Source organism: Gilliamella sp. BG2 (genome assembly GCF_046635645.1).
In the GTDB taxonomy this organism is placed as follows: Bacteria; Pseudomonadota; Gammaproteobacteria; order Enterobacterales; family Orbaceae; genus Gilliamella; species Gilliamella bombi.
Genome location: NZ_JBIDFF010000003.1, coordinates 57,672 through 141,487, shown reverse-complemented (window position 1 = coordinate 141,487; position 83,816 = coordinate 57,672). Strand labels below are relative to the sequence as shown.

Genomic DNA, 83,816 nt, shown 5'->3' with positions numbered 1-83,816 from the left:
ATGGGTCTAATAATATATGGTCGATTGTTTTATGGGTATGAGGTTTGCACACCATTAATATGGTGGTGTTGAGTGAAGAGCGTGAAAAGTTATGTACCACTACCCCTTGTAAATGTGCCCAGTCATATTCTTTTATGCGTTTTTTATTAGGATGCAAAAAGGTTAGCGGATTACGTAACACTTTAAAATTAAAAAAATAGCTTTCATTGATATACACTTTACCCGTTTTACGGTTAAAAATAATGGGGCTACCTCGGCGTGTAAAAAGGTTTTGATAGAATTCAGGGATAATAAATATATATAAAGCAACTAAAGAAGCAATTAATATCACGATGAAATTAATCATCAAGAAAGTTTCTTTTCTTAATGCTAATTCTAAAATTAAATTTATAGATAAGTAGATTAATGGTATTGAAAGGACAAAAAGAACAAAAAGCATGGATAAGTAAAATATTTGATCTGATAAAGTTTTACGAATAAAAGCACAGTAGTTATCATTGGCATATAGAAGACGCTGATCCGCCCCCGTTAAATAGTTACCGCCTTTTTCTAAATCGCTTATCCAACCAAAAATTTGGGGTTGATATTGTGATGGCATTGTTCTGTTCCTTATTTTAAATTTTATTGTTTTTAGTCACGATTAATGGCACGTCTTCACGGTTATTGTATTGAATAATAATTTGATATTTTACAATATTAAACACACCTATCGTGCCAGCGATCCATTTATTGATAATGAGCCCATTTTGAACAGGCTTGTCGCTATTGGTTATTGTTTTATCAGTAAGATGATTAGCCGATGTGGTTAAAGTAAATTCGTCTGGCTCGTCAATTTTGCTATAATCGGGTATTGGGAGCCTAGTCAGTATATCGATATTACGATCGTACTTTTCGAAATAGGCTTTTTTATCCGTCCAAATAAGATTTAGGTCACCATAGTTTTTGCTGATGGCTAATAACGCTATTTGTTGCGAGGTGATACGGTATTTTAGATCGATATATTTTTCGGGTAGTGGGTCTGGCTCGCTTTTTAGATTTGGGTAATCATTAATAAATAAGCGAATCATGGCGATTGCAGTTTCATTTTGATTGTATTTGGCAAAATCGGGAATATCCAAATAAAAATAGATATGCCGTTGAAATTGATTTGGGGCATCGGGCATTGGTGTTGATGATGGTGCATGATATAGCGGTTTTAAACGAATAAAGGTTTGAATATTATAGACTATAATCGCATAGTCGTTGAGCGCTAAGCCAAAACCCGCGTGAGTGCTGTATTCATCTTCGTGATAGGCTTGATAGCCTAAATAATCCAATTCTTCTTGCTTACCAAAGCAACAACGGTTTAACCAGTGCTGAATAGCAGTATAGTTATCGTACTTTTTACTAAACATAATCGCAATTGAACCACCAATCATTAAAATAGCCCCCACAATCACAGTTATCCATGAACCTGCTAATGCTACTATAACAGCACCAAAACCTAATGCAATAGAACCACCGACCCTCATTTGAAAATATAAGTTATCCTCCATATTCATCATATCAAACGAGCTTTTTAACTCGCCAATCGCTTCTAATACCGTGATTGCCGCTGTTGCTCCGGCAACGGTTTTAGAAATTATGGAATTGAACCTAAGCTTAGCTTCTATTTTTGTTACATCTTTACCTGCTTTAATCGCTTCAGCCATTTGCATATTGAGTTTGATATTTTTATATTGGCTACTTAGATCGATACCGGTTAGTACCAGTGACACCAGATCTTTAAGCATTTGCCCTTTTAGTTCGGTTTCACCGTTACCTTCTTTCACTTCATCCCATTCTTTAAGCATATCGCTAATGTTTATTAGGGTAAGGGTGCCTAATATACCGCTCACCGCAAGATTGATACCAAAAGTTATTTTTCCCGTTTTGACGTTTTGATTAGCGGTTTGTAAGTCTATCTCATTATAGATACGTTCTAATTCATGTTGCGCTATGTCTATTATGCCTCCTGCTTTTGATATTTTTTCGTTTATTTTAGCTTTAGCTCGCTCTAGGGCTTTATCACTGATTTTGCGTAATTTATCAGTGATTGACGCTTTGCCTTGATTGACTTTTTCTATGTTTTCAAGCAGTGTTTTTTGTTTATGGATTAATTTGAAATAATCTTTATACTTTTGCTCCATAAATTGTTTTAAGCTGTATGGGCTTAATGTGCCATTAGTGCCGTTGATAAAGTCAACAAACAAGGCTTTACTGGCTTTATCAGGAAAGCACAGAGTAAATTTCGCTTTTTGCATTTTGCCCAAGTCTGTTTTAATTGGCTTTTCATCAATATCAAAACTTTCTAAAAAGGCAAGCTCGTGCGGGTGATAGACACCACGATGATAAAAACCGCGATGCATTTGGGTTAATAGATTTTGAATTTTTACGATATTTTCTGGTCTAATCTGCACGTTTATTTCAACCGGTAGTGCCCCTAGTCTGGCAAGTTCATCAAATGCATTAAGCCGCATCCAGTGCGATTTTATCGGTTTAAGTAAGGTGTCTTTAGCCAGTGTTGCCTGTTTTTTGAGTGCCGTGCGGTTAAGTAAACTTTCACTATATTTGGTTGATGCGTGAGTTTGTTGTGTTGAATTAGCAAGGTTTGATAATTCTTTATTTACTGCTTCAAGGCTTTTATTCAATTCCTTATTCTTAGTTTCATAAGCTTTTTTTTCGCGCCTGAGTTTTTCTTGTGCTACGGGATCACTCACTGGAATTTGTTTTTTTTGTTGTTCAAGCTCGTCAATTTTTTGTTTATTTTGTTCAATTTTAGCTTCTAGCTCGGCTTTGTTTTTTTCTAATACACTTTTTTTATCGTTTAGATCTTTATCCCCCTTTTTTTCTGCAATTGTTGTAGAAACTGTACCAATAAACTCCGTTGCTTTTGATAACCAATCCTTTGGTGTTATCAATTCGTTAGTTTTTAAGTCTACATAGACCTTTTCGTCACGATCTATTCCTTTAGAGTTGTTATATTCGGTGATGTAATAGATACTTTCAGGATTACTGAGCAGCTCATCCCATAGGGCACTGTCTTGATCGAGTTTAATTTCGGAATGAGTGGTATCGACTAAAATAGATCCAATTTCTGATGCGTGCGCCAATCGCGTCGTTTCGGTGCTAAAATCAAATTCACGTTGCCAAAAATGATTGGTGTTAACGCTTTTGGGTTTGGTTTTGCTAAATTGCGAGACAATGCCTTGTTTACCAAATAACCAACGCAAATAGGTAAAGTAGTCCTGCGACCACTCTTTATGATAATCAACTACTTCTTTATAGGCTGTTTCTAATTTCCCTTTGAAGGTATCAACTTTACCTTGATCTACACAGCTATCAAAATCATTCAGTACTTTGGTTTTATCTTCGCTCAATTTGCCGATTTTTTGGTGCATTCTCGCAGATGTTGGAATACCATTATAGCCGATGGTGTCATTGCCTGAATTTTTTACTTTTTTTATTTCTTCTTTTACGCGAGCGATTTCACGATCAAACGAAGTTACAATTGAAGTTCGGTACTGCTCCATTAACTGTAAAATTACCCGCTTTTTAAACATTACTGGTTGATAATAATTAAATTGATTTTTCAATACTGGGTTGATCGTCTGGATCATGTTTTTTGCTCGTTGTTCATAGATTTTGGTTGCTTTATCTAAATCGTCAAAACCATCGATTAATTCTTCTGCTAAATTCACTTCATCTGTGGTTAATGGTTTTTCGTTAAACATATGCAGGTGCGATACCCGTTGCGAGTTAAGCTCTTCGGCGATACCGAAGGTGTCTTCTAATACTACACCACAAGATATTGGCCTATTGCCCTGATATAGAAGGTTTGCGTGATTGGCAAATTTTTGCCTTTGGCTTTTTAAACTAGTAAAAGCATGGACTGATTTAAAATTCTCCAGACCTCGCTCTCCAAAACGAAACTCAAGCACTTTGCTTTTATCATTATCATCATGTTCATGACTATAACCAAAAATATCTTTAAACGGTACCGCTCGTTTGCCCGTTGCCTCAGACGGTGAGTCTTTGAGTTTTTGTATATCAATTTTGGTAAAACGCGATAACACTTGGCTATCTTGTTCTTTTAGGTAATCGTCAAGAGTCTTTTTAGGCCAAGGTTGTGAAGAATAAGCCACCCAAGCTTGCGTAAATTCCTTATTATTAAGATTAATAAACGAGGCTGGAATGGTGTGGCAAGCATCTTTACACGCTTTTGATATCGGTCTTGGCTCGGTATTAGTTAGTTCAAGGAAGTTTTTTAATCTTAGTGCGCCGTCAATGCATTCATACACATGAAGTATTCGGCTCTCAATATCATCACCTTGTTGTTGCATTACATAGACATAACCGTTACGCAAAGTGCGAAGTACATAGTCATAATATTTTAATGCTTCATCTGGCATGCGTTGTTTAAAATCTAATGTTTTAGTATAATTCGCCAGTTCTTGATAAGTCTGGTTAACCTGTTTAATTTTATTGAATTTTGTTTTTATCACGGCTTGACGCAGTAAAAAGACTGGTAATCCTGTTCGTTCACAGGCAAGGCAATGACCTGCTGCTTCATCTTTATTTTCTATGGCGGTGTTTGCTGTTTTTTTCATCTTACACTCTTTAATGCTTGTCTTATTCGTTAATAGAAAGTAATTGGCTTTCAAGGTTAATATTGGCGTCAATAATGTGTTTTGACAATGTGCTCGGCTCTTTTTGCGCTTTGGCAATTTGTTCAAGCACGTTAGGATGCTGAGTAAAAGCGGTTTGGTACCTTAAGCCATTTAATCCCCAAAATAAGATATCGGTAGCTTCAGTTAAACCTAATTGATAAGCTTGCTCAACCAGTTGCGTTGATTGCAAAATGACTTGGTTATGGAGTGGTAAATTTTTTTGCTCATCAAATTGCGTTCGATTATTTGCCCATGCCTTAACAAGGGTTCGAATCATTCTCAGTTTTTTTAAGCGCTGACAATACTGAGTGCTCCAACGGTCTGGCGTTTCAAGTTCACTATCGGCCGTGAAACGAATAAACTGCCCAGCATAAATGGACGGATAATAATAGTTTTTAATTTGAGCTAATTGCGATTTTAGCCATGCGGTGTCTTGGTTGGTAGCAACTTCGTGCAAAAATTGCATGCGAAACGGTTCAAAGAAAGGATAATAAGGCTGTTGCAATATTTTAGCGATGTTATTACCTATAGTTATCAGCTGTTTTGCCAATATCGACGGTTTAAGGGGGCTAACAATATAAGCGCAAATATAACGCTTTGACCAAAAACATTCGATTTCGGCCTGTTTACCAATTTCATCAAGGATCGGACTGTCTAAAAATTCATTAGGCTCTGCCAGTTCAATCAGTGTTGGGCATATGCTTGGATCATAATCTAAATCGGTACGTAATACCTGAGTGAGTTTATGTTCACCAAATAGTTTGTCTTCACCAAATTGATTCACTAATGAGTCGTGTGACAATGGGTTTATTGAATTAAGTGCCACTAAATTATCGACTAGTAAATAGCGATATTTGTTAAAGTTATTTTGATTATTTAATTCAGTAATCATTTTTAATCCGTTTCTGCGCAGCGTTTTACATTCAGTTCACTTGAATTTAATCTAATTGTTTTAGATTGGGTTGCCGGTCCCATCTTTTGCAATACATTACATTTAAGATAGATATTATCCTGTGTACCCAGTTCAATGCCTTCACTGCTGATTTTGATATAAGAGCCACCGCAGATGAGCGTTATTTCTTTTGCTGCTGTTATCTGCGTTTTGCCATCGACACTATCCACTTTGATATCTTGTTTGGCGGCCATATTAAGGTTAGCATTTTGGGCCTGCACCTCGATATCGCCTTGGTTGGCAAATAGTTTCATGCCTGATTTTTGCGCAAATAAACCAATCGCTTCAGCCGATGATAGGGTGATATTTTTTAAGGCGTTGATATCGGTTTGGTTTTCACTGGTTAAGGTCAGGCTGTTAGCTGTCGATAGTTGGATGTTTTCAGGGCTAGTTAGGGCGATGCCTTCTTGCGCATAGGCCAGTAAGCCACTTTGGGTTAGCTGAGTTAAGTTGGCTTTAAGTTGGTCTTGGCTGTCGGTATCGGCGCTGTGTGCCTCGGACTGGGTGGCGGCATTTTGTAGCGCTTTGGCAATGGAGAGGGCATTTTCAAGTTGGGTGATTGCCGCTTGCATATCGAGCTGTTGGCCTTGCGCTTTGGGCTGGGTTTGGGTGGTTAAATATAAGCCTCTATTGGCGGCAATCGCACCCCATTCGTCGGTGCGCAGTTCAAAACCTTCACCGCGGGGTTGTTTTTTTTCGTTAACTAAGTGACCGATATTAAGTTGAGTTTTGCCGTATTCGGTAGCCAGTTTGATATGCTCTTGCCCACGTTTATCATCCATGCGCAGTTTGTTGTTGGCGGGGGTGCGAATGACATTGCGGTGTTTGTTAATGGTGGTAACAAGGTCGGGGTGAGCACTGTCATGCATTGCATGAGCGATATACGGCCTATCGGGGTTGCCCTGCATAAAGGCGATGGCCACTTCAGTGCCATCAATTAACGGGAAGTGAAAACCATAGGTGTTGCCTGAATAAGGTTTAGCTAAGCGTACCCACAAGCTTTCCGTGCCACTTTTCCATTGTTTCAGGTCGACATTAAATTTAACCCGATAGCGCCCTTGCGGGTCGATATAGCCATAGGTGTCATGGTTGGGACTGGTGACACGGGCAGGTAATGTGCCACTGACTTGTGGCCAGCGGATGGGCGCAGGGCGATAGGGTTTTAAGGCTTGATAAGGAATGGCGGTAAAGGTGAGTTCATAGGCATCAGTGCGATTACCTTGCCCCTGTACACTTAAAATAATCACCCCGTCATTGATATCTGTTAGCGGACTGCCGTTGATGTTAATCCATTGACCGGGAGCAAGGTTATAGTGGTTACTCTTGCCTTTGAGGATAATTTTCTGGCTAATAGCCTGTTCATGGCGAATACGCGCATACCATTGGCCGCTTTCAATCTGATTATCGTCATGCCTGTTATTCTCATTAGGATTATTGCCGTTATCAGGATTATCATGATTAATATTGTTATCATCATCGTTATTATCGCCACTATTTTGCGGGTTTTCTTGGCCGTTGCTATCTAAGCCTTTATAGTGCTCGGCATAACGGTAGTCAGTGCCATAGGTGGTAAGGTCTTTGGGTTGGGTGTTTATTTCGCCCTGTAAATCGGCTAGAGCATCACGGTAGTTATAGTCTTGTACCTTGACTGAGGAGACCACCACTTCACTATGCAGGCTGATATCCCACACACTTTCAACGCCCGTATCTGCCATGCCACTGGGCAGTTTATAGTCGATATCAGCCACCTGCGCATAGCCTTGCTCATAATCACTTAACACCATTACATCACAGTGGTGCTCAGCGTGCGTTTCAAAGCGAAACCAGATACCGACATCCGCCAATAAGCGTTGAATAAATTCAAGGTCACTTTCTTGCCACTGCGTGATAAACTCCCGCTCAGGGTAGCTATCTTTTAGCTCTAGACGGTAATCAATGCCCGTTAAACCATGACTGCGTAGTACTTCTTCAACCACACTGACCACGCTTTGATTTTGAAATATCGCATTATGTTTCCCCATAGCCAACCGTGCTAAGCACGAAGATAACACCACTTGATAATGGGCTTCATCTTTATTGACCGATAACTGACTAAACTCAGTAATCACCCCATGCAAGGTGCGTTTATTACTCAACGTGGGCAAGTCACTTAATGAGCGGATAGCGGAAGTTAATGGTTTATTGATAACAGGATTAAAGGAGAAGGTCGATTTTTGATTAAGAAAGGAATCAGGCGATAAGGTTTTATCAGTACTGGTAAAAGTAATCACATAACGCCAAGGCTGGTTTAACGACTCATCACCCTCAACATGTAAAACCGAAATCGCCGCGCCCAGCCCGTCAACCGTTAAGGTATAGCGATTATGGCTAACCCCACTCAAACCCGCCATTAAATCGCCAAAACCTTCACCGAGTTGCTCCAGAAGACGATTAAGTTCGTTTGACATTTTTCCTCCTTATTATTCCTAAAATTCATACCCTCTATTTTTGATTATGTTATTGGTTTATCGCGATATCATTGTTTTTATGTTGACTATTTTCAGCCTAAACGATAATTCAAACAGAGTATAAACTATTCTAACGTAAAATTTAACCTTTTTAATCAATGTCTTTGTTTAATATTAATAATTTTAGTTAGTTAAACCAGTATGTGATAGTGGCTTAACCTTTTTATTGAATAAATGATTTAAGCAACGTTATGCTTTATCGATGAAAATTTTTAACTTATTAAATTTAAAATAATTTTATGCTGAAACGGTATAGAATCCTGAATTATTTTTGCAAAAAATATAATCTAAAATATAGGTTTTGTTATTGCCTTTAGCTTGCAGTCTTAATTTATCTTCAATGGATTTTACAATTTTGACCAAACGTTTAATACCATAACAGATGATTATTTTTTCTTTATGATATCAGCGATATATTGCTTGTCTGTAATAAGGCGTTAGTTTTGTTGTTCATGTATATCTATTACAGTCGTTTCTCAAATTACTGTAAACAATGTTAGGAATTCCTACACCTCATTTTGTTAAAAAGTTTCAGGAAAGACTACGTTTTAGTATAGTTTATTAAGTAATCAATGCTATTTAATAAAATTGTGAAATAACTCAAATTTTTTAAGTGGGATTAGGTTAAAATAAAACCAATGATATTTTAATTTTAAAATTTCCTAGGAGAAAAAATGAAAGCAGCAGTTATTAAGCAAGAGTGCGATGGTCAAGTCGAAATCAAAGATATTCCTATTCGTCCTTTAGAAGCAGGGGAGGCCTTAGTTGATGTTGAGTATTGTGGTCTTTGTCATACTGATCTTCATGTTGCAGCTGGCGATTTTGGTAAAAAACCAGGTCGTGTTATTGGACATGAAGGTGTAGGAATTGTGACTAAAGTTGCCCCAGATGTAAAAAGCTTAAAAGTTGGTGATCGGGTTAGTATTGCCTGGTTCCATGCTGGTTGTGGTACTTGTGAATATTGTATCTCTGGGCAAGAAACGTTTTGTCGTAATGCATTAAACTCTGGATATACTGTTGATGGAGGTATGGCAGAGCAGTGCATTGTTAAAGCTGATTATGCGGTTAAAGTACCAGAAGGGCTCGATCCTGCACAAGCAACAAGTGTAACTTGTGCTGGTGTGACTACCTATAAAGGTATTAAAGTGGCTGCTACTAAACCAGGACAATGGCTTGCAGTATTTGGGATTGGTGGTTTGGGAACACTTGCTGTTGAATATGGTAAAAAAGTGTTTAATAATAAAGTGGTTGCTATTAGTAACAGCGATAGCCAATTAGAATTATGTAAAACACTAGGTGCTGATTTGGTCGTTAATCCTAAAAAAGTTGAGGATGTGGGCGTTTATATTAAAGAACACACTGGAGGAGGAGTGCACGGTGCTGTTGTAACTTCTGTGACTAAAACAGCATTCAATCAGGCCATCAATTCTGTGCGACCTTTAGGGCGTGTGGTCGCCTTAGGTTTGCCTTCAGAAAATATGGATTTAAGTATTCCTAAAACCGTGTTAGATGGTATTCAAGTTTTAGGTTCATTGGTTGGAACTCGTGAAGATTTAGCAGAAGCATTTCAGTTTAGTGCAGAAGGAAAGGTCGTACCGATAGTTGAAAAAAGACCTTTGGAAGATATCAATGATATGATCGACGAAATGAAAGCAGGTAAAATTCGAGGTCGTATGGTTGTTGATATGAAAATGCAGAAGTCTAAATAAATTAACCTTATTTGTAATTCAAAAAGCTGGCTATATGCTGGCTTTTTTATAAATCAAAAAATTATTTATTTGATTTATCTAAGTTTTTATGTAGATAATGTTAATCTTTTCTTGTGTTTTATAAATAAATCCCTATCATAATCAGATTTTGCTAATTAATTTTATATGTTTCAAGAGGAACTTCATGGCAGATCATAATTTAGAGAATAACTTGCGCAAGGATCTTGGTTTAGTTTCTGCATTATCACTAGTCGTTGGAATGGTTTTAGGTGCAGGAGCTTTTATGAAACCTCCTGCTGTGTTAGAAGTTGCTGGTGATTATAATTTTGCGTTGCTAGCTTGGGTAATAGGTGGTGTATTTTCTATTTGTGGTGGTTTAACTCTTTGTGAACTAGGAGTCATGTTTCCTCGAACTGGTGGAATGTTAGTATATTTAGAAAAAATCTATGGTGCGAAAGTTTCTCACCTTTATGGTTGGATGATAACTGTCTTATTTGCGCCTTCACTTATTGGAGCACTAGTCGGATATTTTAGCTCAGTATTTTGCTTATTATTTCATATCAATGATGCTTATCGAATGGCTGTGAGTGCTGGCGTTTTAGTGTTTATTGCAACAATCAATGCAGTAGGTGTTAAAAAAGCAGGTTATTTGCAAACTATTGCCACTATATGCAAACTTATTCCAATACTATTATTAGCTATATTTGGATTATGGAAAGGTAGTGGACAAATGGTATTGTTCAGTGCTAGTGGGCAAGGGATTGAAAGCTATGCGCCTTTCGCTGTCGCTATTTTAGCTACGTTATTTGCGTATGACGGTTGGGCGCAGGTCGCATCGGTAGCTGGTGAAATTCGTAATCCGTCGAAAGTTTTACCCCGAGCCATAATTTTAGGCATAATCTTCCTTGTTATAGTTTATGCCTGTATTAATATTGCATTATTCAAAATTTTTCCTGTTAAAGAAATGGTATCACTAGGACATGATACTTCAGCGGTTGCTTCACAGCGGATGTTTGGGCATTTTGGTGGTAATTTAGTTGCAGTTGGTATTATGATTTCCATCTTAGGCGGCATTAATGGCTATATTATGACGCTATCTCGCACAATTTTTAGTATGGGAGAACGAGGGACTATCATTGGTGCACGTTATTTAAGTACTATTGATGAAGAAAGTCGCTCACCAATTAATGCGATTATCGTTTTAGTTATTTTTTCTTTCCTTTATTCAGTGTTACTCGATGCTGATCGTCTATCTGAAATATCGATGTTTTCCATATGGGTATTTTATTTATTAACTTTCATTGGTGTAATAATTGCTCGAAGAAAATACCCGAATGTGACTAGAATTTATAAAGTAATTGGTTATCCGATTATTCCTATCATCGCTATGTTAGGTGCAATATATGTTATTTACGGAATGTTAATTTATCAAACCGTAAATGGTATAGCTTCAATAGTGGTCACCTTAATTGGTTTGCCTGTGTATTACTATTATCATATAAGAAATAAAAATAAAGCGCTATCACTTGGTGAAATGAAAAAATATGATACTAGCACTAAATATATGATCGTTACGGTTTCAATAAGTATCATTTTGGGATTAATTGTTTATGGTTATATCGTTAGTGGCAAATGATAAGAATAGGGAGTGTTGATCTTTCGTGATTATTTTTTATACGGCATGATGTGAGTTATAATAACTCTGCCAAAAACAACCATAACTCGATTCATCATGCCAAGAACAATGCTAACAGATAAACGGTGGGAAAAGCTACTACAAATAATGAAAAATACCGGCCGAGTTTATAATAAATCCGAGCATCGGATGACGTTTGAAGGGAGCCTTTTCCGAATGAGAACTGGTATTCCTTGGCGAGATTTACCAGAAGAGTTTGGTGGATGGAGCACCGTCTATAGGCGATTTAATTTGTGGTCTAAAAAAGGAATATTAGTTGATATTTTCAAACATTTATCACAACTAGCGGATTTTGAATGGGTGTTCCTAGATGGCTCGATTATCAGGGCTCATCAACATAGTACAGGCGCTGCAACGGAGTATTCCGAGCAAATAGGTCAGAGCTGTGGTGGTAATTCAACTAAAATTCATCTTGCGGTTGATAGTGGTGGTTTGCCTATTTGTTTTGAGCTTTCTGAAGGACAACAACATGATATCACTTATGCAGAAAACCTAGTTGAAAGGCTCGATGAAGTCAATACAGTGATAGCCGATAAAGGTTATGACAGCGAGCCTTTTCGGTGCTTTGTTCGTCAAAAAGGCGGACGAACGGTGATTGCTAAACGTAATTATGGTAAGGATATAGATAAAAGCAGTATGGATAGGTGCCTTTATCGCTATCGTCATTTAGTCGAGAATGCCTTTGCTAGAATCAAGCAATATCGTTCAATATCAACTAGATACGATAAGTTAGAAAGGAATTATGCCAGTATGGTATCACTGGCATTTATGTTAATGTGGCTGCCAATGTATTGTTGAGTAATTTATGTACAGCAAAGATCAACAGCCCCTAGTAAGAATGAACGTTATAAAACTATTTTTTATGGAATTAAACGTTTGGTTAAAGTTGAAAAAATATTTACAAAAACCACCAACCTTCAAACCGAATGGAAAAGCCGAAAAGAGTGATACTAATTTTGAATTAATATGTAGCGTAATCAACAAATATTTAGTGATGCAAAAGATAGAAAATAAAAGCTCAAATGCTTTATTAATTTTTATAATACCTTTAAACCCCATAAAGTGATTTTAGGGAAAAACGCCTTATGAGTTTTAAAGGATTATTTTAATCATGAAATGTAAATAGCCTTTTTACATACTATGAATTTTTTTCATTTATAGCCTGTGTTGATGGTTCAGTGTGGCAAGCGTTATTAACTTGAATTGAAATATTATTTGGTGACAGATTATATTTACTTTTGTAGATACAGTTAGCATAGTCAACCATACCGCTAGTTAGAAATAGGTCTAAAAACCATCCAATACCTAATAAACCAGCAGTAAAAAACCAAATGAAGCCTGTAATCCATTTTCCACAGTACATGCGATGGGCTCCCCACATTCCAAGAAAGAACCATAATAAATATGCGACACCTTTACTTTTCATACTATCTCCATTTTATAATTAACTTATGTTTTTATTAATAATTAATGCTTTTTATAAATATTATTCATACCTGATGCAGTAGATAATTGATGTAACGTTAATTTTTAGTGTAACGATAATAGTAAAATCGCTAATTTTACTGTTTTCTTATTTATTCTGCAAATAGAAGAAGCATATAATATTACAAGAAGTTAACTCGATTTTGTTGAAATGAATGCTAATGAGTAATAAGTATCTGTTAGATTAAATCTGAGCGACTAAAATTAAAAATAAAAACTCGAATCATTAAAAACCCGCTGTTTTAAAGCGGGTTTGTTTTTTATTTAAAGTAATTTTGATTGAGAGCAAGATAGTCGCTAAATCTCTAAGTAATCTAAGATACCTTCAGCCGCTTTGCGACCTTCGCTAATGGCAGTGACAACTAGATCAGAACCACGAACAGCATCGCCACCAGCAAAGATTTTTGGATTGGTGGTTTGGTAGCTGTTAGCTTCGGGTGCGATGATTTTGCCTTGTGGGTCAAATTCGACACCATGCTGAGCAAGCCAAGGCATGGCATGTGGTTTGAATCCAAAAGCCATAATTACTGCATCGGCAGGAAGAATAAATTCAGAACCTTCGATAATTACTGGCGAGCGTCGTCCTTTTGCATCTGGCTCGCCGAGTTCTGTCCTTACCATTTTTATGCCTGTTACTTGTCCTGTACTGTTAATTTCAATGCTGAGAGGTTGTACGTTAAATTGGAACTGTGCGCCTTCTTCTTTGGCGTTTTTGACTTCTCGTTTTGAGCCCGGCATGTTGGCTTCATCTCGGCGATAAGCACAAGTAACTTCAGTTGCACCTTGACGAATAGATGTTCGTACACAGTCCATTGCAGTATCACCACCACCTAATACCACAACACGTTTGTTTTTCATGTCAATGTATGGGGTATCTTGGGTTTGCGCATGTTTCATTATGTGTTTAGTGTTGGCAATTAAAAATGGTAAGGCATCATAAACGCCGTTGGCGTCTTCGTTTTGAAGACCCGCTCGCATTGATTGATAAGTTCCAGCACCCACAAAAACCGCATCAAATTCGTTGATTAAGTCGGTTAATTGTACCGTTTTACCGACCTCAGTATTTAGACGGAACTCAATGCCCATTTCAGTAAAAATATGTCTTCGGTTGATTAATACTTCTTTATCAAGTTTAAACGCTGGGATGCCAAAGGTGAGTAGTCCACCAATTTCAGGGTGACGGTCAAACACTACTGGCGTTACGCCATTGCGGACTAAGACATCGGCACAAGCAAGGCCAGCAGGACCAGCACCAATAACTGCAACTTTCAATCCTGTTTTTTCGACGTTTGATAAATTAGGTTTCCAACCCATTCTAAAGGCTTCATCAGTAATATAACGCTCTATATTACCTATGGTAACTGCGCCAAATTCAGCATTTAAAGTACAAGAGCCTTCGCAAAGGCGATCTTGTGGGCAAACTCGGCCACAAACTTCAGGCAGGCTGTTGGTTTGATGTGAGAGTTCAACCGCTTCTAATATTTTGCCTTCATTAACCAGTTTTAACCAATTGGGTATATAGTTATGCACAGGGCATTTCCATTCACAATATGGGTTGCCACAAGCAAGGCAACGATCAGCCTGCGCTTGTGATTGTGGAGCAGAAAATCCTTCATAAATTTCAACAAATTCAATTTTGCGAATGTTTAACGATTTTTTAGGCGGATCAACACGTTGTAAATCGATAAATTGATAAACATTTTGACTCATTTTCGTGTTCTCCTTACTGTGCTTGAATACGTAATTCTGCTGATGAGCGACTGCGGTGCCCAAGTAGCGCTGTTACATCACTCGATTTAGGTTTGACTAATACAAATTGTTTTGAATAATCATCCCAATTAGCCAAAATTTCTTCCGCGCGTGATGAATGGGTAAGTTGAGCGTGCTCCATTATTAAACCACGTAAATGTTCTTCGTGAATTGAGTAATCAGCAACATTCAATAGTTCCACTAACTCTTTATTTATGCGTTTATGGAAATCACTATCTTCATCTAAAATATAAGCAAAACCACCTGTCATACCTGCACCAAAGTTAACTCCTGTTTTACCTAATACGCAGACAATACCGCCTGTCATATATTCACAGCCATTGTCTCCAATGCCTTCAACAACACTAATTGCACCAGAATTACGTACCGCAAATCGTTCTCCAGCACGTCCAGCGGCAAAGAGTTTTCCTCCAGTTGCACCATATAAGCAGGTATTACCGGCAATGGTTGCTTCATGGCTTAAAAATGCTGAGCCTTGCGGTGGTCGAATCACAATACGACCGCCAGCCATGCCTTTACCAACATAATCATTGGCATCGCCTGTGAGTGTTAAGTCCACACCTCCAGCGTTCCAAACACCAAAACTTTGACCCGCAGTGCCGTTAAAGTTAAGCGAAATAGGATCAGCAACAAGACCTTGGTCACCATATTTTTTGGCAATATAGCCAGATAAACTAGTACCCACAGAGCGATCAGTATTTTGTATATCAAAATAGAGGCTTTGGCTTTGGCGATTATCAACAAATTGTTGTGCTTGTGTGATGATCTCTTTATTTAGCACACCTTTATCAAATGGTTTATTGTCTTCAATACAATAAACTGGTTTGCCATCAATAGGTTTTGCTGTTTCGAGCAGTCCTGATAGGTCAAGTTTTTGTTGTTTTGCTGTGATGCCATCAAGTTCTAATAACAGATCGGTGCGTCCTATCAAATCGACGATACGACTGACACCTAGCTCGGCCATAATTTCTCGCGTGTTACGCGCAATAAAGCGGAAATAGTTTATCGCTTTTTCTGGCAGGCCATGATAATGTTCGCTACGCAGTTTTTCGTCTTGCGTTGCAACACCCGTTGCACAGTTATTAAGGTGGCAAATACGCAGATATTTACAACCTAAGGCAACCATTGGTCCTGTTCCAAATCCAAAACTCTCAGCACCTAAAATAGCTGCTTTGACAATATCAGTGCCCGTTTTTAAACCACCGTCTACTTGTAAACGTATTTTGTGACGTAACCCATTGGCGACTAATGATTGCTGAGTTTCAACCAACCCTAATTCCCATGGAGAACCAGCATATTTGACTGAAGTTAATGGGCTGGCGCCTGTTCCACCATCATAGCCTGAAATGGTAATTAAGTCGGCATAGGCTTTAGCAACTCCAGTTGCGATTGTGCCAACGCCTGGCTCTGATACTAATTTAACCGAAATCATGGCATTAGGGTTAATCTGTTTTAGGTCAAATATTAATTGTGCCAAATCCTCAATCGAGTAAATGTCGTGATGAGGTGGTGGTGAAATAAGTGTGACACCCGGTACAGAAAAACGCAATTTAGCAATATATGGTGTGACTTTGTCGCCAGGTAACTGACCACCTTCCCCCGGTTTTGCTCCTTGTGCTACTTTGATTTGAATAACATCGGCACTCATTAAGTAACTTGGTGTTACACCAAAACGACCTGATGCAACTTGTTTTATGCGTGATACTTTTATGGTGTTGTAGCGAGCTGGATCTTCACCACCTTCGCCTGAATTTGAAAAACCACCGAGCGTGTTCATTGCTTCGGCAAGGGATTCATGTGCTTCAGGGCTTAGCGCACCAATTGACATGGCTGCCGAGTCAAAGCGTTTGAACAGTGATTCTTCTGGTTCGACTTGATCAAGTGGAATAGCTGCGTTTTCAGATGGATTGAGCTTTAATAAATCACGCAAGGTGGCAATAGGGCGGTTGTTGACGATATCGGCATAGCGTTTGTAATCTTCATAATTGCCATTATTGACCGCTTTTTGTAGTGACTGTACTACATCAGGATTATAAGCATGATATTCACCACCATGAACATATTTAAGTAACCCACCTTGTTCTAATGGTTTTCTTTTCAGCCATGCACTTTTTGATAAGTTAAATTGGTCTTGCGCAAAATCATCAAAATTGGCACCATTAATACGGTTAGTAACTCCTTGGAAACAAAGTTCAACGACCTCTTTATTTAAGCCAACTGCCTCAAATAGTTTTGAACAGCGGTAAGAGGCGACGGTTGAAATGCCCATTTTTGACATAATTTTATATAAACCTTTGTTAATTCCATTACGATAATTAAGAATGGCTTCACGGTAAGATTTGTTTATTGTGCTATTATCGACCATTTGGCCTAAGATTTCGTAGGCTAAATAAGGGTAAATTGCGGTTGCACCAAAACCAAGAAGTACCGCAAATTGATGTGGATCACGGCAGCTTGCGGTTTCGACAATGATATTAGCATCGCAACGTAAGTTTTTTTCAACTAAGCGTTGCTGAACAGCTCCAACTGCCATAGGCGCAGGAATTGGTAAGCGATCAGGCGCTATATTTTTATCTGATAAAATCAATAATACCGTGCCATTGCGAACTTTTGCTTCAGCATCACCACATAATTGTTCAATGGCATCGCGCAGGCTACCATCGATTTCATAAGTGATATCTAAGGCTTCTGATTTGTAATAACGTGATTCTAATGCTGTTAATTGTTTAAAATCTGAATAAACCAAAACAGGAGATTTGAACGCAACACGATGCGCCTGACCTTCTGCTTCGGCAAACACGTTCATTTCACGACCAATACTAGTTGAAAGTGACATAACGTGTGATTCGCGTAGTGGGTCGATAGGCGGATTTGTTACCTGAGCAAATTTTTGACGAAAATAATCATAAATTGAGCGAGGCCTTGTTGATAGTACCGCAAATGGTGTGTCATCGCCCATTGAGCCGGTGGCTTCTTGACCGTTTTCACCTAGCACTCGAATACATTGGTCGAGCTCTTCAGCACTATAACCAAATTGTTTTTGATAAGTTGCTAGCAAGATATCGTCATAATATCGAGAGCCAATATTATCATCAGGTAGGTTTTCAAAAGGGATCAGTCTTTTAACATTTTTTTCCATCCATTCTTTATATGGATGACGTTTTTGTAAATCGTTGTCTGTTTCAGACGATTGTAAAATGCGACCTTCTTCAGTGTCTATAACTAGCAATTCACCTGGACCAACGCGTCCTTTAGTGACGACTTCGTCAGGTTGATAATCCCAAATACCGATTTCGGATGCACAGGTAATGAGTTTGTCTGTCGTTATTACATAACGTGCAGGACGTAATCCGTTACGGTCTAAGTTACATGCGGCATAACGACCATCAGACATTACAATACCGGCAGGACCATCCCAAGGCTCCATATGCATTGAGTTGAAGTCGAAAAAAGCACGCAGATCTTCGTTCATGTCAGGATTATTTTGCCATGCAGGTGGAACCAATAAGCGCATGGCTCGTACAATATCCATTCCTCCTACAAGAAATAGCTCAAGCATGTTATCTAATGAACTTGAATCAGAACCTGTGACATTAACAAAAGGTGCCGCATCTTGTAAGTCCGGGATGAGTGGCGTTTTAAATTTATAGGAACGTGCTTGTGCCCATTGTCTATTACCTTCAATAGTGTTGATTTCACCATTATGAGCTAAATGCCGAAAAGGTTGTGCTAATGGCCAACGCGGAACAGTATTGGTTGAAAAACGTTGATGAAATAAACAAATTGCTGTTTCCATTCGGATGTCAGCCAAATCTAGATAGAATCGAGGTAAATCTTTAGGCATACATAAGCCTTTATAGATATTGACCTGATTTGAGAAGCTACAAACGTAAAATGTATCGTCTTGTACCCGTTTTTCAATTCGACGGCGCACCATGTATAGGCGGCGTTCTAAATCAATTTTTGTCCATCCGGCGGGTGCATTAACAAAGACTTGTTCAATTTTAGGCAATGATGATAGGGCAATTTCACCAAGCACACTTTTATCAATTGGTACTTCACGCCAACCTAGAATGGATAAGGTTTCATTGGCTAATTCTTCTTCGACAATATCACGGCTAATTTGAGCTTCTTTTTCATCTTGGCTCAAAAACAACATACCAACGGCATAATTACTTGCTAAACGCCAGCCCGCATCTTGTGCCACTAATCTAAAAAATCGATCGGGTTTTTGTAATAAAAGTCCACAGCCATCGCCAGTTTTACCGTCTGATAAAATGGCACCACGGTGTTGCATTCTGGCAAGTCCGTGAATTGCAGTACGCACCACTTTATGACTTGGTTGTCCTTCAATGTGAGCAATTAAACCAAATCCACAGTTATCTTTTTCATGATGCTGGTTATATAACATATCATTGCCTCTAATTCATCGTTTTATAATTTAAGAAGGAATAGGCTTTAATTCCATATTGCGTGTGAAGTTAATCAAAAATTAGTTTTTGGTCAAATAAATATTATTTATAAGTCAATCTTCCAAATATAGCGTTATTAATAAAGCTAATGGCGGTTTGTATTACGTTTATATCTAGTTGAATTTGATGCAAAATGAATAATTGTCTAAAATATTAGCAATTAATTATATATTAACTATAATTAGCTTAAATAATAATAGTTAGTTAGGAGTAGGAAAATCACTATGAAATATTTTGCTTGGTGCATTTCGCTTTTAGTTGGATTGATGAGCTTAGGTCAAGAAATGCTATGGTTTAGAATCGTTAGCTTTATGTTTGGTGGTGCTTCTTATGCTTTTGCTCTTGTACTGTTCTTTTTTCTATTAGGTATCACTTTTGGATCAAATCAAGGTAAATCAATTTGTACACGCTATTCGAATCTACTATTGGTCGGAGGAGTGGTTTTAATTCTTGCTGGTTTTATTGATATATTAATTCCATTTATTATTCAAAACATAAATCAACCAAATAGTTTAAGTCTATGTAAAGGTATATGTTGTATTTTGATATTTGTCGTTGCAGCTTTAAAAGCAATATTATTTCCAATTGTGCACCATTTAGGGACGAATATAGCCAATGGAAAAGTAGGGGCTTCAGTTTCTAAAGTCTATTTCTTTAATATTATTGGCTCGACACTGGGTAGTTTATTAATTGGTGGTGTTCTCCTTGATTATATTTCTATTTCATCAATGTTTATTCTAATAGGTATTGTTTGTATCTTATTAGGTGGCTTGATGATAATTAAAAAATCGGCAGTTTCTGTTTCCGTCTTTGCTGTACTTGGTATTTGTTGCTTTTGTTTAGTCGATAAACACACTGATTATATTTTCAGAGATAGCTTAGGAAAAGACTCTTCTATCAGTTATTATATTGAAAATCGCTATGGTGTAATTCATATCGCCGATGACAATAAGAATGGACTGAAAAATATTGTATTAGGAAACCGAATGTATGATGGCATTTTAAATATAGATCCAGATAATGATATAAATGACTTAAATCGACTTTATCTATTAGCGGCAACCCATCCAAATCCTAAAAAAGTGCTGGTTATTGGTGTTAGTGGTGGGGCTTGGACACGTGCTCTATCAAGTTTCCCTACATTAGAAACGATTGACGCCATTGAAATTAATAAAGGTTACTTGGATATTATTAAACAATACCCAGTTGTTTCTCCAATACTAGATGATCATAGAATTAATATCTATATTGATGACGGTCGACGTTGGCTTAAACGAAATAGTGATAAAAAGTATGATTTAATTATTATGAATACTACTTACCATTGGCGTTCAGGAATAACCAATCTATTATCGCAAGAAATGATGAATATATTACATAATTCATTAAATCCTAATGGTATTTTGGCATTTAATAGTACTCGTTCGCTAGATACATTAAAAACGGCACAATCGGTATTTAAGTATGCTTATTGGGGTACAATGGGCTTTATTTATGCTTCGGATTCAGAGATTAACATCGATGACAATGTTGCTAAAAATCGCCTTGATAAGTTGGTTTTAGATGGTAAACCATTGTTTAATGAAGCGTCTAAACAAGTTAAAAACGGTGCTTACCAAAAAACATTAGCAACCAAACTGTTAAGTCTAGATGAAGTTGAAAAGCTTTATAACTTAGGACGAGATACGGAAATTATTACCGATAGTAATATGATAACTGAATATAAATATGGTTTTTTGAGAAATAATTAAGGACGCTTTTATGTTAAGTAAGAAACAATCACTACTATTAAGCACGCTATTTTTTATTTCTGGAATGAGTGGCTTAACTTATCAAGTTGCTTGGCAACGAGCTCTTTATTCGGCTTTTGGATCTGATGTTGATTCTGTAGCAATTATTGTATCGGCATTTATGTTAGGACTTGGTTTAGGGGCTCTTGGAGGAGGAAAAATTGTTGATAAATACCCAAATAAAGCACTACAGTTTTTTTGTTTTAGTGAATTTGGAATTGGTTTATTTGGAATAATTAGTTATCAACTTATTTTATTTGTCGGTGATATCTTTATTGTTTATAATTTAATTGTTGTTGCAATTGTTAATTTCTTATTGGTGCTTATTCCAGCCCTTTTGATGGGAGCAACACTTCCAATTTTAATTACTTATATAGCACAGTTTTGGAAAAATATTGGTCAAACCACTGGACATCTTTATGCGATTAATACTTTTGGTGCGGCAATTGGTGCAATTTTGACAGGATTTATTTTATTTAACTATTTTGCTCTTAATGTTGTAACGATATTTGCTGCACTAGGAAATTTTGTTGTTGCTATATCTGCTTATCTATTTTTTAATAAAATGCGAATAAAAAAGAGCGGATAAGAAGATAGAATAATACTATAAAGATATTAAAAATGATAAATCGGCGATAGTTGTCGCTGGTTTATCAATATATTATTAAAATCAATTAGTTAATTATTTAAACAATACAAGCTTTTTATTACTAACTAAGTTTAAATAAGTAATAAAGATTATTTTGATATATTTACCCTCCTTTTATAAAAATTGCATAACAATACCTTTATAATTGAATGAAAAATAAAAAGAATACTGGCTTAATAAATATATTTATAAGTCGATCTTTTAATAAGTTATATAAACGTTATTAATAAAGCTAATAGTAGTATTTACGTTTATGATTTATTTTTTTTTATAAGTTAAGGCGTTGCTTTTAAATTTGGCTTTAGAAAATGGGATATAAGTTCTTTTTCTTTCTTGTTAAAAAGTTTCAGGTAACTATGTGTTTGAGTATAAAATATGTTATTTGATTCAATAACTATGTGTGACAATTGTATACTGTTATAATTTGTTATCTTTTATTTTTGATCTATTAATAATGCAAACTAAAATTACGATTGTGGGTGCTGGCGCCGCTGGGCTTTTTTGCGCAGGTTTACTGGGGCAAAAAGGGTATGATGTTACTGTGATTGATAATGGTAAAAAGTTAGGACGCAAAATTCTAATGTCTGGTGGTGGTAAATGTAATTTTACTAATTTAATGGTTGAACCTAGTAATTATATTTCTTGCAATCCTCATTTTTGTAAATCAGCTTTGAAACAATTTACTCAGTGGGACTTTATCCAATTAGTAAATCAGTATGGTATTGCTTACCATGAAAAAGATCATGGGCAATTATTTTGTGATAATTCAGCGCAAGATATTGTTGATATGCTATTAAACGAGTGCCAAAAAGGGCATGTTCATTTTATGATGCAGACTCAGGTTGAAGATATTAGCAGTGATAAAATAGAATTTAAATTACATACTTCTCGAGGCATTATTGATAGTGATAATCTTATTATTGCTACGGGAGGCTTATCGATGCCTGCCCTTGGCATGACTTCAATTGGCTATAAAATTGCTGAAAAATTGGCTATTCCAGTGATACCAGTCAAAGCAGGATTAGTACCGTTCACGTTACATAAACCTTTACTTGATATATTATCAACCTTGTCTGGTATTGCTGTTGCTGTTGAAGTTTCTAATGAAAGAGTTAGTTTTAAGGAGAATCTATTATTTACTCATCGAGGAATTTCAGGACCAGCTATTTTGCAAATATCAAGCTATTGGCAGGCTGGAGAGTCAATTACTATTAATTTATTACCTGATTTCACATTCGAATCATCGTTTAAACCATTATTAGAGCAGAATCGTAATCAAACTATAAAAAATTGTTTAGCACAGGTTTTACCTAAAAGGCTTGTTGAGGTGTTAATACAACTCAATTTGATAAACGATATAATAGTTAAGCAAATTAATCCCAAACAACAGCAAGACTTGTATAATGCTTTAACACATTGGCATATTACTCCAAATGGGACTGAGGGTTATCGTACTGCGGAGGTGACTCTTGGTGGTATAAGTACTGATGCGTTGTCTTCCAAAACTATGGCAGTTAAAACACATCCCAACCTCTATTTTATTGGTGAGGTTGTCGATGTGTCAGGCTGGTTAGGTGGCTATAATTTTCAATGGGCATGGAGTAGTGCATTTGCTTGTGCTAGATCGTTTAATTAATTACGCCCATTTGAATATGGTATTTTTTTACTTTGTATTGTAACGTTGTGCGTGAAATGTTTAATAGTTTTGCCGCCGTTATAATTTTGCCGTTGGCTTGATTTAATGCGTTAATGATGAGTTGTCGTTCATAGTTTTCAACTTGTTCAATTAAGTTGTTTCCATCAGTAGATGTGTTGATAGGTAAATTTTCTAGTTTATTAATATCATCGTTTTGAGAAGATGAACTATTAAGATCGAATAGATCTTCATCAAGGACAATATTCTGTAATTCACCCGGTTCGTTTTGTAATACCATACTTCTGACAATTGTATTTTCAAGCATACGGACATTACCGGGCCAAGGAGCTGATATTAATTGTTGTAGTGCATGTTCGCTGATACCGCTAATTACAACATTGACGTCGTTTTTATGTTTATCAATAAAATAGCGTGCTAACACTGGAATATCTTCTGTTCTGTCGCGTAAAGCGGGGAGTTTTATTAAACCAACGTTTAAGCGAAAAAACAGATCACTTCTCATTTTTCCTGTTTTTAATAGTTCTGTAGGTGGTTCATTCATGGCAGCAACAATACGAACATCTGAATGCATTTCTTTATTACCACCTAATTGCCAGTAGGTTTTTTCTTGTAAGAATCGTAATAATTTACTTTGCATTTCAAGAGGCATAGCATTTAATTCATCAAGGAATAATGTGCCTCCGTTAGCCAGTTCTAAATAACCTTGTCGGTTTTCAGCACCCGTAAATGCGCCTTTGACCGTACCAAATAGGGTGCTTTCAATCAGTGTGGTTGGTAGTGCACTACAGTTGAGCGAGATAAATGCTTTGTCACGGCGTTGGCTTGTTTGGTGGATTAAACGAGCAAATAGCTCTTTACCTGTTCCTGTTTCGCCAACTATTAATACAGGAACATCATTTGCTCCCAAGATGTTAGTTTGATCGATAACCTCTTGCATTGTTTTTGATACAAAAACAATTTCTGGTAATGGTTGTTCTTTATTTTGATATAGCTTGCTATTGAGCTTGAATACTTGGTCTTGTAATTGCCTAACAGTAGATAAATTTCGACCTATTTCTATTGCGCCGATAATTTTTTGATTTTTATTATAAAGAGGAACTGTTGTGTGCATATAATCTACAAGTTTACCTACATGGTTATAATAGCTTTGGTAATTGTTTTGATATTCTTTCCCATGTTGTAGGGCTTGCAACATCGTGCTGTCTTCTTTTCGCATCTTGGGATAAACTTTAAGCATTGGTTTTCCTATAGCTTGTTCTATAGGGTAACCATCAAGTTCAGCACTTTCCTGATTGTAATAAACATATTTGCCTTCTTTATCAATAATCGCCATTGGTTGATGGATTAAATCAAAAAAATGTTTAAATATTTCCAATGATTGTAATAATTCAGGGTCGATTGTCATGATATTCGTGCCTTTTGAACTAGGGTGATTTGTTATATTTAGCTTTGTTTAATTTAAACGCCTGTTAATTATCATATAAAAATGACAAATTTTTGTCATAAAAATTGCTTTTATACTAAATGACTAAATTTTTACTTGCGCTTTGTTTGTTAATATATTGATTATTTTTGTTTTTAAAGTTGGCATGCTGATTGCACAACAAGTGAGAAGCCATTTTACTTATTTTTCATGTAATCATTAACTGGAGGCTATATGTCCGACAAAATTATGTCAAATTATAACAAATTACGCACTGATCTTGTAACTAAAGATCGTCGTTTTAGCGCTGAAAGTGGCAAACTTTGTTTTGATGGTGTTAATTTAGAAGAGTTAGCCAAAAAATATCCAACGCCTTTTTATGTGTTTTCTGAAAAGGAGATTGATCGTAATGTGCAAGAAATTAAAGAGGCATTTAAAGCTCATCCAAAAACAAAAATTTTCTATGCATCAAAAACTTGTTCAGTAATGGGCGTTCTTAAAGCGATTAAAGATGCAGGAATTTATGCCGAAGCGAACTCAATGTTTGAAGTGCGTAAATGTTTAGATATCGGTTTCCCTGGTAGCCAAATTGTGTTTAATGGTGTTGTTAAAAAACCAGTGGATTTAGAGTTTGCTATCCAAAATGATCTGTATATTATCAACGTAGATAGCTTATATGAGCTTGATATTATTGATGAGATTTCAAGACGTTTGAAAAAGGTAGCAAATGTTTGTGTGCGTGTTGAACCAAATGTTCCGTCAGCAACTCACGCAGAATTAGTCACTGCTTATCATGCTAAATCAGGTATCGATTTAGAACAAGCAGAAGAAACATGTCGTCGTATTTTAGAAATGCCATATGTTCATTTACGCGGTTTACATATGCACGTTGGTGATCAGGTTCCAGAATCAGAGCCTTTTGCTAAAGCTACGAAAGTTTTAGTTGATGAATCACGTCGCTTAGAAGAAGTGCTTGGTATTAAATTTGATTTAATCAACGTAGGTGGGGGGATCCCTGTTCCTTATAAATATGATGAAGAAAATGGTAATCCATTAGAAGATAATATGTATGCAGGTATTACTGCACAAGATTTTGCTGATGCTGTTATTAGTGAAGTACACAAATGGCGTACTGATGTTGAAATCTGTATTGAGCCAGGTCGTAAAGTAACAGGCTCAGCAGGTGTGCTTGTAACTGAAGTTGCCTGTGAAAAACGTAAAACCAATTATGATTTAGATGGCAATATTGAAGAGCATGTTGAGTGGAAATTTGTTGATGCTGGTTATAGTGTGCTATCTGATAGTCAACATTTTGATTGGTTCTTCTATGTTTATAATGCTTCAAAAATCAATGAAACACATGATGAATACATCAAATTGGCAGGTCCTTTATGTGATGGTGGTGACTATTTCCATGTCGGTGTTAAAGGTGAAGAATTCTTAATGCCAAAAGACACTCAAATCGGTGATATTGTTGCTTTCCTTGATGCTGGTGCTTATACCATCGAAAGCCAAACTGTTTATAACAATCGTCCTCGTACTTCTGTTGTAATGATAGATAAAGAAGGCAAGGATAGATTGATTCGCCGTGAGGACACTTACGAAGATATGGTTGGATACGACATATATTAATCATCAATATCTGGAGCATTTGATGCTCCAGATATGATAAAGTGAGGTTATTATGAGTGATTCTAAAGATTCAAGTTTACTTGGTATTAAAGACATTGTTTTTATGAATGTCATTGCAATACTAAGTTTGCGTCAAATTCCTAATGTTGCTCCTTATGGGGCGTCAGCAATGGTACTTTGGTTACTTGCTGCATTTTGTCTTTTCTTCCCATTAGCTATGGTTTGTGGCGAACTTTCAACAGGTTGGCCAAAAGATGGTGGAATTTTTGTTTGGGTAAAAGAAGCATTTGGTAAACGTATCGGTTGGATAGTTGTTGTTTGCTTTTTGTTCTCTTGCGTCCTTTTCTTCCCGTTAATGTTGCAATTTGGTTTTACTGCAATTGGGTATATGTTTAGCGCTGAGTTAGCTCAAAATCAAGTATTTATTGGTGTTGGCTCTATGGTGGTATTCTGGATTTTAACACTGATGAATATTAAAGGGATGCAATGGACTAAAATTATTAATAGTGTGAGTGCATGGCTTGGTGTATTTATTCCAGCCGCTATTATTGTGCTATTAGCTGTTGTATGGTTATTCACAGGGCATCCTATGGCTACAAGCTATAGTCATGTTAGTGATTGGTTACCTGATTTAAGTAGTTGGGATACTATTGTTTTTCTATCTAGCATGATGTTCGCATTTGCTGGTCTTGAGGTGGCTCCAATGATTGCAGGGCGTACACGAGATCCACAACGAGACTTTCCAAAAGCAATGTTGGTTTCAGCAGTGGTAATTGTTGGTATTTATATGGTCGGAACATGGGCTATTAATACTTTATTACCAGCAGCGGATACTGATATCGTAGCGGGTGTTATGCAAGCAATGGAAGCCGCAGCTAAAGAATTGCATATGCCTTGGTTATTACCAGTAATGGCAATTTGTTTGTTTTTTGGTGCATTAGGACAAATAAACTCATGGTTAGTTGGTCCGATTTATATGCTACAAGAAGCATCAAAAGAAGATAATTTGCTTGGAGAACGCATTGGTCGTTTACATCCAGTATATAAAACACCAGCCTTTGCGTTAATTATTCAAGCTATTATTGTTACAGTACTTTGTTTTTCAACTTTTGTGTCGCCAAGTATTGCAGCGGCATATTGGATGTTAACAGCACTTACAACAATTTGTTATTTTATCCCATATTTAGTGATGTTTATTGCGTATTATCGTTTACGCTTTACTCAACCTGATGTACCGCGTAGCTTTAAAATTCCGGGTAAGGTGTTGCCAATTGTGTTACCAGCACTTGGTTTCTTATCTACTCTATTTGCTGTGGTATTAGTGTTTATTCCACCTGCGCAAATAGATATGGGGGGGTATGTCGAATATATTGCTAAAATTGTTGGTGGTGCAGTACTTGCCATTGGTTTAGCTGAATGGATTTATTATCGAGCCCAAAAACGTAACCGTTTGCAGTAGTAATAATATATAGAGGAGTAAAATTATGTACAAACCTATATTAGAAATTGATTTACGCAAATTAAGAAATAATGCTCGTGTTGAAAAAGATTTATTAGCTAAACACGGTATTGAAGTTATGGCTGTTAATAAAGTTTTTGATGGTTGTGTTGAAACGGCCAAAGCAGTACTTGAAGGCGGTATTGATGTGATTGCTGAATCAAGAACATACAATTTAAAGAAATTAAAAGATGCTTTAAATTGTAAAACCTGCTTATTACGGAGCCCTTGTTTAAGTGAAATTAGTGATGTTGTTAGATATGCTGATATTAGCTTAAACAGTGAAAAAGCAGTAATTCAGGCACTTTCTGATGAAGCCGTTAAACAACAAAAAGTACATCAAGTTTTATTAATGGTTGATATGGGGGATTTACGCGAAGGTATTTGGTTTGAACATATTGATGAAATCATTGATACGGTTAAACTTATTCTTTCTTTACCCGGTGTTGAGCTCTATGGGCTCGGCACCAATTTTAATTGCTATGGTACTGTACTACCTACAGTTAAAAATGGAGTAGACTTTTTAAAAATAGCGCGTAAAGTAGAGCAAGTTTGTAATATTAAAATAAAGTATTTATCGGCCGGTAATTGTACCAGTTACCACTTATTGGATAAAGGTATTTGGCCAGAAGGATTAAATCATTTGAGAATTGGTGGTTTACACGAGTTTGGTATTGAATATGTGGATATGAAATATCTTGACGAGTTTCATCATTCAAATAAACCCGTTGATAAAGCATGTAGTAATATTTATAAATTATATGCGCAAATCATTGAACTCAATAGTAAACCAACAGTTCCTGTTGGTGAATTAGGTGTAGATGCTTTTTTAAACAGTAAAATCTTTGTTGATAGCGGTACACGCAAACGAGCACTTCTTGCCTTTGGACGTCAAGATGTGCCAGCAGAAAGCTGTATACCCATCAATGATGATATTACTGTATTGGGTCAAACCAGTGATCATACCTTGGTTGATATTGAAGATGTTACTCAAACACTTCGTGTTGGCGATGTTATTGGATTTGAGCTTGATTACACTGCTTTACTAATGGCTTGTCAAACTAATGGTGTAGAAAAACGGTTTATTTATTAATTTGTGTTAACTGCTGGGTAACCAGCAGTTTTTATTAATTACTAGGCGGTTTATATGACAACATCTGAATCACAAGAAAACCCTTATCCCAGTAGTAATTTAAAGAAGAACCTAAAAAATCGTCATTTATTGATGATTTCATTAGGTGGATCAATTGGTACTGGATTATTTATTGGTATTGCAGCTCCACTTAGCACAGTTGGTCCGTTAGGAACAATTATTGCTTATTTAATGGCAGGAAGCATAATGCTTTCAACTATGTTATGTTTAGGTGAACTTTCTTGTGCATTCCCTCATGCAGGTTCATTTCAACACTATGCATTGATGTTTATACCCAATCCGATTTGGAGTTATACCATCGGTTGGTTGTATTGGCTTAGTTGGGTACTATCTATGGCGGCAGATTTAACCGCTGCTTCAATGATTGCTCACCAAACCTTCCCTTCGATTCCTATTTATCTTTTTAGTCTATTAATTCTAATTGTTCTTACTTCAGTGCATTTAACCTCTGTTCGTGCATTTGGAGAAAGTGAGTATTGGTTTTCAACTATTAAGGTTCTTGCGATTATTGCATTTATTGGGGTGGGGATTTATTTACTTAATCACCAATATAGCGAAACGCATATCTTACCAACATTTAAAACCGAAAAAGGGTGGTTTCCTAATGGTTTTTTAGCCATATTTGTTTGTATGACTATCGTGACCTATTCCTTTCAAGGCGTCGAATTAATTGGTAGTGCAGCTGGTGAGGCGCAATCTCCACAGTCTGTGTTACCCAAAATTATTACTGGTGTTGCTTTTCGCATTATTCTATTTTATGTTCTGGCTATTGCTGTTTTAGCCCTTGTTTATCCATATGGAACGGTTCATTCTGAAATTAGTCCATTTGTGTGGGTATTTAATAAAGTAGGAATTTCAATAGCTTCGTATTTAATGCTTTTTGTTATTTTTTGTGCGGCAATATCGGCGGCTAATTCTGCAATTTATGCCAGTTCAAGAATGCTGTGGTCTATGGCACAAGATAAACTCGCACCTCAATATTTTTCAGACGTAAATAAGCGTGGAGTGCCCACAAAAGGTATTTTATTTATTGCTATTATTGCGCTAGTTTCACTATTTTCGAAATATATTGCCGCTGAAAAATTGTATATTTATTTAGTAGCGGGAACAGGGCAAGTGGGATGTTTTGCATGGATTATTATTGCTTGGTGTCAATATCAGTTCCGTAAGGGAGTAAATAACGGTAAATATCCCAAAGAGATGGTAAAGTTCAAATCGCCATTATTTCCTTGGCTGGCAGGGGTTTCTATTATTGTTAATATTGTGATTATTATTGGTGTTTGGTTTGGGGAGTCAGGGCATTTTATTTTATTATCAGAAGTTGTTTTAGTAATAATTATTTTGGTTTCTTACTTTTTCTATAAGAAACGAAATTCTTTAATAATAAAAACGTTAGATTAATTTTATTGACCTATTAATTTGTTTGTAATCACCTAATAAATCGGTTTAGGTGATTACATTTAATTTTTAAAATCAGATTATTAATGTTTTTACTATTTGTGATTTATCTTTATTTTAAGGCACTAAGTTAAGTGCGTTTGCTTGGTATAATCTTGATGAAATCCTTTCTGATACAAGTTATTTTAGAAAAGCTGATACACCCGTAAAAACGACTTGCGCAGCAATAGCTGATATTAGCAACCCAGTTAGTTTTGATAAGATAGCAATACCTGTGTTTTTTAATACTTTAGCAATACTTTTTGCACATAATAGCATTGCATAAATCCCTGAAGATGCAATGAATAAAGAAACAGCGCCAATCATATTGGCTGCAAAGCCTACGGAGCTTGTTCCCATAACAATGATAGTACCAATGGAAGCGGGTCCCATACAAAGTGGAATTGCAAGGGGTACAACACTGATATCGTCATCACTGTTAATTTTGTTCTTTTCTGGAGAATCATTCATTAGTGACACTGCAGTGATAAATAGCAACGCTCCAGAACCAATTCGGAATGCATCAAGAGTAAAACCAAAGACACTAAACATGGTATTACCAAAAAAGAATAGCACTATACCGATGATAAATACGGCACAGGATGTTTTGAGTGCTGTTTTGCGTCTAAGCTGTTCGTCGTATTGTTTTGTGCCACTTAAAAATGCACTTAAAACAGCAGGAGGTGTCATTAATGCAAATAGCTTTACAGTTGTGGCAAGGATATTAACAAGATAGTCATCCATAGTGTTACCTTTCAAAGAATAACAATTAAATTCCCTTTAATTTTGTTAACATTATTAGTTGCTAGGGAATGATTTTTGTTAGATACAAAAACGGCCACCAAAAAGGTGACCATGTTTAATCTGATATTTTTTAATTGGTTTTAGACAATTAAACCAATTAAATTTAGTTAAGGCGCTCTTTGATACGAGCTGCTTTACCACGAAGTTCGCGTAAGTAGTAAAGTTTAGCTTGACGTACTTGACCACGACGTTTCACAGTAATTGAATCAACAATTGGTGAGTGAGTTTGGAATACTCGTTCAACACCTTCACCATTCGAAATCTTACGTACGGTAAATGCAGAGTGCAAACCACGGTTGCGAATGCCAATAACAACACCTTCATAAGCTTGAAGACGTTTTTTGTTACCTTCAACAACCCATACTTTTACTTCAACCGTGTCACCAGGGCGAAAAGACGGGATGTCTTTTTTCATTTGTTCTTGTTCTAATTGCTGAATAATTGCATTTTTCATAATATTATCTCTTACTAGTTATACTGAAATATTAATTGCTTAGTTTGTCACTGTATTCTTGTTGGAATTCAGCGAGTAAACATTGCTCTTCATCAGTCAGAGCTAGATTTGCAAGAAGATCTTCTCTTCTTAACCAAGTTCGTCCTAGTGATTGTTTTAATCGCCAGCGACGAATCGCTTCATGGTGACCAGACATTAATACGTCAGGTACCGCCATTCCATCTAACACCTCAGGACGAGTATAGTGTGGATAGTCAAGTAAACCGTTAGCAAAAGAGTCTTCTTTTGCCGATGATTGGTGATTTAGCACGCCAGGAATAAACCTTGCTAATGCATCAATCATGGTCATCGCAGGTATTTCACCACCACTTAACACGTAGTCCCCAATTGACCATTCTTCGTCAATTTCGGTTTGAATAACGCGTTCATCTATACCTTCGTATCGTCCACAAATCAAAATTAAATTTTGATTTTGTGACAATTCACAAACACCTTGTTGGTCTAATTTGCGCCCTTGTGGAGAAAGATAGATTACTTTTGTATTGTTACCTGACACTGTTTTTGCCGCATGAATTGCATCTTTAAGTGGTTGAACCATCATTAACATGCCGGGACCACCACCATAAGGCCTATCATCGACAGTTTTATGCTTATCATGCGCAAAATCGCGAGGGTTCCAATATTCTACTGTTAACAGCCCGTTTTTAACGGCTCGACCAGTTACGCCATAACAGGTAATAGCTTGAAACATTTCTGGAAAAAGGCTAATTACGCCAATCCACATAGTTTTACCTTACCAATTAAAAAGCAGGATCCCAATCGACCACAATCATTTTTGTTGTTAAATCAACTTGTTTTATAAATTGATTATCAACAAAAGGGATTAAACGTTCTGTTGCTCCAAATGCATCTTTTAGATTTGCTTTAACCACTAATACATCGTTAGATCCGGTTTCCATCAAATCAGTTACCAGTCCTAAATCATAGTTATTAACTGTTTTAACTCGGCACCCAATGAGATCTTTCCAGTAAAAATCACCATTGCTAAGTGCTGGTAATTTTTCTGCATCAACAAACACTTCAATATTGGTTAATGCAATGGCTTGATCACGATCATCAATGCCTTCAAGTTTTACAATCATATCATGATTATGCGGTTTAAAACTCTCTACAATTACCTCTTGCCATTGCCCAGCACGCTGGATATACCAAGGAGTGTAATCAAAAATGCTATCTGGGAATTCTGTAAACGAAAAAATTCTGAGCCATCCACGAATGCCGTAGCTTGAACCAAGTTTACCAACAACAATAAGATTCTCAGTATTCATCATTACAGTGATTATCAATTACTAAATTAAGCAGCTTTTTGTGCTTGTTTAATTAGTGCATTAACACGATCAGAAACAGTTGCACCTAAACCAACCCAATGATTTACGCGATCAAGATCTAAACGTAATTCTTCTGCTTTACCTTGTGCAATTGGATTAAAAAAGCCAACGCGCTCAATAAAACGGCCATCACGTGGGTTACGGCTATCAGTGACAACTACTTGATAAAAAGGGCGCTTTTTAGAGCCACCACGAGCTAAACGAATAGTTACCATAACATCCTCTTAAATTAAAAAATAATCTTTTTTCTGCCCAACACGGACAAAATCAAAGCCCCAGAATTATACTCTTTCTAGCAAAAAGTGCAATGGCTGTTTGTTGATGAAGTGGTGTTATATTGATTGACTTAAACTAACTTAAAAAAGAGTGGAAAAAATGATACTAACTATAATTTATTTAATTTAAGTGGAAATCGATAAATATAATAAAATAGTGATTTTTATTTTTTGTTCTTTTTGTGAAAAAAAGCTCTCTTTAAAACATCAAAAAAGCCAAGTGAGCGTACCATTTTTTGCCCGTCAATATAAACTCGAATGGCTTTTAATACCTTCTTGGGTTCTTTAGAAGCAAAGGTGAATGTGCCGTTTTTTTTTGTTTGTATTGAATAACGAGGGATCCATCTACCACCTAACAATACAGAAGCAATCACATAATCAATTTCATTCCATGGTATTTGGATATATTTGCGTGGATCGTGTTGATGATAAAACTCGAAGGCTTTGTCACCAATTATTATATTGCCGTATTCAGATAAGCCTGTAAATGCGGTTGCTTTCATTGTTAAATCAATTTTAGTATTTAATGATTGAACCATCTACCCTATATCCATGCAAAGTTCGAATGATTAATGACACCTTTTCATCACATGGTGTGATAAAAAGGTTAATGTAATAGTAAATAGAAAGTTGGCACTATTTTAAAATATCATACTTTCTAAATATATAGGCATAGCTATATGTTTATAAAAGACCGATTACATGGCCAACAATACCTACTATAAATAATCCCAAAATAATTAGGATTGGTGATACTTTTTTACGAAGTAACCACATGCAAAAGAAAGTCAATAGTAAGGGGACAAGTCCAGGTATTAATTGATCTAAGTTATTTTGTAAGGTGGTTACCTTTTGTTGAGTCAGTGATAATCCGCTTTGCATTTGAATTAATGCTTGTTGAATGCCTTCAGCACCTGCTGGTAATGTATTCCAATCAATAAAAGCACCATTGTCTAGCTTGACAGTAGATACAACTGGTTGGAATTTAATTGATACCCATCTTTGTACTAAGGCTGCCAGTACAAACATCCCTAAAATAGAAGCTCCTTTAGTGATTTTTTGCAGTAATCCGCCTGATAAATTATCGGTTATTTTAGAGCCTGTACGGTAACCAAATTCTTGGGTATACCACATGAATCCCCAACGAATAATATTCCATAATAAGAAGAATAAAATTGGTCCCATAATATTACCGCTTAGTGCAAGTGAAGCGCCAAGAGCGCCGAGCATTGGACGTACGGTAAACCAGAATACAGGATCACCCACACCCGCTAGTGGTCCCATCATCCCAACTTTTACCCCTTGAATTGCTACGTCATCAACAACAGCTCCATTAGCCCGTTCCTCTTCAAGTGCAAGAGTTACCCCAAGCACTGGAGAAGCTAAATAGGGGTGAGTATTAAAAAATTCTAGGTGACGCTTAAGAGCGGCAGAGCGAGCCTCTTTGGTGGTATATAATTTTTTGATAGCAGGGATCATTGAATAGACCCATCCACCATTTTGCATACGTTCATAGTTCCAAGACCCTTGGAGGAAAGTTGAACGCCAAGCAACCGCTAAACGATCTTTTTTGTTTAATTGGATTCTATCAGTCATTTTCTTCTCCAAGTTTTTAGTAATCATTTAAAATATCATCAAGTGGATCACCTTTGCTACCACCATTGGATGAATTGCCACGTTCTGAAAGATTGAGGTAAATTAGTGCTAATGCTATACCTAAAGCGCCAAGTGCAATCAGTGTTAATTGTGATATCGCTGCAACGACAAAACCAATAATGAAAAATGGCCATACTTCGCGGTTTGCCATCATATTGATTACCATCGCATAACCAACAGCAACAACCATTCCACCACCAATAGCCATTCCTGTTGTTAGCCATTCTGGCATTGCTTCTAATGTACTTCTAACAACTTCAGCAGGAATAAAGAGTAACGCAGCAGCTGGGATTGCGATACGTAAACCTTGTAAACAGATACCTAAAATTTGTAACCATTCAATTTTTTGAATATTGCCTTCTTCTGCTGCAGTATCCATCATGTGTACTAATGGAACAGCAATAGTTCGTACAATCATGGTTAAGAATAGCCCTGCAACTGCAAGTGGAATAGCTACAGCTATAGCAGTAGATACGCCTGTTATACCTTGGCCGCCTAATACTAAAATAATTGATGAAGCAACCGATGCTAAAGCTGCATCAGGTGCTACTGCCGCCCCGATATTGGCCCAACCGAGTGCAATCATTTGCAACGAACCGCCCAATACAACACCCGCTTCTAAATTACCTGTTACAAGTCCAATTAAAGAACAAGCCACTAAAGGTTGGTGGAATTGAAACTGATCTAAAATACCTTCCATACCAGCTAGAAAGGCAATAACTATCACTAAAATGATAGCAATAATTGACAATGTCATAACATAACCCCTTAAATAAACTAATTCTTTTGTTGCGCCAATTCTTCTTTCGCTTTTTTCAATAATTCGTCCATATTACTACTAGAGTCATTAGGTACTTTGCGAACATCAAATTTCACATTTTTTGTTTTTAATTTTTCAAATGTATCAACATCATCAGCATTCATTGACAGCACTTTATTAACCATAACCTTTCCTACGGAATGGGCCATTGAACCAATATTAAGTTCATTGATATCGACGCCGCCCTCTATGGTTCGTAGCACATCTTGTGGATTTTCAAATAGAAGTAGCGCTTTGGTATTGCCAAAACGAGGATCGCGTGAAACTTCAATAATTTTTTTAACTGGAACAACATTTGCTTTTACACCAGGAGGTGCTGCTTCTTGGATGAGTTTTTTTCTTAATTCATCTTTTGCAACCGAGTCAGAAACAACAATAATACGGTTAGGATTGGTTGATTTTGTCCATGCTGTCGCCACTTGTCCATGTAATAGGCGTGAGTCAACACGAGCTAACACAATTTTCATTTTACCATCTCCAAGTACTGTTCCTTCTGGGATAGTAGTTGCGTGTTTAGTAGAAGCAGAAGATTGTGTTGGCATTTCGACTGTTGTTCGAACACCTTCTTTGCTTGGTTCAATAATTGCGGCAGCAATTTCTTTCGCCGTTTCCATTGAAAAACGAGAAGAATAGGCTTCAATTAACATTGGTAAATTTAAACCAGCAACAATAGCCCAATTACTATGTTCACCACATAAATTGTTAGCCTGATTAAATGGTGTCCCTCCCCATAAATCTACTAAAAACAGGACTTCTTCTTGATTAGCAAATGTTGCAATGGCTTCAAGCATTCGTTCTTTTAAACTTTCAGGACTATCACTTGGGTGCAAGGTAACAGCTTTAACATTTTCTTGCTCTCCAAATATCATCGATCCTGATTGTAGAATACCTTCCGCAAACTCACCATGAGTTGCTAGGATGATTCCAACCATATAACGACCTCCTAATTTTATATTAATTGCATAATATAAAGTATGTAAAATAAAATTATCTGGTTATTTTATAATAAAAAATAAGTTAAAAATTATGTGAGCATCACATTTTTATAAAAAACTTAGTTTTTTATTGTTTATTAAAGTAAATTTAGTCTATCTTACAGTGTTCGACGAATAAAACCATTTTCTTTTTTTAGTCTCACTCTGGCTTGCTCTGCATTTAAACTTGAAAGAATCATCAAAATAGCAGTTTTACAATGCTTATTACTTTCGGCTAATGCGGCAATGGCTTTTTCTCGACTGCAATCGGTAGCCTGCATAACAATGGATATTTGTCGTTCAACAAGTTTTGCGTTGGTAGCTTGTACGTCAACCATTAAATTACTATAGACTTTGCCGATTTTTATCATGCTGGCAGTGGTTAACATGTTAAGGACTAATTTTTGTGCTGTACCTGCTTTCATTCTGGAGGAGCCAGTAATTACTTCTGCACCAACAATTGGTGTAATAGCAATATTGGCTAAATTAATCATTGGTGCTAATGGGTTACAGCATAAGCTGATCACTGTTGATCCAATTGATTTAGCATATTGCATAGCACCTATTACATAAGGTGTGCGCCCACTAGCTGCAATGCCAACTAAAACGTCATTTGAGTTAAAATTAATGTTTTTTAAGTCAGTAATTGCCAGTTCTGGGTTATCTTCGGCGTTTTCAATTGCCTTAAAAATAGCTGTTTTGCCTCCAGCAATTAAGCCAATAACTTGTTCTGGTGATGTGCCATAAGTTGGTGGACATTCACTTGCATCTAAAATACCTAATCGGCCTGAAGTGCCAGCACCTATATAGATTAGTCTACCTTGATTTGAAAATGCTAAACTAATCGCATCAATGGCTTTTGCGATATTGGGTAGCTCTTTTTCAATAGCCAATGCGACTTTTTTATCTTCATTATTGATGATTTGTAGTATTTCTAATGTTGAACAGTTATCTATTTTTTCGCTATTAGGATTACGACTTTCTGTTATCATTGCTGATAGATTAATGTGATTCATTATTTTTTAATCCTAACCATAATAAAAATATAACTAAAGCAAATAAGCTTCCAAAACCAACACCGATAGCAGTAACCGATAAATTTAAAGCAACGGCTAACGTATAAAATCCTAACATTACCATCATTGCAGTATATTCGCTTAAATTTTGCACTGAAATAACACTACCAGCACCAACTAACTCTTTACCTATTTTTTGAATAAAGGCATTTAATGGTACCAAAAAGAAGCCACCTAATGCTCCGATAATAATGAGTAAAATATAAGACGAAATTATGTTGCTTTGCAAAGTGAAGGCAATTACCGCTATACCCATCATTATACCAGCAGGAACGCAGCGTAAGGTTTTGTTAATAGAAATAAATGTACTAGCTAGACCTGCGCCAATAACAATACCGATAGCAACTATTGCATTAAGGTTTGTTGGTGTTGCGTTGTCATGAATATTTAAGATAGCTGGAACCCAACTAATTAATAGAAAACGTAAAGTAATACCAGCTCCCCAAAATAAACTGGTACCCAATAGTGTAAATAAAACACGTTTATTATTGCATATGATTTCTAATGTATTAGTAAAATCGTTTACCATATTGATAAATTGCCATGAAATATTTTGCCGTGCAGCAGGTAATTTAGGAATAAAAAAATTAGCAATAACAGCTAGCCCATACACTAACACGCACACAAGTAAGGAAGCGCTCACATTAAGATCGGCAATATGACCACCAGCTAGCGAACCAAGTAAAATGGCGGCAATGGTTGATGCTTCTATTAACCCATTTGCTTTAACTAAATTATCACCTGTAGTTAGTTCGCCTAAAATTCCGTATTTAGCAGGGGAATATGCCGCAGCGCCTATACCGACTAGAAAATAGCCAGCAAAAGGGCTGATGTTTAAACAGATGCAACCAGCACCTAGTAATTTTATACTATTTGAAATCATCATTGCCTTACCTTTTGATATGCTGTCAGCAAATTGACCAACAAAAGGTGAAAGGATAATAAATGGCAGTACAAAACTAATCTGTAATACTGATTGACTCCATGCTGGATAATGTAAATTTTTGATGAAAGCTAAGATCGCAAAAAAAATTGCATTATCAGCAAATGCTGAAAAAAACTGCGCAAGCATGGTTGCAACCATGCCTTTGCTTAATAGAGAATGTTGTTTCATGTGACATCCTTTAGTTTATTCGTCAGCCATTTTTCGTAAAGTAATAAAATCAATTTTACCTGTACCTAGTAGTGGTAACTCTTTTACTATACGAATATCACGAGGAATAGCTAGTGCTGGAATGCCCAATTCTTGAGATGCTTGATTAAGTTGCTCTCGATTTAATTTTGTTGAGGTAGTAAATAAGACAATTGCTTCCCCTTTAGCTGCATCAGCTTTGACTGTTGCACCGTGCATTGCATCAGAGTCAACTTTTTTTGCTAAGGATTCAACACTTTCCAATGAAACCATTTCACCAGCAATTTTTGCAAATCGTTTCAAGCGTCCTTTAATTGTCACAAACCCATCACTATCAATAGCAACGATATCACCGGTATCATACCAACCTTTTTCGGCTTGTCCATTTTCATCAGCTGCTACTGGTTCTTCAAGTTTGCCGGGATTTTCCACCCGTAAATAGCCTTTCATTACATTAGGCCCTTTGACTTGCAATTGACCTCCATCGCTAATGCCTGGAATGTGAATTAATCTTGATACCATGCCTGGAAGTAATCGCCCTACAGTCCCAGCTTTAAATGCCATAGGAACATTAAGGGCTACAACAGGTGCACACTCGGTAACGCCATAGCCTTCTAAAATACGAATGCCATATTTATCTTTCCATTGTTCTCGTACTGCATCTGATAATTTTTCGGCACCTGCAACAACATAGCGTAAACGCATAAAATCATATGGGTGCGCATAACGGGCATAGTTTGCCAAGAAAGTTGGCGTACCAAATAAAACCGTACAATTTTGGTCATAAATAATTTCAGGGACCATACGGTAATGTAATGGATTTGGATATAAAAATGTACGGCTACCTGAAAATAGCGGTAAAAATAATCCAGCTGTAATACCAAAAGCATGGAATAATGGTAGAGCCGACATGAAGCGATCTGCAGGGGTTGGATCTATAACCGTTCGAATTTGTTCAACATTAGCAAGTAGGCTTCCATGACTATGAGCAACACCTTTAGGGTTCCCCTCTGAACCAGAGGTAAACAGTACTAGTGCTTCGTCATCGCTTGATTGTTGGTATTTAATTAAGCGTGGAATATATTGATGCACTGCAACATAAAGCTTATCTTTTAAAGTTAAGTTTTTACGCAAATCTTCAAGAAAACACCATTTAACGTCTTTGATTTCTTCAAGTAGATAATCAAGTTTACCTTTTCTAATAAATTTGCGTGAAGTAATAATCGTTTTGATTTCAGCAGCAGTAATGGCACAGTTTAAGCCTTTTGTTCCCGCAGTATAGTTAAGCATTGCTGGAATTCGATTTTTTACTGACAAACCAAAAATAGTTGCAACAGTAATGGTTGCGTTGGGTAATAAAACACCAACTCTCTCTTTATTTTTAGTAATTTTGGCAATAATACAACTAACACCTATAATTTGTTTTAATAAACTGCGATAAGATGCTTCGTGAGTTGTCGGGTCTTGTACCATTCTTGATTTCACGCCATAGCGAACTTGTGCTTCTAATAATGCTTCAAACAGCGTTAATTTTGGACGACTTGCCATGCGTGCGTTCATCATAATTTGATGAAGTTTTTCACCTGCAATATAACGCCTTTCACTAGCTTTAGGCGCATCGGGCATTGGAATAGATGTAGGGTTAAGTACATGAATGGTTATTTTAGGAAATAAACGACGTTTAAATAAACCTTTTAAACGACTAGTTAAAGTAAATTCAGCGCCTTCGATCCACACTGGTACAATGGTAGCTTGAGAGCGAGCAGCAACAAAAGCAGCACCATCATAAATTTTCATTAATGAGCCAGTTATAGTAATTCTTCCTTCGGGAAAGATCACTATAGGACGACCTTTTTCGATTTCTCGAACTAATCGCTTAATTGCCATTGGACTGACTGGGTCCATTGGCACAAAATCAACATAACGCTTTGCTAAGCGAACTAACCAATGATTAATATAACCCGAATAAATAGCAAAGACTGGTCTTACGGGTAAAAATACGCCGATTAGAATACCATCAAGAAAAGATACATGATTAGGGGTAATGAGAAGTCTATCTTGTTTTAAGTTTTCAAAATTACCATGAATTCTTACATGAAATAGGATCTTTAAGAAAAATTTTAATATTTTAAATAGCATCTGATTTCTCAAATATCGTGCAATATTACACGCTGTAATAATAGTGAAAATATAGAAGATATACAAGAACTGCGATTTTTGTTATATAAAACAGTTTTTTATGGTTTAATTAACAATAAATCTTGATCTAAAAAATAGATAATAGATACTAAAGTTCAAAAAATATAGAAAATCAATTAAGGAATAAAAATGCTTATTTTAACGGCCAATGATATTGAAAGATTTTATACAATGAAAGATGCGATAGCTGCAGATAAACAAGCTTTGAAAATCTATAGCCAAGGAAACAGTGATGTGCCGTTACGAATAAATTTTGATATGCAAAAGGGACAATCCTTGTTTATGCCCGCACATATTAAAGGTAGCGATATTGTGGGTATAAAAATTGTTTCGGTATTTCCTGACAATCCTAAATTGGGTAAACCATCAGTACCAGCTCAAGTTTTAATGTTAGATCCGCAAACAGGTGAAGTCTGTGCTATGTTAGATGGCACTTTTGTCACTCAGCTTCGTACAGGAGCCGTTCAAGGTGCAGCAACCGATTTGTTGGCGCGTAAAAATGCTAGTCGAGCAGTGTTGATAGGTACTGGTGGGCAAGCTGTATCTCAATTAGAGGCAATGTTAACTGTTCGTTCACTTACTGATGTCGCTATTTTTGATATTGATACACAAAAAGCGGAACAATTTACAGAAGAGATGAAATATCGTTTTGCTCATTTTTCTACTAACCTTTATTTTTCAAAAAATTTGGATGATGACATTAGTCAAGCTGATATTATTACTTCGGTTACAACCTCAAAAGTTGTGACATTTAATGGCGAAAAAGTAAAACCTGGCACGCACGTTAATGGAGTGGGTGCTTATACGCCAGAAATGCATGAAATTCCTGAATGTGTAGTTGAAAAGGCTAATATTCGGGTAGTTGATACTAAAGAAGGCGTATTTGCTGAAGCAGGTGATATTATTGATCCAATTAAACAACAATTGGTATCAGAAGATGATTTTTTAGAGTTAGGAGATTTAGTGATAGATCCAACCCAATGCCGTCTAAATGATCAGCAAGTCACGCTGTTTAAAACTGTTGGTACAGCTGTATTAGACGTGTATATTGGCTACGATATTTATCTTAAAGCAAAAGAAAAAGGAATTGGTACGTTTTTATAATACTTAGATATCAAGTTAGTATAATTTTGTGTCAAAAAGTTTCAGGTAACTAGGTGTTTGAGTATAAAAATTAGCTTTTTAGTTCTTCTTTTTGTGAACGCCTAAGTAATGCCACTGCGGCTTGTTTTGGATCTTTATTTTCATAAATAACTTGATAAATTTGTTCAGTGATAGGCATATCTACATGATATTTTTGAGCTAATAACCAGACTTCTTTTGTATTGTTGCGACCTTCAACAACTTGGCCAATAGCATCTTGAGCTTCTTGAATGGATTTATTTTGGCCAAGTAACATTCCAAAACGACGATTACGGGATTGATCATCGGTACAGGTTAAAACCAAATCACCTAATCCAGCCATTCCCATAAAGGTTGCTGGATCTGCCCCTAATACTGCACCTAAACGCATCATTTCGGCAAGTCCACGTGTAATTAATGCTGTTCTGGCATTGGCTCCAAAGCCAAGACCATCAGATAATCCAGCACCAATAGCGATAACATTTTTGATTGCACCACCAAGTTGCACTCCAATAAAATCTTTGCTGCTATAGACCCGGAAGCTTTTGCTACAATGAAACAAAGTTTGCAGTTGATTTAAAAAATGCTCATTAGTTGATGCTACAGTTACCGCTGTTGGTAATCCAGATGCGACTTCTTTAGCAAAAGTAGGACCAGAAATGACCGCTAATGGAATCTTATTGCCCAAAATCTCCTCTGCAACATCTTGTAATAATCGGCCAGTATTAACTTCAAGTCCTTTTGTAGCCCAGACAATTTTTGTATCTTGGCGTAAAAAAGGTTTGATTTGAGTCAAAATACTTGCAAAAGCATGACTTGGCACCACAATAAGTAAAATTGGCGCAGCTAAAACTGCCGTTTTTAAATCAGTTTCAACTTGTAACAGATTTGGGAAAGGAATATTTGGTAGAAACTGTTTATTTTGTCTGTCATGCTGCAGAATGGCCATTTTATCAGGATTGTGCCCCCATAATAAAGTTGAGTGACCATTTCGAGCCAGCAAAATAGCTAAAGAGGTCCCATAAGATCCAGCGCCAATTACTGTTACTGCAGCATCTTTTTTCATAATAATCTAATAAATTTATTATCAGTTAATTGTAATACAATGACTATTGTAGTGTTTCTTTTGATTCAGCTTCAGCTTGTTGTTGCTGAATATAATTCATAAATAGTGCTTCAAAATTTACTGGTTCTAAATTCACTTGTGGGAATGTACCTTTATTCACTAAACTTGAAATTACTTCACGAGCATAGGGGAACAAAATATTTGGACAATAAGCACCAACACAATGTTGAATTTGGCCTTCGTCAAATCCGACAAGTGAGAAAATACCCGCTTGAGTAACTTCACAGATATACACAACTTCGTTTTGTTGTTTTACTGTTACAGTGACACGAAGTGCAACTTCATATACATTTTCACTTAAAACTTGCGAAGATGAATTTAATTCAAGATTCAGTTCTGGTTGCCATTGTTTAGTAAAAATTTCTGGAACATTATTAGTTTCAAATGAAACATCTTTAGTATAAATACGTTGAATAGCAAACTGTGTTTCTGGTTGTTGTGTATTGTTTTGTTCTGTCATGATAAAACCTTATTTTTTATAATATTATTTTCTAACTAATGGTAAATTCTCGCCGTTCCATCCAGCAATACCGTCTTTTAATACAAAGACATTTGAAAAACCTTGTTTGACAAGTATTTCACCTATACCTGTTGATGATAAACCATTCTCATCAATTAAAATAATGATATTTTCTTTAAACTTTTCAATTGTTTTTGCACTTGCATTTTTAATGTCGATAGGCAAAATGTTATGAGAATCTGTTATATGCCCTTTTTTGAAGCTATCAGCAGAGCGAATATCAATAATAACTGCATCTTGTTTATTTACCATATGGATTGCCTGAGCATTATTGATAACTTTAACTTTAGATAGCTTTCCTTTAATGGTTAGTACAATGATTGCAATAAACAGCACAATCCAACCTAGGGACAGTAAAAAATGATTTTTTACAAAAGGTAGAATTTCGAGTGTTATAAAGTCCATATTTGTATGATTACCTAGTCATTTCAATATAAGGTGAGATTATAACGATATTATGCACTGAAATACAGCACCAATAAGAAAATCTTGCTATTTTATAAAAAATATTTATTTAATTTTAAGGGATAGGTTAATGAGATTGAAACAATTTATCTTTTGGGTTTGTGTTGTATTTTCCATTATTTCTCCGGCGTTTGCTGATAATTCTTCTGAATTTAATAAATTTAATTCTCAAACTATTGAAGACGAATCTTTATTAGCTAATTATTATTTAGAAAATGGTGATTATCATCAAGCTTATGCTGAACATATTTTAATAAACAAATTTCTGAGTTAAAGAGAACAAAACTTCGTAACGTAAAAATCAAACATTCAGAATATTTCCCGCATTATGACTATGATCCAGATTTAACTTGTCGTGATTTTTTGCGTGAATTTGATGCAGATGCGTCCGATTTCTTTAAATATAATGATTGTATACAAAATGATAAAGAACAAGGAAACCCCTTAAAGTTATTTATAAAATTGAAGGTAAATATGCAAAACAAGCACATCAGTATTTAGCTAACACCATGGGAATAGGTGAACTTAAATTAATTTGCTGTTATTGGGGTACGGATGTTTATCCTTCTACATCTTTTGTAAATCCTAAAGATCATATGCTGTATCACGTGGTGTTTAGTTCAGAAGAAACGATTGAGCATGACTGGAATAAAATAACTTTTCATTTGAGCATTGAAGCACTGCGAGAAGATATATAGAGCATAAAAATTGGGTTTAATTTTTTATATGACTATTTTGGTGCATTATTCTGGTGCTTATTGCATTATTTTAGTGCAACTGTAATATTTATGTTACTATAGCTACTTATAAAGCCACCAAAAATAGAGTTAAAAAATTGGCATTATATTTGCATACGTTATAGCAATTTGGTAAGAATACCTTAAAAACTGAATAATTATTATTTGTCCTCAATGGAGAAGATACATGTCTATACTAAAAGTTTTAACACAAATTAAAGAAAATGATGTTAAGTTTGTTGATTTACGTTTTACCGATACAAAAGGTAAGGAGCAACACGTTACAATTCCTGTTAGTCAAATTGATGACAGCTTTTTTGAAGATGGTAAGATGTTTGACGGTTCATCAATTGCAGGTTGGAAAGGTATTAATGAATCAGATATGGTGTTAATGCCAGATACATCAAGTGCTGTTATCGATCCTTTTTTTGAAGATGTGACATTAAATCTCCGTTGTGATGTTTTAGAGCCTGCAACATTACAAGGATATGATCGTGACCCACGTTCAATTGCTAAACGTGCCGAAGAATTTTTAAAATCATCAGGTATTGCTGATACTGTTATTTTCGGCCCTGAACCAGAATTTTTCTTATTTGATGATGTTCGTTTCGGTTCGCCAATGTCAGGTAGCTTTGTACATATTGATGATATTGAAGCGGCCTGGAACTCAGGTACTAAATATGACGAAGGCAATAAAGGCCATCGTCCAGGTGTAAAAGGTGGTTATTTCCCACTTCCTCCGGTTGATTCATCACAAGATATCCGTTCTGAAATGTGCTCAATTATGGAGCAACTTGGCTTAGTGATTGAGGCGCATCATCATGAAGTTGCAACAGCAGGTCAAAATGAAATTGCCTGTCGTTTTAATACGTTAACTAAAAAAGCTGATGAAGTGCAAATTTATAAATATGTTGTACAAAATGTAGCACACGCATATGGTAAAACCGCGACCTTTATGCCAAAACCAATATTTGGTGATAATGGTTCTGGTATGCACTGTCACCAATCATTGGCAAAAGATGGCGTAAATTTATTTGCTGGTGATAAATATGCGGGCCTTTCTGAAATGGCATTATTCTATATTGGCGGTATTATTAAACATGCGAAAGCAATTAATGCATTTACAAACCCTGCAACTAACTCTTATAAACGTCTTGTCCCGGGATATGAAGCACCAGTTATGCTTGCTTACTCGGCCCGTAACCGTTCAGCATCAATCCGTATTCCAGTTGTGACTAGCCCTAAAGCTCGCCGTATTGAAGTTCGCTTCCCAGATCCAGCTGGTAATCCATACTTATCTTTTGCTGCGCAGTTAATGGCTGGTTTAGATGGTATTATCAATAGAATTCACCCTGGTGATGCAATGGATAAAAACTTATATGACTTACCACCAGAAGAGTCTAAATTAATTCCTCAAGTTGCGGGTTCACTTGAAGAAGCACTTAACGCATTAGATGCAGATCGTGAATTTTTAACACGTGGTAATGTATTTACTAACGATGCTATTGATGCATACATTGATTTAAAACGTCAAGATGTTGATCGTGTACGTATGACACCTCACCCAGTTGAGTTTGAAATGTACTATAGTCTATAAGCTATATAGTAATTTAACCTATCAAACCACCGTTAATTTGCGGTGGTTTCTAATCAGGACGGAAAACCAACGATGACATTTGATAATGAATCTGATGCTAATCTTGTTCTCGATTCTATGATTACAAGTATTTTATTACTTGATACTAAGCTTAATATTCTGTATGCCAATATTGCTGCACAGCAATTATTAGCACAAAGTTCAAAAAAATTATTAGAAAGTTATCTTCCTGATTTGCTGGGATACTTTTCTTTGGATATAAATTTAATGCTCAGTACATTAGAGCAAAATCAGGGTTTTACAGATAATGAAGTCAATTTAGTTATTAATAATGAATTACATATTTTAACGTTGACAGCTCAACTATTAGGTAATGGACAGATTTTAATTGAAATGACGCCATTAAATAGCCATAAACGCCTTAGCCAAGAACAATTGCAACAAGCGCAACAGAGTGCAGCTCGTGAATTAGTTCGTGGACTAGCTCATGAAATTAAAAATCCTCTCGGAGGGCTTCGAGGCGCCGCTCAATTATTATCACGTGAACTACCTAAAAATGAATTGCAAGATTACACAAAAATTATTATTGAACAAGCAGATAGATTAAGAAATCTGGTAGATAGGTTATTAGGTCCACAGCAGCGATTACAACAAAAAGAACAAAGTATTCATCAAGCAATAGAACGTATCTATGCTTTGCTGTGTTTGGAAAAACCAATCAATATTAAAATTCTGCGTGATTATGATCCAAGCTTACCTGATTTTATTCATGACTCCGAACAAATAGAGCAGGTAATTTTAAATATTGTTCGCAATGCTTTACAGGCTATCGGATCCAATACTGGCACAATTATTATCAGGACAAGAACTGCTTTTCAGATCACTTTACATGGCCAGCGCTATCGTTTGTGCGCTCGTATTGATATTGAAGATACTGGACCAGGTGTGCCTGTTCATATACAAGATACTTTGTTTTATCCTATGGTGAGCGGGCATGAAGGAGGTACAGGTATTGGACTTTCGATTGCAAATAATATTGTTGATCAACATCATGGTAAAATTGAATTTAATAGTTGGCCTGGGCATACTCAATTTTCTGTCTATTTGCCAATTAGGTAGTGAGGTAAATAAAATGAATGTGTGGATTGTTGATGATGATAGCTCTATTCGATGGGTATTAGAAAAAGCATTAACTAATGCTCATTTTAACTGTGTTAGCTTTGAGAGTGGTAAGCAAGTTATTGATGCATTAGATACATATGTACAAAAACCAGCTGTACTAATTTCTGATATTAAAATGCCAGGACTTGATGGTTTGACATTGCTTCATCATATTAAAGAGCAAATGCCGAATTTGCCAGTTATTATTATGACTGCTCATTCCGATCTAGATGCAGCAGTAAATGCCTATCAAAAAGGTGCTTATGATTATATTCCTAAACCTTTTGATGTGGACGAAGTTATTCAATTGGTTGAACGTGCGATTTCACAAACTCAAAGTAATAAAACCAATAATAATACAACAAGTAAAGCATCGACCGGCATTATTGGTGAAGCACCTTCAATGCAGGAAGTTTTTCGTATTATTGGTAGGCTTTCCAAATCATCAATTAGTGTATTGATTAATGGTGAATCAGGAACGGGGAAAGAATTAGTTGCAAAAGCATTACATATCCATAGCCCTCGCTCACAATCCCCTTTTATTGCGCTAAATATGGCAGCCATCCCTAAAGATCTTATTGAGTCAGAACTTTTTGGACATGAAAAAGGGGCGTTTACTGGAGCGGCTCAAATTAGGCACGGTAGGTTTGAACAAGCGAATGGTGGTACATTATTTCTAGATGAAATTGGTGATATGCCACTTGATGTTCAAACTAGATTATTAAGGGTGCTTGCTGATGGGCAATTTTATCGTATTGGCGGTTATTCACCTGTCAAAGTAGATGTCCGTATTATTGCAGCTACTCATCAAGATTTACAAGCTAGGGTTCGTGAGGGTAAATTTAGAGAAGATCTTTTTCATCGTCTAAATGTAATTCGCATCTTATTACCACCGCTACGCGATCGAATTGAAGATATACCAAAACTATCAGAACATTTTTTACATACAACCGCCAAAGAATTGGGGGTAGAAAGTAAAGTATTCAGTTCGGAAGCTTTAAATGTTTTATGTCGCTTTAATTGGCCAGGTAATGTTCGTCAACTTGAAAATATTTGTCGCTGGGTTACGGTGATGTCTTCAAATAAAGAGGTTTTAGTTCAGGACTTGCCTCCAGAATTGTTGCAATTATCGACAGTTAAAACAGTGGTTACAAATGAAAATACCACATTGCCTACAAGCCACTTTTCTCAACAAGAAGTTGATTGGAAAGTATTGCTGGAACAATGGGCAAAACAAGCTCTAATAGATGGTAAAACAGGAATTTTGACTGAAGCAATAAATGATGTTGAACGAATCTTACTAAGAAGTGCACTTAATTTTACTCGAGGTCACAAACAAGATGCTTCTCATCTGTTAGGCTGGGGGCGAAATACATTAACTAGAAAACTTAAAGATTTATCGCTTGATCCCACTAAACACCCTTAATCACCAATATTAATTATGCTATCGAACAAATCGATAGCTTTTTAATCCATTCATTTGAGTGCTATTTAATCTATCTTTTATCACATATTAAATTTTTAAATAGTTAAAGTGCATTGAATAGAGCAAATTTTTTGGTTACAATCTTAATGTAAATGATAATTATTATAATTATCGTTTTTTGTTTTTTATTTGGTTGATAATTAGGAGTTACAATGTATTCATATATCAAAGTGAAATTTTTAGTTTTGCTTGCTGTTTTGCTTGTTTTGGTTGGATGTGACAATAAAAAAGAACAGCAAACCTCTGCAAATACGCTTACCATTGAACATGCTCAAGGTAAAACCGATGTGCCTGAAAATCCTAAAAAAGTTGTTGTTTTTAATACTGCAACACTTGATATCATGGACGCATTAAATATTCCTGTGACAGCAGTGCCTCAATCAGATGTACATTATCCAACTTTCTTATCTAAATATGGACGCAAAGACTACACTAATGTGGGCACTTTATTTGAACCAAATTATGAAGTTTTAAGTTCAATTCAACCAGATGTTATTGTTGCTGGAGGTCGCGCTACTGATGCTTATAAAAAATTGAATGATATTGCTCCGACGATTTCTTTAGATATTGACCCAAATAATTTTTTAAGTAGTTTAACTCAAAGAACAGAACAATTAGGCTCAATCTTCAATAAACAAAATGAAGCTAAGAAACTTATTGCCGATTTTAATCAAAAAATCGAACAATTGAAAACCAAGACAACTACTGCTGGCACAGCACTAGTGATTATGATTAATGGCGGTAAGATGTCGGCTTATGGCTCAAAATCTCGTTTTGGTTTTGTGTTTGATGTGCTCGGTTTTCAGCCAGCAACTACTTTCCAAGAAGCTGGTCGTCATGGTAATGCTGTTACCTCTGAATTTATTTTGAGTGTTAATCCGCAGTGGATATTTGTGTTAGATAGAGATAATGCAATAGGTAATAAAGAAGCTCAGTCTGCACAACAAGTACTTGACAACGAATTGATCCGAAAAACTGCTGCATGGCAACAAAACCATATTGTTTATTTAGATTCTTCTTCCATGTATATTGCTGGCGGTATTCAAACCTATAGCCGTTTGATGGATCAAATAGGTGTCGCTTTGCAAAGTGAACCAGCGCATTAATGTAAAGCATGATTAAATCATTTTATTTTATTGCAGGTATGTTCATTTTATTGATCATGACTGCAATAAGTTTATTTATTGGTGCAGGGCATGTGACACTATTTGATTTATGGTCAGATAGCAATATGCGTGAGATTTTTTTTGTAAGCCGTATTCCTCGAACTGTTGCCTTATTGTTAGCAGGTAGTGCCATGAGTGTTGCAGGTTTGATTATGCAATTATTAACACAAAATCGATTTGTTGAACCTTCTTTAGTTGGCACTACTCAATCGGCTAGTCTTGGCTTATTAGTTATGATGGTTTTAGCTCCTGGCGCTAGTGTCATGACTAAAATGGTTGTTGCTAGCCTATTTGCTATGATTGGCACAATGATATTTATGGCGATTTCTCGAAAGATTATTTTAAAGTCAGCAATAATGGTACCTCTTATTGGCATTATGTTAGGTGCAGTTATTAGCGCTATTACTACATTTTTTGCCATGTATTTTGATTTATTACAATCACTTGGTGGTTGGGAATCAGGTGATTTTTCAGCTATTTTAAAAGGTCGTTACGAATTATTATGGTTGGTGGGTGGTTTGACATTACTTGCTTGTTGGTGTGCGGATCAGTTTACTGTAGTTGGCTTGGGGCGTGATTTTTCTATTAATGTAGGGCTTAACTATCGTCGTGTTATGTTAACAGGACTTATTGTTATTGCATTAATTGGTGGTATTGTCGTTGTAGTTGTTGGAGTTTTACCATTTTTAGGATTGATTGTACCAAATATTGTTAGTTTATTATTTGGGGACAATGTTCGTAAAACCATTCCATGGATCTGTTTGTTTGGTAGTGGATTAGTTTTAATTTGCGATATTATTGGGCGTGTAATTCGCTATCCTTTTGAGATCCCCGTGAGTGTTATTCTTGGCGTAGTTGGCGCTATTATTTTTTTAATATTGTTGAGTCGAAAACGTCATGTTAGTTAATCAAAAACGCCATATTTTGTGTCAAAAAAGAGTTCTTTTATTGTTAATTATTGCTTTAATATGCATAACATGTTTTATGACCTTCAACCTTAAAGGCAATATTAGCTATATTTTGAAGCATCGAACGTGGGTAATGCTAACTATGATTTTAGTCGCTTTTTCGGCTGCGACATCAACACTGCTTTTTCAAACAGTTACCAACAATCGAATATTAACACCTTCTATTATGGGATTCGAATCACTATTTGTACTTATTCAAACTGTTGTAATCTTTTGTATTGATTCACAAGGTATTCCTTATATTGGTATTATTGGTAAATTTGTATTCGAATCACTTTTATTAATTTTATTCTCTTTATTTTTATATCGAGGCTTGTTTACTAGACTCAAGAAAAATTTACATTTGGTATTATTAATAGGAATTATTTTAGGCACATTATTCCGTAGTTTTTCTAATCTATTGCAACGCTTAATGACCCCGTCTGAATTTGCTGTGCTTCAAAGTCGTATTTTTGCTACATTTACGCGTGCAGAGCCTGTATTGATTATCTTTTCGTTAGTAATAGTAGCTATTGTTGGTCTATTTTTATGGCAAATGCGATTTAAATTTGATGTACTTGCGTTGGGTCGGGATAATGCAATCAATTTGGGTATCGATTATCAAAAAAGTGTCACTATTATATTATTGCTAGTTTCAGTTTTAGTGTCAGTGTCAACGGCATTAGTCGGTCCATTCACTTTTTTAGGGCTTTTAATTACTAATTTAGCTTATAGTATTAGTGGATCAAGCCAACATCGTTTTTTGCTACCTACTGCTTTTTTGTTAGGTGTTATTTTTCTGGTCGGTGGACAAATGTTCTTAGAGCGAGTATTAAATATGGTTGGTGCATTATCCATTGTCATTGAATTCATTGGTGGTTCTTTGTTTATCTTCTTATTATTAAAAAAGGTTCCAAAGTGATAAAAATTGATAATGTTAGTAAAAACTATCAAACAGTATCTGTATTAAAAAATGTCAATGCGACGATTTCACAAGGTGGAATTACTGCTATTATTGGTCCAAATGGGGCGGGAAAATCGACGCTATTATCAATTATAAGTCGTCTTCTATTAGCTGATGAAGGACAAGTTAAAATTCAAAATATGGATGTTGTTAATACGCCAAGTGATAAACTTGCCACTTATTTATCAGTATTGAGACAAGAAAACCGTTTTACCAGTAGATTGTCTGTTTTTGAACTAGTTGGATTTGGGCGTTATCCTTATACCAAAGGGCGTTTAAATGCTGATGATTATAACCATATTTATCGAGCGCTCGATTTTTTAGATCTTACTGAATATAAAGACCGCTTTTTAGATGAATTATCTGGTGGTCAACGGCAACGAGCTTATGTTGCTATGGTGTTATGTCAAGATACTGAATATGTATTACTTGATGAACCACTCAATAATCTTGATATGAAACATGCTGTTGCCATGATGAAACAATTGCGCCGCGCAGCCGATGAGCTGGGTAAAACCATTGTGATTGTTATTCATGATATCAACTTTGCATCCGTATATTCAGATTACATCTTAGCGATGAAAAATGGTGAATTAATATACCAAGGCAATTCACAACAGATTATGAAAGCCAATATTTTAGAAGATATATTTGATACACCGGTCAAAATTGAAAATATTCACAATCAAAATATTGCTATTTACTATTAACAAATACAATGGAAATTAATTAATCTTAATAGTAAAAAGTTACAATTGTTTAATTAAGTAAATAAAAATTATTGTTTACTATTTATTTCTAACCATGTTAAATAATTGGCAATATTTTTGTCGAGATAATTATAATGAAATTACAGGAAATAGCACTTTTAGCTGGTGTATCAAGGACGACGGCCAGTTATGTGATCAATGGAAAAGCCAAAAAGTACCGCGTTAGTGATAAAACAGTCGAAAAAGTTATGTCGGTGGTGAAAAAACATAATTACCAACCCAATGCGGTAGCAGCGGGGCTTAGAGCAGGTAAAACCCGGACTATAGGCATTATTATTCCTGATTTAGAAAACAACAGTTACACTCGCATAGCTAATTATTTAGAACAATTGGTAAGAAAGGAAGGATATCAATTACTAATTGCATGTTCCGAAGATAATCCACAAGTCGAAAGAGAGTGTGTCAAACACCTTCAGCAGCGTCGCGTAGATGCCTTAATTGTTTCTTCTTCGTTTGTTTTTGCTCAAGATTATTTTTTTTATGATGACTGGCAAAACGAAAAGATTCCATTATTTGCACTTGATCGAATATTATCCATCTCTAAATTTAGAAATATTGTAGGTGCAGATAAACAAGATTCTAAATCACTTGCTCAAGCATTTAATAACTTTGTACAAGATTCAGTGGTTTATATAGGAGCCTTACCAAACTTATCTGTTAGTCAACTTCGTTTAGATGGTTTTAAAGATATCAAACTTGACAATTGTAATAAAGTTGATTTTTTATATGCAAATAACTATAGTCGACGAGATGCTGATTTAGCCTTTAGTCAATGGCTAGAAAGTCATGAATTGCCTAATGGCATATTTACTACCTCTTTTTCTTTATTACAGGGGAGCATTGATGCAATTTTAAGAAAATTTGGGCACTTACCCGAGAGTTTAACTATTGCTACCTTTGGAGATAATGAATTGTTAGATTTTTTACCATGTAAAGTTATATCACTTTCACAAGATCATAAAGAAGTTGCCGATGTAACAATAAAACTGTTTTTAAACTATCTGCATAACAATAATTACCAATCGGGCACAACAATAATTCCAAGACGATTGATCTATCGAGGTAGCTTAAGCCGTTAAGGTATTAATAGGCATAAAAAATATGTTAATTTTAAAACAGTTCAAATTAAAAAATAAGATCCAGATCACAAATTACTTATTAATAGACATAATTTATTTGATAATTAATGTTTATTTATTCATTATTGCTGAAACGATTCAATTGATTAAAGGATTTGTATTTTCTAAGTCATTTTAGTCGACCCAACATTATTAACCCAGAGGTATTTATTATATGTTTCATTTAGTTAAAGAAAATATTCATTTAAATGAACAAGCTACCAATAAAACTGAAGCGATAAAAAAAATTGCTACGGCATTAACCAATGCAGGATTTGTTGAAGATGGTTATGTCGATGGAATGCTAGAACGAGAAGCACAAGCAGCCACATATCTGGGTATAGGCCTTGCTATTCCCCATGGAACTACTAAAACTCGCCATTTAGTCAAAAAAACAGGGGTACAAGTATTTTGTTTTCCTAATGGTGTTCAATGGGGGGATGATGGTGAAAAGGCCTATCTTGCAATTGGTATTGCAGCAAGCTCTGATGAGCATTTAGAATTACTCCGTCAACTAACTCACGTACTTGGAGCTGAAGGGGTAGAGGAGCGAATTAAAAAAATTCAGTCAGCCGACGAAGCAATTGCTATTTTAACTGGTAAAACAAGTTCTGAAGATAGCCAATTTTCTATAAATGAATCTGCATTATTATTGGATATTCCTGCTGATAGTTTAGCAACTTTACAAGCATTAAATGCATCACGTCTAAAACAGCAAAATGCTGTAAATTCAAGTTTTATTGCCGATGTGTTGGACAATAAACCTACATATTTAGGTGATGGAGTTTGGTTAAATGATAGCAAACAAGGTAATTTAAAAAATGCTATGGCGATTAGTCGCACCATCAGTAATATTAATGAAGATGGTAAGCCTGTTAAGTTACTCATCACCATATCAGCAGTTGATGATTCTATTTCTGATATTGTAAATAATATTGCAACTTTAGTTTTTAACCAAAAATTACAATTACTATTATCAGCAAATACAGGTGATCTTATCAGCCTTCTTTTATCTGGTTCTGCGACAATAGAATCTAATAAGTCAGAAATCCAATCGACATCTTCAAATGAGTCGACTGTGGCTGAATCGAATAATGAATCATTAAGTCGTGAATTTATTATTCCAAACGAAAATGGCTTACATACACGCCCATCATCAGTACTAGTAAAATTAGTTAAAGAGTTTAATTGTAAGGTTACTGTCGCTAATTTAGATGGTAAAGGTGAACCAGTAAGTGCAACGAGTTTAATGAAAATTGTTGCGCTAGGCGCTAAAAAAGGTAGCCGATTACGATTTACTGCAGTAGGTGAAGATGCTACTCAGGCGCTTGATGCTATTGGTAAAGCAATTGGGGATGGTTTAGGTGAGGGGACTGAATAATGACTTATCGTGTCGCAACAATAACTTTAAACCCAGCTTATGATCTTTTGGGTTTTTGTCCCAAAGTTGAGCTTGGTGATGTTAATTTAGTCCAAACCAATGCATTACTTGCTGCTGGCAAAGGTATCAACGTTGCTAAAGTTTTGTCGGATTTAGATGTTCAATTAACTATTGGCGGTTTTTTAGGTAAAGAAAATCGTGATGGTTTTAACTTATTATTCAAATCATTAAATGTGATTGATCAATTTGAAACAATTGAAGGTCGTACTCGCATTAATGTTAAATTAACTGAGGAAAATAGTGAAGTGACTGACCTTAATTTTTCAGGCTTCACGATTAGCGAGCAAGATTGGCAACGTTTTGTTACAAATTCTCTTGAATGGCTAAAAGATATTGACATGGTGGCTATCAGCGGTAGTTTACCTGCTGGAGTATCACTTGATAAATTTACTAAGTGGATGGAACAAGTTAAAGCGATTTGTCCAAAGATCGTATTTGATAGTAGCCGAGATGCATTAGTTGCAGGATTAAAAGCAAAACCATGGTTAATTAAACCCAATGACAAAGAGCTAGAAATGTGGGTAGGTCGCAAATTACCAACATTAGAAGATGTTAAAGCAGCTGCTATGGAGTTAGTTAACGACGGCATTGAAAATGTAGTGATCTCGTTAGGAAGTAAAGGAGCTTTGTGGGTAACTAAAAATGAAGCATGGCTTGCAAAACCACCAAAATGTCATGTAGTTAGTACTGTTGGTGCCGGTGATTCAATGGTCGCCGGGTTGATGTATGGCTTAATGACTAATCGTTCAATTAAAGATACTTTAGTCTTTGCATCAAGTGTTGCAGCTTTATCAGTTGGGCAAGCTGGTGTTGGTATATCTGATTGCCAAGCTGTAAATAATATGCTAGAAAAAATTGAAATAATTTCTGAATAGGAGTATTCATGAATATATATATTATTGAAGGTAGTAATACAGGCCCAGTAAATGGACGTTTGGCTAAAGCGGAATTAGCTTTAGCCGCAAACGAATTAAATCTAAATCTGGTTGATAATGCAACATCGGCTGATGTTATAGTTGCAGTAGGCTCTGGAACTATCAGTGATAAAGCAGTTGTTGGTAAAAAGGTTTATGCCGTTGATGATTTAAATCAAATTTTTGCTAACCCAAAACAGATTTTAACAGATGCGCAAAGTAAAGCGAGTGTTTATCAACAAACAGCCGAAGCTATGTCTTCACCAAGTAATAATACCAGTGTAAAACGTATTGTTGCGGTAACCGCATGCCCAACAGGTGTTGCTCACACCTTTATGGCAGCAGAAGCGATTGAAGAGGAAGCCAAAAAACGTGGATGGTGGTGTAAGGTTGAAACACGTGGCTCAGTTGGTGTCGGTAATGAATTAACACCAGAAGAAGTGGCTTCAGCCGATGTTGTAATTGCGGCTTGTGATATTGATGTTGATTTGAGTAAATTTGCAGGTAAAAAACTTTATCGCACCAAAACAGGTCCAGCTCTGAAAAAAACAGCACAAGAATTTGATAAAGCATTTGAAGAAGCAACCGTATATCAACCGTCATCAAATACTTCAACCGCTAAATCAAGCAACGAGAAAAAAGGTATTTATCAGCACCTTCTAACAGGTGTATCTTATATGTTACCAATGGTGGTTGCAGGTGGTTTGATTATTGCGCTTTCATTCGCTTTTGGTTCATTTGAAATGGTTGATGGAGTACAAAAATTAATTGGAGAATCGCATTTAGCCGAAATCGGTGGTCTTGCTTTCTCACTTATGGTGCCACTGCTTTCAGGTTATATTGCTTATTCCATTGCTGACAGACCCGGTCTTGCACCAGGACTTGTTGGCGGTTTACTAGCAGTTTCGACGGGCGCTGGCTTTTTAGGTGGAATTATTATTGGTTATTTTGCAGGTTATCTAGCACTATTAATCACTAAATATTTACCATTACCAAAAAGTCTAGAGGCATTGAAACCAATATTAATCGTACCACTATTTGCAACGCTTATTACCGGTCTTGTGATGCAATTTATTGTTGGTACGCCTATTGCGTGGTTAATGAACGTTGTAACAGTATGGTTAAATTCAATGGGTACGGCCAATGCCGTTATATTGGGCGCTATATTAGGTGGCATGATGTGTACTGATATGGGTGGACCAATAAATAAGGTTGCCTATGCATTTGGTACAGGTTTAATTTCAGCGCAAGTTTATGCCCCAATGGCAGCGGTTATGGCTGGGGGCATGGTTCCACCTTTAGCAATGGGAATTGCGACATTGATTGCGCGCAAAAAATTTGCTAAAACTGAACAAGAAAGTGGTAAGGCTTCATTGGTATTAGGCTTATGCTTTATTTCAGAAGGAGCAATTCCATTTGCTGCGCGCGATCCATTACGTGTTATCCCATGTTGTATTGTTGGTGGTGCTATTACTGGTGGTATGGCGTTAGCCTTCGGTTCAACATTAATGACGCCGCATGGTGGTTTATTTGCTTTAGCAATTCCAGGTGTTGTTAAACCAGTAGTTGGCTACTTATTGTCTATTGTTGTTGGTGCCGTTATTGCTGGTGTAGCATATGCATTTATTAAACAACCAGAGTCAGAATCTGTAACTGCTGCGTAATTTTAAACATATAAATAAAAGCGCCATCAAGTGATGGCGTTTTTATATAATATGACATTTAAGCTATTTTTTTACCCAGCGCTGTAAATCTTTAGGGATAAAATGATCCATTTGTTGTAGTATAGTTCGATGATCTTCCGAAACAATTAATGTTTTATAAAAACTATCTCGAACAAAACCTTCATTAACTGCATGTTGCAAAAAATTAAGCATTGGTTGCCAAAATTCTAACACATTAAATAATGCAACGGGCTTTTCATGATAACCTATTTGCATTGCTGTCCAAACTTCAAAAACTTCCTCTAGCGTACCTGTTCCGCCGGGCATTGCAACAAAACCATCAGCAAGCTCAGACAGTCTTGCTTTACGTTGATGCATATTATCCACCACCTCTAAGCGCGTAATACCGTGGTGTGCAGTTTCGGCTTTGACTAAACGTTCAGGAATAATACCAATCACCTCACCGCCGTGCGCAAGTACTGTATTAGCAATAATCCCCATTAAACCTTTATTACCACCACCATAAATTAGCCGTCGATTTTGTTCTGCTAAAGTTTTGCCTAATTGTTCTGCTTGTGTACGATATTCTAATTGGCTTCCTTCGTTTGCTCCGCAAAAAATACAAATATTTTTTTTCATAAATGCTATTTTACCTGTTAATAATATATTTAATTATCTTAGCATATCTACAGATTAATTTGATTACAAGCTGAGCAGTTAATTCTATTTGCTGTTTTAGAGATTGACATTAGCGTTATATATAGTTAATATTCATCCCGTTAAGTGTTCCTCCATAGTTCAGTCGGTAGAACGGCGGACTGTTAATCCGTATGTCACAGGTTCAAGTCCTGTTGGAGGAGCCAATTTCTGAATTTATAAAACCTGCTTATGGCAGGTTTTTTTATATGCAACCCCTTCTGATTATTCGTTTTGTTATTACAGCAAATAGACCTAAATCCGAGTTTATTGAGTATGTATTTAGCCATTGCTAAATGGATTATTAGTTAAAATAAGATCAAAGCTTTGTGATAGTAAATTTTTGCTTTAGCATTGTGTTATTCTCGGCGCGGGGAAACAGCGTACAGCTGTTTTATGAACTAAATATAATAGCTCTAAAATCATACAAGAAACTAATTTAAGTTAAATAAAATAAAATAAAATAAACTTGCGAACAAGCTAAATTGTAATAACTAAGTTATATTTGTTTATCTAAGTTTTTAAGCATTTCGATGATCGGTCGATTGGCGTCAGGGAATTCGTCGGCATTCAGATCTTCTTGGTCAACCCAACGACTTGGTTGGCCTTCTTTAGCAAAAGGGACTCCATCCCACTCTTCAACTAAATACGCATGAATTGTGATATCGCGATCATCATAATTGTGTTTAAAGATATCTAAAAATTGAGCTTGGTGGATATGGATGTCAACTTCTTCAGCAATTTCTCGTTGTAAGGTTTGATATGGCGTTTCTCCGATCTCGATTTTTCCACCAGGAAATTCCCAAAAACCAGCAAGATGAGAGTCTTCACCGCGTTGGGTAATAAATATTTGACAATTTTGTGAACGAATAATACCTACAGCAATTTCAATATGTTTGTTCATAATTCTATTTGCCTATGAGTAAAATTAGGGAAAGTTGTAACTTTCCCTTTCAACCTATTGTCGATCCTAATCGACGATTTAATTATCAACTTTATTTGATGATACTAAATTTTTTCTTTACTGAACAGCACCATGGCAATGTTTATATTTTTTACCTGAACCACAAGGGCATGGATCATTACGACCAACTTTGGCTTGAGTTCGTACTATTGGTTGCGAAGAAGTGCCTGCTGATAGTTCTTCATTTTCGCCATTTATACTCGCTACCGAATCATGGTTAGCTTGTTGTTTAGCCATTAGTTTTTCCATTTCTGCTAGGCGTTGGCGTTCAGCTTCGTCAACTTCTTCTTGTGAGCGAATTTGTACGCGACTCAAAATACCAATAACATCATATTTTAATGATTCTAGCATGTTAGCAAACATATTAAACGATTCTCGTTTATATTCCTGTTTTGGATCTTTTTGTGCATAGCCGCGCAAATGAATACCTTGGCGTAAATAATCCATAGCTGCTAAATGTTCTTTCCAAAGCGTATCAAGTGTTTGTAACATAACACTTTTCTCGAAATGTCTAAATGCTTCAGCTCCAGCCATATTTTCTTTTTCTAAATATTTGTCTTGAGCAATTTGTAAGATTCGTTCACGCAATGTTTCTTCGTGCAGATTTTGCTCTTCATCTAGCCATTTTGCGACCGGTAAATCCAAATCAAAGTCTGTTTTTAGTGCAGTTTCAAGACCTGGTATATTCCACATATCTTCAATTGATTGTGGTGGAATGTATTGGTCAATTAGAGTGTTAAATACATCACCTCGAATTGAATCAATGGTATCTTTTATATCGGTATTATCAAGTAAGCCGTTTCGTTCTCGGTAAATTACTTTACGTTGATCGTTGGCGACATCATCATATTCAAGAAGTTGTTTACGAATATCAAAGTTGCGACTTTCAACTTTCTTTTGAGCATTGGCAATGGCTTTTGTGACCCATGGGTGTTCAATAGCTTCACCTTCTTTCATACCCAATTTACGCATCATATTACCCATACGATCAGAGGCGAAAATTCTCATCAATGGATCTTCCAGTGATAGATAAAAGCGTGAAGCGCCAGGGTCACCTTGACGTCCTGCACGACCTCGTAGTTGGTTGTCGATACGGCGTGACTCGTGACGTTCAGTACCTAAAATATAAAGTCCACCTAACTCAATCACTTCTTCGTGTTTTGTTTGCCAAGCTTGTTTCGCTTTTTCGATGTCTTCTTGTGTTGGATTTTCAATTTTTGCTATATCATTTTGCCAGTTACCGCCGAGCATAATATCAGTACCACGACCAGCCATGTTGGTTGCAATAGTAACAGCACCTTTACTCCCTGCATTAGCAATGATTTCTGCTTCTTGAGCATGGAATTTAGCATTTAGGACATTATGTTTGATACCTGCTTTTTTAAATGCTTGTGAAACTAATTCTGATTTTTCGATTGATGCTGTTCCGACTAAAACAGGTTGACCGCGTTTTACACATTCTTTTACATCAGATACAATCGCATTTATCTTTTCCTTTTCGGTCATATAGACAAGGTCGGATTGATCTTTTCGTTGCATTGGGCGATTAGTTGGAATAACAATCGTATCTAAACCATAAATTTGGTTAAACTCAAATGCTTCAGTGTCAGCAGTACCTGTCATGCCCGCTAGTTTTTCATATAAACGGAAATAGTTTTGGAAAGTAATTGAAGCCAGTGTTTGGTTCTCATTTTGGATTTTAACGTGCTCTTTTGCTTCAACAGCTTGATGTAAACCATCAGACCAACGTCGACCATCCATTGTTCTTCCAGTATGTTCGTCAACGATGATAATTTCGTTATCTCTGACAATATAATCAACGTCGCGATGGAATAGGTGGTGAGCGCGTAGGGCTGCATTAACGTGATGCATCAATACGATATTGCTTGGCGCATAAAGTGACTCATCACCTTTCATGATACCTTGTTTTATCAGTAATTCTTCAACTTTAACTAAGCCTCGTTCTGTTAAGTTAACTTGGCGTGATTTTTCATCAATTGAGAAGTCACCATCACCTTGGAACTGGTCAGAGTCTTCTTTTTCTTGACGGGTCAAGTAAGGAATGATTTTATCAACGCTAATATATCTGTCGGAACTATCTTCCGCTTGACCTGAAATAATCAGAGGTGTTCTTGCTTCATCAATTAAAATTGAGTCAACTTCATCGACTAAGGCGTAATGTAATGGACGTTGTACTCGAGCATCTTTGGTAAATACCATATTATCGCGTAGGTAGTCGAAACCATATTCATTATTGGTACCATAGGTGATATCTGCGTTGTAAGCCTCACGTTTTATGTGTGTGGGCATATTTGGCAGGTTAATCCCTACAGTTAAGCCCAAAAATTCGAATAAAGGACGATTATTTTCAGCGTCTCGCTGCGCTAAGTAATCATTAACTGTAACAACGTGTACACCTTTACCTGTTAGTGCATTTAAGTAGGCAGGTAATGTCGCTGTTAAAGTTTTACCTTCACCCGTACGCATTTCAGCAATGCAACGTTCATTTAATACCATACCACCGATTAACTGCACATCAAAATGACGCATGCCAAATACACGTTTACTCGCTTCACGTACCACTGCGAAAGCTTCTTCCAAAATATCATCTAATTGAGTTCCAGAGGCAATCCTGTCTTTAAATTCTGTAGTTTTTGCTTTTAGTTCATCATCAGTTAATGCTTCCATGTCTGGTTCAAGTGCATTAATTTTTTCAACTCGTTTACGCATACTTTTTAATACGCGCTCATTGCGGCTACCAAATACTTTTGTCAATAATTTTAATAACATAACTTTTCTCTTGTTTTTTAATACGGATTTTAAGGCTTTTGCCTTGAATAAAAATTAGTTTTATTTGTGTGTAAATTCTAAGAGGTAGTTTTTGGTCCAGCTCGTATGCCGTTGTAAGGGGATAGTCGGATTGCCTTGCTAGGGGAAAGATCATCATAATTAGGCATTATTAAAAGTACTACAGTATGCTGTTTTTGGGAACATGCTAGTGTTTGTGACTTTCTTTGTGCTGTTTCTCTGTGATCTTGTACAATGGATGTAATAGCAATAATTCCACTGTGCGAAACATCAGATTCCGATGGAAGCGCTTCGTTTTGACATAAACCAAACCCAGCAGCAATCACACCTAATAATAAGTGCGACAAAGCGGTTTTAATAATCAATCGTTTGCGGAGTTTTTGCCAATAGTTAATGACGATCATAATCTGTGCATTTTAGCATTTTTTAGCAAAAGAAAAAACCCTTATTACAAGGGGAATAATTTAATAAAAGGAATTTTAATAAGATGATAGGTTTATAAAAACTCGCTTTTTTTTCGGTAATGATAAGCGAGTTTTTGTTAATTTAACTTCCCTTAATCCAACCATACTAAAAATTGAATCAAGGAAAGGAATAAAGGAAGAAATATTATTCCACCATTAATTGCCCCATCATGCCCGTTGTTTCATGTTCAATAATGTGACAGTGATACATGCGAAGCCCAGGAAGATTTTGCTGTATTTTGATGGTAAGTTTTTCGTGTGGTCGCAAATTAATGGTATCTTTTAAGGCAATATAATCAGGCTGAGTTTTTTTACCATTTAACTCGTGCGATTGTACAATAAATTGTGCGCCATGGATGTGGAAATTGTGATCCATATGGGAATTATTGAATATTGTCCATTCTTCAATATCGTGAATTTTGCTTTTTAGATCAATTCGCGACATGTCATGACGTTTACCATTAATTAAAAATAACACACCACCACGCGGCTCTTTCATATCCATCACTTCGGTATATTCCAGTAATTTATGGACGACAACAGGCCCCATATTAGGTAGTTGGTTTAATGTGTTTGGTAAGGTGATTGGATCGGATTTAGTCAGTATTAACTCACCTAATATTATATCCTGTTCTGGTGGTACATTGCCCATTTTATTGCGATCATAACCGATTGATTGTAAATATACAGTACCAGTTTGTTTTGGTATTATGACTAATTCAGCACGTTCAGCCGGAGTTAATAATAAGGGTTTGGTAAGCAGATAGGGTTTAGCTAATAGTCCACCATCAGTGCCAACTAAAAAAACATCGCAGTTAGGGATAGAAAGATTGAGATATCGACCTGAACACGAATTCCATACTCGGATATGTGTGGCTGAATCTATTTTGATTTTTGGGCGGTAACTGCCATTTATCAATACAAATTGGCCTTCGCGTCCATTCATCCAATCAACCATTGAATTATCAGCAATTTGGCCTTTGTCGGTTAATTTTAAGTCAGAAAAGAACCAATTTTGTTCAGGGAACGATGCAAGTGGATCGTGTTTGCTACGAACAATAAATGTACCAGCTAAACCTCGATAAACTTGTTCTGCTACTGTATTGTGTCCGTGAGGATGATACCAATAAGTGCCAGCCGTATCTTTAGGAATGGTAAACTCATAAGTTCGACTGCCTCCTGCTGGAATTTCGTTTTGTGGGTTGCCGTCTTGATCAGATGGAATGAGCAAGCCGTGCCAATGAATTGTCGTTGATTGAGTAAGTTCATTTTTTACAGTGATTTTAACATGGTCTTCTTCAAATACTTCAATTTTCGGACCAGGTATCATTCCATTATAGGTCCAAAATTCCGTGGTTAAATCTGGCGTTAATGCAATTTTGGTTGGTTTTATATGTAATGTTGCTTCAAAAATACCTTTTTGCTTGCTCTCATTTTTTAAGTTGGTCAAAGTTGGTAGATCCATTCCTTGTGGTAGTGCTGAAGTCGATAAAAGTTTTTGCGGCATTTGATTGTGATTCATGTCCATATTCATGTGTTGGTGCATATTATCCCCCTTTTGACATTCATCAGAATGAGTATCACACATTGTGTCATGCATATTATTGTGCCCCATTTGGGCTATAGCTTTAGTTGCGACCAATCCACCGATAGCTGTGGTAATATTTATCAAAAAATTTCGGCGTTTCATGATGTTCCTCAAAAATAGTTAAGTTTAACAATAACCTGCTGGTTATACTGATAAAACAAATATCAATATAATTCAGTTATTACGTGTTGTGTTACTTACTGCTTTTATTTACATAAATCAATTAAACAGCTTGCGGCGGTCTTAACTCTGGAATAAATTCGTTATATTGTAGAATAGGCTTAATGGGCAGATATCGTTCACTGCTAGACGAAATATAAAGTTTTGTAGGAAAATGAGAATTTAAAATATTACAGGTTAAACACTGATGAAACAAAGCACAAGATGATATGATTGTGTTTTTTCGCAAAACCAAAACTGGCTCGTTAGAAATAGATTCGTGTTTAGGTGTTAATTCAGATGTGGAATGAGCAGAATGACAAGTTAAAGTTGGTGATAATAGTAAGTTAGATAAATGCCATGAAGAATAACTAAACCAAAATAGTATTGATGCTAATACAATTATCAGGCAAATTGGTTTATTTTTGGGTGTTATAGGCATCTTGATATCTCGCTATTTTTTGTAAAATAAATAATAGCCCTACTTAAAGTTTAAATATCACCTTGATATAACTAGTTTAATTTAATTGTATTGATTTGTCGACTTGTCTATTAATATATTAAAAATACTAAAATTTTAAGTTAATGTGTAAAAAAATAAGATAATTATGACGTGTTCTGGTATGATATTTATCAATAATAATTGGCAAATAATATTGATATGAAGATTCTTTTTGGTGTTCAAGGAACAGGAAATGGCCATGTCAGTCGTTGTAGAACTTTAGCTAAAGCATTAAAAAAAGCTGGAGCTGATGTTGATTATATTTTTAGTGGACGTGATCCTAAAGACTATTTTGATATGCAAGTTTTTGGTGATTATAAGACTTATCGAGGTGTCACCTTTGCAACACTAAACGGTAAAATTAATTTTCGTAAAACCATACAACGAATTCGCGCTTTCAGGCTGATTAAAGACGTGCGGGAACTCGATTTATCAAAGTATGATTGTATTATTAGTGATTTTGAGCCAGTCACTGCTTGGGCCGCACATCATCAGCAACGTGACTGTTTAGGTATAAGTAATCAGGCCGTATGCCAATATCTTAAACCTAAAGAATATGGGTTAGTTGCCAATGTAATTATGAAATATTATGCGCCAGTTACTAAACCTATTGGTTTGCATTGGTTTCATTTTGGGCATAAGTTATTGCCACCGATGATTGATTCATTTAATGCCACACCAACAGAAGATGGCAGCATTGTGGTTTATTTGCCGTTTGAAGGCATAGATGAAATCATTGGTATGTTAAAACAATTTCAAGATCATCAATTTATCTGTTTTCACCCAGATATAAAGCAAGAATCGCAACGAGGTAATATTAATTTTCAACCTCTTAGTCGTGATAGTTTTACGCAAGCTTTAGTCAATTGCTCTGGCATTATTTCAAATACGGGCTTTGCATTGATTTCTGAAGCATTAACGCTTGGTAAAAAGATTCTTACTAAGCCTGTGGCAGGTCAATTTGAACAAATTTATAATGCTCAATGTTTACGATCTCTTGATATGGCAATGGTTATGGAAAGTTTAAACTGTATCAAACTTAAGTATTGGTTAGATTTACCTTCACCAAAACCAATAATATACCCTGATGTTGCTACAGAATTGTCTAATTGGATCGTTGCTGGACAAAAAGAGGCGTTACTTTCTTTAAGCGAACGACTTTGGAGTCAAACTATCTTTCCTGAGCATGTCAATCAGCGAATAAAATCTTTAGGGTATGTGTAAAGGAACGGATATGATATTAAGTATTATTGTAGCCATGGACGATAATCGTGTAATTGGTTTAAATAATCAAATGCCTTGGCATTTACCTGCAGACTTGGCATGGTTTAAAAAAAATACACTTAATAAACCCGTTATTATGGGAAGGAAGACATTTGAGTCTATTGGTCGTCCACTACCAAATCGTCATAATATTATTATTTCAAAGCAAGCACCAAGTGAATCTAATTCAACTCAAAATGTAAGTTGGGTTCAATCAATTGATGCCGCCATAGTGTTAGCCCAAGAACAGAATGTTGATGAGGCATTTATTATTGGTGGTGGTAATATTTATAAGCAGACTTTACCGTTAGCAAATCGACTTTATTTAACGCACATAGATGCGGAACTACAGGGGGATACCCATTTCCCTGATTATTCACCTGAGCAATGGCAAGTTATTTATCAAGAAGGGCATCAACCGGATGATAAAAATGGCTATTCATATCAGTTTGAAATTTTAGAAAGAAAGTAATAAATATTAAACCTAATTGCCACTAAAAAAGTGGCAATTTAACATGTTAATTAACCTTGAAAACGTTTAGCTTCAATAACATCGGGTAGTTGTTTTATTTTATTGAGCACTCGATTTAACGAATCCTGATCAAAAATTTCCATATCTACGTCGATAGTGGCTAATTGTTGCTTCATATCTGAACGGCTCATTAAACCAAGAACATTAACCTTTTCATTAGCTAAAATCGTAGTGATATCTCGCAATAAACCACTTCGATCGTTGGCAACAATCTTTATCACCATGGTATAACTTGATTGGGTATTGTTGTTCCAAACAGCGTGAGTAATACGTTCAGGCGCATGATTTTTAAGGTCTTGCAATTGCTCACAATCAGCTCGGTGAATTGAAATACCTCGCCCATGAGTTACAAACCCTACAATTAGATCGCCAGGAATAGGGCGGCAACAGTTTGCAATGGTATACATTAAGTTACCCACACCCTCAATAATAATTTCACTGCCTTTTTTGTTGTTGAATTTATTAGTATTTTTAGATTGTATATTCGTTTTTTGGGCAATCTGTTTTAATGCTGCTTCATCTTCCTCTTCAGCAGTTGGTTTATTAAATTGTGCATTGATAAAATTAACTAATTGATTAATCCTTACATCACCACTACCAATACCTGCTAATACCTCGTCAAATGAATGAGCGTTATATTTATTAATTAAGATTTTTTCGACACTTTTTATACTAATGTTTAAAGGTTCAAGTTCGCTTTGTAAAATTTGCTCACCTGTAGCGATATTTTTATCGCGATCTTGCTTTTTAAACCAGGCTTGAATTTTAGCTCTGGCACGACTACTATTAACGAATCCTGTATTCGGATTTAGCCAATCTCGACTAGGATTTGGTTGTTTTTGGGTAATGATTTCAACTTGATCGCCCATTTTTAAATTATAGGTAAATGGTACAATTCGCCCGCCTACTTTGGCTCCAATACAGCGGTGACCCACATCGCTATGTATATGATAAGCAAAATCAAGTGGAGTTGACATAGCAGGCAAGTCAACAACATCACCTTTAGGCGTAAAAACATAAACTCGGTCATCAAAAATTTGGCTACGAACGGCTTCTTGTATTTCACCACTTTCCGACATTTCTTGTTGCCATGTTAATAATTTACGCAACCAAGAAATTCGTTGATCATAAGCTGTCATTTTGTCGGTACTGCCTTCTTTATATTTCCAATGTGCAGCAATACCTAGTTCAGCCTCATTGTGCATTTTTTCAGTACGAATTTGAATTTCGATTGCTTTATCTTGTGGACCATAAACAACAGTATGGATCGATTGATAACCATTTGGTTTAGGATTTGCTACATAATCGTCAAATTCTTTTGCGATATGTTTATAATGGCTGTGGACAATACCTAATGCATTATAACAATCTTCAATACGATCGCAGATAATGCGCACAGCACGAATATCATATAAATCTTCGAATTGAAGGTGTTTACGCTCCATTTTTCGCCATATACTATAAATATGTTTAGGACGACCGTATACCTCAGCTCGAATATGATCTTGATTCATCAAATCTTGTAAATGGCTTACAAATTGTTTGATGTACAGTTCACGATCTAATCGTTTTTCTTGCAATTTTTTTGCTATTAATCGATATTCATCTGGATGTAAATAGCGGAAGCAGAAATCTTCTAGCTCCCATTTTAATTGACCTATGCCTAAACGGTTGGCTAAGGGCGCATAGATGTTAAAACATTCTTTAGCTGCAAGGACCTGTTCTTCTTGAGGTGCATTGATTAAATTGCGTAAGTAGGTAATGCGTTCTGCCAATTTAATCACTACACTTCTGAAGTCATTTACCATCGCTAGTAGCATTCGGCGAATACTATCAATTTGTTCGGAAGTAGCACTGCCGTTACGAATTGCTCGTAATTGGCGAATTTCTTTCATCCTAACAATACTAGAAATAATATGAGAAATTTCACGATCAAAATCTTCTGGAATATCTTCTCGGCGAATAATTTTGCTATCAACAAAAGGAAGCAATAAAGCCGCACATAAACTATTAATATCCATATTAAGTGTCGATAGAATTTCGACCATTTCTATCGCATTTTGGAAACAGAAAATTTGCTCTGATGCACCTGCGCTGTTTTCAAAACAAAAATCCCAAACTTCTCTAAACTTCTTATAAGATGCAGGATTAGTTAATAACAATTCTTGTTTTACCCATTGTTCTACATCAAATTGAGCAAGGGAATAGTGTTCTTCACTATGTTGGTGTGCGCCTCTAATAGATACCATAACTTATGTTCCTGATTTTATTAGCAACAACATTGATTCAATGTGTTTGGTTTGCGGAAACATATCTAAAATAGCAATTTGAGCAATTTGATATCCTGCATCGATAAGTTGTTTACTATCTCGAGCTAGTGTAGCAGGATTACACGATATATAAACAATTTTTGATGGTGCTAATTTTGCAATTTCTATTGTTGCATTAAACGCTCCTGCTCTTGCTGGATCTAATAATACTTTATTATAATTATATTGTGATTGACTCCATATCGAAAATTGTTGAGAATCATCTAAATTGCTGGTTAAAAAATTAGTTTCCGCACAAATCTCAGTATTATTTAATATAGCGTTGAATTTTGCTTTTTCAACCAAGGTATCAACACCTTCAACTCCCGTTACAGTTTTACTTAATTTTGCTATAGGTAACGAAAAATTGCCCATTCCGCAAAACAGATCTAAAACCCGATCTGTTGGTTGTAAAGTTAGCCAGTTAAGCGCCTGTTCGATCATCTTTTGATTAATTTTACAATTTACCTGAATAAAATCTAGAGGGCTGAATGTTAATTTTAAATGATTAATTAAATAAAAATGCTCAGTATTACCGGCAATATGTATTAAATCATCGCCGTGAAAATAAAGTGAAATATTGTTATTTTCGGCAAATTCTTTTAATAGGTTAACATCATGATTGCTTAGAGGCATAGTGTGCCTTAAAACAAGAATAATACCACTATCGACCGAAATTAGTTCAACGTGACCCAGTACTTTTTTCTGTTTTATGTTATTGAGCATGCTTTGTAATGGTGCTAGCAATGAATCTAATTCATCAACTAATACAGGACAATGTTTGATATTGATTATTTGATTAGATTCTGCTTGGCGAAATCCAATTGCTAATTGGCCTTTAACGATATTAATTGAAAGTCTTGCACGTCGACGATAATGGTAAGGTTGATCGGCAATAATTTGCGGTGAATTTTTAACGATATTTGATAAAGGTTGTCCTGTTTCTTTTTGTAATAGATTTATCAACGCATCATATTTTGCTTGTTGTTGCATATGTGGTGCAATATGTTGTAGCTCACAACCTCCACATTGTTGATAATATTCACATAGAGGTTTAACGCGGTATTTGCTTTGATTATGATATCTAATGACTTTGGCTTTAGCGTAATTTTTCTTATTTTCAGTTAACTCAATATCAACGGTTTCATCAGGCAAGGCTGATTTTACAAAAATTGTTTTACCTTTATGATTGGTCACGCCTTGCCCAAAAGCATCTAAAGATAAGATAGTTACTGTCAATTTTTGTGGTGTGAACTTTTTTCTTTGTGGAGTATAAAAATTAACCATAGACGTTTTTATTTATGTTAAGCGTTTTAATAAAGCTGTTTTGACATGTAGTGGTACTAAATTTGTTATATCACCGTCATGGTAGGCAACATCTTTCACTATTGTTGATGAAATAAATCCCATTGCAATTGATGGCATTAAAAAGATAGTGTCTAAATCAGATTTTAATGCACGATTCATTTCGGCAAGTTGCCTTTCGTATTCAAAATCGTGTGTTGTACGAACGCCTCGAACGATAACCGTGGCATTATGGGTTTGTGCAAAATTAGCCATTAAATTGTCAAAGCCAATAACTTCGACATTGAGTAAATGTTCAACTGCTGTTGATGCTAAATTCACGCGTTCTTCTAGATTAAAGAGTGTTTTTTTATTAGGATTTTCGGCAATAGCAACAATTAATCGAGGAAACAGTAACGAAGCTCGTGTAACAAGATCAATATGACCATTAGTAATGGGATCAAAAGTACCCGGGAAAATAGCAGTTAAACTTTTGCTTTTCATATTTAATATTATCCATTAGGTATGATGACTGTATCATACCTAATTTTACTTAGGATTGTTAGTTTAACCATGCAAAATTCTTTTGCTCAATTTGTTAGATTTCTAGTAATGTAAATATGAAAAAGCTAGATATTATTAATATACAGCAATAATTAAGTCAAACAACTTATTGATTTATAAAAAATTGGTAAGCAGTGTAATGTTCATATATTTGTTCTGGTTGTAAAAAGCAGCTTGGTTGTGGCCAGTCAGGATGATTAGGGCTGTCTGGTAAAAATTGGCTTTCTAATGCTATGCCAGCAAAATTTCCATATTCACCATTATGCCGGTTTGGTGTATGTTGTAAAAAGTTACCTGTATAAATCTGTAATGACGGTTTGGTTGTAGTAACATTCATTGTTACTTTTTTATCAGATGAAATGAGTTGAGCGGCTATCGCTTTGGTTTTATCTAATAAATAAGCATGATCATAACCACCAGTTATTTGCCTTTCTGCGCTTTCAAGTAGTTTTTCCGATAAAAGTTTTGGTTGACGTAAATCCATATCGTGCATGGCAACACTAGCTAAGCCCTTATTAGGGATACCATTGGCATTAACTGGCAAATAATAGTTAGCATTTACTTTTAATTTGTGATTAAGTATATCCTTGCTTATTTCACCATCTAAATTAAAGTAAGCATGATTAGTCAAATTCACTGGCGTAGTTTTTGTTGTAGTTGCATTAAACAAGATAATTACTTGATTGTCATCGGTGAGTTTATACGTTACTGTTACATTCAGCTCACCAGGAAACCCCTGATCACCATCAGGTGAAATCAAAAGGAAGGTCACTTGCTGATCGGAGCAAGATTGAATTAACCATAATTGTTTATCGAAGCCTAATTTTCCGCCGTGTAATTGATTTACACCTTGATTCGCAGTGAGATAATATTGTTTATTGTCAATATTAATAGTAGCATTGGCAATACGGTTAGCATATCGGCCTATTGTAGCACCTAAATAGGCATCCTGTTGTTGGTATTGTTCAAGTGAGCGACAGCCGAGTAGCACTTCACGAGTCTGTCCATTAACGGGCAATTCACAGGAAAGCCATGTAGCTCCCCAGTTTGAAAGTTTTATTTGCATTCCTTGTTTATTGGACAGTTCAATAATTTGCGTTATAGGCATATCGCGTGTGCTCCTTCACTTGGTTTACAGACATAAAAATCTTCTTTAATACCAAATTTTTTAGCATAACTATCGCTAACAACGGTTTTAACAGCATCAACTTTATCTTTTGGTACTAATGCCACAACACAACCACCAAAGCCACCGCCTGTCATGCGAACACCGCCTTGTTCACCAATTACACCGTGAATTATTTCAACTAGATAATCAATAGCGGGGACTGTAATTTCAAAATCATCACGCATTGAATTGTGACTCTGTGCCATGAGTTTTGATAATAATTTATAATCACCATCTGTAAGAGCTTGTGCTGCCTTTAGTGTGCGCTCATTTTCAGTGATTACATGATGAGCTCGTTTAAAGACAATTGGATCGAGCGTGTTTTCAATATGTTGTAATTCAGTTAAGGACGCGTCTCTTAAGGCTTTTACCCCAAGGGCTTGTGCTGCTGCTTCACACTGTTTACGTCGAGTATTATATTCACTATCAACTAATCCTCGTTTGATATTTGAATTGATGATAACTACAGCAAAATCTTTAGGAATTGAGACTGGTTTAACTTCTAATGAACGACAATCAATTAATAATGCATGTTGGCTTTGTCCAAGGGAAGATATTAGTTGATCCATGATGCCACAATTGCAACCAACAAATTGGTTTTCGGCCTCTTGACCAATTAGGGCTAACTTGGTGCCATCTAAAGCCAAGTCATAAAGAACTTGGAACATTTTAGCTACCGCAACCTCTAGAGATGCTGATGAACTTAGTCCTGCTCCTTGAGGAACGTTTCCACTAATAGCAAAATCGACGCCATGGATATTATTTGCATATTTTTTTAAGTGCTTTACCACCCCACGTATGTAGTTAGCCCACATATAATCTGGATGTTTTTCAATAGGAGAATCTAAAGAAAATTCATCTTGTTGATTATCATAATCAACCGCAATAACTCGAACAAGATTATCTGAACGTTTGTGACAACTTATTATTGTTTGATAATCGATAGCACAAGGTAAAACAAAACCATCATTATAATCGGTATGCTCGCCAATCAAATTTACACGACCGGGGGCTTGTATAAGTGTATCGGGTTTATAATCAAATTTAGATTCAAATGCTTGTGTAGTAGCTTTGATTAATGCGTTCATCTATTTATCCTTTTTGTCTTTATAATGCACATCACTAACGTTACGTAACCTTTCAGCTGCTTGCTCTGGGGTTAAATCACGTTGTACTTCGGCTAACATTTCGTAACCTACCATAAATTTTTTTACTGTGGCGGAACGTAATAAAGGGGGATAAAAATGTGCATGTACTTGCCAATAATCATTTTTATCTTGCATAAATGGCGCACCATGCCAGCCCATAGAGTATGGGAAAGAGCAATGAAATAAATTATCGTAGCGACTCGTTAATTTTTTGAGCGCAATAGCTAAATCACTTTGTTGTTTGTCATTTAATTGGGTTAATTGTGGAATGTGAATTTTTGGTAATAATAATGTTTCAAATGGCCATATTGCCCAAAAAGGAACAACGGCAAGCCAATACTTAGTTTCTACAACGATTCGCTCACGATTAATAAGTTCCTTTTCAGCATAATCAACCAATAAATTGCGATGATATTTTTCAAAGTAATTGCGCATATTTAGATCTTCGCGCGCAATCTCATTTGGTAAAAAGCTATTTGCCCAAACTTGTCCATGTGGATGAGGGTTAGAGCACCCCATTGCTGATCCTTTGTTTTCAAATACTTGTACCCAAGGATAGTTTTTGCCCAACTCCTGTTGCTGTTCTATCCAAGTTTTAATTACTCCTTCAATTGCAGGTAAATCAAGTTCAGGTAATGTTTTACTGTGATCGGGTGAAAAACAGATAACTCGACTAGTACCTTTTGCGCTTTGCATTTGGAATAAAGGATCGGCGTTTTTTGGTGATTCTGGAGTATTTTTCATTAATGCTGCAAAATCATTAGTAAAAACAAATGTTCCCTTATATTGGGGGTTGATATCTCCTGTTACCCGTTTATTTCCTGGGCACAAAAAGCAAGTTGGATCATAACTTGGTTTTTGCTCTTCGTTTAATACTTCTTGTTGTCCTTGCCATGGGCGTTTTGCCCTATGTGGTGAAACAAGCACCCATTGATTGGTCAATGGGTTGTAACGACGATGAGGATGGTCAACTGGGTTAAAAATATCCATTTTTGCCTCTTCTGTTAATTTTGTATGTTTTATAAAATGTATTATTAATCAGGATAGCCTTGTGGGTTATTTGATTGCCAATTCCATGAATCTTTTACCATGTCATCAAGCGTGAGTTTGGTTTTCCAACCTAATATTTGCTCAGCTTTATTAGCATCAGCCCAGAATGCTGGTAAATCACCTGCTCGTCTTGGGGCAAAGTGCCAATTAAGAGGTTTTCCTGATGCTTTTTCAAAAGCTTTAATGACTTGTAATACGCTATAACCAACACCTGAGCCTAAGTTGTAAATATGCACACCAGCTTTGTTTTGATCGGTTTTGAGTGCAGCGATATGCCCATCGGCCAAATCAACAACATGTATAAAATCACGAACGCAAGTTCCATCAATTGTTGGATAATCATTACCAAAAACAGCTAATGACTCTCTTTTGCCTACAGCAACTTGGGTAATATAAGGCATAAGATTATTAGGAACACCAAGTGGGTCTTCGCCCATTAATCCACTTGGATGGGCTCCAACAGGATTAAAATAACGTAGTAAAGTTAGTGACCAATCGGGCTCAGCAACGGCTAAGTCCATAATACATTGCTCAACCATTAATTTACTTTTTCCATACGGACTAGTAGGTAAACCTTGTGGTAATGTTTCAACATAAGGAACAGGGGCTAATTCGCCATAGACAGTGGCCGACGAACTAAATACTAACTGTTTAACGCCAGCAGCTCGCATTGCTTTCATAAGTACGATACTGCCGTAGACATTGTTTTCAAAATATTCTAGCGGTTTGTGGACTGATTCACCGACTGCTTTTAAACCAGCAAAATGGATCACCGCTTTAATGTCATGTTCTGAAAAAATCTTAGTTAATAGTTTTTCATCGCATACATCGCCTTGATAAAAAATGACGGATTGCCCAGTAATTTTTTGTATTCTATCTAGTACTGATGCTTTACTGTTAAACAAATTATCAATAATAATTGGTGTATAGCCAGATTTAATTAGTTGAACACATGTGTGACTTCCTATATATCCACAACCACCAGTTACTAATATTTTCATAATAAAACCTTCATCTAGTTTAATAATAGTTATAGTGAGTGTCTGCTAATTTTCAGACTCTTCACTGTTGTTATGTTTCCAAAGATCCCATGGTCCACGCCCTGATAATGTAAAGGATGAAATAAGCGTAAAACTAAATGCGATCAAGCCAAGGATTAAATATGCTCCTTCGAAACCTATTTTAACATACATTAACCCCGCAAAAGTGGACATAAACATGATAGATAATTGTTTTGCAAAACAAAATGCAATTAAGTAAACAGTTGCTGATAAGTGAATAGGGAAGTGTTTAGTAATATATTTAAATGCACCGACAAGTAATAAAGGTGCTTCGAACATATGTAGCGTTTTTAATATCACCACTTCAACAGCTGTGCTGGCAAATGCTGAGCCAGTAATACGAATGGACATGATAGCACCAGCAATGAGTAATGTATTTTTACTGCCTAATTTCATTACAATCAGAGGAGCAAAAAACATCACAGTGGCATTTAAAAATTCACCAAGCGTAGTTACATAGCCGAAAGCTTCACGACCCACTTGTTCGTTAGTAAAAAATGAGGTGAAAAAGTTTGCAAATTGTTGATCAAATACATCATAAGTACAGGCAACCCCAACAATGTAAAGCATGAAAAACCATGTTTTACGCATACTAAGTAAATCAAGGGCAAGTTTTAGATTGAATGGCTTTGGTTTATTTAATCCCATTTGCTCAACAACTTCAGTCGTTGTGGTTTTTGCAGGATCGGCGATTTTAACTAAAATTAAAAGAATCAATGCAAATCCAGAACATAACCAAAAAACGGCATTGACATCTTTAGAAATCATAATTCCAACAAACGAAGCACATATAGCCCAACCAAAACAGCCAAACATGCGACAGCGACCAAATTCAAAACCACTACGTCGACTTATTTTTTCGACAAGTGCTTCAATAGCTGGTGCCCCACCACTAAATACCATACCAAGATAAAGCCCTCCAACAATTGCGCCCAAGGTGACATTTAATTTGAGTAATGGCCCTAAAACGAAGATAAAAAATGGACCAAATAGTACAAGAAGAAGTGTGATAACCCAAAGAAGGTGTTTTTTTAATCCTAGTTTATCAGAAATTAACCCGAACAAGGGTTGAAAAAAAAGCGCAAATAGTGAAATAAATGAAAAAACGTACCCAGTATTTGCCTCATCAAGTCCGTTCATTTTTAGCCAAACGGGAAAAAAAGGGCAGTATGCTCCCATAATAAAAAAGTACAGAAAGAAGTAGAGACTGAATATCCAATAATTCTTATTACTTAGTGATGACTTTATTTTTTGATTCATAATGAACTTCCTTTGTTAGGCTTTAAATGACCACACAATCATTTAAAAAAACTTCTGTATGTATATGAACAGGTAAGTTATTTGTTGAGGCGATAATAGCACTAAAATAATTTTGAAAAAGTGATCTAGATAACATTTTATGAAATCGATTACATTTGATGTTAAATTAATTTTTGTTAAAAAGTTTCAGGTAAATATGTGTTTGAGTATAATTTTTGTATTTTATGATGACAATAGTGCAAATTAAAGATCGGTAATCTACTAGATAGGAGGTTTAAAATAATTAATTGGAATAAAAATAAAATAAAACAAATAAAATGCAATTAATTATTGAAAACGATTACATATTATTTATCTACACTCTATTTGGTCTATTGTAATTGACTATGATTTAAGTAAGCTAAACAATTGACATTTATACTAAAACGTATATTTACCTGAAACTTTTTGACAAGGAATTTTTTATTAATTAGAATTAGCTTAACTTTTTATTATTAACTTGTTTAATCCCAGTTAGATAGGAAAAATTAGATAATCTAATGATTAATTAACTAGTTTTAATTGATTTTATTCGTTCCTCAAAATCTGACCAATAATAATAACCATCATTATTAACAGAAGCATTTTCCAAATGAAGTTGATAATGTTGTGGTAAATTATTGTCATCAAGTGCTAGCCCGTTATGGAGTTGTTCAAAACTTTGATAAATATATTCGGCTTTAAAAAAGTATTCGCCTGTAGATAGGTGACGAAAACGCTGTAAAGCTACTTTTCCACCAATTGGGGTTATTTCAAATTGATTTGGTAGTTGGTAGTCTTTAAAGTCTAATGCACCCAGTAATGAAGCGATGGTACTATCGTGACCAACAAGTAAATTGACTTTACTATCTCTTAGCATAAGATCGTTTATCATGTTGATAATAAGTGCAGCTGAGTGTTTGGCAAGCGTCTTAGAATGGCAAACTAAATTTATATATTGATTACGAATTGCGCTAATTTGTTGCCACTGCTCTTGGCTAGTCAGTCTACCCCATGCAATTTGTTCTTTTGGAAAGGCTGAATAGTATTGCAATAAGAATGCATCAACGGCTGAAATACCTATCGCAAGTGGTCCGAGGAGTGCTGGTTCTTCATGTTTTTTAAAATAAAGTTCGGATGGAATATCGGCTAAATCGCATTTATATTCAGCATATAATTTTGAATGCTTATAATCCAAAATATCGGAAAGGGTTTCATAAGCTGGTGCTAGGCTTTTAAAAATATTGGCTGCTTTGTCAGCTTCTTCAATATCACGCAATACCGCATTTTTAAACTCAGTTGAATCGTCTTGCAAGCTAGGATCGAAAATCGGATCCATTTTTTCAATGGCATATTTATGATGAATAGGAATATCATACCCAGCAAAGGCACCAGCTGTCATAAATTGAGCGGTCGCGACAGTTCTTTGCAAACTATTAGAATACACGAATAATTCAGTATTATGTTTTGATAATTTTATATTGTGTTTTTCAAGCCAAGTCGATAAATAGCGGCCAAAATAAACTTCTAATATTCCACCACGAGTGGTCAAATAACCATATGGATGATCCCATTTAGGCCATTTAAAGGGAGTCACTTTTTCTAAAAACTGCAAAGTATTTTGCAATGGCGTACGAATACCATGACGGCTAAGTATAACGACTTTATCTAATTGGTAATGGTTATTTTTCATTTTGTGATCCATCCTTGTTTATGTAAATAATCTAAAATAAAATCACGTTGTTCATTATTTATTGTATTTGCAATTTTATCACTCCAACCACCGGTTTTTTGATTAGTACTACGGTTTTGATAGTAATCACCTATTTGGGTATCATATTTTGCTAAAGTTGCATGATTAAGTGGTTGATATTGGTTTTCAAAAAAGAGAAGCTCTTTAGGTAACCTTGGTTTTATTTCTGGATTATGATCGGGGTAACCAAGGCAAAGCCCAAAAAGAGGAAGAACATATTTTGGTAACTCAAGTAATTGGGTTGCTTTATCAAGATCATTTCGCAGTCCACCAATATACACAGCACCAAGTCCTAAGGATTCAGCCGCTATTACTGCATTTTGAGCCATAATTGCTGTATCAACACAGCCCAATAATAACTGCTCTGCTTTGCCAAGATTGAGTGTTGGATCAATTTGAAAATGACGATTAAAATCGGCGCAAAATACCCAAAATTCAGGAGCTTGGTTAACATATTTTTGATCACCAGCATAATGAGCTAGTTTTTCGCGTTTTTGAGGATCTGTAATACGAATAATTGTCGAACATTGAATAAAGTTAGAACTAGAAGCCGACTGTGCTGATCGAACTATAGACGCTATTTGTTCTTGAGTTAAACTAGTTGTTTTATAAGCACGAATAGAGCGGTGTCGACAAAGTAGATCGATGGTTTGATTTTGCATAGTGGCTCCTTAGCATAATTATTTGTTTACAAATTGAAGATCCCAAACGCCATGGCCTAAATTTTGACCTCGTTTTTCAAATTTAGTAATTGGTCTATCATCAGGTCTCGGAATATAGTCACCGCTTGGTGATAAATTTTCAAAACCTTCAGCTTGGGTTAAAACCTCTAACATATGTTCTGCATAATGTTGCCAATCGGTAGCTAGGTGCAAAATTCCACCTAATTTTAATTTTTGTCGAATTAACTGTACAAATTGGGGTTGAATAATGCGGCGCTTATTATGTCTTGCTTTATGCCAAGGATCAGGGAAAAAAATTTGTACTTTGTCTAATGTATGATTAGGGATCATATTTTCTAATACTTCAACAGCATCGTGACACATCACTTTTAAGTTTGATAATTGATTTTCTTCAATTGCCATCAAACAAGCACCAACACCGGGTTTGTGAACTTCGATTCCTAAAAAATTCTTATCAGGTGCATTTTTAGCCATTTCAATTAACGAAGCACCCATACCAAATCCAATTTCAAGAATAGCCTGTTTGTTAGAGTCAAAAACCATTGGTGAATTTACATCATATTCAATACCAAATACCGGCCATAAACTTATTAATGCCTGTTCTTGGCCTTTTGTTAAACGACCTTGCCGCAAAACAAAACTACGAATGGTTCTTTTAGATTTGATATTTTCGTTATCTGAGTTTAATTGTTCGTTCATCACGTTATCTACTTTTGTTGTGGAATTTATTAAAGCCAAAGAATGGTTTGTTAGTTAGTTTACTCGATTTTGAGTTCACAGCAAAAGCATCTTATGGCCAAATTGTTTTATTTAATGATTTATAAAAATATATCAAATATTTTCAATATATTTTTATATTGTAGTTGAGCATAATCAATAAATGATTATATAATTATAGCCCCAGTTTAACCGATTACGAATAAAGTAATCATGAATACATGCTTGAGGATTTCTCGTGCCTGATATGAAGCTTTTTGCTGGTAATGCCACACCAGAACTAGCAAAGCGTATAGCTAATCGTCTTTATACTTCTCTTGGTGACATTGTGGTAAGCCGTTTTAGTGATGGTGAAGTTAATGTCCAAATCAATGAAAATGTCCGTGGTGAAGATGTTTTTATTATTCAATCAACTTGTGCCCCTACCAATGACAATTTAATGGAATTATTAGTTATGATCGATGCAATGCGCCGAGCATCTGCTGGTCGTATTACTGCTGTTATTCCTTATTTTGGTTATGCAAGGCAAGATCGTCGAGTTCGTTCGGCTCGTGTCCCTATTACTGCTAAAGTTGTTGCTGATTTTCTATCAACTGTTGGTGTCGATAGGGTTTTAACCGTTGATCTTCATGCCGAACAAATTCAAGGTTTCTTTGATGTGCCGGTTGATAATGTATTTGGTAGCCCTGTTATTTTAGAAGATATGCTACAACGTGAGTTTGATCGCCCAATTGTTGTTTCCCCTGATATTGGCGGAGTGGTGCGTGCTCGTGCGATAGCTAAACTACTTAATGATACTGATATGGCAATTATTGATAAACGTCGTCAACGTGCCAATGAAGCAGAAGTGATGAATATTATTGGCGATGTTGCTGATAGAGATTGTATCTTAGTTGATGATATGATTGATACTGCTGGAACACTTTGTAAAGCAGCTGATGCTTTAAAAGCTCGAGGTGCCAAAAGAGTATTTGCTTATGCTACCCACCCGATATTTTCAGGTAAAGCAGTAAGTAATATTAAAAACTGTGCCATTGATGAAATTGTTGTTTGTGACACAATTCCATTAACGGCTGAAGTAAAAGCATTGAAAAATGTTCGCCAATTAACATTATCAGGTATGCTTGCTGAAGCAATTCGTCGAATTAGTAACGAAGAATCAATTTCAGCAATGTTCCATCAATAACCTATTTTATCATTGGTATAATGCCCCTTTTTTGGGGCATTTTTATCGATAAAATCTAGTGACAATAAAAATATTATGACAACGATAAAACTGATTGTAGGACTCGCCAATCCCGGAAATGAATATGCAGCAACAAGGCACAATGCAGGTGCGTGGTTTGTTGAGCAATTGGCTGAACGTTATAATCAATCATTAAAAAATGAACAAAAATTTTTTGGTTACACATCACGAATCAACATTTCAGGTCATGATGTACGTTTATTAGTTCCAACTACTTTCATGAATTTAAGTGGTAAAGCTGTTCAAGCTATGGCGACATTTTACCAAATAAAGCCAGAAGAGATCTTAGTTGCACATGATGAACTCGACTTAAATCCCGGAATAGCTAAACTTAAGTTTGGTGGTAGTCATGGTGGGCATAATGGGCTAAAAGATATTGCTAGTAAATTGGGAAATAATTTAAATTTTTATCGGTTAAGAATTGGTATTGGACATCCTGGCGATAAAAATAAAGTTGTTGGTTATGTTTTAAATAAGCCATCTAAACCTGAACAGGAATTAATTGATAAAGCTATTGACGAATCTTTGCGTTGTACAGATATCTTATTGTCTGATGGGATAGACGTTGCAATGAACAAGTTACATGCTTTTAAAGCTTAGTTAAATTGTTGAATGTTTCAATAACGTAAAAATCAATAAATATCCACTTTAATAAAAAAATCCACCTAAAATATTAGGTGGATTTAATTGTCTTAATATACTCTTTTAAGAAAAAAGATGGGTTACATTACCACCTTTTTCAGCAATTTTTTTCATTACTTCTTTAATTAACCATGTATTCATTGCTGCGGTATCATCAGTATTGCCTGGATAATTCAGTTCTTTCGCTAAATTTTTCCGTGCATCTAAACTACTATCTATACCTAATAATTTCAATAGATCAACGATAGATGTTTTCCAGTTAAGCGTTTCAGGGTGCTTTTTAGCTAAATTCTCAAGAATAGAGGAAACATCAACATTAGTTGCGGATGCGCTTTGCTCTACTTTATCTTGGACTTTCTCTGAGCCACTCGATACTGTATTTTTAACAGATGCGGTGATATTTTCAACTTTATCCTTCACAGCATCAACTGCATTATCTACTGTTGCTTGAGCACTTGGAAATACTTTGGAAAAAATGTTATTTAAAATGTTCATATTACATCTCCTTGAAATTTAAACTGCTTTAAAAAAACTGCTTAACGATATAGATGTAGAAAAGATCACATCCAATATAGCGCTTAAAAGAATGTAATGTCAAAATTATTATACATTAATAGCATTTTCTGTATTACGATAAAGTGTTTACTAAGATATAAAACAATTATTTTAAATATTTTTCTAATATTAACTGAATTGAGGTAGTAAGTGCCTTCCAGTTGACTTATACAATTGGTCAACCAATTATAATCTTTTTATTGATACTATTGGATTGAGGCTAGGCTATGCTATTTGTGCTATTGTTTTATGGACTTTTATTAGAGAAAATAAGTGGAATAATCAAAGCTAACCTTTATAATTAGCTTTTATTTTTATAAAACTGGCAGATATTATATTAATAGTATTTGCCAGTTTTTTATTTTGTTCTTCTAATTTTGAGTTATTTGTGAACTTTTTATAAAGTGTTAATTAAGTGAAAATATGCTTTTTTTAAGGGACTTTTTCATTCAAATAAGATAAATTACTTAAACATTGGTGGAAAATATTTTTGCATTTTAGTATTACTATTTTTTAATAAAAGGCATAATTATGCGTTATAACGAACCACAAATGTTGACGTCAATTTTGACACAAGCCTCTTCTCTGTCTAAGATTCAAGATAGAACTAATGCATTATGCTCTTTAGCTAAAGTTGTTTATGATTTATTGCCTTCACCATTAAATCAACAATGCCGAGTTGCTAACTATCGCCAAAGTGTGTTGATTTTAGAGGTTAGCTCAGCTTGTTGGTTAACTAGATTGAAATATGAACAAAGCAATTTAATTTCTGAAATACGAAAAATTATTTTACCATCCTTATCTTCTATTCAATATCAGATTAATCCAGATATTTCAGTGAGGTGGTCACAGAGCAATTATCAAAGTGATAAGTCATCTTTAGCTTCA

At 35.7% G+C, this 83,816-nt stretch carries 68 protein-coding genes, 1 tRNA gene and 3 pseudogenes (1 of these 72 only partly in view); 30 read left to right on the top strand and 42 right to left on the bottom strand.

Going from position 1 to position 83,816, the window contains the following annotated elements:
• The 4 genes from ACGH6Q_RS02530 to ACGH6Q_RS02515 all read right to left on the bottom strand — a co-directional run.
• On the bottom strand, window positions 1–598 hold a 598-nt coding region (locus ACGH6Q_RS02530; protein ID WP_411591723.1), incomplete at its 3' end, for a DUF6708 domain-containing protein.
• 16 nt (window positions 599–614) lie between these two features.
• Window positions 615–4,628 carry a toxin VasX gene (locus ACGH6Q_RS02525; RefSeq protein WP_411591722.1) on the bottom strand — a complete coding sequence of 1,338 codons (4,014 nt, stop codon included), beginning with the start codon at window positions 4,626–4,628 and terminating at the stop codon, window positions 615–617.
• Between the two features lie 22 nt (window positions 4,629–4,650).
• Window positions 4,651–5,580, bottom strand: a complete 930-nt coding sequence (locus tag ACGH6Q_RS02520) for a hypothetical protein (protein WP_411591720.1) — start codon at window positions 5,578–5,580, stop codon at window positions 4,651–4,653.
• Between the two features lie 2 nt (window positions 5,581–5,582).
• On the bottom strand, window positions 5,583–8,087 hold the full coding sequence (locus ACGH6Q_RS02515) for a type VI secretion system Vgr family protein (RefSeq protein ID WP_411591718.1): 2,505 nt from the start codon (window positions 8,085–8,087) through the stop codon (window positions 5,583–5,585).
• 734 nt (window positions 8,088–8,821) lie between these two features.
• Between ACGH6Q_RS02515 and adhP the strand changes: the two genes are divergently transcribed.
• The 3 genes from adhP (at window position 8,822) to ACGH6Q_RS02500 (ending at window position 12,350) form a co-directional block, all read left to right on the top strand.
• Window positions 8,822–9,856 carry an alcohol dehydrogenase AdhP gene (adhP, locus tag ACGH6Q_RS02510; RefSeq protein ID WP_411591717.1) on the top strand — a complete coding sequence of 345 codons (1,035 nt, stop codon included), beginning with the start codon at window positions 8,822–8,824 and terminating at the stop codon, window positions 9,854–9,856.
• 184 nt (window positions 9,857–10,040) lie between these two features.
• The gene (locus ACGH6Q_RS02505; RefSeq protein WP_411591715.1) at window positions 10,041–11,492 is read left to right on the top strand and encodes an APC family permease; all 1,452 of its coding nucleotides are present in this window, start codon (window positions 10,041–10,043) and stop codon (window positions 11,490–11,492) included.
• A gap of 96 nt (window positions 11,493–11,588) precedes the next feature.
• Window positions 11,589–12,350: an IS5 family transposase gene (locus ACGH6Q_RS02500; protein ID WP_411591714.1), complete on the top strand. Its 762-nt coding sequence runs from the start codon at window positions 11,589–11,591 to the stop codon at window positions 12,348–12,350.
• A gap of 340 nt (window positions 12,351–12,690) precedes the next feature.
• Here the strand turns inward: ACGH6Q_RS02500 and ACGH6Q_RS02495 are convergent, their stop codons facing one another.
• The 3 genes from ACGH6Q_RS02495 to gltB all read right to left on the bottom strand — a co-directional run bounded on the left by ACGH6Q_RS02495 (window position 12,691) and on the right by gltB (window position 19,218).
• Window positions 12,691–12,978, bottom strand: coding sequence for an NINE protein (locus tag ACGH6Q_RS02495; RefSeq protein ID WP_174798987.1), 288 nt, complete (start codon window positions 12,976–12,978; stop codon window positions 12,691–12,693).
• Window positions 12,979–13,334: 356 nt separating this feature from the next.
• A complete protein-coding gene (locus ACGH6Q_RS02490; RefSeq protein ID WP_065589372.1) occupies window positions 13,335–14,747 on the bottom strand; it encodes an FAD-dependent oxidoreductase in 1,413 nt (470 codons plus the stop codon).
• A gap of 13 nt (window positions 14,748–14,760) precedes the next feature.
• Window positions 14,761–19,218, bottom strand: coding sequence for a glutamate synthase large subunit (gene gltB, locus ACGH6Q_RS02485; protein WP_411591713.1), 4,458 nt, complete (start codon window positions 19,216–19,218; stop codon window positions 14,761–14,763).
• A gap of 285 nt (window positions 19,219–19,503) precedes the next feature.
• Here gltB and ACGH6Q_RS02480 point away from each other — a divergent pair, with 285 nt between their 5' ends.
• The 3 genes from ACGH6Q_RS02480 (at window position 19,504) to ACGH6Q_RS02470 (ending at window position 23,354) form a co-directional block, all read left to right on the top strand.
• Window positions 19,504–21,030, top strand: a complete 1,527-nt coding sequence (locus ACGH6Q_RS02480) for a fused MFS/spermidine synthase (protein WP_411591712.1) — start codon at window positions 19,504–19,506, stop codon at window positions 21,028–21,030.
• A gap of 10 nt (window positions 21,031–21,040) precedes the next feature.
• Complete coding sequence (locus ACGH6Q_RS02475) at window positions 21,041–21,658, top strand: MFS transporter (RefSeq protein ID WP_034915183.1); 618 nt, start codon at window positions 21,041–21,043, stop codon at window positions 21,656–21,658.
• A gap of 514 nt (window positions 21,659–22,172) precedes the next feature.
• Window positions 22,173–23,354, top strand: a complete 1,182-nt coding sequence (locus tag ACGH6Q_RS02470) for an NAD(P)/FAD-dependent oxidoreductase (protein ID WP_411578362.1) — start codon at window positions 22,173–22,175, stop codon at window positions 23,352–23,354.
• Here the strand turns inward: ACGH6Q_RS02470 and ACGH6Q_RS02465 are convergent.
• Window positions 23,347–24,783, bottom strand: coding sequence for a sigma-54 interaction domain-containing protein (locus ACGH6Q_RS02465; protein WP_366941224.1), 1,437 nt, complete (start codon window positions 24,781–24,783; stop codon window positions 23,347–23,349). The two genes, ACGH6Q_RS02470 and ACGH6Q_RS02465, sit on opposite strands and share 8 nt — an antisense overlap.
• A gap of 249 nt (window positions 24,784–25,032) precedes the next feature.
• Here ACGH6Q_RS02465 and lysA point away from each other — a divergent pair, with 249 nt between their 5' ends.
• Genes lysA through ACGH6Q_RS02445 form a run of 4 tightly spaced genes read left to right on the top strand, consistent with a single transcriptional unit; the run spans window position 25,033 to window position 30,482 of the window.
• A complete protein-coding gene (gene lysA, locus ACGH6Q_RS02460; RefSeq protein ID WP_065561486.1) occupies window positions 25,033–26,430 on the top strand; it encodes a diaminopimelate decarboxylase in 1,398 nt (465 codons plus the stop codon).
• Between the two features lie 52 nt (window positions 26,431–26,482).
• On the top strand, window positions 26,483–27,889 hold the full coding sequence (locus tag ACGH6Q_RS02455; protein ID WP_296301839.1) for an APC family permease: 1,407 nt from the start codon (window positions 26,483–26,485) through the stop codon (window positions 27,887–27,889).
• Between the two features lie 25 nt (window positions 27,890–27,914).
• The gene (locus ACGH6Q_RS02450) at window positions 27,915–29,021 is read left to right on the top strand and encodes an alanine/ornithine racemase family PLP-dependent enzyme (RefSeq protein WP_411591711.1); all 1,107 of its coding nucleotides are present in this window, start codon (window positions 27,915–27,917) and stop codon (window positions 29,019–29,021) included.
• 54 nt (window positions 29,022–29,075) lie between these two features.
• The gene (locus tag ACGH6Q_RS02445) at window positions 29,076–30,482 is read left to right on the top strand and encodes an amino acid permease (protein ID WP_296301835.1); all 1,407 of its coding nucleotides are present in this window, start codon (window positions 29,076–29,078) and stop codon (window positions 30,480–30,482) included.
• Between the two features lie 177 nt (window positions 30,483–30,659).
• Here ACGH6Q_RS02445 and ACGH6Q_RS02440 read toward each other — a convergent pair whose 3' ends face one another.
• From ACGH6Q_RS02440 to aas, 13 genes and pseudogenes are all read right to left on the bottom strand, one after another.
• The gene (locus ACGH6Q_RS02440) at window positions 30,660–31,262 is read right to left on the bottom strand and encodes a MarC family protein (RefSeq protein ID WP_065561484.1); all 603 of its coding nucleotides are present in this window, start codon (window positions 31,260–31,262) and stop codon (window positions 30,660–30,662) included.
• A gap of 163 nt (window positions 31,263–31,425) precedes the next feature.
• Window positions 31,426–31,776 carry a 50S ribosomal protein L19 gene (rplS, locus tag ACGH6Q_RS02435; protein ID WP_034913735.1) on the bottom strand — a complete coding sequence of 117 codons (351 nt, stop codon included), beginning with the start codon at window positions 31,774–31,776 and terminating at the stop codon, window positions 31,426–31,428.
• 31 nt (window positions 31,777–31,807) lie between these two features.
• Window positions 31,808–32,560 carry a tRNA (guanosine(37)-N1)-methyltransferase TrmD gene (gene trmD, locus ACGH6Q_RS02430; protein WP_411591709.1) on the bottom strand — a complete coding sequence of 251 codons (753 nt, stop codon included), beginning with the start codon at window positions 32,558–32,560 and terminating at the stop codon, window positions 31,808–31,810.
• 16 nt (window positions 32,561–32,576) lie between these two features.
• Window positions 32,577–33,107 (bottom strand): ribosome maturation factor RimM, encoded by a 531-nt coding sequence (gene rimM, locus ACGH6Q_RS02425; protein WP_296208369.1) that lies wholly within the window; start codon window positions 33,105–33,107, stop codon window positions 32,577–32,579.
• 23 nt (window positions 33,108–33,130) lie between these two features.
• The gene (gene rpsP / locus ACGH6Q_RS02420; protein WP_034900786.1) at window positions 33,131–33,379 is read right to left on the bottom strand and encodes a 30S ribosomal protein S16; all 249 of its coding nucleotides are present in this window, start codon (window positions 33,377–33,379) and stop codon (window positions 33,131–33,133) included.
• 224 nt (window positions 33,380–33,603) lie between these two features.
• Window positions 33,604–33,978, bottom strand: coding sequence for a DUF956 family protein (locus ACGH6Q_RS02415; RefSeq protein ID WP_065589383.1), 375 nt, complete (start codon window positions 33,976–33,978; stop codon window positions 33,604–33,606).
• A 145-nt stretch (window positions 33,979–34,123) separates the two neighbouring features.
• Entirely contained in the window at window positions 34,124–35,035 is a 912-nt protein-coding gene (locus ACGH6Q_RS02410) for a PTS system mannose/fructose/sorbose family transporter subunit IID (RefSeq protein ID WP_065589384.1), read from the bottom strand.
• A 16-nt stretch (window positions 35,036–35,051) separates the two neighbouring features.
• Window positions 35,052–35,846: a PTS mannose/fructose/sorbose transporter subunit IIC gene (locus ACGH6Q_RS02405; protein ID WP_363319019.1), complete on the bottom strand. Its 795-nt coding sequence runs from the start codon at window positions 35,844–35,846 to the stop codon at window positions 35,052–35,054.
• A 26-nt stretch (window positions 35,847–35,872) separates the two neighbouring features.
• Window positions 35,873–36,415 (bottom strand): annotated as a pseudogene (locus tag ACGH6Q_RS02400) (PTS system mannose/fructose/N-acetylgalactosamine-transporter subunit IIB); the annotation flags it as partial.
• Between the two features lie 54 nt (window positions 36,416–36,469).
• A pseudogene (locus ACGH6Q_RS02395) lies at window positions 36,470–36,847 on the bottom strand (PTS sugar transporter subunit IIA); the annotation flags it as partial.
• A gap of 161 nt (window positions 36,848–37,008) precedes the next feature.
• Window positions 37,009–37,905 carry an N-acetylmuramic acid 6-phosphate etherase gene (gene murQ / locus ACGH6Q_RS02390; RefSeq protein ID WP_085164335.1) on the bottom strand — a complete coding sequence of 299 codons (897 nt, stop codon included), beginning with the start codon at window positions 37,903–37,905 and terminating at the stop codon, window positions 37,009–37,011.
• Window positions 37,892–39,079, bottom strand: coding sequence for a lysophospholipid transporter LplT (gene lplT / locus ACGH6Q_RS02385; RefSeq protein ID WP_411591707.1), 1,188 nt, complete (start codon window positions 39,077–39,079; stop codon window positions 37,892–37,894). The genes murQ and lplT overlap by 14 nt, the downstream gene beginning before the upstream one ends.
• Before the next feature lie 15 nt (window positions 39,080–39,094).
• Window positions 39,095–41,236: a bifunctional acyl-ACP--phospholipid O-acyltransferase/long-chain-fatty-acid--ACP ligase gene (gene aas, locus ACGH6Q_RS02380; protein WP_411591705.1), complete on the bottom strand. Its 2,142-nt coding sequence runs from the start codon at window positions 41,234–41,236 to the stop codon at window positions 39,095–39,097.
• Window positions 41,237–41,425: 189 nt separating this feature from the next.
• On the opposite strand from aas, the gene ACGH6Q_RS02375 reads away from it, so the two are divergent.
• Complete coding sequence (locus ACGH6Q_RS02375) at window positions 41,426–42,400, top strand: ornithine cyclodeaminase family protein (protein ID WP_411591704.1); 975 nt, start codon at window positions 41,426–41,428, stop codon at window positions 42,398–42,400.
• A 70-nt stretch (window positions 42,401–42,470) separates the two neighbouring features.
• On the opposite strand, the gene gpsA is transcribed toward ACGH6Q_RS02375, so the two are convergent.
• Genes gpsA through ACGH6Q_RS02360 form a run of 3 tightly spaced genes read right to left on the bottom strand, consistent with a single transcriptional unit; the run spans window position 42,471 to window position 44,469 of the window.
• The gene (gpsA, locus tag ACGH6Q_RS02370; RefSeq protein ID WP_411591703.1) at window positions 42,471–43,484 is read right to left on the bottom strand and encodes an NAD(P)H-dependent glycerol-3-phosphate dehydrogenase; all 1,014 of its coding nucleotides are present in this window, start codon (window positions 43,482–43,484) and stop codon (window positions 42,471–42,473) included.
• Window positions 43,485–43,527: 43 nt separating this feature from the next.
• On the bottom strand, window positions 43,528–44,004 hold the full coding sequence (gene secB / locus ACGH6Q_RS02365) for a protein-export chaperone SecB (protein WP_065561473.1): 477 nt from the start codon (window positions 44,002–44,004) through the stop codon (window positions 43,528–43,530).
• Window positions 44,005–44,028: 24 nt separating this feature from the next.
• Entirely contained in the window at window positions 44,029–44,469 is a 441-nt protein-coding gene (locus tag ACGH6Q_RS02360; protein ID WP_065589391.1) for a rhodanese-like domain-containing protein, read from the bottom strand.
• 130 nt (window positions 44,470–44,599) lie between these two features.
• Between ACGH6Q_RS02360 and ACGH6Q_RS02355 the strand changes: the two genes are divergently transcribed.
• The 13 genes and pseudogenes from ACGH6Q_RS02355 to fruA all read left to right on the top strand — a co-directional run bounded on the left by ACGH6Q_RS02355 (window position 44,600) and on the right by fruA (window position 58,494).
• On the top strand, window positions 44,600–44,803 hold the full coding sequence (locus ACGH6Q_RS02355; RefSeq protein ID WP_411578367.1) for a hypothetical protein: 204 nt from the start codon (window positions 44,600–44,602) through the stop codon (window positions 44,801–44,803).
• Between the two features lie 175 nt (window positions 44,804–44,978).
• Window positions 44,979–45,227: pseudogene (locus tag ACGH6Q_RS02350) on the top strand (hypothetical protein); the annotation flags it as partial.
• Window positions 45,228–45,453: 226 nt separating this feature from the next.
• Window positions 45,454–46,863 carry a glutamate--ammonia ligase gene (gene glnA, locus ACGH6Q_RS02345; protein WP_174798693.1) on the top strand — a complete coding sequence of 470 codons (1,410 nt, stop codon included), beginning with the start codon at window positions 45,454–45,456 and terminating at the stop codon, window positions 46,861–46,863.
• A gap of 72 nt (window positions 46,864–46,935) precedes the next feature.
• The gene (gene glnL, locus ACGH6Q_RS02340) at window positions 46,936–47,982 is read left to right on the top strand and encodes a nitrogen regulation protein NR(II) (RefSeq protein ID WP_411591701.1); all 1,047 of its coding nucleotides are present in this window, start codon (window positions 46,936–46,938) and stop codon (window positions 47,980–47,982) included.
• A 13-nt stretch (window positions 47,983–47,995) separates the two neighbouring features.
• Window positions 47,996–49,450 (top strand): nitrogen regulation protein NR(I), encoded by a 1,455-nt coding sequence (gene glnG, locus ACGH6Q_RS02335; protein WP_411578369.1) that lies wholly within the window; start codon window positions 47,996–47,998, stop codon window positions 49,448–49,450.
• A gap of 212 nt (window positions 49,451–49,662) precedes the next feature.
• Window positions 49,663–50,616, top strand: coding sequence for a siderophore ABC transporter substrate-binding protein (locus tag ACGH6Q_RS02330; RefSeq protein WP_174798691.1), 954 nt, complete (start codon window positions 49,663–49,665; stop codon window positions 50,614–50,616).
• Between the two features lie 11 nt (window positions 50,617–50,627).
• Window positions 50,628–51,584, top strand: a complete 957-nt coding sequence (locus ACGH6Q_RS02325) for an ABC transporter permease (protein ID WP_174798709.1) — start codon at window positions 50,628–50,630, stop codon at window positions 51,582–51,584.
• Window positions 51,574–52,545 carry an iron chelate uptake ABC transporter family permease subunit gene (locus ACGH6Q_RS02320; protein WP_174798690.1) on the top strand — a complete coding sequence of 324 codons (972 nt, stop codon included), beginning with the start codon at window positions 51,574–51,576 and terminating at the stop codon, window positions 52,543–52,545. The genes ACGH6Q_RS02325 and ACGH6Q_RS02320 overlap by 11 nt, the downstream gene beginning before the upstream one ends.
• Window positions 52,542–53,297, top strand: coding sequence for an ABC transporter ATP-binding protein (locus ACGH6Q_RS02315; protein ID WP_065589397.1), 756 nt, complete (start codon window positions 52,542–52,544; stop codon window positions 53,295–53,297). Before ACGH6Q_RS02320 ends, ACGH6Q_RS02315 begins: the two co-directional genes overlap by 4 nt.
• Window positions 53,298–53,431: 134 nt before the next feature.
• A complete protein-coding gene (cra, locus tag ACGH6Q_RS02310; protein ID WP_174798689.1) occupies window positions 53,432–54,436 on the top strand; it encodes a catabolite repressor/activator in 1,005 nt (334 codons plus the stop codon).
• A gap of 214 nt (window positions 54,437–54,650) precedes the next feature.
• Window positions 54,651–55,856: a fused PTS fructose transporter subunit IIA/HPr protein gene (gene fruB, locus ACGH6Q_RS02305; protein WP_085164314.1), complete on the top strand. Its 1,206-nt coding sequence runs from the start codon at window positions 54,651–54,653 to the stop codon at window positions 55,854–55,856.
• On the top strand, window positions 55,856–56,791 hold the full coding sequence (gene fruK / locus ACGH6Q_RS02300) for a 1-phosphofructokinase (RefSeq protein ID WP_411591699.1): 936 nt from the start codon (window positions 55,856–55,858) through the stop codon (window positions 56,789–56,791). Before fruB ends, fruK begins: the two co-directional genes overlap by 1 nt.
• An 8-nt stretch (window positions 56,792–56,799) precedes the next feature.
• Complete coding sequence (gene fruA / locus ACGH6Q_RS02295; RefSeq protein WP_174798687.1) at window positions 56,800–58,494, top strand: PTS fructose transporter subunit IIBC; 1,695 nt, start codon at window positions 56,800–56,802, stop codon at window positions 58,492–58,494.
• Window positions 58,495–58,557: 63 nt separating this feature from the next.
• Here fruA and ACGH6Q_RS02290 read toward each other — a convergent pair whose 3' ends face one another.
• Window positions 58,558–59,133, bottom strand: coding sequence for a TIGR00730 family Rossman fold protein (locus tag ACGH6Q_RS02290; protein WP_174798686.1), 576 nt, complete (start codon window positions 59,131–59,133; stop codon window positions 58,558–58,560).
• Between the two features lie 148 nt (window positions 59,134–59,281).
• Between ACGH6Q_RS02290 and ACGH6Q_RS02285 the strand changes: the two genes are divergently transcribed.
• Window positions 59,282–59,357, top strand: a tRNA-Asn gene (locus tag ACGH6Q_RS02285).
• Window positions 59,358–59,689: 332 nt separating this feature from the next.
• Here ACGH6Q_RS02285 and mutT read toward each other — a convergent pair.
• The 5 genes from mutT to ACGH6Q_RS02260 form a co-directional block, all read right to left on the bottom strand.
• Entirely contained in the window at window positions 59,690–60,094 is a 405-nt protein-coding gene (gene mutT / locus ACGH6Q_RS02280) for an 8-oxo-dGTP diphosphatase MutT (protein WP_411591697.1), read from the bottom strand.
• 117 nt (window positions 60,095–60,211) lie between these two features.
• Window positions 60,212–62,944, bottom strand: coding sequence for a preprotein translocase subunit SecA (secA, locus tag ACGH6Q_RS02275; RefSeq protein WP_296301815.1), 2,733 nt, complete (start codon window positions 62,942–62,944; stop codon window positions 60,212–60,214).
• 77 nt (window positions 62,945–63,021) lie between these two features.
• Window positions 63,022–63,366, bottom strand: a complete 345-nt coding sequence (locus tag ACGH6Q_RS02270) for a hypothetical protein (protein WP_085164302.1) — start codon at window positions 63,364–63,366, stop codon at window positions 63,022–63,024.
• A gap of 205 nt (window positions 63,367–63,571) precedes the next feature.
• Complete coding sequence (locus ACGH6Q_RS02265; RefSeq protein ID WP_411591696.1) at window positions 63,572–65,116, bottom strand: multicopper oxidase family protein; 1,545 nt, start codon at window positions 65,114–65,116, stop codon at window positions 63,572–63,574.
• Between the two features lie 121 nt (window positions 65,117–65,237).
• Window positions 65,238–65,615: a hypothetical protein gene (locus tag ACGH6Q_RS02260; RefSeq protein ID WP_174798683.1), complete on the bottom strand. Its 378-nt coding sequence runs from the start codon at window positions 65,613–65,615 to the stop codon at window positions 65,238–65,240.
• A 219-nt stretch (window positions 65,616–65,834) separates the two neighbouring features.
• Here ACGH6Q_RS02260 and ACGH6Q_RS02255 point away from each other — a divergent pair, with 219 nt between their 5' ends.
• Window positions 65,835–66,899, top strand: a complete 1,065-nt coding sequence (locus tag ACGH6Q_RS02255; protein ID WP_411591695.1) for an MJ1255/VC2487 family glycosyltransferase — start codon at window positions 65,835–65,837, stop codon at window positions 66,897–66,899.
• A gap of 10 nt (window positions 66,900–66,909) precedes the next feature.
• Window positions 66,910–67,410 (top strand): type 3 dihydrofolate reductase, encoded by a 501-nt coding sequence (gene folA, locus ACGH6Q_RS02250; RefSeq protein WP_411591692.1) that lies wholly within the window; start codon window positions 66,910–66,912, stop codon window positions 67,408–67,410.
• A gap of 50 nt (window positions 67,411–67,460) precedes the next feature.
• On the opposite strand, the gene relA is transcribed toward folA, so the two are convergent.
• The 11 genes from relA to trmB form a co-directional block, all read right to left on the bottom strand.
• The gene (relA, locus tag ACGH6Q_RS02245) at window positions 67,461–69,719 is read right to left on the bottom strand and encodes a GTP diphosphokinase (protein WP_411591691.1); all 2,259 of its coding nucleotides are present in this window, start codon (window positions 69,717–69,719) and stop codon (window positions 67,461–67,463) included.
• A gap of 3 nt (window positions 69,720–69,722) precedes the next feature.
• Entirely contained in the window at window positions 69,723–71,066 is a 1,344-nt protein-coding gene (gene rlmD, locus ACGH6Q_RS02240) for a 23S rRNA (uracil(1939)-C(5))-methyltransferase RlmD (RefSeq protein ID WP_411591689.1), read from the bottom strand.
• Between the two features lie 12 nt (window positions 71,067–71,078).
• Complete coding sequence (gene coaD, locus ACGH6Q_RS02235) at window positions 71,079–71,567, bottom strand: pantetheine-phosphate adenylyltransferase (protein WP_034912639.1); 489 nt, start codon at window positions 71,565–71,567, stop codon at window positions 71,079–71,081.
• Window positions 71,568–71,733: 166 nt separating this feature from the next.
• On the bottom strand, window positions 71,734–72,735 hold the full coding sequence (gene galM / locus ACGH6Q_RS02230) for a galactose-1-epimerase (RefSeq protein WP_411591687.1): 1,002 nt from the start codon (window positions 72,733–72,735) through the stop codon (window positions 71,734–71,736).
• Window positions 72,726–73,883, bottom strand: coding sequence for a galactokinase (gene galK, locus ACGH6Q_RS02225; protein ID WP_411591685.1), 1,158 nt, complete (start codon window positions 73,881–73,883; stop codon window positions 72,726–72,728). Before galK ends, galM begins: the two co-directional genes overlap by 10 nt.
• A complete protein-coding gene (gene galT / locus ACGH6Q_RS02220) occupies window positions 73,884–74,933 on the bottom strand; it encodes a galactose-1-phosphate uridylyltransferase (protein ID WP_411591683.1) in 1,050 nt (349 codons plus the stop codon).
• Between the two features lie 44 nt (window positions 74,934–74,977).
• Complete coding sequence (gene galE / locus ACGH6Q_RS02215) at window positions 74,978–75,994, bottom strand: UDP-glucose 4-epimerase GalE (protein WP_411591681.1); 1,017 nt, start codon at window positions 75,992–75,994, stop codon at window positions 74,978–74,980.
• 45 nt (window positions 75,995–76,039) lie between these two features.
• Window positions 76,040–77,314: an MFS transporter gene (locus ACGH6Q_RS02210; RefSeq protein ID WP_065589415.1), complete on the bottom strand. Its 1,275-nt coding sequence runs from the start codon at window positions 77,312–77,314 to the stop codon at window positions 76,040–76,042.
• Window positions 77,315–77,861: 547 nt separating this feature from the next.
• Window positions 77,862–79,025, bottom strand: coding sequence for a histidine-type phosphatase (locus tag ACGH6Q_RS02205; protein ID WP_411591679.1), 1,164 nt, complete (start codon window positions 79,023–79,025; stop codon window positions 77,862–77,864).
• On the bottom strand, window positions 79,022–79,747 hold the full coding sequence (gene nfsA / locus ACGH6Q_RS02200; protein WP_411591677.1) for an oxygen-insensitive NADPH nitroreductase: 726 nt from the start codon (window positions 79,745–79,747) through the stop codon (window positions 79,022–79,024). Before nfsA ends, ACGH6Q_RS02205 begins: the two co-directional genes overlap by 4 nt.
• An 18-nt stretch (window positions 79,748–79,765) precedes the next feature.
• Complete coding sequence (gene trmB, locus ACGH6Q_RS02195) at window positions 79,766–80,470, bottom strand: tRNA (guanosine(46)-N7)-methyltransferase TrmB (protein ID WP_085164276.1); 705 nt, start codon at window positions 80,468–80,470, stop codon at window positions 79,766–79,768.
• 253 nt (window positions 80,471–80,723) lie between these two features.
• Between trmB and ACGH6Q_RS02190 the strand changes: the two genes are divergently transcribed.
• Window positions 80,724–81,671: a ribose-phosphate pyrophosphokinase gene (locus tag ACGH6Q_RS02190; RefSeq protein ID WP_034915766.1), complete on the top strand. Its 948-nt coding sequence runs from the start codon at window positions 80,724–80,726 to the stop codon at window positions 81,669–81,671.
• 75 nt (window positions 81,672–81,746) lie between these two features.
• A complete protein-coding gene (gene pth / locus ACGH6Q_RS02185; RefSeq protein WP_065561443.1) occupies window positions 81,747–82,331 on the top strand; it encodes an aminoacyl-tRNA hydrolase in 585 nt (194 codons plus the stop codon).
• A gap of 105 nt (window positions 82,332–82,436) precedes the next feature.
• Here the strand turns inward: pth and ACGH6Q_RS02180 are convergent, their stop codons facing one another.
• Entirely contained in the window at window positions 82,437–82,868 is a 432-nt protein-coding gene (locus ACGH6Q_RS02180) for a DUF3597 domain-containing protein (RefSeq protein WP_065589418.1), read from the bottom strand.
• A gap of 591 nt (window positions 82,869–83,459) precedes the next feature.
• On the opposite strand from ACGH6Q_RS02180, the gene ACGH6Q_RS02175 reads away from it, so the two are divergent.
• Window positions 83,460–83,816 carry the 5' portion of a DUF721 domain-containing protein gene (locus ACGH6Q_RS02175; RefSeq protein ID WP_411591675.1) on the top strand. Its footprint extends 105 nt past the window's final position, so 357 of the gene's 462 nt are visible here — the first part of the coding sequence; the start codon lies at window positions 83,460–83,462; its stop codon lies off the right edge, out of view.

Coding starts and splice junctions, on each gene's coding strand:
- ACGH6Q_RS02525 (WP_411591722.1), bottom strand. CDS start 4,628: ATGAAAAAAACAGCAAACACCGCCATAGAAAATAAAGATGAAGCAGCA.
- ACGH6Q_RS02520 (WP_411591720.1), bottom strand. CDS start 5,580: ATGATTACTGAATTAAATAATCAAAATAACTTTAACAAATATCGCTAT.
- ACGH6Q_RS02515 (WP_411591718.1), bottom strand. CDS start 8,087: ATGTCAAACGAACTTAATCGTCTTCTGGAGCAACTCGGTGAAGGTTTT.
- adhP (WP_411591717.1), top strand. CDS start 8,822: ATGAAAGCAGCAGTTATTAAGCAAGAGTGCGATGGTCAAGTCGAAATC.
- ACGH6Q_RS02505 (WP_411591715.1), top strand. CDS start 10,041: ATGGCAGATCATAATTTAGAGAATAACTTGCGCAAGGATCTTGGTTTA.
- ACGH6Q_RS02500 (WP_411591714.1), top strand. CDS start 11,589: ATGCCAAGAACAATGCTAACAGATAAACGGTGGGAAAAGCTACTACAA.
- ACGH6Q_RS02495 (WP_174798987.1), bottom strand. CDS start 12,978: ATGAAAAGTAAAGGTGTCGCATATTTATTATGGTTCTTTCTTGGAATG.
- ACGH6Q_RS02490 (WP_065589372.1), bottom strand. CDS start 14,747: ATGAGTCAAAATGTTTATCAATTTATCGATTTACAACGTGTTGATCCG.
- gltB (WP_411591713.1), bottom strand. CDS start 19,218: ATGTTATATAACCAGCATCATGAAAAAGATAACTGTGGATTTGGTTTA.
- ACGH6Q_RS02480 (WP_411591712.1), top strand. CDS start 19,504: ATGAAATATTTTGCTTGGTGCATTTCGCTTTTAGTTGGATTGATGAGC.
- ACGH6Q_RS02475 (WP_034915183.1), top strand. CDS start 21,041: ATGTTAAGTAAGAAACAATCACTACTATTAAGCACGCTATTTTTTATT.
- ACGH6Q_RS02470 (WP_411578362.1), top strand. CDS start 22,173: ATGCAAACTAAAATTACGATTGTGGGTGCTGGCGCCGCTGGGCTTTTT.
- lysA (WP_065561486.1), top strand. CDS start 25,033: ATGTCCGACAAAATTATGTCAAATTATAACAAATTACGCACTGATCTT.
- ACGH6Q_RS02455 (WP_296301839.1), top strand. CDS start 26,483: ATGAGTGATTCTAAAGATTCAAGTTTACTTGGTATTAAAGACATTGTT.
- ACGH6Q_RS02450 (WP_411591711.1), top strand. CDS start 27,915: ATGTACAAACCTATATTAGAAATTGATTTACGCAAATTAAGAAATAAT.
- ACGH6Q_RS02445 (WP_296301835.1), top strand. CDS start 29,076: ATGACAACATCTGAATCACAAGAAAACCCTTATCCCAGTAGTAATTTA.
- ACGH6Q_RS02440 (WP_065561484.1), bottom strand. CDS start 31,262: ATGGATGACTATCTTGTTAATATCCTTGCCACAACTGTAAAGCTATTT.
- rplS (WP_034913735.1), bottom strand. CDS start 31,776: ATGAAAAATGCAATTATTCAGCAATTAGAACAAGAACAAATGAAAAAA.
- trmD (WP_411591709.1), bottom strand. CDS start 32,560: ATGTGGATTGGCGTAATTAGCCTTTTTCCAGAAATGTTTCAAGCTATT.
- rimM (WP_296208369.1), bottom strand. CDS start 33,107: ATGATGAATACTGAGAATCTTATTGTTGTTGGTAAACTTGGTTCAAGC.
- rpsP (WP_034900786.1), bottom strand. CDS start 33,379: ATGGTAACTATTCGTTTAGCTCGTGGTGGCTCTAAAAAGCGCCCTTTT.
- ACGH6Q_RS02415 (WP_065589383.1), bottom strand. CDS start 33,978: ATGGTTCAATCATTAAATACTAAAATTGATTTAACAATGAAAGCAACC.
- ACGH6Q_RS02410 (WP_065589384.1), bottom strand. CDS start 35,035: ATGACTGATAGAATCCAATTAAACAAAAAAGATCGTTTAGCGGTTGCT.
- murQ (WP_085164335.1), bottom strand. CDS start 37,905: ATGAATCACATTAATCTATCAGCAATGATAACAGAAAGTCGTAATCCT.
- lplT (WP_411591707.1), bottom strand. CDS start 39,079: ATGAAACAACATTCTCTATTAAGCAAAGGCATGGTTGCAACCATGCTT.
- aas (WP_411591705.1), bottom strand. CDS start 41,236: ATGCTATTTAAAATATTAAAATTTTTCTTAAAGATCCTATTTCATGTA.
- ACGH6Q_RS02375 (WP_411591704.1), top strand. CDS start 41,426: ATGCTTATTTTAACGGCCAATGATATTGAAAGATTTTATACAATGAAA.
- gpsA (WP_411591703.1), bottom strand. CDS start 43,484: ATGAAAAAAGATGCTGCAGTAACAGTAATTGGCGCTGGATCTTATGGG.
- secB (WP_065561473.1), bottom strand. CDS start 44,004: ATGACAGAACAAAACAATACACAACAACCAGAAACACAGTTTGCTATT.
- ACGH6Q_RS02360 (WP_065589391.1), bottom strand. CDS start 44,469: ATGGACTTTATAACACTCGAAATTCTACCTTTTGTAAAAAATCATTTT.
- ACGH6Q_RS02355 (WP_411578367.1), top strand. CDS start 44,600: ATGAGATTGAAACAATTTATCTTTTGGGTTTGTGTTGTATTTTCCATT.
- glnA (WP_174798693.1), top strand. CDS start 45,454: ATGTCTATACTAAAAGTTTTAACACAAATTAAAGAAAATGATGTTAAG.
- glnL (WP_411591701.1), top strand. CDS start 46,936: ATGACATTTGATAATGAATCTGATGCTAATCTTGTTCTCGATTCTATG.
- glnG (WP_411578369.1), top strand. CDS start 47,996: ATGAATGTGTGGATTGTTGATGATGATAGCTCTATTCGATGGGTATTA.
- ACGH6Q_RS02330 (WP_174798691.1), top strand. CDS start 49,663: ATGTATTCATATATCAAAGTGAAATTTTTAGTTTTGCTTGCTGTTTTG.
- ACGH6Q_RS02320 (WP_174798690.1), top strand. CDS start 51,574: ATGTTAGTTAATCAAAAACGCCATATTTTGTGTCAAAAAAGAGTTCTT.
- cra (WP_174798689.1), top strand. CDS start 53,432: ATGAAATTACAGGAAATAGCACTTTTAGCTGGTGTATCAAGGACGACG.
- fruB (WP_085164314.1), top strand. CDS start 54,651: ATGTTTCATTTAGTTAAAGAAAATATTCATTTAAATGAACAAGCTACC.
- fruK (WP_411591699.1), top strand. CDS start 55,856: ATGACTTATCGTGTCGCAACAATAACTTTAAACCCAGCTTATGATCTT.
- fruA (WP_174798687.1), top strand. CDS start 56,800: ATGAATATATATATTATTGAAGGTAGTAATACAGGCCCAGTAAATGGA.
- ACGH6Q_RS02290 (WP_174798686.1), bottom strand. CDS start 59,133: ATGAAAAAAAATATTTGTATTTTTTGCGGAGCAAACGAAGGAAGCCAA.
- mutT (WP_411591697.1), bottom strand. CDS start 60,094: ATGAACAAACATATTGAAATTGCTGTAGGTATTATTCGTTCACAAAAT.
- secA (WP_296301815.1), bottom strand. CDS start 62,944: ATGTTATTAAAATTATTGACAAAAGTATTTGGTAGCCGCAATGAGCGC.
- ACGH6Q_RS02270 (WP_085164302.1), bottom strand. CDS start 63,366: ATGATCGTCATTAACTATTGGCAAAAACTCCGCAAACGATTGATTATT.
- ACGH6Q_RS02265 (WP_411591696.1), bottom strand. CDS start 65,116: ATGAAACGCCGAAATTTTTTGATAAATATTACCACAGCTATCGGTGGA.
- ACGH6Q_RS02260 (WP_174798683.1), bottom strand. CDS start 65,615: ATGCCTATAACACCCAAAAATAAACCAATTTGCCTGATAATTGTATTA.
- ACGH6Q_RS02255 (WP_411591695.1), top strand. CDS start 65,835: ATGAAGATTCTTTTTGGTGTTCAAGGAACAGGAAATGGCCATGTCAGT.
- folA (WP_411591692.1), top strand. CDS start 66,910: ATGATATTAAGTATTATTGTAGCCATGGACGATAATCGTGTAATTGGT.
- relA (WP_411591691.1), bottom strand. CDS start 69,719: ATGGTATCTATTAGAGGCGCACACCAACATAGTGAAGAACACTATTCC.
- rlmD (WP_411591689.1), bottom strand. CDS start 71,066: ATGGTTAATTTTTATACTCCACAAAGAAAAAAGTTCACACCACAAAAA.
- coaD (WP_034912639.1), bottom strand. CDS start 71,567: ATGAAAAGCAAAAGTTTAACTGCTATTTTCCCGGGTACTTTTGATCCC.
- galM (WP_411591687.1), bottom strand. CDS start 72,735: ATGCCTATAACGCAAATTATTGAACTGTCCAATAAACAAGGAATGCAA.
- galK (WP_411591685.1), bottom strand. CDS start 73,883: ATGAACGCATTAATCAAAGCTACTACACAAGCATTTGAATCTAAATTT.
- galT (WP_411591683.1), bottom strand. CDS start 74,933: ATGGATATTTTTAACCCAGTTGACCATCCTCATCGTCGTTACAACCCA.
- galE (WP_411591681.1), bottom strand. CDS start 75,994: ATGAAAATATTAGTAACTGGTGGTTGTGGATATATAGGAAGTCACACA.
- ACGH6Q_RS02210 (WP_065589415.1), bottom strand. CDS start 77,314: ATGAATCAAAAAATAAAGTCATCACTAAGTAATAAGAATTATTGGATA.
- ACGH6Q_RS02205 (WP_411591679.1), bottom strand. CDS start 79,025: ATGAAAAATAACCATTACCAATTAGATAAAGTCGTTATACTTAGCCGT.
- nfsA (WP_411591677.1), bottom strand. CDS start 79,747: ATGCAAAATCAAACCATCGATCTACTTTGTCGACACCGCTCTATTCGT.
- pth (WP_065561443.1), top strand. CDS start 81,747: ATGACAACGATAAAACTGATTGTAGGACTCGCCAATCCCGGAAATGAA.
- ACGH6Q_RS02180 (WP_065589418.1), bottom strand. CDS start 82,868: ATGAACATTTTAAATAACATTTTTTCCAAAGTATTTCCAAGTGCTCAA.